Source organism: Hymenobacter rigui (assembly GCF_003944715.1).
Lineage (GTDB): Bacteria > Bacteroidota > Bacteroidia > Cytophagales > Hymenobacteraceae > Hymenobacter > Hymenobacter rigui.
In genome coordinates this window covers 401,059-485,601 of record NZ_RWIT01000003.1, presented here as the reverse complement: position 1 = coordinate 485,601, position 84,543 = coordinate 401,059, and the positions used below count along the sequence as shown (strand labels likewise).

The window sequence follows — 84,543 nt, the reverse complement described above, 5'->3', positions numbered from 1 at the left end:
GCCTGCCGGGCTCCGGGCTCAGTCAGCGCCTGCGCCACGCGCTGGCGCAAATCCATCGAATACGCTTGCATATACCTGCTTACGTACGCTAGGCGACGGCAGCTACACCGTTCATGAATCCGCTATATTGCCTGACTGCTCAAGTTTACTAGACGAACCATTGTCTTCTACTATTCTTCCGAATCCATCTTTAAAGGGAAATCCTTTCGGTATAGTGGTTAGCAGAGTATCTAATATTCCGTCGTAGTTTGTGGTGAAAAATGCTACTCGCTTGAGGTTATTATTTTCGGCAGTTTCTACAATGCTTTTTGAGAAACCTGGAAAATATTTTCTAATCAGTTTATATGATTTTCTCTCTTGATGAATTCTAAATTCCTCAGCAATTTCAGATATTTTGTTTAATAAAAATTTGTCAAATACAGATCTTAGTTTTTTAATATCATCTGGTGTTAATATTTTTTCAAAACCTTCTAAGTTAGAGAAAAAATTTATAACAGAATTTATAAGTTTTATTAAATATTCATCAGATATATTATTGCCTTTTTGAATAAAATGAGCTCTCAGTTCGTCGAATACAAGTTGAAATTTTTTCCATAATAAGGTGATGCTTCTTATGTTATCAGCAACATTTCTTCTGGTTAAAACTTGTGTCGCTTCTAATTCTTTGATAGGTATATTATCAATAATATTTTGAATCATGAAATTAAAGCCATTGCCTATTATAAAAACGACGTTGGACATTGTGGTATATAATTAAAAAAGCCGGAAATACAGAATAGTACTCCCGGCTTTTATTAAAAAATAAGATACCCTACGAACCGCAGGCCTCGCAGGCGTCTGGGTTGTCCAGGGAGCAGGCCATGTCGGCGGCGTTCTGGGCCGATACGTTCAGCGGCTCCAGGGTCTCGGCGGCTTGCTTCTGCACCGTGAACTTGATGGCGTCGGCGGCGGCTTTGGTGCGCAGGTAATACATGCCGGTTTTCAGGCCCTTCTTCCACGAGTGGAAGTGCATGCTGGTGAGCTTGCCGAAGTTCACGTTCAGCACGTGCAGGTTCAGGCTCTGGCTCTGGCAGATGTACGCGCCCCGGTCGGCCGACATGTCAATGATGCGGCGCTGCGAAATCTCCCACACCGTTTTGTACAGATCCTTGATGTGCTGCGGGATGCTGGGGATGTCCTGCACCGAGCCGTTGGCGGCAATGATGGCGTTCTTCATCTGCTCGTTCCACAGGCCCAGCTTCACCAGGTCCTTCAGCAGGTGCTTGTTCACCACCATGAACTCACCGCTCAGCACGCGGCGCACGTAGATGTTGGAGGTGTAAGGCTCAAACGACTCATTATTACCCAGAATCTGGGCCGTGGAGGCCGTCGGCATGGGGGCTACCAGCAGCGAGTTGCGTACGCCGTGCTCCATCACCTGGGCGCGCAGCGTTTCCCAATCCCACCGGCCCGACTCGGGCTTCACGCCCCACATATCGAACTGGAACTGGCCCTGGCTCAGCGGCGAGCCGGGGAAGGTTTCGTAGTGGCCGTCGCGCATGGCCAAATCCTTGGAGGCCGTCATGGCCGCGAAGTAGATGGTCTCGAAGATGTCCTTGTTCAGGCCGCTGGCTTCGTCGCTCTCGAACGGCATGCGCAGGGCAATGAACGTATCGGCCAGGCCCTGCACGCCCAGCCCGATGGGGCGGTGGCGGCGGTTGCTGCGCTCAGCCTCAATTACGGGGTAGTAGTTGATGTCGATGACCTTGTTGAGGTTCATCGTGGCGTGGTAGGTAACCTCGTACAGCTTCTTATGGTCGAAGATGAGGTTGCCAGCTTCGTCGGGACGCACGTAGCGGGGCAGGGCCAGCGAGGCGAGGTTGCACACGGCAATTTCGTTCTCGTCGGTGTACTCCATAATCTCGGTGCAGAGGTTGGAGCTCTTGATGGTCCCGAGGTTTTTCTGGTTGCTCTTGCTGTTGGCGGCGTCCTTGAACAGCATGTAAGGCGTGCCGGTCTCGGTCTGGCTTTCCAGAATGGCAAACCACAGCTCCTGGGCCTTAATGGTTTTGCGGCCGCGGCCTTCGCGCTCATACTTCTGGTACAGGCGCTCAAATTCCTCGCCGTAGGTGGTATCCAGGCCGGGGCACTCGTGGGGGCACATCAGCGTCCAGTCGCCGTTGGCTTCCACGCGCTTCATGAACAGGTCAGGCGTCCAGAGGGCGTAAAACAGGTCGCGGGCGCGCATCTCCTCCTTGCCATGGTTCTTTTTCAGGTCCAGGAAGTCGAGGATGTCGGCGTGCCAGGGCTCCAGGTAGATGGCGAAAGCGCCCTTGCGCTTGCCGCCGCCCTGGTCCACGTAGCGGGCCGTGTCGTTGAACACCTTCAGCATGGGCGTGAGGCCGTTGCTGGTGCCGTTGGTGCCTTTGATGTAGGAGCCGGTGGCGCGTACGTTGTGCACGGCCAGGCCAATGCCGCCGGCGCTCTGCGAAATCAGGGCGCAGTTCTTCAGCGTGTCATAAATGCCCTCGATGGAGTCGTCCTTCATCGTGAGCAGGAAGCAGGAGCTAAGCTGGGGCTTGGGCGTGCCGGCGTTGAACAGCGTAGGCGTGGCGTGCGTGAACCACCGCTCACTCATCAGGTTGTAGGTCTCGATGGCGGCGGCAATGTCTTCTTTGTGAATGCCCACGGCCACGCGCATAAGCATGTGCTGGGGCCGCTCCACCACCTTGCCGTCGAGGCGGAGCAGGTAGCTGCGCTCCAGCGTCTTGAAGCCGAAGTAGTCGTAGTTGTAGTCCCGGTCGTAGATGATGGCCGAATCGAGGGTGGCAGCGTGCCGGTGCACGATTTCCCATACGTCCTGGGCAATGAGGGAAGCGTTTTCGCCGGTTTTGGGGTCCTCGTAGGTGTGCAGCCGCTTCATGGTGCTGCTGAACGACTTGCTGGTGACCTTGTGCAGGTTGCTCACGGCAATGCGCGCAGCCAGGATGGCGTAGTCGGGGTGCTTGGTGGTGAGCGAGGCGGCGGTTTCGGCGGCCAGGTTGTCCAGCTCCACGGTGGTCACGCCGTCGTAAATCCCGTCGATAACCTTTTTGGCTACCTCAATCGGGGAAATGAAATTCTGGTTGAGTCCGTAGCAAAGCTTCTCGATGCGGGCCGTTACCTTATCGAATTTGACGGATTCGCGGCGGCCGTCGCGTTTGAGTACCAACATAGGCGTAGCAGTTGATGTGGGGAGTGGAAGTATGGGAATAGCCGGGGAAAACCGGCCAAAGAATCAAAGCAGAAACAGGGGGCAACCGGGCCCTTAAGGCAGGTCAACGGTTCCGAATATATCCGCTCCGGGAACTCAGGACAAACCTATTTCCTGGAAGTTTTCCACATAAGCCTAAAAGGGTGCTAATCAGGCGGTTTTTTGTAATTTCGACCCCACTATATAGTCCGCTAAAACGGTTAGAAATTAGGTTGCTGATTTCCGATAGAAGTGGTATTGTCGGTTATCAACTACCAAGCGTCAGCCTTGATGAAAACAAAACGGCCCACTGCTATAGCGGGCCGTTGGGGTACGAATGGATCTGTTCAGAAAATCACTGGAAACAAAAAGAACGTCGTGCTGAGCGGAGCCGAAGCATCTCTACCTCTTCGTGGCAATACTATTGATTAGCCAAGGATAGAGATGCTTCGACAAGCGGACGCCAGATCAAGCATGACAGCCTAAACAGATAGGGTAGCTGACGGTCCACCGCCGCTAGTTCACCACCAGCTTTTTGGTGGCTACCGTGGTGCTGGTTTTTACAGTTACCACGTACACCCCTTTCGCCAGCGGCCGTACATCTACCTGGTTCCGGGCGCTTTTCAGCGGGGTTTCCAGTACCGTGCGGCCGTTCAGGTCGCGCACCAGCAGCTCCGCCGGCCCGGTAGTGGTTTCCACCGTCAGGAAGTCGGTGGTAGGGTTGGGGTAGAGCGTCAGCTCGGTGTTGCGGGCGGTGGTGGTAGCCGTTACCGGGGCGCAGGTCTGACCGAAGGTGGTATCCAGGAAACGCAGGCGGTTTTGCAGCCAGGCCGTGAGGTAGGGCAGCTGGGTGGCATCATATTTAAAATCTACCCAGGCCAGATGCTCCCGGGCGTACACGTTGTTAGCCTGCAACACGTCGCTGTTCGCCTGAAACTTGGCCAGAATGTGGGCATCCGTAATGACCGACGTGCGCAGCTCGGTCCACCGCGTCCGGAGCCGGTCCCGGAAGCCACCCGCAGAGCAGTCCTGCAGCAGCCGGTCGTACAGGCCGTTGCTGAGCACGTCGGAGCTAAACCCGATGTGGTTACCGTTGAAGTCGTTGCCGAACACGCCATCCAGGTCCCAGGGCACAAAGTAGTACGGCTCGCCTTGCTTGTATTTGGCGATGTACACATTCTTGCCCGTGTTGTCGCCGGCCCGCAGCAGGTTGAGGAAAATGAAGTAGTCCACGGCGTTGCCGAGGTGCAGCTTCTGCTGATAGGTGCTGTAGAAAGTCTGGTCGGGGTTGTGCTCCACGAAATCCACGAAGCCGTACAGGCGGCTCCAGTCAACCATCTCCTCAGGGTGCTTGTACTCAAAACCGCCCCAGGTTTCGCTGGCATTGTCGTAAGGCGGGAGCGAGTCGAAGGTGGTGGCACCATCCCAGCCGGCCCCCTTGTACAGCTCCCCGGTGATGCCGTTGTTGTACTTCTTAAGCTTGAGCTGCTTCCGGTCGATGCGCTCCGTGAGGGTGTAAATACCCCGGTAGCTGCCGTTTACAAACACCTCCACGTACTCGGCGCTGATGCCGTTTTTGGCTTCCGGCTCCTGCGCTTTGTAGTAGATCTGATGGATTTCCTGCCACAGCTCGTTGGATACCTTGCTCTGCATGCGCAGCGGCTCGTTGTAGAGGGCCTGCAGGTTGTATTTGTTATCGGTGCGCATACCCAGCAGCGTCACGTCGCGGGAGGCAGTGCCCACGGTATCATTCCAGAAACTCAGCTCGTACGACTTTTTGGGGTACGACTGCGAAAAGCCGCCCCGGTACTCAATGCCCAGGTTCGACTGCACCGTCCGGCCGTTCGGTTCCACCAGCTTAAGCTGCGCATACACGCTCGGCGTGTCCACAATCGAGTCGCGGGCCGCAATGGTTACTACGGGTAGCTGACTGAAAAATAGCGTGTAGCCGGTGCCCGCTGCCTGCGCCTGGTACGAAGCGGCAGGCTGAATATCCGTAATCGGCGCGGCGAGGGTATATACCTGGTCGAGGGCCAAGTGCGTGGCCGGATGCTGCGCGTCAACGGCCAGGTCACGCGTCTGCTGATGCACCAGGATCAGGTGCTTTTCCCGGTCGATGTGATAAAAGGTGGGCGCAACACGCAGCGTATCGCCGGCTTTGGCCAGATGAACAACTCCTGGCAGCAATAATAGACTCAGGAGCAGGGGACGGGTAGTGTTTTGGAACATAGGAAAGGAAGTAAGATATGCGTAGCGCAAACCGGATGACAGGATGAAATAATCACGCTGCAGAAGGCCTGTATCCGAAATCGGACGAAGGCAGGCAGGCATAGATGAGAAAGGAGGGGGAGGCTACCGTTGGGTAGTCGCAGGACTAATGCGCGGCGTAGGCAAATAGACTAAGTGCCGTGTCAGTGAGGCTATTCAGCCAGCAGATAGATACATAGGACGAGAAAACACGAATAGATAAAGACGGCGTATACAGATTTACCGGAACAACGCCGGTAGTCGGAATATAGTATTTATCTGATGGGTAAATAGAATTCGTAACCAGCCGCTCCTTGAACAGGATAGCTCGGTGACGATCCGCGAAATAAAAACAAAAACCTCAGTTGCGTGTGTTTCTGATCCATTTTCTTGGGTCATTGCTGCGTGATGTAAGCTAAGTACTATGTCGACTGCTTTTTACTCCCGCTTGTGCGGCCTGATGCTGGTAGCTTGGCTGGGATTATTGCCATCGGGGTACGCCCAGCGTTTCGCAGCCATCGGCGACTATGGATTTGCCGGTACTGCCGAACGGGACGTGGCCAATCTGGTGAAAAGCTGGAACCCGGAGTTCATCATCACGCTTGGAGATAATAATTACGACAAGGGCGACTCCACAACCATTGACCAGAATATCGGGCAGTATTACCACGAGTACATCGGCAACTACAAAGGGCGGTATGGCCCCAGCGCCTCCACCAATCGTTTTTTTCCCTCTCTCGGCAACCACGACTATTACACCCGCAACGGCGAGGCCTACCGTTACTACTTCACGCTGCCCGGCAACGGCCGCTACTATGATTTTGTGCGCGGCGACGTGCACTTCTTCGCCCTCGACAGCGACCCGGCCGAGCCCGATGGCGTGACGGTCACCTCCGTTCAGGCCCAGTGGCTACGCGCGAAGCTGGCGGCCTCCACGGCCCGCTGGAAAGTGGTGTATCTGCATCACGCACCGTACTCGTCGGGAGCCCACGGCAACACGCCGGCCCTGCAGTGGCCGTTCAAAGAGTGGGGAGCCTCAGTCGTGCTGGCCGGCCACGACCACCACTACGAGCGGCTGATGCAGGATGGACTGCCCTATTTCGTGAATGGCCTGGGTGGGCGCAGCTACTACCGCGTAAACGCTCAGCCCGTACCGCAAAGCCAGTTCACCTTCACCGGCGACTACGGAGCCATGCTGCTTAATGCTTCTCCGGACAGCCTTACGCTGCAGTTTTTCACTCGCAGCCGCCGCCTTGTTGATACCTACACGCTGCACCGGTCTGTAAGCGCATCACCAGTGCTGTACCCGCTTAGCCCCAACCCCTTCCAGACGGCTACGCTGGTGGAGTATTTTCTGCCCAGCGCTGCCCGCGTGCAGGTGCGGGTGCTGAACATACTGGGCCAGGAGGTGGCTATTCTGCAGCCGCCAACGGCAGCTGCTGCTGGCTGGCACCGCCTGAACTGGGAGCGGGGTGCGCTGCCGGCAGGGCTGTATTTCGTGCAGCTGCTCGGCGACAACCTCTCCCAGATAACCCGTGCCGAGTTATTGTAACAGCCGCTTATTCGGCTCTAAGTCAGTGGCCCCCTTGTCAGAAAATTTCTTCTGGTAAGGGGGCCACTGGCTTTGTGTGCACGTAGTGCGCCGCGCTTATTTCGTGGGTACGGTGTAGGTGAGCCCGAAGCGCTTGGCATAGCTAGCCAAAGGCTCCATACCAATGGCGGCCCGGCGCTCATCTACGTGGGCTTCGTCGGCAATGGGGTGGAACACCATCTTGCCGGTTTTCTGATCGGTAGTGAGCTGGCTGCCATATATCTGTGGCTTGCCCTGCCACATCAGCAGCCGGTCCTGCATCAGCGCGTAGGCCGATTGGGCCAGGTCGCCCCGGCCAGTGGCCTGTTTGGCCATGGGCAGGTACTTTTCCAGCGTCGCCGGGTCGGAGTGCTGAATCACCAGGAATACCGTTTGGGTACCCATGCTGCCCACTTCGGCTGTGGTAGGCCAGCCGTGGGTATCCAGCAGCCGCTTAATGGTTTTCAGGTTGCGCTGGTCATTGGCTTCAATATCCTTCCACAGCGCCGTCATCTCCGCTGATTTCTCACCGTACTGCTTGGCCACGGCCTCGTACTTCATGCGGCCACCCTGATCCAGGGCATAGATGGAATCCAGCTGCTGCTTCAGGGGCTTGTTGTAGCTGGCCTCCCGCTTTGCCACGGCGGCTTGCAGCCGGGTGAGCATCGGCTGCCAGCGCTTGTCGGCGTGTAGGGTTGTCAGGTCGGTATCCTGCTTCACGTGGGCCACGTTTTCCCAACCCGCGGCGGTGGCTTTGTCCAGGTATAGAAAAGCTTTGGTGGCGTCGCCGGCCAGGGCCCAGGTGCAGGCGGCATTGTAGAAGTCAGTACTGGTGGGCTGCGCCTTTGCCTGTTTAAAGGCCTGATCGTACAGTGTGCCGGAACTCTGGTAGTTTTTGGCCGCGTAAGCGTCGGCAGCCTGCTGGTTGAGCTTGCAGAAGTCGCTTTGGGCAAATGCCATGCTGCCGCTCAGCAGAAATCCGGCGAACAAAAGGGAGACTTTTTTCATAGAACGAAAGGGATATACAGGGTAAAAATGAAGGCTCCGCCGCCGGCCGAATGGTCACAGCAGAGGCCCGGCGTAAGTAGGCAGTTCCTGCCGAAGCAAGTAGCACCAACCATACGATTAGCACCCCCGGTCAGGAGTTGCATCCGACATGTACTCAATTGGCCCCCGTCTGAGCCTTAAGAACTTACTTCCGACACAGCAGCCACACGGTCCCCGTCACGACCAGCATGGCTCCCGCTACAAGCGCCCCCACCGTTACCGGCGGCCCGAATGCTTTGCAGGAACAGGAAGCGAAAACCGGCTTTCCATTGAAACGAATCCGCCGGCGGCAGAAGGCGCAGGGCATAAGGTCAGGGTCGGTCTGGCCCGGCAGGGGCCACTGGTTGGCAGAAAGGTGCATAGGAAAATAGGGAATAGTACGCCACTGAATACCATGCCTCCGTCGGAGGTAACCCAGCAAAAAGCCCCAGCTCCGGGGAGGAGCTGGGGCTGGTAACCTGCTGACGGCGGCTTGATTAAAAGTCTTCGTCCAGCGAGAAGGCATTGGCCGTGCGGTCGGAGAGTACCCCGGCTTTCTGGTATTCGCCCACCCGCTTCTCAAAGAAGTTGGTTTTGCCCTGCAGCGAAATCATTTCCATGAAATCGAAGGGGTTGGAGGTGTGGTAGATTTTGCTGTAGCCCAGCTCGGCCAGCAGGCGGTCGGCCACAAACTCAATGTACTGGTTCATGCTCTGGGCGTTCATACCGATGAGGTTCACCGGCAGCGCATCCGTCACAAACTCCTGCTCAATCTGCACCGCGTCGCGGATGATTTCATGCACGCGGCTTTCGGGCAGCTTGTTCTGGAGATGGTCGCGGTAGAGCAGGCAGGCGAAGTCGCAGTGCAGCCCTTCGTCGCGGGAAATCAGCTCGTTGGAGAACGTCAGGCCAGGCATCAGGCCACGCTTCTTCAGCCAGAAAATGGAGCAGAACGACCCGGAAAAGAAGATGCCTTCCACGGCGGCAAAGGCAATTAGACGCTCGGTGAAGTTTTCGGAGTTAATCCACTTCAGGGCCCACTCGCCCTTTTTCTTCACGCAGGGCACCGTTTCCAGGGCGTTGAACAGGCGGTCCTTCTCCTTGGGGTCTTTGATGTAGGTGTCAATCAGCAGGGAGTAGGTTTCCGAGTGAATGTTCTCCATCATCACCTGAAAGCCATAAAAGCAACGGGCCTCGGCCATCTGCACTTCCTGCATGAAATTCACGGCCAAGTTTTCATTCACGATGCCATCGGAAGCGGCAAAAAAGGCCAGCACGTGGCTGATGAAGTGCCGCTCCCCGTCGTTGAGCGATTCCCAGTCCTTCTGATCCTGGCTCAGGTCAATTTCTTCGGCTGTCCAGAACGAGGCTTCGGCTTTCTTGTACATCTGCCATACATCGTTGTGCTGAATCGGAAAAAGAACAAAGCGGTTGGGGTTCTCAGTGAGCAGAGGTTCCATGACGGCAGGGCTAATAGAAGTAAAATGGGTGGGGCCCGAAGGGTAAGAAGGCTGGGTTCAACCCCAAGGCAAACCAGATTGTTCAGCGGCCTTCCAGAAAGGTCCGGAAGCCAAAGATAAACCGCCCGGCCGGGAACAAGCCCCGGGTACACGCATTTTTTGTGCAGTATTTTTTGTGCATGCCGCTAAGCAACTGCAAGTTGTCCGTTAAGTCGAAAATAGATAAAAAGCAACCCTGAAAATGTTAACAACTTTAGTTATCCACATTTTTTCTGTGGACAATTGGGGTTATCCACAGAAATTGTTATTCGCCTGCCCGGTGGCGCGTTCCGCTGAATGTGGTTTTGGAAGGTGGAATTGACAGGAGCAATGAGGTTTAGTGAGTTAGGGTTTGGATTTGTAAAATCATCCTTCTACTTTTGCCTTCCATTTTTCAGAAACCGCGAAGACGCCGATGTACGCAATTGTCAACATAGCCGGGAAGCAGACTAAGGTCGAAGCCAATAAATTTGTATACGCCCACCGTTTGGCTGGCAACGTCGGCGACACTGTGGAGCTGGGCAAAGCCCTGCTGACCGATGATAACGGAACCCTCACCATTGGCTCGCCCGAGCTGGACGTTACCGTAAGCGGTACCATCCTCGCTCACGTAAAAGGCGACAAGGTATTGGTGTTCAAGAAGAAGCGCCGGAAGGGCTACAAGAAGCTGAACGGCCACCGTCAGCAGTTCACCAAAGTACTAATCAACAGCATCGGCTAGTTTAGTGTATCGTTGTTGGTGCCTGGTGCTTAGTTGATGTAACTGAGCGTTTTCGGCCCAACAATAGCTAAGCACTAACAACCAAGCACTAAGCACTCCAATACCATGGCACACAAGAAAGGCGTAGGTAGCTCCAACAACGGCCGCGAATCAGAAGCTAAGCGTCTGGGCGTGAAAATCTTCGGCGGGCAGTCCATCATTGCCGGCAACATCATCGTGCGTCAGCGCGGTACCAAGCACCACCCCGGTCAGAACGTGGGTATCGGCAAGGACCACACGCTGTTCGCTATGATCGACGGCACCGTGCAGTTCCGCAAGGGTCGCAAAGACCGTTCGTTCGTATCGGTAGTACCGGCTGCTGCCGAGACTGCTGAGTAGTAGCGCCGCATAACTTCCGGTGATTAACCGGAATTTTGAGCAGAAGGGACCGTCCGCAAGGGCTGTCCCTTTTTGCGTTGCAGAAACCCGCTTAGGGCCGCCGGTACACGAAAACGGTGTCTTCGCCCAATGGAAACTGCTCGTGCAGGCCTGCCAGCCCTAGGTGCGGGGCCGGTACGCCCCCCCCGAGCCGGTGCGGAGCCCGAATCACGCGGGCCTCATCCCAGAGCCCATCCTTCAGCAGCGAGGTGAGCACCGTGGGCCCGCCTTCCACCAGCACCGATTGTACGTTGCGCTGGGCCAAGTGGCGCAGAATCTGCGGAAACAGGTCCTCAGCCTCCGAGAGCATCACGTACTCAACGCCAGGACGTGCCGCCCTTTCGCGGTAGGTGTACACCACCGTGGGCTGGGAGCCATCGAAGAGGTGGTGCGTGGGCGGCAGGCTCAGGTTTTTATCGATAACCAGCCGGAGCGGATCGGGGCCGGACCACTCGCGCACGTTCAGCCGGGGGTTGTCGTGCAGCGCAGTACGGGTACCCACCAGAATGGCCTGCTCCTCGCTGCGCCACTGGTGCACGGCCACGCGGGCCAGCTCGCCGCTGATGGGTACGGGCTGAAAATACGGCCCGGCCAGATAGCCGTCGGCCGTTTCGGCCCACTTCAGCACCACGTAGGGCCGCTGCTGCTCCTGCAGGGTGAAAAACCGGCGGTTCAGCCAGCGCCCTTCGGCTTCCAGCACGCCGGTTTCTACTTGAATGCCGACGTCGCGCAGTTTCTGGATACCCCGGCCGGCCACCAGCGGGTTGGGGTCGAGGTTGCAGATGACCACTTCGGCTACTTGTTTTTCGATGAGCAGATCCGCGCAGGGCGGGGTTTTGCCGAAGTGGGAGCAGGGCTCCAGCGTTACGTACACCCGGCTGCGGAGCAGCAGGTGGGGTTCCGTTACGGCCGCCACGGCGTTTACTTCGGCATGGGGGCCGCCGTACTGCCGGTGCCAGCCTTCCCCAATGATGCGGCCTTCGTGGGTAATAACGCAGCCCACCAGAGGGTTAGGCCGAGTGAAACCGGTGCCCAGCCGGGCTAGGTCGAGGGCGCGGCGCATCATCAGTTGATCGAAATCGGAAGCAGGCATATGGGGGTGGGGCTGGTTTGGGTGGGGGTGAAGATACGCGCCGGCTGCCAACCCCGGAAGGCCCGGCCGCCGGCATGTACCTTTGCGGCATGCTCACGATTCGCCACCTCACCGCCGACCTTGCCGCCGCCCTCCAGCCCCTCTACGACCCGCGCGAAGCCGAGGCCATAGCCGGGCAGGTGCTGGAGCATCTGCTCGGCCTCACTCCGCTGCAGCGGCGCATGCAGGCCCAGGACCCGGTAGACGAATCCCGCCTGCCGGAGCTGCCCGCCATCCGGGCGCGGCTGCTGTGCCAGGAGCCGCTGCAGTACGTGCTGGGCGTGGCGCACTTTGCCGGGCTGGAGCTGGAAGTAACCCCCGCCACACTCATTCCGCGCCCCGAAACCGAGGAGCTGGTGGAGCTGATTGCGCGGGAGCAGGAAGGCCGGATGGGGCTTCAGGTGCTGGACGTAGGCACAGGCACGGGCTGCATTCCGCTGGCGCTGGCCGGCCGCCTGCCCGGGGCCCGGCTGACGGCGGTGGATGTATCGGGGGAGGCCCTAGCCGTGGCCCGGCGTAACGCGGGGCGGTACCAGGTGGCCGTTGATTTTCAGCAGGTGGACATTCTGACCCAGATGCCACAGCTGTCAACCCCGCTGGATGTGTTGGTGAGCAACCCGCCCTACGTGCTGGAAAGCGAGCAGCCCTTCATGCGCTCCAACGTGCTGGACTACGAGCCCGCCACGGCCCTGTTCGTGCCCGACCACGACCCGCTGCGGTTTTACCGCCGCATTGCCACGCTGGGCGGTCAGCTGCTGGCCGCGGGCGGGGCGCTGTATTTCGAAATCAACGAGCAGTTTGCGCCCGAAACCGTGGCGCTGCTGCAGGGGCTGGGCTACCGGGATACGGCCATCCATGCCGATATTTTCGGGAAGAACCGGATGGTGCGGGCCTCTTGGGTGGGGCCGCAGCCGGCCGCGTAACGGAAAGATAATGCTGGACCGTAGCCCAGCATGGTGCGCCGCCGGGCAAGGATTTCTTAACAGACTACCAAAACCCTTACCTTTGCGGGCTGAAAACCTGTCCATCAACTTCTCCGGCATGTCCGACGCCCCCGGCTATTATGCGCACCCCACCGCCGTCCTCGACGCGGGCTGCCGCATTGGGGCCGGGTGCCGCATTTGGCACTTCTGCCACGTGAGCGGCGGCGCGGTACTGGGCGAGGGGTGCAGTCTGGGCCAGAACGTGTTTGTGGCCGACGGCGTCACGCTGGGCCGCAACGTGAAGGTGCAGAACAACGTGAGCCTATACAGCGGTGTACAGTGCGCCGACGACGTGTTCCTGGGTCCTTCGGTGGTGTTTACCAACGTACTGAACCCGCGGGCGGCCGTGCCCCGGCGCGGCGACGGGCACTACCTGCCCACCCGGCTGGCACAGGGCGTCAGCATCGGGGCCAACAGTACCATTGTGTGCGGTACCACACTGGGTGAATACGCCTTTGTGGGGGCCGGCTCGGTCGTCACGCGCGACGTACCGGCCTACGCCTTGGTATACGGTAACCCGGCCCGACCCCGCGGCTGGATGAGCGCTCACGGCCACCGGCTGGCCTTTGATGCGGCCGGCCGGGCCACCTGCCCGGAAAGCAATACAGTCTATCAGTTAACCGACGGCCGGGTTTCCCGTATGAGCCCCGGCTAATGCCGGGCCGCCTGGGCCATCCGCTACCCGTTTTTCACTCAGTCACTCCATCACTCAGTCACCTTTATCGTGTACGAGCAACTTCTCCAGAAACAGGCCAAGCTGGCCGTTATCGGCCTCGGTTACGTGGGCCTGCCCATTGCCCTCGAATTCGCCCGGAAAATCAAGGTTATCGGGTTCGACATCAACGCCAAGCGGGTGGAGATGATGCGCAACCACGTAGACCCCAGCGGCGAGCTGGAAGCGAAAGACTTTGAGGGCTGCGACATTGAGTTCACGGATTCGCTGGAGGTGCTGCGCGAGGCCACCTTTTACATTGTGGCCGTACCCACGCCCATCGACGAGCACGCCCAGCCCGACTTGAAGCCGCTCATCGGAGCATCTTCGTCGGTAGGCAAGGTGCTCAAGAAGGGCGACTACGTGGTGTTTGAGAGCACCGTGTACCCCGGCTGCACCGAGGAAGACTGCATTCCGGTGATGGAAAAGCACTCGGGCCTGAGCTTCGCCAACGGCGACTTCAAAGTGGGCTACTCGCCCGAGCGCATCAACCCTGGCGACAAAGAGCACACGCTCAGCAGCATTGTGAAGGTAGTAGCCGGCTGCGACGCCGAGTCGCTGGAAGAAATTGCCAAGACGTACGAACTGGTGGTGAAGGCCGGTGTGCACCGCGCCAGCAGCATTAAGGTGGCCGAAGCCGCCAAGATCATCGAAAACACCCAGCGCGACGTGAACATTGCGCTGATGAACGAGCTGTCGATGATCTTCGACCGCATGAACATCAACACCTACGAGGTACTGGAAGCGGCCGGCACTAAGTGGAACTTCCTGAAGTTTTCGCCCGGCCTGGTGGGTGGCCACTGCATCGGCGTTGACCCCTACTACCTCACCTACAAGGCTAAGGAGCTGGGCTACGACGCCAAGGTGATTTTGAGCGGCCGGACCACCAACGACAACATGGGAGCTTACATCGCCCGCAAAACCGTGCAGACGATGATCAAGCAGGGCAAGGATGTGGCCAAAAGCCGCGTGCTGGTGATGGGTGCCACCTTCAAGGAGAACGTGGAAGACATCCGCAACTCTAAAGTGGCCGATGTGATCCAGGAGCTGAAAAACTTCTCGGTGAACGTGGACATTGTGGATCCCCACGCCGACAGTGACGAGCTGCACCACGAGTACGGCTTCCGCCTGACGCCGGAGACGGAAATGCGCCAGGATTACGACGCCGTGATTGTGGCCGTGAGCCACAAGCCGTACACCGAGCTGACGGAAGACTACTTCAAGTCCATCACCAACCAGCCGGCTGTGGTAGTGGATATCAAAGGCCTGTTCCGCGGCCAGATCAACGACCTCACTTACTGGAGCCTGTAATAGTAGTTGTCCGTTGCTGGTTGTTCGTTATTAGTTTGATTCAGAATCTGATAACGAATAACCAGCAACGGACAACTCGCACCTGACAACTGTATGTCTAGAACGAAAATACTGGTTACGGGCGGGGCCGGCTATATTGGCTCGCACGCGGTAGTAGAGCTGTACGAGGCCGGTTTCCAGCCGATCATTGTGGACAACTTCAGCAACTCCCAGGAGTCGGCGTTGCGCGGGGTAGAAGAAATCCTGGGCGTGCGGGTGCCCTTGCACCGCATCGACTGCAACGACGCCGAGGCCCTGCGCGCCGTTTTTGCCGAAGAGGGCAGCTTGCGCGGCGTGATTCACTTTGCCGCCTCCAAGGCGGTAGGTGAATCATTGCAGAAGCCGCTGGAATACTACCAGAATAACGTAGGCTCGCTGCTGACGCTACTGCAGGTAATGCGCGAGTTTGGCGTGGAGGCCCTGGTGTTCTCGTCGTCGTGCACGGTGTATGGTATTCCGGATGCGCTGCCCGTAACTGAGCAGACGCCCACCAAGAAGGCCAACTCGCCCTACGGTGCTACCAAGCAGATGTGCGAAGATATTCTGCGCGACGTGGCGGCGGCCCCCGGCAACACGCTCCGGACCATTCTGCTGCGCTATTTCAACCCGATTGGGGCCCACGCTTCGGCCAAAATCGGGGAGTTACCCCTAGGTGTCCCCCAGAACCTGATTCCGTACGTAACCCAGACGGCCGCCGGCATCCGTGAGCAGCTCACCGTTTACGGCGACACCTACGATACCCCCGACGGTACCAACATCCGTGACTATGTGCACGTGGTGGACCTGGCTAAGGCCCACGTAGTAGCCGTGCAGCGCCTGCTGGACAAGCAAGGCGAAACGGTGGAGACGTTCAACGTGGGTACCGGCCGCGGCAACTCGGTGCTGGAAGTGGTGCACGCCTTTGAGCGTGCCACTGGCCAGAAGCTCAACTACAAAATCGGTCCGGCCCGGGCAGGCGACGTGCCGGCTATCTATGCCGACGTTACCAAATCGGTGGAGGTACTGGGTTTCCAGACTACGACCACGCTGGAAGAGTCGCTGGCCAGTGCCTGGAAGTGGCAGCAGACTTTGGGTAAGTAAACGTGAAAAAAAGAACGTCATGCTGAGCGGAGCGAAGCATCTCGCGTGCTGACTCAGGATTAGTAACTCAACATCAGCACGCGAGATGCTTCGGCTCCGCCTCTGCATGACGTTCCAAATACAAACGAAATCAATATGAAAATCATCATCACCGGCGGGGCCGGCTTCATTGGGTCGCACGTGGTGCGCCTGTTCGTGACCAAGTATCCGGAGTATCAGATTCTGAACCTGGATGCGCTGACCTACGCCGGCAACCTCGAAAACCTGCGCGACATTGAAAACGCGCCCAACTATCGTCTGGTGAAAGGTGACATCACCGATCAGGCCTTCGTGGACAACCTGTTTGCCACGGAGGAGCCCGACGCGGTGATTCACCTGGCCGCCGAAAGTCACGTGGACCGCAGTATCACCGATCCGCTGGCCTTCGTGAAGACCAACGTCCTGGGCACGGTGCACCTGCTGAACGCCGCCAAAAACCTGTGGAAGCCGCTCAACTACGAGGGCAAGGTGTTCTACCACGTAAGCACCGACGAGGTGTACGGCTCTCTGGACTTCGGCCCCGAGATGTTCACCGAGGAAACCAGCTACGACCCCCGCTCGCCGTATTCGGCCTCCAAGGCGTCGTCGGACCACTTTGTGCGGGCCTGGCACCACACCTACCACATGCCGGTGAAGCTGAGCAACTGCTCCAACAACTACGGCCCCAACCACTTTCCCGAGAAGCTGATTCCGCTGGCTATTCACCGCATTCAGCATGGCGAGGCTATTCCGGTGTACGGCAAGGGCGAAAACGTGCGCGACTGGCTGTTCGTGAAAGACCACGCCACCGCCATCGACGCCGTGTTCCACAAGGGTAAAGTGGGTGAAACCTACAACATCGGCGGCGTGAATGAGTGGGCCAACCTGGAGCTGATTCACCTACTCTGCGACACGCTGGACGAGAAAACCGGCAAAGAGAAAGGCACCTCCCGCAAGCTCATCAAGTTCGTGACGGACCGTGCCGGCCACGACCTGCGCTACGCCATCGACTCGAGCAAAATCATGAACGAGCTGGGCTGGAAACCGTCCGTGACCTTCGAGCAGGGCCTGAGCCAGACGGTGGACTGGTACCTGGAAAACCAGGAGTGGCTGAACAACGTCACCAGCGGCCAGTACCAGGACTACTACCAGAAGCAGTACAACCGCTAGGTCAATTAAAAATTAAAAATTGAGAATTAAAAATTGCGCTGTCAGCTCTAATGGGATGATTTAGTGTGGTTTGAACAACCAATTTTTAATTTTTAATTCTCAATTTTTAATTGACAAAATGTACAACACTCCTTTTCACGACCAGCCGCTCGATAACCTGAGCTTCCTCGTTACCGGCGGGGCCGGCTTCATTGGCTCGAACCTGGTGGAATACCTGCTCAAGTACGGCGCCAAAGAGGTGCGCGTGCTGGATAACTTCTCCAACGGCTTCCGCAAGAACCTGCGGCTATTTGAAGGTAACCCGGCTTTGCGCGTCATCGAAGGTGACATCCGGGACCGGCAGACGTGCATTGATGCCTGCAAGGGCATTGACGTGGTGCTGCACCAGGCGGCTCTGGGCTCCGTACCTCGCTCCATCAACGACCCCATCACGAGCAACGATGTGAACGTGGGCGGCTTCGTGAACATGCTGGTAGGAGCCAAGGAAGCAGGCGTGAAGCGCTTCGTGTACGCGGCTTCCAGCTCCACCTACGGCGACCATAAGGCCCTGCCCAAAGTGGAGGACCGCATCGGCAAGCCCCTCTCGCCCTACGCCGTCACCAAGTATGCCAACGAGCTGTACGCTGATGTGTTTGGCAAGACCTACGGCATGGAAATCATTGGGCTGCGCTACTTCAACATCTTCGGCCCGCGCCAAGACCCCAACGGGGCCTACGCCGCCGTGATTCCGCTGTTCATTGATGCCGTGCTGGAAGGTCGTCCGCCTCGAATGAATGGCGACGGAGGCCAGACCCGCGACTTCACCTTCGTGGAAAACTGTGTACAGGCCAACATTAAGGCAGCGCTAGTGCAGAACCCCGAGGCCGTGAATCAGGTGTACAACGTGGCCGTGGCCGACCGCACCTCGCTCAACGACCTGTTCAATATCCTCAAGGAAGAAGCCGGCTCCGACATCACCCCCGAGTACGGCCCCGACCGTGCCGGCGACATCCGCGACTCCCTGGCCGACATCAGCAAGGCTAACAATCTGCTCGGCTACCAGCCCCAGATCCGCATTCAGGAAGGTTTGCAGAAGACGTTGGACTGGTTCAAGGCCAACCAGGCGTTTATTGCCGAGCGGAATTAGTCCGTATGTCATGCTGAGCTTGCCGAAGCATCTCTACCGCTTCGTTGAGTTACTACCGCAACGAAGCGGTAGAGATGCTTCGGCAAGCTCAGCATGACGTTCTTTTATCCAAGTCTCCAAGCCCTCAAGACCCCACTATGAAAGGTATTATCCTCGCCGGCGGCTCCGGCACCCGGTTGCATCCTCTCACACTGGCCGTATCCAAGCAGATGATGCCGGTGTACGATAAGCCGATGGTGTACTACCCGCTGTCCATCCTGATGATGGCCGGCATCCGGGAAATCCTCATCATCACTACGCCCCACGATCAGGCGCAGTTCAAGAAGCTGCTCGGCAACGGTGCCAATCTGGGTTGCCGCTTCGAGTACGTGGTGCAGGAGGTGCCCAACGGCCTGGCCCAGGCCTTCGTGCTGGGCGCTGACTTCATCGGCACCGATAAAGTGGCTTTGGTGCTCGGCGACAACATCTTCCACGGCGAAGGCATGGAGGAACTGCTCAAGAGCAACAACGACCCCGACGGCGGCGTGGTGTACGCCTACCATGTGCACGACCCCGAACGCTACGGCGTGGTGGAGTTCGATGCCAACAACAAGGCCCTCAGCATTGAGGAGAAGCCTGCCAAGCCCAAAAGCAACTACGCCGTACCCGGCCTGTACTTCTACGACAACGACGTAGTGCAGATTGCCCGCGACCTGAAGCCCAGCCCCCGCGGCGAGTATGAAATCACCGACGTGAACCAGGAGTACCTGCGCCGCGGCAAGCTGAAAGTAGGTATCCTGGGCCGCGGCACTGCCTGGCTCGACACGGGTACCTTCGAAAGCCTGATGCAGGCCGGCGAGTTTGTGCGGGTGCTGGAACAGCGCCAGGGCCTGAAGGTGGGCTCAATTGAGGAAGTGGCCTACCGCCAGGGCTTCATCGACGCCGACCAGCTGCGCAAAATTGCCGAGCCCTTGCGCAAAAGCGGCTACGGCGACTACCTGCTACGCCTGCCCGAGCAGCTGCTGATGTAAGCAGTCAGCCGTCATTGCGAGCGAAGCGAAGCAATCCTTCCTTCACTAAGCTCCAACCCATGACCTAACCAAAGCCCCTGACGCCAACACGGATGTCAGGGGCTTTGTGCTTATCCAAGGTGTTGAGCTGCGTAAAGGAAGGATTGCTTCGCTTCGCTCGCAATGACATTAAAACACCAGCCCTGCCACCAGCGCTGCGCCCACGATGAGATAGGAAGGTACCTTTTCCCAGAGCAGCAGTAGGAACGTAGCGGCAATGAGGGCAAGGTTAATGGGGTTGTCGGGCAGAGGGTGGTAGAGCAGGAAGGTGGCGGCGCACACCAGTCCGGCCGATACGGCGTTGATGCCCTCCAATGAGGCTTTCACCACGCGGTACCGCTTAAGCTGGTCCCAGAACCGGATCAGAAAGAAGATAAGCAAGGTGCCTGGCATGAAGATGCCCACCGCGCCCACCAGCGCCCCCAGCAACTGCCCATCCAGCCCGCTGCCGTCGCGGCGCATGGCCAGGGCCCCTATGTAGGAGGCAAAGGAAAAGTTGGGACCCGGTAGGGCCTGCACCATGCCCAACCCTGACAAGAACTCCTCGGGTGAGAGGTAGTGCTTGAACTCCACAAACTCAGTGTAGAACAGCGGCGCGAGTACCTGCCCGCCCCCGAAAACGAGGCTGCCGTTGCGGTAGAAGTTCTCGAAAAGGCGTACCGGCAGCCAGTGCGTATACTGCCCCAGCACCGCCGCCCCAATAAAGATGCCCAGCCACAGCAGAAAATTGGGCCACTCAATGCGCAGCGGTAGCTTGGTTTCCTGAGGTATTTTACGGTAGCGGAACGTGGTAATCAGCCCACCGGCCAGCAACAGAAGGGGCATCAGCCAGGGTACCTGAAACCGGTATACCAGCATGGCCGCTACCACCATCAGCGCCACGGAGGTTTTAGTATGGATGACTTTCTCGGCAATCTTATAGGCCGAGTACGCCACGAAGCCCACCGCCACCGGCTGCACATACTGCACCAGCCGGGCCACCTGCTCCTTATCGAGGTAGCTGATGGTGAGGCCCGCGCACGTCATGATGCACACGGCCGGCAGCATCCAGACCAGCAGGGTGAGGTAAGCCAGGTTGGGCCCGCCCAGCCGGAAGCCGATGGCCGTAATGGTTTGGGTGGAGGTGGGGCCCGGCAGAATCTGGCACAGGGCCGTCAGCTCCAGCAGCTCGGCCGCCGTAAGGTAGCGGCGCTTGTCCACCAGCAGCCGCAGCATCATGGCCAGGTGGGCCTGCGGGCCCCCGAAGGCACTCAATCCCAGCGCCGCCACATCTTTCAGAAAGATGATATTGCGCACTCGTTTAACCCGCTTAGCGCGGCGGGGCGGTGGGGCCAGCTGAATATCGTCGGGCGGCGAAACCACAAGGCAGAGGGGGAAAAGCGGACGAGAGTACCGGACAAGATAACGAGTTGCCCGCTTATCAACCTGAGGGGAAGCGAGGGGCACGGTTTTTTTGCACCCACAGATACATAAAAAAGCGCCCGTCTTCCTCAGAAGACGGGCGCTTTCGGGCATTGCTCAGGGCCGCTTATTTCTTTTTCAGGCCCAGCTCAATCAAACGCTCGTTCAGGAATTCCCCGGCCGTAATGTCGGCTTCCTTCTTCGGGTTTTCGGGCGTTACGCAGCTCTCCAGGGCGGCCAGGCTCATTTCGGAGCGCGGGTGCATGAAGAACGGAATGCTGTAGCGCGAAGAGTTCATCTTCTCGCGGGGCGGGTTCACCACGCGGTGAATGGTGCTTTTCAGCACCCCGTTGGTGAGGCGCTGCAGCATGTCTCCTACGTTTACCACAATCTGGTCGGGCAGGGCCGTAATTGGAATCCACTTGTCGTCGCGGCGCTTCACCTGCAGGCCATCGGCCGAGGCACCCATGAGCAGGGTAATCAGGTTGATGTCGCCGTGCTCGGCTGCGCGTACCGCGTCGGAGGGTACCGCGTCGGGATTTTCGATGGGGTAGTAGTGGATGGGGCGCAGAATGCTATTGCCGTTGCGCACCTTGTCGTCGAAGTAATTCTCGGGCAGTTTCAGGTACAGGGCAATGGCGCGCAGAATGTCCTTACCGGCAGCCTCCAGCGTTTTGTAAGTGGTGAGGGCCGTGTTCTGGAAGCTGTCGAGCTCAGCGGGCCAGATGTTGTCCGGATACTCCGCCCCGATGGGGTCGTTGGCGTCGTCTACCTCTTGGCCTACATGGTAGAACTCCTTCAGGTCGCCGGTATTGCGGCCTTTGGCGTGCTCCTTGCCTTTGCTCACGTAGCCGCGCTGGCCAGCCAGCTCCGGCTTTTCGTACTGCTGCTTCACGTCATCGGGCAGCGAGAAGAAGGCTTTCACGTCAGCGTACAGCTTCTGCGTCTGATCGTCGGTGAGGCCATGATTTTTGAGGGCAATGAAGCCGATATTCTGGTACGCTTCGCCAAGTTGTTGCACGAAACGGGCTTTGCGCTCGGGGTCACCGGAGCGGAAATCAGCCAAATCAAGCGACGGAATTTCGTCTAGCAGCTTTTCTTCCATGGTGTGAAGAGAAATTATGGGTACTTGTGAGGGAGGGACGGTACGTACCCCGCAAGGTACGACAAATGCCGGTATTGCGGGCGGGCCATGCGGGTGCGGAAAGTCGCCGGAAGGTGCTTATCACTAGACGGAATGCAACTTTCATCGGCTATACCCCGTCTGTGGTAACCGGCCGATAAATGAGACTGTTTCACGTCGGTTGGATTTTATCGTTGACCGAGTAAAACGGCGTGTTGGACGGGGCGCAGTGTAATCTATGTTGCAACTTGGTTCATTTACCTTTGCCAGACTCCGGTCAACAGTTGAAAGCGGCTGTTATAGGCGGGCTTTTGATAAATAGCGAAACTTCCGACCGTGTTAGGACGTCTTCAGAGTTCTGACCCTCTCAGCTACGCGGTGCTGCATTACTTGTTGCGCCGCGGGCGTCCGATTTGACCTTGACTGTATGAACATTACAAAATTACTGTTGTCGTTGGGGGTAGTAATAGCGGGGAGCAGAGTGGCGCAGGCGCAACACGCCGTGTGGGCCGCCAAAGTAGTGGCTGTATCCTCGCAGAAAGCGGAAGGGAAAGAGGCATTTTCACCGGAAAAAGTGTTGGGGGAACCCAACGCCACCCCATTGGGTCAGGTAAATAACGAAGCCTGGATTCCGAAAAAGGAAGGCAGTAACGAGTTCATTGAAGTGCGGTTCGGCAAATCGGTAGTTGCCAAGCAGGTAACCGTAGTGGAAAACTTCAATCCCGGCTCCGTAACCAAAATCGAGCTGGTAGATACGCGCGGGCAGAAGCACCAGGTGTACACCAACGACAGCCCGGGACCTGTGCCGGAGCAGTTTCGGTCGTTGCAGGTCACGTTTTCACCGGCCACCTACCGCACCATCGGGGTGGTGGTGACGTTGAACACCAAAGCTGTAAACGGAGTAAATCAGATTGACGCCATTGGCGTAGCCGACGTGGCTGAGTCGATGGTGAAAAAGGAATTCAAGAACGAGCAGAGTGGCGTCAGCTTCGACTCCTCGATGGTGAACCTGGGGCCCACCGTCAACTCTAAGTTTGTGGATACGCACCCGGTTATTTCGCCGGATGGCCGCACGCTGTTTTTCGCCCGGCAGGAGCATCCGCAGAACGTAGGCGGGGCCAAAGACGTGCAGGACGTGTGGTACAGCAACCTGCTCAACGCCGAGAAAAAGCAATGGGGCCCGGCCAAGAATATTGGCAGCCCCATCAACACGCCCCGTGACCCCAACGGTGTAGCCTCGGTATCGGCCAATGGCCAGCAGATGCTGTTGATTGGCGTGTACCTGCCTGATGGATCCATGGAACCGAAAGGCCCCAGCATCAGCCGCCGCACGGCCACGGGCTGGACCAAGCCAGAGAAGGTAGAAATTGAAGATTACTACAACGACGACCCCGAAAACGTCGATTTCACCCTGTCTACTTCGGGTAAGGTGATGATGATGGCCGTGGACCGTAAGGACGGCAAGGGCCAGCAGGATTTGTATGTGAGCTTTCTGAAGCCCGACGGCAAAACCTGGACGAAGCCTCGCAACCTGGGCGGCACCATTAATACCAGCAAACCAGAGTTTTCGCCGTTTCTGGCATCCGATGGCAAGACGCTGTATTTCGCATCGGAGGGCCACGGTGGCTACGGCAAGAGTGACCTGTTTTACAGCAAGCGGCTGGATGATACCTGGACCAACTGGAGCGCCCCCCGCAACCTGGGCCCCAGCGTAAATTCCCCGGATTTCGATGCCTATTACACCGTATCGGCGGCTGGCGAGGATGCTTACCTGGTATCTGCCCGCAAGGGTATCGATAACTCCAAGGACATCTTCCGCATTAGCCTGAAGCCCACATTCCGGCCGGAGGTGGTAACGCTGGTGCGTGGTAAAGTGCTGGATGCTTCCTCTAAAAAACCAGTTGCCGCTACTATCCGGTACGAGAACCTACTGACCGGGGAGGAAATCGGGGTAGCGGAAACCAGCCCCATTGATGGCTCTTATACCATTGTGCTGCCATCGGGCGCGCACTACGGCTACCGCGCCGAAGCTAAGGATTACCTGGCCGAATCGGACAACCTGGACGTAACGGACCGGCAGAAGTACTCGGAAATCAACCAAGACTTGTACCTGGTGCCGTTTGCGGTGGGCCAGAGCATCAAGCTGAACAACATCTTCTTCGCCCAGAGCAAATACTACCTGCGCGAAAACTCCTACCCCGAGCTGCTGCGCCTGGTGCGCATTCTGAAGGATTACCCACAGGTGGAAATCAAGCTGGAAGGGCACACCGATAACCAGGGCGACCCTGCTCTGAACGTGAAGCTGAGCCTGGACCGCGTGAATGAGGTGAAAAAGTACCTCGTGCAGAAAGGCATTGCCAGCAGCCGCATCACCACTGAAGGCTACGGCGGCAGCAAGCCCGTTGCCAGCAACGACCAGGAAGAAACCCGCAAGCTCAACCGCCGTGTAGAGTTCCGGATTACGAAAAAATAGAACGGACTGGTTGCAAATCAACCCGTCATCCTGAGCAACGCGAAGGACCTTACCACGTCAGAACAATCCGTTCCAGCGTGCTAAGGTCCTTCGCGTTGCTCAGGATGACGGGTTTTAGACTACTTAGCTCATCCGGCCTTCGTCGCGGCCGGGTTTTACGCTGCTGCTTTGGCCGCCGGGGTTGGCAATGGAGTCGCGCATATCGGTGTCGGCCTGCACGTTGCGCATTTTGTAGTAGTCCATTACGCCGAGGTTACCGGAGCGGAACGCTTCAGCAATGGCTTTCGGAATTTCGGCTTCGGCCTCCACCACGCGGGCTTTGGCTTCCTGGGTTTTGGCGCGGTTTTCCTGCTCCATAGCCACGGCCATGGCCCGGCGCTCCTCGGCACGGGCTTCGGCCACGCGCAGGTCGGCGGAAGCCTGGTCGGTCTGGAGCTTGGCCCCGATGTTCTCCCCGATGTCCACGTCGGCAATATCGATGGACAGGATTTCGAAGGCAGTACCGGCGTCGAGGCCCTTGCTGAGTACCAGCTTGGAAATCTTGTCGGGGTTTTCTAGCACCTCCTTGTGGGAGCGGGACGAGCCGATGCTGGTTACAATGCCTTCACCCACGCGGGCCAGAATGGTTTCCTCACCGGCCCCACCCACCAGCTGCGTGATGTTGGCACGCACCGTAATTCGGGCCTTGGCAATCAGCTGAATGCCATCTTGGGCCACGGCCGCCACGTTGGGCGTGTTGATTACTTTGGGGTTTACGCTGGTGGTCACGGCCTCAAACACGTCGCGCCCGGCCAAGTCAATGGCGGTAGCCTGCTTGAAGCTGAGCGGAATGTTTGCTTTATCAGCCGAAATCAGGGCTTTGATAACGCTGGGAATGTTGCCGCCGGCCAGGTAGTGCGTTTCCAGGTCGTTGGCCGTCAGCTCCAGTCCGGCTTTGGTAGAGGTGATGAGGGAGTTGACAATGAGAGCCGGCGGCACCTTGCGTACCCGCATAAACGCCAATTGAAACAGGCTCACCCGGACTCCCGAGAAAATGGCCGTTATCCAGAGGCTGATGGGGAAGAAATACAGCAGTACCAGTAAGGCAATGCCACCCACAATGAGCGGGAAAAGAGGAAAGTTCATAGGAGAGGGAATAGTTGCCAGTGACAAGGTGGTGATTCTCAGCTAAGAAACAGGAAGGTTGAGCTAAGCCAGCTGCTCGACCACAATTCGATTTTGCTCGATTCCTAACACCCGTACTTCCGAACCCGCCGGTACAAACTCGCCCCGCGTGGTTACCTCGCGCCGGTCATCCTGAAACAGGGCGGTACCGGCCGGGCGCAACGCCGACAGCGTACGACCCACGGTGCCGGGCTGCACATCGGGGTGGCGGACATCGTGCACGCGGCCGTGGTTAACCTGGGTCAGGGCCATGCGGTTCAGGTTTTTAGGCCGCAAGCCCCAGTATACCAACGCCCCGGCCCCAACCAGGGAACCAGCTAGTACGAAGTGGCCGGCCGGCGTGCCCAGGTCGCGGTATCCCAGCCAGATACCGGCTGCCAGCAGCCCAAAGCCCACCAGCCCGACCACCGTGGTGCCGGGAATAAAGATGACTTCGGCTGCCAGAAAAACCAGCCCGAAAAACAACAGCAGCGCAATAGTCAGCCAGTCCATAGCAAAAGGGGTTTGGTGGGGGAAAAGATACACAGAAGCCAATGAGATTACGCCGAATGATTGTACTGCTGGATATAGATTCCCAAATAGTCAGAAACCGTAACCGGTTAGCGGTAGCAAAACAGACAATACAGCAGACGGTACCTTCTGGGTAATCCGGCATGCACCAAACCGGAATATCTGCGTAAAAAGGTATAGGTCAACGATTTTGGTTAATTTCTCTGACTATGCACTCACCTGTTTACTCCCGGTCACTACTCGTGCTGGGGCTATTTGCCGCTACTGCCTGCAACTACGATTTAAATGAACGGCCAGCGGCCAGTTCAACGCCGGGCACGGTCGGGCGTTTAGCTTCCGTGGCCTCGCTGCGCAATGTGCGGTGGGAATTACGACAGCTGGCCGGCCAGCCCGCACCCGCCACTGAGCAGACGCCCTTTCTGATTCTGCACGATAACCGGGCCCGGGTAGAAGGACGGGCGGGCTGCAATAAATTTTCGGGGCCCTATACCATGGCTGGCCCGGGGCAGTTGCGCCTGGGGCCGTTGGTTACTACCCGTAGCGCCTGCGCCAGCCTAACAGCCGAAGGCGCCTTCCTGAAGGCACTCAATCAAGCCCAGAGCTACCAAGTGCGGGGCTCTATGCTCAGCCTGTACGGTATTGATACACTTGGTACCCCGTTGGCCCAGCTGGAAGCGGTACCTGATGAGTAATCCGGAAAAGGTGGATTTACCGTCTGCTGCTATAAACACGAAGTGCCCCACTATACTTGGTAGTGGGGCACTTCGTATTGAATTAAAAAGGGTGAATTAGTACGCCCGGGCAAAGTGGGCGCGGCGCTTGGAAGGGCGGCCGGTTACAATGCACACGCCTTCTTCCTCCGGCTCAGCCAGGGCCAGGCAGCGGATGGTAGCTTTGGTTTCCTCCTTGATGCGCTCCTCCGTTTCGGAAGTGCCGTCGTAGTGGGCCACCACAAAGCCGCCTTTGCCTTCCAGCACCTCCTTAAACTCCTCGTAGCTCTCCACGCGGGTAGTGTGGGTTTCGCGGTAGTTGAGGGCGCGCTGGTAAATGTTCTTCTGGATATCCTGCAGCAGCTGGTCTACGCTGTTCACGATGTCGGCCAGGGGCAGGGTCATCTTCTCCTTCGTGTCGCGGCGGGCTACTTCCAGAGTGCCGGCTTCCAGGTCGCGCATGCCCACGGCAATGCGTACGGGCACGCCTTTCAGCTCCCACTCGGCAAACTTGAAGCCAGGGCGCTCAGTGTCCCGGTCATCAATCTTCACCGAAATGCCCCGCTCAATCAGGCCCATCTGCATGGGGCGGATGCGCTCCAGCAACTCATCGAGCTGGCCGGTTTTGTAGATAGGCACAATCACCACCTGAATGGGTGCCAGCTTGGGCGGCAGCACCAGGCCTTCGTCGTCGGAGTGGGCCATGACGAGGGCGCCCATCAGGCGGGTGCTTACGCCCCAGCTGGTGCCCCACACGTACTCCAGGCCACCGGCTTTGTTGGCAAACTGCACATCAAACGCCTTGGCGAAGTTCTGGCCCAGAAAGTGGGAAGTACCGGCCTGCAGGGCTTTGCCATCCTGCATCAGGCCTTCAATGCAGTAAGTTTCCACGGCTCCGGCAAACCGCTCATTCTCGGTTTTTACGCCTTTCACCACGGGCAGGGCCAGCCATTCCTCGGCAAACTGGGCGTACACCTCCAGCATCTGGCGGGTTTCGGCTACAGCTTCCTCGGCGGTGGCGTGGGCGGTGTGGCCTTCCTGCCACAGGAACTCAGCAGTACGCAGAAACAGTCGGGTGCGCATTTCCCAGCGCACTACGTTGGCCCACTGGTTAATGAGCAGCGGCAGGTCGCGGTAACTCTGAATCCAGTTTTTATAGGTACTCCAGATGATGGCCTCCGAGGTGGGGCGCACAATCAGCTCCTCTTCCAGCTTGGCATTGGGGTCTACGCGCAGCTTGCCGGGCTTGTCGGGGTCATTCTGCAGGCGGTAATGCGTCACCACGGCGCATTCCTTGGCAAATCCTTCGGCATTTTTTTCCTCCGCCTCAAACAGGCTTTTGGGCACAAACAGCGGGAAGTAAGCATTCTGGTGGCCCGTGCGCTTGAACATGTCGTCGAGGGTGCGCTGCATCTTCTCCCAGATGGCGTAGCCATAGGGCTTAATGACCATGCAGCCTCGCACCGACGAGTTTTCGGCCAGGCCGGCCCGCTTTACCAACTCATTGTACCACAAAGAGTAATCTTCGGTGCGCTTGGGCAAACTTTTGCTCATATTGTGAGGTATCTAATGGAGTAGTGAAAAAGTTCCTGTTTCTGGTACAAGATTTGACGTAGAAAAAGGGCACCGTTTCGGGCCCAAATTACGTTATTAAATCCGGAGGAATTGGCCCTGACGGACTGTGCGTTGCCGGCCTTCACTCTTACTCCATCTTTCTGATCCAACTTTACGCGTAAGCAGCCATGAAAAAGATCCTACCTCCGCTATTGCCCGCCCTGGCCCTGCTTACGCTGGGAGGCTGTGCAAGCTCATCTTACCTGACTACCACCGAGGACGACGGGATGTATTACTCGTCGGCGCGGGACCATGTGACGGCACCGGTCCAGCCGGCCGCCGCTACCTCTAGCAGTGCTACGGAGGAAACTCAGGCTACTGCTCCCGGTGACGTAGCCAACCCCGACTACGCGGGTGCCAATGGTACTACCGGCAGCAACTCGGAGTACTATGACGATGACTATTATTATGCTTCCCGATTGCGGCGCTTTCACAGCCCATACCGGGGAATCGGCATGGGATACTATGATTTTGCCTACACCGACCCGTTCTGGTACGGTGGCCCGGCCATTGGGTACTCGCCCTGGAGCTACGGCAGCTTCTACGACCCCTTCTATAGCCCCTGGGGCTACGGTGGGGTAAACATTAGCATCGGCTTTGGCCGGCCCTGGTACCGTCCGTACGGCTATGGCTACGGATATGGTTATGGCTACAGCCCCTTTGACTATTACGGTGGTGGCCCTTGGGGCGGTTATAACTATGGCTACTATAACGGCTATTACTCAGGCCTGTACAGCGGATACTACGGTGGTGGCTACAACAATGGCTGGGGCGGTTATTACGACCGGCCGGGCCGGCGCGCTACCAGTGGCCGCCGCGACCGGGCCGGTGATACCTCCGGCTTTGCCGCGCCCAATGGTACGGCGGGTGGCAGCACCGGTGGCCGGGGCCGGGTACAGGAAGGCGGATTTGCCGGCCCGGGCTCTACGGGAGGCACAGCCAGCGGCGTAGTAGGCCAGCCGAATACCGGTGGGGGCCGCCGACGCGTACAGGAATTCGATGGTTCCGGCACACCCACCACTGCTCCTACGCCGCAGGTTTCCACCGGTCGTACCCGGATTGGCGAAGATCAGGCGCCGCAGGTAGGCCAGATGCCCGCCTCTTCCGGTGCAGATCAGGTGGGTGGCGGCCGCCGCTGGCGGGTGCTGGAAAACACCACCAATACGAGTAACGTGGATGTTGCCAGTCCGAATACTGCCGGCCAGCCGGCTACCGCGGAGCCTACCCGGCGTCGGCGGGCCGAGTACTGGAACAATAACGGCGGTAGTGCTGCCAGTCCCGACCAGCAGGCGTCGCAGCCCCGTACTGCCGACCAGCCCCGGCGTCAGCGGCTGTTCGATTCATCCTCGCAGCCTTCCCAGCCTTCGCAACCTACGCGTACTTACTCGGAACCGGTCCGCGTGCCTCAGCCCACGCGCTCCTACGAGCCTTCCCGCTCGTACTCGGAGCCTTCCCGCAGCAGCTCCAACTGGGGAGGCGGCGGTAATAGTGGTGGGGGTAACTCCGGTGGCGGCGGTGGCGGCCGGCGGGGCCGGGTGCAGTAAGCCCCGGATAGCATAATCTGAAATCAGTTATCTGTACTAGGCCCGGCTCCGGTACGGGAGCCGGGTTCCCTTCTCTTCCTTTCCCATGAAAACGCTGAAATATGGCCTTGCCGTTGCCCTGTTGGGCTCGGCCAGCCACGCCTTTGCCCAATATAACGTCGATGCGCTGCGCTTCTCCCAATCGCAGCCGGCCGGTACTGCCCGTACGCTGGGGCTGGGCGGAGCCTCCGCTGCCCTAGGCGGCGACTACGGCTCGGTAGCTGTGAACCCGGCCGGGCTGGGCATGTTCCAACGCTCGGAATTTACCTTTTCGCCGGGATTTAGCTCCATCAACACCGATGGCCGCGCCTTCGGAACCACCACGGCAGACTCGCGCAGCAACCTGAACGTGGCCAGTCTGGGGCTAGTATTCACCAACCGCCGGACCGACGATGATACGAACCCGTGGCGAGCCGGTTCCTTCGCCATTGGGCTTACGCGGGTAGCCGATTACAACCAAAGCCTGCGTTATAAAGGTCGCCCGGAACTAAGCCAGGATATTTTTCAGCGCCTGAGCGAGGATCAGGGAGCTGAGCTGGATGAACTGGCCTACAACACGTACCTGACCGATGATACGGGACCCGGTACCCGCCGCTTCATCTCCGACCCCTTCAACGACACGGGTAACCTGGACCAGGCGGAAACCGTGCGCACCACCGGAGCCCAGACGCAGTTTGACCTGGCGTATGGCTCCAGCTATATGGATAAGCTGTATATCGGGGGCGGTATCGGTATTGTCAGCTCCCGCTATACGTCCGAAAGCATCCTGACGGCCTCCGACTCTCAGCCCGTCAACAATAACCCCGGCACCTCGTTTGGCTCCCTCACGCTCCGTAACACGCTGGATACGAAGGGCACCGGCATCAATGCCCGGGTAGGCGTCATCTATAAGCCCATAGAAGCCGTGCGCATCGGGGCATCGGTGCAGACGCCTACGTACTATCAGTTTAACGAGTCGTACACCACGGCGCTTAATGCCACATTCGATAAGCCCATCAAGGTGGATGGGCAAACGTACACTTCCGCCAGCTCTTCCATGGACGTGCCCTTCAGCTATTCTTTGGCAACGCCGTTCCGGGCTACGGGCGGCGTGGCCGTAGTAGTGGGCAAATACGGCTTCGTAAGCGGCGACGTGGAATTTGTGGACTATTCCAACGCCCGCCTCAGCAACTACAACGACCAGCGAAACTTCGGGCCCGATAACGACGCCATCAAGGATCTGTACGGCAGCGCCGTGAACCTGCGGGCCGGGGCTGAGCTGCGGCTGGATGCATTTCGGGTGCGGGCCGGCTATGCGCATTACGGCAGCCCTTACCAGAGCAGCGCCACCGACCAGAGCCGTACCTACTACACGGGAGGAGTAGGCATGCGGCAAAAGAACTTTTTTCTGGATCTGGCCGGTGCCTACACCACCGGCACCCGCCTCTACAGCCCTTACTTCCTGAACAGTGCCGCCAATACCCCCGTGGTGACGGCGGACAGCAAGCGCTTCACCACCACGATTACCACCGGGTTCATGTTCTAAACCCATCTGGCAAAAGCACAACGGCCGGCCCTACGCGCGTGGGGCCGGCCGTTGTGCTTGGTGGCGAAGGTGAACCTACTTGGTGATACGCACCTGCAGCACCAGGGTCCGGATGCCGGTGGTGATAATGTCCTGCACCAGTAGCAGGCCGTACTTGTTGTCGGGGGTTTTAAAGGCAATAACCTGCCCTTTGGTAAGCGGCCCGGTGCGCGTGGCCGGCGTGAACTTCTGGCTCTGGTACTGATTGACGATGTTGGTCAGATCCTCGGTAGTGGCGTAGTTGCCAAACGCCGAAGCCGTGAGGGGCGTCGGATGGATTTCGGTGGCGCGGCCGGTCCAGGGCAGCTTCAGGCCGGTATCGGTGGTAGTGGCCAGGCCGGGGTTGATGGTGGTATTGCCCGGCACATACACTAGGTCCGCCAGCTTCTGGTTGTCGGGAATGTTGCGTAGGGAGAAGCTGGGCAGCGTGAAGCCTTCGCGCAGGGCCAGAAAGCTGCGCCGCCCGAATGCGCCCGGGGCCTGCAGCGGCACCGTGTAGCTATGATAAGCCACTGCCGAATCGGTGCGGCCCAGGCGCAGGTACAGGCTGCGGACACCGGTTTTTCCTTCGGAATCGGTGAACGTGTACGTCCAGACCTCTTTGCCGGCGGTGGTACGCGCCGGCTGCACGCTCTGAAACGCAAACTCCCCGGTGCGTTGGAAGGTAGTATCCAGGTAAATCAGGCTGGAGCGGGGTGCGTCGCTTTCCTTGTAGGTAGAAGGATATAAAATAGGGTAAGCGGCCGGCTGGTATTCGGCTTTGATGAGCAGGTGCGTCAGCGGCGCATCGTCTTTGCCGGCTTCCGCAAACACCTTCACGGCAATCGTGTCGCCGATGGTGGTAATGCGGCGGGAAGCGGGGTTGAAGCGGGAACTGCCCACGAAGTTGACGCGGGGCCCCGACTCCAGCGCGGGCTCACAGGCCGTCAGGCAAATCGGGAAAAGCAGCAGGGAGGCAGGACGAAAACGCATAGCAGGGTAAAGATACTCATGGATTGAGACGGGCCACGGCTTCGCGCCCGGATTGCTGAGCTGGCCGGGCGTGGCACCGGCTTACGTGCAACCTTGCGGGCCGCATTGACTACCTTAACGCCGGATTCCCGCCGACATTTCATTTCCCCTTACATGACGTTACGCTCTTTGGGCCTGGCCCTGTTCCTGACTACCGCCAGCCCCGCTTTGGTACCCGGTTTCGCGCCGGTAGCTGTTGCCCAGCAAAAGCAGAATATCACCCTCGAAGACATCTGGCAGAAAGGCACGTTCTCGGCCCGCTCGGTGCCCGGCTTCAACTGGATGAAGGACGGCCGCTTCTACTCCTCCCTGAGCAAGGGTGATTTGGTGCAGAACGACGTGACCACCGGCCAGCCCGTGCAAACCCTGGTAGCGGCTCAGGACCTGAAGCTAGCCGGCCAGACGCAGCCGCTGCAGGTGGACGGCTACAGCTTCAACGCCGACGAAACCAAGATTCTGTTCAGCACTGATACCGAGCCGATTTACCGCCGCAGCAGTAAGTCGTTCTTCTTCGTGTACGACCGGGCCAGCAAGAAGCTCACACCCCTGAGCGCCGGCGGCAAGCAGCTCTACGCCACCTTCTCGCCCGATGGCAAGCGCGTGGCCTTCGTGCGCGACAACAATCTGTACGTAACCGACCTGGCTACCATGCAGGAAACCGCCGTGACGACGGATGGTGCCCTGAACAAGATTATCAACGGCGGCACCGACTGGGTGTACGAGGAGGAATTTTCCTTCGCCCAGGGCTTTCAATGGTCTCCCGACTCGCGCTACGTGGCCTACTACACCTTCGATGAAAGCCAGGTGCCCGAGTACAACATGCAGGAGTGGGGCCCGCTCTACCCCAAAGACTACCGCTACAAGTACCCCAAGGCCGGCGAGAAAAACTCCATCGTCAGCATCTCGGCTTATGATGTAGCCGCCGGCAAATCGGCCAAAATGGACGTGGGCACCGAAACCGACCAGTACATCCCGCGCATCCTCTGGACGCAGACGGCCGATTTGCTCAGCATCCAGCGCCTGAACCGCCTGCAGAATAAGCTGGAAATCCTGCACGCCAACGCCAAAACCGGCCAGAGCAGCGTAGTTCTTACGGATACCGATAAGGCCTACGTGGACATCACCGACGATGTGCGCTACCTGGCCGGCGGCAAGGAATTCCTGTTCACCAGTGAGAAGGACGGCTACCGCCACCTCTACCTCTATGACATGAAGGGCAAGCCGGTGCGCCAGATTACCAAAGGCAACTGGGAAATCACCGAAATCAACGGCTTCGACGAAAAGAAGGGTCTGGTGTACTTCACCAGCACCGAAGGCTCCCCGTTGCAGCGCCACCTCTACCGCATCGACCTGAAGGGCAAGGGCAAAACCCGTCTCAGCGAAGCCGGTCGCGGCACCGACGCCGTAAACCTCAGCCCCGATACCCGCTACTTCCTCAACTACCACTCCGAGGCCGCGGTACCGGCCGTGGTAAGCCTGCGTAGCGGGCAGGATGGCAAGCTGGTGAAAGTGCTGGAAGACAACGCCAAGCTGCGCGAGAAGCTAAGCCAGTACAACCTGGCCACGCCCGAGTTCTTCACCTTCAAAACCAGTGAAGGCGTGGAGCTGAACGGCCAGATGCTGAAGCCCACCAATTTCGACGCCACCAAAAAGTACCCCGTGCTCATGCATGTGTACGGCGGCCCCGGCTCCCAGACTAACGCCGACTCCTGGGGAGGCACCAACTACCTCTGGCACCAGATGCTGGCCGAAAACGGCTACATCGTGGTGATTGTGGATGGGCGTGGCACCGGGGCCCGGGGCGCGGCCTTCAAGAAGGTCACCTACGCCAACCTGGGCAAGCTCGAAACCATCGACCAGGGCGAGGGAGCCAAGTACCTGGCCACGCTGCCCTACGTGGATAAAAGCCGCATCGGCATCTGGGGCTGGAGCTTCGGCGGCTACATGACCACCCTGGCTCTCACCAAAAATGCCGACCTGTTCAAGATGGGCATTGCCGTGGCCCCCGTTACCAACTGGCGCTACTACGACACCGTGTACACCGAGCGGTTCCTGAAAACGCCCCAGGAAAACCCGCAGGGCTACGACGACAACTCCCCCGTGCAGCACGCCGACAAGCTCAAAGGCAAGCTCCTGCTCGTCCACGGTACCGGCGACGACAACGTGCACTTCCAGAACTCCATTGCCTTTGTGGATGCCATGGTGAAGAACAACAAGGACTTCCAGACGCTCTATTACCCCAACCGCAACCACGGCATCTACGGCGGCAATACCCGCCTGCACCTCTACCGCCAGATGACGGATTTCGTACTGAAAAACCTGTAGGATACTGCCCGGAGTGGCAGCTGACCATTCACAGCGCACAAAAAAGCCCCTCACGTGAGGGGCTTTTTTATTTCCCCAATGAGCTATTGCAGTAGCTCCGGGTAATCGGCCAGTTCCGGCACCGGCTGGGAACTGATGGAGGTGATTTGCAGGCCGAGCAGCTGCGGGCTGCGGAATTGCTCGTAGAGGTCGGCAAACACTTCACTCAGCTCCGTGGTGGTAGTCCGGACCTGCTGTCTGCGCTGCAAGGTGCCTACCACCTGTCCACATTCCAGCTGCGCCAGGGTCAGGCGGCAGCAAACAGTGTACTCCAGCGTGTTTTTCATAGCTCAGATGCAAGGAAAGGAGGGAGCGGGAACAGGATGTAAAGCTAAATATTTTAGTTTAAATATCTAATATTTTTGGTGTTAATTTTAGTGCAGCAAAAAGTCGGTGGAGCTACTAGGACAACGCCTGCGGAGGCGGGGAACCGGTACCGGCAGGGCGGGTTTTGTCCTGGGGCAGGGGCACGAACTCGTGGTTATCGTTGGGTGGTAGCTGGATGCGGCCGGCCTGCCAGTCGGCTTTGGCCTGCTCGATGCGCTCCTTCCTCGACGACACGAAGTTCCACCAGATAAACCGCTCGCCCAGCGGCTCGCCGCCCAGCAGCATCAGGGTGGTGGCTTCGTGGGCCACCAGCACCGGGTCGAGGCCGGGCGTAAACACCAGCAGCTGGCCGGGGCCATAGGTGCGGCCGTTCACTTCCAGCAGCCCTTTGGCCACGTAGGCACCCCGCTCGGGGTAGCCGCGGGGCAGCCCGAACCGTGCGCCGGGCTGCAGCACCACGTGCAGGTAGAACAGCGGCGAGTGAGTTTTGACGTTGTTTTTCAGCCCGAAGGCGTCGCCGGCAATCAGGCGCATCCACACACCGGCATCGGTGAAGATGGGCAGCTCGTGGGGGGCGTAGTTAGTGAAGGAGGGCGCCGTTTCCTCGTCGGCCTCGGGCAGGGCCACCCAGGTTTGCAGCATTTCCAGCTGCCCACCGGCCAGGGTGGCGGGGTCCTCAAACCGCTCGGAATGGGCAATGCCGCTGCCGGCCGTCATCCAGTTCACCTCGCCCGGCCGAATCACCTGCTCCACGCCCAGACTGTCCCGGTGCATAACCTGCCCGCCAAACAGGTAGCTCACGGTGCTCAGGCCGATGTGGGGGTGCGGCAGCACGTCCAGCGTGGGCAGCAGCTCCGGGGCCAGATGCACCGGCCCGGCGTGGTCCATGAAGATGAACGGGCCCAGCATGCGGCGCAGGCGGTAGGGCAGGATGCGCTTCACCTCAAAACCGGGGCTCAGGGCCGCGGGCCGGGCGTCAATTATCTGGTCGAGCATACAAACAGGGTAGTTGTGGCAGGGGGGATAATAAAAAGTAAACCGGTTTTCAATCAGGTATTTACCAGAAAAGTCCGACTTTCAGCCAATAAATCCGGGGATTCCCGCGTAAAGTCCTGTTATGCCGAAATCTACCTCCGTCCGTTTGCTGTATCTGGGGCTGGCGGGCAGCCTGTTGGCCTGCCAACCGGAGCGGCCAGCCCAGCGGCCCCAACCCGCCTCCGCTGCCCCCGCCCTAGCCGATTCCGTGGCCTACGACTCCCTCGCTCAGCCCGTAGGTGCAGTACAGCGCGACTGGCACCGGCTGCAGCGGCCCACCAGCCGACGGGCTCCCCTGATTGTGTACCGCAGCAGCAGCCGGCCTGGTTTGCCCGGAGCCGTGCCACCGGCCGAAGCGCGCCTGCAGGACCTGACCCTCAAAGCCAGCGAGTATTTCCAGATTGACCCCACCAAAGCCGCCGAAGTGCGTGGCCGGGAGGGTACCATCGTACGGATTCCGGCCAGTGCACTGGTAGATAACCGGCAGCGCCCGGCCACCGGCCCGGTGTGGGTGGAACTGAAGGAGTGCTACGCCGCGTCCGATCTGCTGCTGTCGAATTTGCTGACCGAAACCCTGGCAGGCGCGCCGCTGGAGCTAAGCGGGGCCGTGCTGGTCCGGGCTACGGCCGGGGGGCAACAGCTGGCGTTGGCGGCCGGCCGCGCGTTGCAGTTGGAGCTGGCGGGTCGGCAGGCTAATCTACCGCTGTGGTACGGGCAGCCCGCGGGTGGGCCCGTACGCTGGCAGGAAGGCGAGGCGCAGCTACCGGCCTCGGAGCAGGTGCTGACCACAGCCCAGCAGATGCCCCGCTACGGCCAAGGTCCGGCCGATATCAATAGCCTGATTCGTTACCCCCGGCAGGCCCAGGAAGCCCAAACGGAAGGCTTGGTTTTCGCCTCCTTTATAATAGATGAAGCCGGCCGCGTGATGCAGCCGCGCATTGTGCGGGGTTTGGGTAATGGCTGCGACGAGGAAGTGTTACGGGTGCTGCGCCAGACCTCGGGCCGCTGGACGCCCGGCCAGCAGAACGGCCAGTTTGTGAAGGTGAAGCTGGTACTGCCCATTCGGTTTCACTTTGAGCCCGGCATGGCCACTGCCCCGGAGTCGGCGGCGGTGGCAGCGGTGCCAGCGGCTTCCGATGCTGTTGCTGATACCGAGGAATTGGCGGCCGCACCCGGAGCTTTGCAGGTTACTCGCCTGGGGTGGCTGGCCGCCGGCCGGCCCTGGACGGGAGCCACAGCCGCGCTGTTTGTGCCGTCCGAAACGACTAACGACCAAACGACAGTGCGGCTGCTGGTACCCGGCCACCGCGTGGTGCTGGCTGCCACGGCCCAGGCCGGGGGGTACCAGTTTGCGGCGGCTCCGGCCGGGGCCACTATCATCGGGCTGCGCTACGAAAACGGAACCCCCTTCCTGGCCCGCCCCGGCCGGGAGGCGGCCCCCGATACCCTGCGTTTTCAGGAAACCACCCTCGCCGACCTCGAAACCACGCTGGAGCGGTTCAATTAGCGGGGATATCTGGCGTTCAGCTAGCTCACGTTAGCGCCGGGCCCCGAGGCGGAGCGTACGGCAGGAATCAGATTGCACCAGGATTTCCGTTTGAAAAGCCGCTTGCCAGGCGCGGGTAGCTTTCTGGCCGCACACCGCTACTACATCGCCGGGGCGGGACTCGGCAGCCTGCCAGGCCGCCAGGCGCGTTACCGTGTGGCCCTGTTGATAGTGAGCGGCCAGCTGATAATACAGCGGGGCGTCGTTGAAGGAGCCATCCGTACCCAGAGTATATGTCCATAGCTCGGGGTGCTGCTGCCACTGCTGCCGCAGATGGTGGCCATACACCAGCTGGTGATTATCAAAACGATACTTGGAGAGCTGCCGCAAATACTGAACCTGATTCAGGTACGGAAACGCCGCCAGCATCAGCACGCCGGCCACCTGCGTGCCATACGTCAGCGGTTTGTTGGTCGCCTGCCGCAGCAGGCGTAAGGCCGCAACAATGCCCGACGTCGCCAACAGTGCCAGCAGCGGAAAAACGGGAGCATCGTACCACACCAGCTTGGTTTGCGCCAACGAAATAACCAGCAAAAAGCTGCCACTGACGACGCCCAGCGTCCGGCCCAGCCACCAGCCCGCCGAGCCTCGCGGCTGCCACCAGCCCAGAGCAACCCCTAGCAGCGCGGACAACAGCCACAGGGCAAACTGCCAGTTGGCCAGCAGGCTCAGGTAGAACTCGAACGGACCATCGTTGCCTTCCAGCTCGTGCGCGGCGGGGCCGCCCACCTCGTACTGCCACACGGCTTCCAGGTAGCCGGGAGCAGCGGCTTCGCGCACCAGGTACCAGCAGCCCGCCAGTGCCAGCGCCAGCCCGGCCGCCAGCCACGGGGCCGGCCGCCGCAACCGGTGCAGGCTGCCCGTGCTCCAGGCTGCCAGCAGCAGGCCCGGCCCGAACATGGCTCCGGCAATGCCCTTGGTCAGGATGGCCAGCCCGAAAGCCCCGCCTGTGAGCCAGGCCCAGCGCGCCCGGCCGCTTCGCAGAAAAGCCACCCAGCTGAACGCGCCCAGTGTGGTCCAGAGCGTCAGGAATGCGTCAAAATCGGCGGTGCGGGCCACGTGGAAGCTGACGTAGCCCGGCGCGGTGAGCAATACCAGCCCGGCCAGCAGCCCTGCCAGGCGGCTCCGCAGCCAGCGGGCAGCGGCCAGATACACCAGCCCTACAGTGGCCAGGGCACTTAGGGCCGCGGGCAGGCGCAGGCCGACTTCCGAAGGACCCAGCCCCCGGATGCTGCCGGCCAGCGTCCAGAGCCAGAGCGGGGGCTTGCAGTTCCAGAGGTCGGGCTGGCCATCGTAGCGCGCTACTATCCAGTCGTGGTGCACCAGCATGCCCAGCGCATCCAGGGCCGTGCGCGACTCATCCCACTGCTGCACCGGAAACGAGCCTAACTGCCAGAACAGCGGAAAATAGGCCAGAGCCAGTAACAGAGTCAGCGGTAGCACCCGTTGCCAGACGGGAGGAACGGCGGAGAGGGGAGAGGTAGCGTGCACGCCCTAAACTACTGCTGCCGCGGAGGCTGCACAAGTAACCGCCCCCGCGCCACCTACAACTTCACGCACACGTTCTGAGCTTCGGTGAAAAACCGCAGGGCCTCCAGGCCGCCTTCCCGGCCCACGCCGGAGTTTTTCATGCCGCCGAAGGGAGTACGCAGGTCCCGGTGCAGCCAGGTATTCACCCACACCACCCCGGCGTGCAGCTGCTGAGCCACGCGGTGCGCCCGGGTTACGTTACGCGTCCAGATGGTGGCCGACAGGCCGTATTCGGTGCTGTTGGCCCAGCGCAGTGCTTCTTCCTCCGTATCAAATGGTGTAAGCGTCACCACCGGCCCGAATATTTCCTCCTGGTTTACCCGGCAGTCGGGGGCTAGGCCTTCAAACACAGTGGGCTGCAGAAAATACCCTTCGGCGCACCGGCCCGGCAGCTGCACTCTTTGCCCGCCGGCCAGCAGCCGACCGCCGTCCTGCCGGGCCAGCTCGATGTACGACAGCACTTTCAGGAGGTGGGCTTCGCTCACCAGTGCGCCCTGTCGGGTGGCCTCGTCCAGTGGGTCACCGATGGTCAGCGTCTGGACCTGAGCCAGAAACTCGGTTTTGAATTGCTCATAGATGCTGCGCTCCACGAAAATGCGGGAGCCACAGAGGCAAATCTGGCCCTGGTTGGCGAAGGAGCTGCGCAGACTGGTCCGCACGGCTTCGGCCAGGTCGCAGTCGGCAAAAATGAGGTTGGGGTTTTTTCCGCCCAGCTCCAACGATAGTTTTTTAAAGCGCGGCGCGGCCGAACGAGCAATCAACTCGCCGGTTTTGGTGCCGCCCGTAAAGCTGATGGCCCGAATGCCGGGGTGCTCCACCAGCGCCTGCCCGACGCCCGGCCCGGTGCCGTGCACAATGTTGAGCACGCCCGCCGGAAAGCCTGCTTCCTGCACCAGCTCACTCAGTAGAAAGGCCGTGTATGGGGTGATTTCGGAAGGCTTGGCCACCACGCAGCAGCCCACGGCCAGGGCCGGCGCAATCTTCCAGGTAAACAGGTACAGCGGCAGGTTCCAGGGCGAGATGCAGGCCACCACGCCTAACGGGTGCCTTACCGTGTAGTTGATGGCCACGCCTTCCTGCACGTGCGCTTCCGTGGAGAAGTGCTGCGCGGCCGTCCCGAAAAACGCGAAGTTGCTGGCCGCCCGCGGAATATCGAGGGTGCGGGCCAGACTCAGGGGCTTACCGTTATCCTGACTTTCGGCGCGGGCCAGGCGGTCCAGGTTCAGCTCAATCAGCTCCGCCAGGCGCACTAGGCGGCGGCCCCGCTCTTCGGCGGGCAGGGCACGCCAGGCCGGCAGGGCTGCTTCGGCGGCCTGTACGGCCGCATTTACATCGGCCGCATCGGAATCCGGAACCTGCCCGAACGGGTGGCCCGTGGCGGGCTCAATCAAAGGCAGATACCGGCCGGCAGCCGGGGGTACCAGCCGGCCATTAATGAAGTTCTGAAGCTGAATCATACGGGGCGGAAAGTAAACGAAACTACCTTTGAGCTGCTAAATCTGGCTAATAATTACGAGGTAGGCGTGCGGGTAGGGTATGTAATGGACGTGAACTGATGATGCGCAATCTGCTTGTGTGGCTTGGCTATGTAGCTGTTTTTGTACTGTTTACCTGGCCGCTTAGTCAGCACCCGGCTACCGGGTTTCCGGTTGTGCCGGGCCACGACTCGTACCAGTTTTACTGGAATGTCTGGCACTTCCGGCACGCGCTGGAAGCCGGCACCAGCCCTTGGTACACCACCTGGTTATTCTACCCCGAGGGTTCCTGGCTGATTATGCACGCCTACATTCCTATTGTGGGGATGCTGGCCGTAGTAGTCCGCAACGAGATGCTGGCCATCAACCTGGCGCTGCTGCTGAGCTATAGCCTGTCGGGGTTGGGCGCGTACCTGCTGGCCCGGCGCTGGGTGAGGCTCCCGCTGCTGTGCGTACTGGCCGGGTTCATCTTCGCCTTTTCGCCGTACAAAATGCAGCGGCTGCCGGAGCACTACAACCTGGTGCTTACGGCCACGGTGCCCTTTTACGTGCTGTATTTTCTGCGGGCGTTTCGGTTTCGGGTGGGGAGCTTTCTACCCGAAGTGGTCAGCTGGAAAGCGGTGGCCACCTGCGTAGGCCTGGGGTTGATTACGTTGCTGAGCGACTATTACGTGCTGTTCGGCCTGCTGTACTTCTCTGCGTTTTACGCTGCCTGGTTCGGGCTGCGCATCGGGCAGATCAACTGGCGCAGCAGGCGGGTATGGCTGGGGCTCGTGGTGCTGTTCACGGTTAGCCACATCAGCATCCGGCTGCTGCGGCTGGCAGGCGTACCCGAAAACGGTCTGTGGTGGGCCGGTGACCTGGTGGCTTACCTGCTGCCGCCGCCCACCAGCCGCTGGCTGGATTTTGACTGGAGCCACCGGCTGTATAACTCCAGCCTCTTCAATGCGCCGGGTTCCCTGGAAATCACGCTGTTCGTGGGCTACCTGCTGCCGCTGCTGGTGCTGTTGAGCTGGCGGTACCGCATTGCCTCGGCGCTCCGGCAGGATGCTGCCGGCCGGCCGCTGATGTGGGTACTACTGCTGTTCAGCATGCTGACGGTGCCCACGCTGCGTTTGTATGGGCATGAGCGGCTGAACCTGCCCACGGCTTTCATTCACTTCGTGCCGTTCATCAATAACATCCGCTGTCCTACCCGGTGGGTGCTGTACATCAGCCTGTTGCTGCCGCTGGTGTGCTTCAGCAGTCTGGAAGCTGGCTGGTTTGGCCGGTGGCCGCGCGGACTGCAGTACGCGGCCGGCCTGGTGCTGGCCGTGGGGCTGGGAGTGGAGTTCTGGCCGAAGCCGTACGTGCGTGCCACGGCCGCCGATGTACCCGCCGTGTACCGCTACGTAGCCAACCTGCCCGGTGAAAGCCTGATTTCCGTGCCGTTTGGGGTGCAGGATGGCAACCGGCAGATTGGTTTGGCTGATCCGGAACAGTTCCTGTATCAGCGGTGGCACCAGAAGAAGCTACTGGGCGGCTACCTCTCAAGGGTGAAGCCGGAGCGGTTTGCGGCCGTAGAAGATACGCCGTTTCTGCGGGCACTTACGCACTATCAGGCGCATTCCGGCTCAGAACCCAATCCGCCACTTTCCCAGGCGCAGGTGACGGCGTTTTTGCAGCGGTACCGGCCCGCGGCATTCGTGCTACCGCCTGCTTTCCGGCAGCAGGCGGTACACCGGTTTTTACGCCAGGCTCTGCAGCCGCATGGCTACCAGGAAAAGAGCATTGAGGGCTATGTGCTGTTGATTCCGAACCTGGTGCGGCCCGCAGGGCCTAGCGCTGCGGCGGCAGTGGCAGCTCCGGCAAATTCGACTCGGATACGATATACAGAGGGCGCTGCCGCACGTTGGCGCTAAGGCGGGCCATATATTCGCCAATAATGCCCACAGCAATCAGCTGCACGCCCCCCAGAAACAGGATACTCACCATCAGCGAGGCCCAGCCCGGCTGGTAGTCGTGGCTGACAAAGCGGGCGTACAGTGTGTACAGCATCACCAGAAACGCCACGCCCGATACCAGAAAGCCCCCGATGGTGGCCGCTTTCAGCGGCACATCGGAAAAGGCCGTAATGCCATCCAGCGCCAGCTTAATCATTTTGCGGTAGGTGTAGCCGGTGGCCCCGCCGGCCCGCTCGGCCCGGTCGTATTCTAGGTACGTCTGGCGGTAGCCAATCCAGGAAATCTGGCCCCGGATAAACTTGTTCTGCTCCGGCATGCGGCGCAGGGCATCCACCACCTTCCGCGAAATCACCCGGAAGTCGCCGGTATCCACGGGAATGGAAATGTGCGTAATGCTGGCCAGAATGCGGTAAAACAGCTTGGCAGTGAGTTTTTTGGCGGCACTTTCACCCTGGCGGGAACGGCGCTTGGCGTACACCACCTCGTAGCCTTCCCGCAGTTTCTGGTACAGCTGCGGAATCAGCTCGGGCGGGTCCTGCAGGTCGGCGTCAATAATCACCACCGCTTCTCCCTCGGCCCGGTCGAGGCCGGCCGTCACGGCAATCTGGTGCCCGAAGTTGCGGCTGAAGTTGATGAACCGCACCCGGGAGTCGCGGGCGGCCAGCGTCTGAATCAGGGCCAGCGACTGGTCCCGGGACCCATCATTGATAAAGATAAACTCGTAGCCGTTGGGCAGCGGCATGGGGTCCAGCACCCCTCGCAGCCGCTCGTACAGGGCCGGAATATTCTCTTCTTCGTTGTAAATGGGAATGATGACGGATAAATCCACGGGCGGGCAGGGTAGGCGGAAGATGGTTACGAGGTAGGCTTGCGGGCTAAGGCAAACACGCTCACGCCCACCGGTAGGTTGAGGTGGCGCAGCAACCGGTTTTCGGTCCGGAGCAGCCAGGTGAGCGAGTGGTTAAGCGGCGCGGGTAGGGCCAGCAGGTCGCCGGTGCCGGTATCAGCCGAGGCCGGGCGGCTCAGCCGTTGCGCCTGCCGCACCAGAAATGTGGGGAAGAAGAGGGCAAAATTCCAGTACGACTGCCGCACTACCTGCATAGAGGCCTGCGTGAGGGCCTGGCGAAGGGAGGCGTTGGTGTAGCGGCGGAAGTGGCGGTTCACCACATCGTGCTGGCTCCAGAGCTGGGGCCAGGCGGGCACGTACACCAGCAGCTGGCCACCCGGTTTCAGCACCCGGCGCCACTCGCGCAGGGCCAGCTGCTCATCCTCAATGTGCTCCAGCACATCGGAGGCCACCACCACGTCGAACGATTCATCCGGAAAATCCAGCCGGGCCCCGTCCATGACGGATACATTCGGAATCTGGCGCTGGTGGGCCAGGGCAATGGCCGTTTCGCTGATGTCAATGCCGGTGAGGTTATGAAAGCCGGCGGCGCGCAGCTGCTGCTGCAACGGCCCACCCGAGCAGCCAATTTCCAGAATGGCGGCCGTCTTGGGCAGGTTCAGGTGCTGCAGCTGGTCAAATACCCCGTCGCGCCGGCCCCGAAACCACCAATGATTTTCCTCCAGCTGATGATACAGCGCCTCGTACTGAACTTGCATAACAACGAAATTACGGAATTGCCGGGGCTACTGCAGGCGGTAGCCGTTTTTTATCAGCTGCCGCTTTTTATCAGGGGTAGTGATGTAATAGTACGCGTCGGTGTCCAGCGGGCGGATCAGCAGGTCGTCGGCCACCAGCTCCTGGCTTTCATAGAGCACCTCCATACGGGTGGCTCCGGCCTTGATGCGGAATGGTACAGCCACCCGGGCCCAGTCGCCATCCAGCTCCGTGCTCTGCGAAGCACCCTGTACTTTATGCTCAATCAGCTCGTCGCCACGATACACCTTAATCTGCATGTTGCCCACGCCATGCCACATTTTGGCATTTACCCACACGGAGGCTTCGTACTGACCGGTATCGGCAGCAGCCGGAATAGGACCGTTGTAGAGCTGTGAGAATTTGTTTTCCGGCTCATAGAAAGCCCCCGGCTGCAGGCGGGAGTGCGGGGCCGTGCGCCCATTGAACTGCTCCAGCAGCACGCTGCGTCCGGTGCTGGAATACACCCCGTTCACCGCGCGCAGGGTTGGCAGCAGTGAATCGGCACGAGCCTGTTCCCGGGCAATGGACGTAGCCTCCAGTGCCTCCAGCGGCAGCTCGTAGAGGGTAATATTGCCGTTGGTGGTAATTTTGTGGCTCATGTCGATAATGCGCTGCTCGGCGGCCGAAATGGGGCCCGGCGCTACCAGCAGCAGCAGCGGCTTGCGCGACGGAAACTTGGGAATGATGGCCTTGGGCAGCAGCGGACTACTCAGCAGCTGAATCAGATCCATCGTCTGCCCCACCGAAGCCCGGGCCAGAAATACGGTAAGCAACGGCAGGCCCGTATTAAGCGAGGCCCGGTACGACTGGCTGACCGCGTCGCCGGAGCCATCCAGTTGAAACACGTCGGTGCCGAGCGTGTAATAGGGCAGCGGCAGCAGGGCCTGAAAGTCGCTGGGCTTGCGGTTGCCCCAGGTCAGCAGCTCGGTGTAGTTGCCGGCATCGGCCGTAAACAGCCGGCCGGTGGCGCGTTGCTCCACCTCATCGGCCTTGAAGTGCATGTGCCAGTTGGCCTCCACAGCCCACAGGGCCAGCACCGGGGCCAGCAGCGCGTAGGCCAGGGCCGGGCGGTGAGTGCGGCGGCGCACGGCCCGGAACACCAGATACAGCGTGTAGGCCGCGTAGGAAGTGAAAACGTAATAGAACGGCCACGCAAAGCGCCCCAATGAACGGAACTGCCGCAGGGGCGGAAACACATCGGCCAGGGCGCGCAGACCGGGCAGCTTGAACGGGTAGCACATGGCCAGCAGCAGTAGCAGAGCTGCCGCCCACAAACTCACGCGCAGCGGCTGAGGCAGCGCCGGCCGGAAAATCAGTCGGCCCCGCCGGCGCAGGGCGTAGCGTACGGCCCGCACCAGCGTAATGATCAGGACCAGCGTGGAAGCCAGACCCACGTAGGCCCAGCCTTCCCATACCGGTTCCTCAATGCCCAGCAGCTGCTTGAAGGGCTCGTGCAGGGGCGGCTCAACGGGAATGAATACGCTGGTGAAGCTGGCAATGTACTCGAAGAAGCCGTAGGGATTAATGGGGCGGTCCAGGGTGGGGTCGGTGGCCCACAGCCAGATGCGGAATACCACCAGCGGGGCCAGCGCCGTGAAAACCAGGCGACCCAGCAACCCCCAATACGCCCGCCGCTCAGCCGGGGTACGGCGGGGCTGCTGCCAGGCCAGCACCACCACGTGGGCCAGCAGGAAGAAGGAGCCCACGGCCGTGTAGTACGGCGTTACCATGCCCATCATCACGCAGGCGGCCCCGAACAGCACGTGCCACAGCACCCGCCGGGGCGTGGTCAGCATCCGGATGATGCAGTACCATAACAGCGGCACAAACGGCGTGAAGCTCAGCGTCATGTGCCCATCAATGCGACCGTGCTGAGGCGCCAGAAAGCCAATCAGCAGCGCCGTGAGCACCGCATACGCCACCGGCAGCCGCAGCCGCCGCAGAATGGCGTACATAATTACCGGCGTCAGCATCATGGACAGCAGCAGCAGCACGTTCATGATGCCGATGGTATGGTCGCTGATGGGGTATACGTGCTGATTGATCAGGCCCAGCACCCCGGTAATGATGGGCTGCATATCCGGGTAGTTCACATGCTCGCCCACCGGGTAGTTCATGCCCGTGAAATGGTGGCCGGAGTCGTACTTCACGTAGTACGCCGATACGAAGTACGTTTTCAGCCCGTCGCCGGCATCATTGTATAAGTAGTTGTCCGGGTCGCTGAGCACATGGGGGAAGAGGGAAGCGACGTACAGCACGGCGGCCAGGGCCGTAGCTGCCAACCCAACCCAATGGTTCCGGCGTGAGGTCATATTGCGCACTAGTGTAGCGAAGGATAAAAGGACCCTGCAACCAGCTGCCTACGCGGGGCTACGTAAGCGGCAAACAGGTAAGGTCTTCCAAAACTACGGCATCCGTTTTGAACCCGCCCAGCCCTTCATGCGTAAGAGGCAAGTTTTTATTGCAGGCAGGAATAGCGTTTAGCCTGTTGCCAGGGTGCGGGGCGGTTCTATCTTTGTGGGCATTTTTGCCACTCTTGCCTCATTCTTATGACCTTGTCTGTTACCCGCTTTGCCTGGTTGGCAGTTGCGGCGCTGCCCCTGGTGGCTGGCTGCTCGAAAACTGAAGAGAAAGTTGCTCCGGCTAACCTCATCACCCAGAACGACTTCGAGAACCTCTACGGCTGGGTGTCGGCCACTCCGTCGCTGACTACTGAAAAAGCGCACTCGGGCCGCTACTCCGTGAAGGTGAGCAAAGACGTGGAATACGGCATTTCCTACATCAGCCTGCTGGGCAAAGCCAGCGCCTCGCGCGTGCAGAAGCTGAACGTAAGCGGCTGGGTAATGACGGCTGACCCCAAATCCACGGCCTCCATTGTGGTGCAGGTGATGAACCCGGCTCAGGGCAATCAGCAGGTTTTCTGGGACAACATTGACCTGAAGAAGGAAGTAACCAAGGCCAACGAGTGGACGGAGGTGAAGAAGGAATTCACCCTGCCCGCCAACGTAGAGGCCGGCCACGAGCTGCGCGTGTACATGTGGCGCAGCGGCTCCGACCAGCCTACGTACCTCGACGACCTGACCATCACCAAAGGTGAATAAGCTCGCACTGAGCCTGTTGCTGCTCCCGGGGCTGGCCGCCTGCTCGGCCGGCCCCGGTGAGGGCCAATGGGTGGGCGACTACGTGACGCGCTCCGACTTCGAGTCGGTGGTGGGCTGGGGCGGCGACGCGGCCAGCCTGACCAAAGAGCGGGCTCACTCCGGCATGTACGCCGTGAAGGTGGATGCCGGCCGCGAATACGGCCAGACCTATGACGTGGCCGTGGGCCAGGCCGCCGTGCACCCGCTGAAAGGGTTGGAGCTGAATGCCTGGGCCCTGCTGATGGGCCCTCAGTCCACGGGCTCAGTGGTGCTGCAGATTGTGGATACTTCCAACAGCGGCTTCCGGGTGGTGCATACCGAACAGCTTAACCTGGCCGACCAGATCAAAGACTATAAGGAGTGGAAGCCGGTGAGCCAGCGGTTCACGCTGCCCCCCGACCTCAAGCCTGAGTACCGGCTGCGCATCTACCTCTGGCGCAACACCGCCTCCGAGCCGGTGTACCTGGACGACCTGAGCGTGAAGGCGCTGGAGTAGAACAGGTATAGCCGTGAATGGAATATTCTGCTAGCCTGCCATTCCGGGCATGTGACGCATCAAGCCAAGGGCCGAGGAGACTTGCGGGCTGATGTTAGGTGATTAACCAATAGCTCGTTATGCCTCGGGCAATTCGGAATGACGGACTACCGCGTCAACTAGAAACCAGCAACTAGCAACCAGAAACCCTCCCCGTGGCCGAATTTCTATCTTCTTTCTGGCCGCGTGAGCGGCGCATCTGGTGGCAGCTGGGCGCGGTACTGGCTTTCTGGCTGCAGGTGCGGCTGTTCACCGATCTGCGCGGACACTACGGCCCGTTCTGGAGCCCATTGTGGTTTTACCTGGCCTCGGTGCTGCTATGTGCCTGTGCCGTAATGGCCCAGCTGAACCGGCCGCTGCAACCCGCTGCTCCGCTGGAAGGCCGGCGGCTGCTGGGTTCCTGGGCGGCGGCCATTTTGGGCGGCGTGGCCGTGCTGTACGCTCAGGCCCCGGTTATTCAGGGAAACCCCATTGATGTACGCGCCTCCGACATTATTCCGATTCTGCAGAACTACGTGGAGCGGTTCCGGAGCGGCGAGGTGGTATACCGCTACCTCACCAACCTGCCGTACCCGCTGTTCCCGAACCACCTGCCCCTGCAGTGGCTGCCCTACGTGGTGGCCGATAAATTGGGCCTGGACTACCGCTGGTGGGCGCTGGGCATCCTGCTGCTGATTGGCTTTGGGGCCTATCTGGCTTTTCTGAACACCCAGCGGCTGCGGCTGGTGGCATTTGCTGTGGCCGCTATTTTACCCTGGCTGGTGCTGCGCCGCATGATTACGGCCGACTACTGGCTGTTCGCGCATACCGTGGAGCCGACCATTATTGCATACTACTGCCTGCTGGCGGCCTCCATCTTCTCCCGCTCAGCGCTGGTGCAGGCGGCCGCGCTGGTGCTATGCCTGTTGTCGCGTTATTCGGTGGTGTTCTGGGTGCCGCTGTTTTTGTGGCTGCTGTGGCGGGAGCGGGGGCGCTGGCACGCCGTGGCGGTGGCCGGGCTAACCGTGCTGGGCGTTGTGCTGCTGTACGTGGTGCCGTTTCTGTCGAAGGACTGGACCATTTTTACCCACGCCCTGAGCGAGTATAAAATTGCTACCCTGGGCGAGTGGAGCCGCGCCGACAGCCCCGAGGGCCGGCCGCCGCACCTGTTCAGCGGGCTGGGATTTGCCTCCTACTTCTATACCTACCTGGGCGGCGACCTGCCGAACCGCATCGGGTGGCTGCAGAAGGCCCACGTGGTGGCCTCGGTGGGGGCCGTGGCCCTGAGCGCCGGGGCCTATTGGCTGCTGCGCCGTCGCCTCGATTACCGGGTGCTGGCGCTGGCCTCGCTGGGGTTCTACCTGAGCACGTTCTACGCCTTCATCCAGATTCCTTACGCCTATCTGACTTCGCTCACGCTCTTCATCTCGGTGTTTGTGCTGGCGGTGGCCTGGCGCTCTGGGGCTGACTCAGCGGAGCGTACTGCGGTGCGGGCGCAGGTGGAGTAGCGGCGTATTTTTCTGGTATCCTACGTTTTACACGAGTTATGCATCTGAATAAATTGACTGGCCTGTGGGCTGCCCTGGGCCTGCTGGCCCTGAGTGCCTGTACCTCCGCGCCCGAAAACGCCGCCCCCGATGCCCGGTACTTCACTACCAACGATTTTGAATCGGTGGTGGGCTGGGAAACCGAAGGGCTGAGCATTACGGATGAGCATGCCCACTCCGGCCGCCTGGCCGTGCGCGTGAACAAGGACCGGGAATACGGCCATACCTACGACCGGGCTCTGAGCCAGCTCAGCCCGCGGGCCATTCCGGCCATTGAGGCTGAAGGGTGGGTGTATCTGGCCGGGCCGGGCTCCACGGGGGCATTGGTGGTGCAGGTGGTGCAGGGCAGCGGGGCCGATTTCAAGGTGCTCTACTCGCAGCAGCTCAACCTCACCGACCGGGTAAAAGACTACGGCTCCTGGCAGCAGGTGCAGTGGAAGGCCCCGCTCACGGCCAATCTGCCGGCCGATGCGCACCTGCGCTTCTTCCTGTGGCGCAACAACGCCACCGAGCCGCTCTACCTCGACGACATCCGGCTGCGCATTGCCGAATAGGCTCCGGTCAAGGTTACTTCTGATATCCTACTATCTGACTACATGCAGCAGGTCGATTCCCTTCCGCTTTCCGAGCCGACGCCCCGCCGCTGGTACTCCCTCGTAACACTGCTGATTCTGGCAGTGCTGATGGTGCAGGCCCGACTGCTGGCACCGTACTGGGACACGCGCAACGTGCAGGCCATCCTGACCTGGGATGCCATGGGCTACTACCTGTACCTGCCCGCCAAGTTCATCTACCATGATTTGCGCTACCTGCGCTTCGTGCCGGATATCATGCGTGAGTATGGCCCGTCGAGCAGCTTTTACCAGGCGTTTGCGGCCCCCGGCCTCACGGATGGCACCCTGGTGATGAAATATCCCATAGGGGTAGCCGTGCTGGAATTTCCGTTTTTCTGGCTGGGCCACTGGGCAGCCGGGCTGCTGGGCTACCCGCAGGATGGCTTTTCGGCGCCGTATCAGGTGGCTATTGCCTTTGGGGGTATTGCGTATGGCGTGCTGGGTCTGGTAGTACTGCGGAAGGTGCTCCGAAGCTTTTTTTCGGATGCGGTAACGGCCGTTACGCTGGTGCTGGTAGTGCTGGGTACCAACTACTTCCAGTACGCGGTGTTCGATGCGGCCATGTCGCACACCTACGGGTTCACGCTGTATGCCCTGCTGCTGTGGTGCACGGTGCGCTGGCACCAGCGGCCGGCCCTGGGCTGGGCAGCGGGTATCGGGCTGGCGCTGGGGCTGCTGGTGTTGTCCCGGCCGTCGGAGGCGGTGGCGGTACTGCTGCCGCTGCTGTGGGGCATCGATTCGGGCGCGGCTCTGCGGGCAAAAGGGCAGCTGCTGCTGCGCCGCTGGCCCGATGTGCTGCTGCTGGCCGCCTGTGGAGCCGTGGCGGTGCTGCCGCAGCTGCTGTACTGGCACGCCATGACGGGCTCCTTTATTGTGTACAGCTACCAGGAACAGGGTTTTTCCTTCCTGCATCCGCACCTGCGCGAAGTACTCATCAGCTTCAAGAAGGGCTGGCTGGTGTACACGCCGCTTATGCTGCTTCTGCCACTGGGGCTGGCAGTCCTGCTCTGGCAAAACCGCAAGGTGAGCCTGGCCGTGCTGGTGTACGGAATAGCCACGCTGTGGGTGGTTTCGGCCTGGGACATTTGGTGGTACGGCGGCAGCTTCGGGCAGCGGGCCATGGTGTCGTCGTACGCGGCCCTGAGCCTGCCGCTGGCGGCCTTGGTGGCTTGGTTCTGGGCACCCGGCTGGCGGCGCGTGGCGGGCCTGTGGGTGCTGCTGCCGCTGCTGGTGGGCTTCATCGACCTGAATCTGTTTCAGCACTGGCAGTACATGTACGGCATCATTCACCCCGAGGAAATGACCCGGCCCTACTACGAAGCCGTGTTCAGCAAAGCCCGCCTCACCCAGGACGACTACGCGCTGCTCGATGTGCCCACCCGCATCCGGCAGGTAACCACGCACTTCAGCCGCCGCACGCTGGGCGTCCTCGATTTTGAGGGGCAGCCCGTAACCACCGAAACCGGCATCAGCAACGAGCGGGGCAGTAGCAGCGGGCAGTCGGCGCGCATTGGGGGCGGCAAGCAGTTCAGTCCGCCGCTGGTGCTGGGCGTGGGCGCGGCTGGCCTGGAGCCCGGCAGCTGGGTCCGCGCCTCCGGCCAGGTGTATTCCGATTGGGGAGCCTGGAACGACCAGCTGGTGCTGGCAGTGGAGCGGCAGGGCAAATCGGTGCAGTACCACGCCGTGCGCCTGCAAAACAACGGCTGCGTCAACAAGGCCTGGAACGACATCTGGTTCGACGTGCCCCTGGCTGCCGATGTGCAGCCCACCGACGAGCTGCGGGTGTATGGCCTCAGCAACAACGGTTCCGTGGCCTTCATCGACAACCTGCGCCTGGAGCTGCTCACCCCCCAGACTACCGCTGCCGTCGGACATTAGGTGTCAGCTGCCGGTTGCCAGTTGCTGGTAAAGAGCTTCTGATAACCGGCAGCTGACAACGTGCAGCCAGCACCAAACGCCTACAGATTTCCCGTCCGGCCGCCGTCTACGGGAATGTTGATGCCGGTGATGTAGGCGGCGGCCTCAGAGGCCAGAAATGCCACGGCCGCCGCTACTTCCGAGGCCTGCCCGAAACGGTGAGCCGGAATGAGCTTGAGCATAGCGGCTTCCACCTGCTCGGTAGTCTGGCCGGTCTGCTCGGTTTTCTTTTCAATCAGCGACGTGTGCCGCTGCGTGATGGTGGCACCGGGTAGCACGTTATTCACGGTAATGCCGTCGGCGGCCAGCTCATTGGCCAGGGTTTTGGCCCAGTTGGCCACTGCCGCCCGAATGGTGTTGCTGACGCCCAGCCCCGGCAGCGGCTGCTTCACCGAGGTGCTGATGATATTGATGATGCGGCCCCGCCCCCGGCTACGCATACCCGGTGTCACGGCCTGCGCCAGCAGGTGGTTGCACACCAGATGCTGCTCAAACGCCGCCCGGAACGCCTCCACCGGCGCATCCAGAATAGGCCCGCCGGCCGGGCCGCCGGTATTGTTCACCAGCACATCGAAACCCGCGGGGTGCGCGCTTAAGTAGTTGTGTACCGCCTGCCGCAATATCTCAGGCTGGCTGAAGTCGGCCACAATAAAGTCGTGGTGCTGGCCGGCGGGCGTGGGGAGGGCAGCAGCGGCTTCGCGCAGGGATGCTTCGTTGCGGGCCAGTAGGGTAACGGTAGCACCTCGCCGGGCCAGCTCCTCGGCTACGGCCCGGCCAATGCCCTGCGTACTGCCGCCCACCAGGGCGCGTTGGGAAAGAAAATCCATTTGCAGAAATGGTTGGATGGGTGAATAGGTATGCAGTAACCGCAAAGTACGCGGGAACCGGTAAGGCCGCTGCCTGTCTGCGCCAGGAAATCAGGCAAACGCCTACATTCGCATCCTGCACCGCGTCACTCATCCCGCAATTCAACCATTCACGCTATGTCCGTCGCCCGTCCGTTCAATTTTCAGCAGTGGATTGATGAACACCGCCATCTGCTTAAGCCGCCCGTCGGCAATCAGCAGGTATTTAAGGATAACAAGGACTTCATTGTGATGGTGGTGGGCGGCCCTAACACCCGCAAAGACTACCACGTGGACGAAGGGGAGGAGCTGTTCCTGCAGATTGAGGGCGACATTGTGGTTAAGATTATTGAAGACGGCAAGCCCGTAGATATCGAAATCAAGCAGGGGAGCATGTTTCTGCTACCGGGTGGGGTGCCCCACTCGCCGCGCCGGCCGGCCGGTACCATTGGGCTGGTGCTGGAGCGGTACCGCACGCCGGGTGAGCTGGATGGCTTTCAGTGGTACTGCGAAAACTGCGGCAACAAGCTGCACGAGGAGTTTACCGAAATTACCGACATCGTGGCGCAGCTGCCACCTATTATGAACCGCTTCTGGGCTTCCGACGACCTGCGCACCTGCAAGGTCTGCGGCACCTACATGGAGGCCCCGGCGCCGGTTACGCCGACTTCCTGAACAATGCTAGTACTGACTGCGTGAAATCCATTATTGTTTTCTTCTTTACTGCATTACTGCTCATTCTGGCCACTTTCAACGATAAACGCTGGAAGCCGCTGGAAGTATTTGACAGTGACGCGGGCGGCTACTACGTGTACCTGCCCTCCGTGCTGCTCTACCAGGATGCCGGTCGGGCCGATTCATTGCTGCGCATTGAGCAGGTGTACCGGCCCGGTCCTCAGCCGTATATGGGCCTGCTGAAGCTGCCCAACGGTAACACGATTTCCAAGTACCCGCTGGGCGTGGCCCTGGCCGAGCTGCCCTGGTTTGCGGGTGCCCATACCTGGGCCCGCCTGCGCGGCCTGCCCGCCGATGGATTTTCCAGGCCCTACCAGCAGGCCATTATGCTGGCCGGCCTCTTTCATGGATTGCTGGGGCTGTGGCTGTTACGCCGGCTGTTGCAGCGGTATTTCCCGCAGAATGATGCCGTAGTAGCGTGGGCGCTGGCCTGTATCGGGCTGGGCACCAACTGGTTTATGTACGCCAGTTACGAAAGCCCCATGGCCCATAGTCTGCTGTTTTTGTGGCACGTGGGGCTGGTGTGGGCCACGGGGGCTTGGTACGAAACCCGCAATATCCGGTGGGCGGCCGTGCTGGGGCTGCTGCTGGGGCTGGCCATGCTAGCCCGGCCCACGGAGGCACTGTATGCGCTGGTGCCGGTCGGGTGGGGTATAGCTACCAAGGGCGGACTACTGGGCTGGCTGAAATGGCTGCTGGCCCGGCCCCGGCAGGTGCTGCTGGCCGGTGCCTTGGTGCTGGCCGTGGTAGTGTGGCAGCCAGTGTTCTGGCACGCGGTAAGCGGGCACTGGTGGCTGGATACCTACCAGGGCGAAGGATTCGACTTTCTGCACCCGCACCTGCTGGACGGGCTGTTCAGCTTTAAGAAGGGCTGGCTGCTGTACACGCCCCTGGCTGGTGTAGCGCTGCTGGGCCTGCTGGTGCTGCCGCCGCGGCTGCGGGGCGTGGGCGGCGCGGTGCTGCTGACGCTGCCCGTGGTACTGTACGTTACGTTCAGCTGGCGGGAGTGGTGGTACGGGGGCAGCTTTGGCTGCCGGCCGCTTATTAGCCTGTATCCGCTGCTGGCCTTGTGTGTGGCCGCGCTGGCGGCCGCCGCGGCGAGCTGGCAGCAGCCGGCCCGCGTGGCAGTGCGCACAGTATTGGTGCTGGGCATTGTCCTGAATCTGTGGCAGACCTACCAGTATGCGGCCGGCGTTATTCACTGGGATAGTATGACGGCCGACCGGTACCGCCGGGGCTTCTTTATCGGCTCCATGAAAAAGCTTCCGGCCGACCTGCGCATGCCCTAAAACTGACAGGCCTTCGGGGCTGGGAGAGGCCGGCCATACCGCCCGACTTGGAGAGGTGCGCCGGGCTGCCGTTATTGCAGTCCTTATGATTCGTATGCAACAAGTGCGTCAGTGGCTGGCTCAGGGTTCTCATACCAGCTACGTGTGGCTTTGTGTGAGCATTATTACGCTGGCTTTTCTGCTCAAAGATGAGAAGTGGAACAGCAACCGGGTATTTACCAGCGACCCGGCCGGCTATTATATGTATCTGCCTTCCGGGCTGTTGCTGGATGACCTGGGCGACGGCAGCTGGACTAGCGCCGCCCGCCGCGAGTATCGGCCCAACGTAGACCCCCAGTGGGAGTTTGTACCGCTGCCCAACGGCCGCAAGGTGTTCAAGTTTCCGATGGGTATGGCCGTGGCCTACTCGCCGTTCTTCTTCACGGCTAACGTGGCGTACAAGCTGGAGGGCCGCCCGGTTACCAACGGCTACGAGCGGGCCTACCAGTACCTGATATCGGTAGGCTGCATGCTGTACGTGCTGCTGGGGCTATGGCTGCTGGGCAAGGAGCTGCGCCGCTATTTCGATGACCACGTGGCCGCGTTTACGCTGCTCATCATCGGGCTGGGAACCAACCTGCTCACGTATGCCACCTCTGAAGGGCTGATGGCGCACGGCACCCTGTTTATGCTGAACGTGCTGCTGCTGCGCGCCACCCGGCGGTGGTATGAGCGGCCCTCAGCGGCAGTGGCGGCGGGCCTGGGCCTGCTGGGCGGGCTGATGCTGCTGATCCGCCCCTCCGAGCTGATGCTGCTGGCGGGGGTACCGGTGCTGTGGGGACTGACTAGCTGGGCAGCCCTGCAGGAGCGGCTGCGCTTCTGGCAGCAGCACTGGCTGCAGTGCCTGCTCATTGCCGGGCTGGCGCTGCTGGTGGGCGGCATGCAGTTTGTGTTCTGGCGCGTGGTGGGTCTGCAGTGGCTGGTTCCCTTCTATCCCGGCGAAACCTTCCATTTCGACGACCCCCATATTCTGCTGGGCTTTTTCAGTTTCCGCAAAGGCTGGCTGATTTACTCGCCGCTGTTTGTGCTCAGCTTCGTGGGTATTCTGTGGGTGCGGCGCTGGGCCCCCAAAGCCCTGCCGCTGCTGCTGGTGCTGGTGCCCGTGTACACCTACGTGACGTTCTGCTGGCACCAGTGGGAGTACGGCGGCAGCTACGGGGGCCGCCCCATGATTAGCCTATACCCCATTCTGGCCTTTGGTATGGCCGCCTTCTGGCAACGGTGGCTGGGCCGCGAGGCGCGGCTGGGCTGGCGGCCGGCTCCGCTGGTGCTGCTGGCCGGCTGCCTCGTGGTGGTGGGCCTGATTCAGAATTACCAGTACACCATCGGCCTCATCAACTGCTGCGAAATGGACTGGGAAACTTACCGCAAATACTTCCTGCTGCTGCAGTGGCCCTCCTGAGCCGCTGACCGCTCTGTTGCCCTGGTTTCTACCTCTGCCCACCCATGCTCACCCTCGATATTCACACGCACATCCTGCCCGAGCGGTGGCCCGATTTGCGGGAGCGGTACGGCTACGGCGGTTTCATTCGGCTGGACCACCACAAGCCCTGCTGCGCCCGCATGATGCAGGACGACCGGTTTTTCCGGGAGGTGCAGGATAACTGCTGGGACCCGGAGGTGCGCATGCGCGAGTACGACCAGTTTGGAGCGCAGGTGCAGGTGCTGAGCACCGTGCCCGTCATGTTCAGCTACTGGGCCAAACCCCTGGATACGCTGGATCTGAGCAAGTTGCTCAACGACCACATTGCCAGTGTGGTGCACCGCTACCCCACGCGCTTCGTGGGCCTGGGTACGCTGCCCATGCAGGCGCCGGATCTGGCCGTGCAGGAGCTGGAGCGCTGCCGCCGCATCGGGCTGGCGGGCATTCAGATTGGCTCCCACATCAACGACTGGAACCTGAGTGAGCCGGCCCTGTTTCCGGTGTTTCAGGCCGCCGAGGAGCTGGGCATGTGCGTGTTTGTGCACCCCTGGGATATGATGGGCCAGCAGCAGATGCCCCAATACTGGCTGCCCTGGCTGGTAGGCATGCCCGCCGAAAGCAGCCGGGCGTTGTGCAGCCTCATTTTTGGGGGCGTGCTGGAGCGGCTGCCGCGCCTGCGGGTGGCCGTGGCCCACGGCGGCGGCTCCTTCGCCAGTACCATTGGCCGCATCGAGCACGGCTGGCAGGTGCGCCCCGACCTGTGCGCCGTGGATAACCCCCATAACCCCCGCGAGTACCTGGGCCGCTTCTGGGTAGATTCGCTGGTGCACGACCCGCTGATGCTGGAGTACCTGCTTAAAACCCTGGGTCCCGATAAAATTACGCTGGGTACCGATTACCCGTTTCCGCTGGGGGAACTGGAACCCGGCCAGCTGATCCGGTCCATGCCCTGGGCCGAGGAGGTAAAAGCCCGCATGCTGGGCCAGAATGCGCTGGACTGGCTGGGCTTGTCGGCGGAGTTGTTTACGTAAGTGGTATGGTGTCACGTTTTTGGCTATAGTTTTGGTGTTTCTATTTCGTCGTCGTTGTTCGGCGCTGCTGATGCGGAGCGTGAGCCTGCTGACCGGGTTGCTGCTGCTGGCTGGCTGCACTTCCTATCCCGATAACAGCTGCGTGCTGCTGCAGTCTGACTTCGAGCAGTTTGAAGGCTGGATGCACCCGTTGCCGCCGTTTTTGAGCACTGAGCAGGCGCACTCCGGACACTACTCATACCGGGTAGTGGAAGGCACCGATTTCGGGAGCAAGTTTCAGCAGCCCTTGGGTGTCAGCTGTGCTTTTGTGCCGCGCAAGCTGCTCCTGAGCGGGTGGGTGTACCTGCCCAGCGGCCGGATCGGGTCCACCAAGCTGGTAGTGGAAATCAACTGCCAGGGCCGCCGCAAAAACGTGTGGGAGTGCCTGGAAGTGCAGGAGGTAGTGAAGCGCTACGGCAAGTGGGAGTACGTGCAGAAAATCATCCGCCTGCCCGCCGACCTGGAGTCCACCGACATTCTGCAGCTGTACGTGTGGCACGTGGAAGCCGGCGACCCTACCTGGTTCGATGACCTTCGGCTGGAAGGCTGGCGCTAACGCCGGCTGTGTTTTTCTGTTTTCCTACTTCCGCCTCATGCCCGCTTCTCCGGCCTTGTTACCTTCTTCTTCCCGACCCTGGTACCAGAACGCCGCTGGTGTAGTGCTGCTGCATCTGCTGTTGCTGGCCGCCCTCACGTCGGCCCTGTATGCTTTCGGCATTATCCGCTATCTGCCCGCTGAGGATACACTCATGCGCTGGGACGTGCTTTGGTACGACCAGATTCGGCAGGGCGGGTATCAGTATTCGGCTGATAACCTGAGCAATTCTGCCTTCTTTCCGCTGTTTCCGTATTTCTGGCGCGTAACGGGGCTGGGGCTGCTGGGCATGGGGCTGCTGAACGCAAGTATTTTTCTGGTGGCGGCGGCCTGGCTGGCGCACCGGCTGCAGGTACCCTTCCGGCTGCAGCTGCTGTGGCTGTCCACCCCCTCGTTTTTATTTATGATAGTGCCGTACACCGAGGCGCTGTTTTTCGCCTTTGCGGCGCTGGTAGTGGTGGGCGTGCAGCGGCGGCAGCTCCTCTGGTGGATTCTGGGGTTGCTGGGCTGCGGCCTTAGCCGCTCGGCCAGTACCATGTTTACGCCGGCGCTGCTGTTTATGGTGCTGCTATGGGCCACCCAGCCCGGCCAGTTGCGTCGGGCGTTGGTCTGGGGTGCTACGGGGCTGCTTACGCTGGCGCTTACGGTGGGCGTGGTGGCCTTTATCCAGTGGAAGCAGGTGGGTGAGCCCTTCGCCTTTGCACTGGCCCAAAAGCACTGGGGGCACTTTCTGCAGTGGCCCCGTTTGTACTTCAACGACCCCTCCGGCACCAACGTGCTGTGGCTGGATGCCACGGCCCTGTGGTGGGGAGTGGCCGCCATTGGCACCTGCTGCTGGCTGGCGTGGCGGTGGCTGCAGCATGTGCGCAGGCGGCAGCTGTTTCCGGCCATTCCCCCCGAGGTGGTGTTTTCTTTGGGCTACTGCGTGTGCGTGTGCCTGTTTATGCTGTCGCACCAGGGCGGCAGCATGTGGAACTTCGGCCGCTACGTGCTGGCTACGCCCTTCTTTCTGGTGGTGCTGAACTACGTTGCCGCGCAACCGGCCTGGCCCCGGCGCTACTACGCGCTGCTGCTGGCCGGTACCCTGCTGCTGTGGCAGGTGTTTGGCATCTACACGCAGGGCTTCGATAGTTTTACTACCCCGCAGGCCGTCTGGTATTTCGGGCTGGTGACGGCCTACCTGGCGGTGTACGTGGCGTGGCGGCAGCTCCGCTGGCAGCGCGAGGCCACCATGCTGCTGTACGTATTCAACCTGGTAGTGATGCTGCACCTGCTGGATGGCTGGCTGCAGTTTTACGTGGTTCAGTAGAGCGGTGAGATGGTGGAATGGTGAGTCTGAGTTGCACTTGCGCTAATCCGCTCCGACAGAACATGGAACTCACCATTTCACTATTCCCACTTCCCCGCTGGTATCTTTGTCCCGATGACCTTCGAACCCACCCTCGATTTTGCCCGCCGCCTTGATGCTCAGGACCCCCTGCGCGAGTTTCGCCAGCATTTCCTGATTCCGCCCGCTCCCAACGGTAGCCGTGACAGCCTGTATTTCTGCGGCAACTCTTTGGGCCTGCAGCCCCGCACCGCCCGCGCCGCTGTGGAGCGGCAGATGCAGAACTGGCAGGAGCTGGCCGTGGAAGGGCATTTCAAGGGCGAAACGCCCTGGATGCACTTTCATCAGCGGCTGCAGGATGCTTCTGCCCAGGTAGTAGGAGCAAAGCCTGTGGAAGTGGTGGTGATGAACAACCTCACCACCAACCTGCACCTGCTGCTGGTATCATTCTATCAGCCCACTGCTACCCGCTACAAAGTGCTGATGGAGGGCGGTGCTTTCCCCTCTGACCAGTACGCCCTGGAAACCCAGGTGCGCATGCGCGGTCTGGAGCCCGACGACGCCATTGTGGAGCTCACGCCCCGCCCCGGCGAGCACACGCTGCGCACCGAGGACATTCTGGCCAAGATTGCCGAACTGGGTGATTCGCTCTGCACCATCATTATGGGCGGTATCAACTATTACACCGGGCAGGTGTATGATATGGCCGCTATTACTAAGGCGGGCCACGCCGTGGGGGCCATGGTGGGGTTTGATCTGGCGCACGCCGCCGGTAACATTCCGCTGCAGTTGCACGACTGGGACGTGGATTTTGCCTGCTGGTGCTCCTACAAATACCTGAACTCGGGCCCCGGCGGCGTATCGGGGGTGTTCGTGCACGAGCGGTTTGCCGACCAACCCGACCTGCTGCGCCTAGCCGGCTGGTGGGGCTACGATGAGCAGGAACGCTTTAAGATGCGCAAAGGCTTCCGGCCCATGCGCGGGGCCGCCGGCTGGCAGCTCTCCAATTCTGCTATTCTGACGATGGCCGTGCACGAAGCTGCCCTAGCCGAGCATATGGCCGCCGGTGGCATGCCGGCCCTGCGCCGCAAGAGTGAGCAGCTCACGGGGTATCTGGAGTTCCTCATCAACCGGCTGGAGTTGCCCAAATCGCGCCTCGAAATCATCACGCCGGCTGACCCGGCCCAGCGAGGCTGCCAACTGTCGCTGCTGGTTCACCAGAACGGCCGCGACCTGTTCGACCACCTGATGGAAGCCGGGGTAATTGGCGACTGGCGGGAGCCGAATGTGATTCGGCTGGCCCCGGTGCCGCTCTACAACACCTTCGAGGATGTGTTCCACGTGGGGGAGGTGCTGGCCGAATGGGCCGCCCGGCAGTAGGCAGTATAAAATCCGGGCTTAGGAAGTTTTTCGCCGGTATTGATTGTTTCTTCGTACACCTTCCGGCCCCGGCCGCTTTCCTTTCTGATCCTTCTTTTTTTGTACGATAATGGCTGAAGACTACGCGGCTAAAATGGGCCGTAAAACCGAAGCCGAGCTGCGCGACTATGTCCACAACCGGTACCAATACCGGGAAGAGGCCGTACTGGCTGCCCTCGATGAGCTGGCCTTACGGGGAATTCCCGAGCCGGCTGCGGCTGCCCTGGTAGCGGAGCTGCAGGTAAGCAAGCAGGAAACGGACCGCCGGGAGCTGGCAGAGCGGGAGCTGGAAGCTGAGAAGGAGCAGGCCCGCCGCGTAGCCCGGGGCGAGGCCAGCCCTGAAACGCAGGAAAAAACGGGTCCGGCGCTGTATTCACCGGGTACTATTACCATTTTTTCGGTGCTGTTCAGCATGGTGGCCGGGGGAATTCTGCTGGCTCTCAACCTGCGGGCTCTGCGCCGCACGGGGGCGGCCCTGCTGGTAGTGGCCTTCATGATTGGCTATCTGGTGGCTACCCATTTCGCGCTGAACTGGCTGCAGCAGACCTATGGTAATCAGTACGTGTGGCTGGGTTCCGTATTCAACATTGTGGCTATTGTAGTCTACAACCTGGTATTCTGGCCGCGCTTCATTGGTCAGCGGGCGTACCAGAGCCGGTCGTGGGGCGGGGCTTTGCTGATATGCGGGCTCATCACAATGGTGTATTTGATTCTGGCCATGCGCTTTGGGGTGCCCTCCATGTAGTTCTGCCGCTGCTCCACGATGCCTCTGTCATTACTCCCGCTACCGGCCGCCGAGTTGCGTTTTGATGCGCATTTCCTGTCTCCGGCCGAAGCGGACAAGTTGCTGGTAACACTTACAGCCGAGGTTCCGTGGCGGCAGGACCCCATCCGGCTGTTCGGGAAGCAAGTGCCGCAGCCCCGGCTCACGGCCTGGTACGGCGACGCCGGAGCGGCTTATTCTTACTCCGGGCTGCAGCTGGAGCCACTGCCGTGGCTGCCCGAGCTGCAGCAGTTGCGGCGGCAGGTGGAGCAGACCACCGGTACCCGGTTCAATAGCGTGCTGCTCAATCTGTACCGCTCCGGGCAGGACAGCATGGGCTACCACGCCGACGATGAGCCGGAGCTGGGCCCGGAGCCGATTATTGCGTCCGTCACGCTGGGTGCTACCCGTAGTTTCCGCCTCAAGCCCCGACCGGCAGCTTTTCCCGCTTCGGCTCCACTGCCCGAGGCCGTCAGTCTGCCGCTTACATCCGGCAGCTTGCTGGTAATGAGCGGTTCCACCCAACGCAACTGGCTGCACGCGCTGCCCAAAACGGCCCGCCCCGTAGGTCCCCGTCTTAACCTCACCTTTCGGCTGGTTTCGCCCAAATACTAAACGGCAACTACGCCAACAAAAAGCCCCCGCTACTCAACCGTAGCGGGGGCTTTTCATACAATCTAAGCACTAAGCACTAAGCACTAAGCACTAAGCACTAAGCACTACAGGTCAAACCGCAGACCCAGGTAGCCCAGGCGGCCAATCTGGGGTCCGCCGAATACCTGCACGTTGTTGGTGTTGAAGGCATTGGTGACTCCGGCCTGAAACGTCGACTTCAGCTTCGGCACGTTGTAGCCCACGTAGGCGTCAGCGGTGCTGTAGTCTTGAATGGTACCGGTGGCGAAGGGCATTTCCTGCAAATGGCCCTGTACCCAGCGGTAGTTTACCGTGTAGCTGAAGTTGCCGGCCTGGCCGTTGGCGCCTACGTTGTACTTGTGTTTGGGCGTGTTGAAGAACGTTTGGAAGCCGGCCGGCAGATTGCTGCGGTCCAGCACGTTCAGCGAGTAGTTGCCCGTGAGGTTCAGAGCGCGGCGGAAGTAATAGGTCAGGCCGGCTGTTACGCCTTGAGTCCGTACTTCCTGGTTGTTGTTGTAGTAGGCGTACAGTACGCGGGTGGGCTTGCTTTGGTCCGAGTAAGCGGTAGAGTAGCCGGCGGCAAGTTGCTGGGGCGTCGGGCGGCTGCCATCAGTGTTGCCCACAAACGTCTGGGCCCCAATGAAGTCCTGGTACTGGCTGCGGTAGTAGCTCACATCGGCGTACACGTTGGGCAGTACAGCGCCTTTATAGCCAATTTCAGCCGTGTTTACCCGTTCCAGTTTTAGCGGCGCAATGGTGTACTCGTAGGGTTGCAGCACCGCTGGGTTGGTCTGAGCCGCGGCCAGCAGCTGCGGCGAGTTGAACAGACTCAGATTGTAGCCCTGGAAGCCGTTGCTTATGTTGCCAATGAGCACGCCCGTCCGGATATCATTGTAGAAGTACTGCTCCGTCTGGGATGGGGAGCGGAACGCCCGGCCGTAGCTTGCCCGGAAGTTGTGCTGCTTGTTCTCACCCACCGAGTATACTGCCGAAGCCCGGGGTGAAAACGCGGCTTTGAAGTTCTTGAACTCATCTACCCGGCCGGCAAAGGCCAGCTTCAGCCGTTCGTCCAGCAGCGTTTGGGTGAGCTGCCCGTAGGCTCCGTATTCGTGGTTTTTGATGCGCTGACCCTCTCGGTCGGAAAACAGCAGGCCGTTCGAGCCCAGCCGGTACTGCCGGTAAGCCGCGCCCACTGTCAGGTTGGTGCCGTGGTCCGTCAGCTGGAAGCTACGCTGCCCGCTGATGTCGTGCAGAAACGAGTTGAAGTACTGCTGTGCTCCCCGGCCCGGCTGTTGGTCGCCGATAATGGCGGTCCGCAGGGTGGCAAAGCGCGGGGCGCTGGTGGACAGCTGCACTTGGTTAGCGGCTGTTTGGGCGGCGGCCAGCGCGGCATCCATCGGCAGGCCGCTGCGGCGTGCCTGGCTGTATGCGGCGTTGTAGGTGCCGTAAAACTGCTGGGCATAGCTCACTGAACCTCCTTCGGTGAGGGGCGAATTCTGAATAAGGGTGCCCAGCTGGTTTAGCTCGTAGGAGTTACCCGTAAAGTCCTCGGTGGTGTAGAGGCGCAGGAAACCTTTGCTGCTTTTCAGCTCAGCGCGGTATTGGTTGGTACCCAGGCCCTTCACCCGGAAACGGCTGATGTTCTGGTAGGTAGCGGTGCCTTCGGCATGCTTGGCTTCTACGGTCAGCTTCAGGTCGTCGCGTAGCAGATACGATACCGCCCCCTGGAGTCGGTACGATGTGGTACGGTTGTCGTCCGCCACCAGCTCAGCCTCCGAAAAGCCGGGCAGATAGGCCGTTTTACCGTACAGTTCCGGGTTGGTGCCGCCCGGCAGCTGCTGCAGCTGGTTGAACGTGTAGCCATTGTCGCCGTAGCGGTTGACGGCGTTGTAGCCCAGCGCAGAGCCTTGTGGGTTGGCCGAGCTTTGGGTAGCGGCCATATCGTTGGCAATCCAGTCGTTGGCCCGGAAGGCACTGGCGTTGATTTTGATGGCCAGTTTCTCCGTCAGCTTTTTGGCGTAGCGCAACTGCCCGTCCAGCAGGTCGCGCTGGCCCCCACGCAGCCGCACGCTCAGTCCTTCATACACAAACGGATCCTTGGAGTTGAACAGGATAACCCCGCTCAGGGCATTGGAGCCATACAGGGCCGAGGCCGGACCGTGGATAATCTCAATGCTTTCCATATCCAGCTCCGGAATGCCTACCAGGTTGCCGGGGCTCAGGTTCAGGGAAGGCAGGGCCGTATCCATGTAGTCCACCAACTGAATTACCCGCTCCGATTTGGCCGTGTTGAAGCCTCGCGTGCTCACGCTGGTAAACAGCATGGAGGCCGAGCTGACATCCAGACCCTTGAGCTGGCCCAGGCCACTGAGAATTTCCGGGTTCGGGATTTTCTCAATCTGCTGCGCCGATACTTTCTCGATGGTTACTGGAGCCCGCAGAATGTTCTCCTCCACCCGCGACGCCGATACTACGGTTTCATTCAGCAGGGTGGCGCTGGGGCTGAGGCCTATGTTGATAGCCAGTTCCGGGGCCTCCAGCTTGATTTCGCGGGTATCGTAGCCTACGTAAGAAAAAACCAGCGTCACCGGGCCATTTTCAAAGCTGGCATCCAGCCGGAAGTTGCCTTGCTGGTCGGTGCTGGTACCCACAAAGGTTCCTTTGATGAATACGGTGGCACCCGGCAACGGCTTGCCTTCATCATTTAGAACGGTACCTGCCAGGGAGCGTTCAGCTTCGTTGGGTGCCGAGGGGGCCAAAAGGACGGCCATAGGGCCCGACAGTAGGGGAGCGGCTGTTGCTGGCTGAGGGTGTAGAGCGGTGGCAATAAGAGCAGCCGAGTAAATAGGGTTCATGCAGTTGTGAAAACAGATCGGGTATAAAGGGGTGGCAAAACTATCCTGCCTTCTGCTCCTGAACGGTTGCTTTTCGCTGAACCTGGAATAAATGTGGGTGAGTGCTGTCTATAATTGGGTCAAAATAATATCTAGTATTCTCAATATTGGATAATTTTCTCTTTATGGGACAGGCAAGTGGAAAATAATAGTGCCTTCCTCCATTGCGGAGGAAGGCACCATATGGGGTCGGTAACGTGCTGGAAATCCTACTTCACATCCAATTGCAAACCCACGTATACGAGGCGACCAATCTGCGGACCGCCGTATACCTGAATGTTGTTGGCATCGAACAGGTTCGAGGCACCGGCCTGCAGCGTAGCTCCCAGCTTCGCGAAGTTATAGCCCAGGTAAGCATCCGTGGAGCTATAGTCTGAAAGCTGACCTACGGCGAAGGGCAGGCCGTACTCGTGGCCCTGCGCCCAACGGTAGTTAATGGCGTAGCCCAGGTGGTTGATGACCGTGCCGTTGGCGCCTACGTTGTATTTGTGTTTCGGCGTGTTGAAGTACGTCTGAAACTCGGCATTCTGCACGTCGCTGCGGTCCTGAATGTTCAGGGAGTAGTTGGCCGCAATGTTCAGGAACGGGGCAAATGCGTACGTCAGGCCCACGGCAGCACCCTGGGTGCGTACTTCCTGGTTAGCATTGGTCCACACCTGCACTACCCGGCCGTTGGCTGGAGTGGCTGGGCGGCTACCATCGGCATTACCGATAAAGCGCTGCGCCCCGATGAAGTCGTTGTAGTAGTTGCGGTAGTAGTTTACATCCACAGCCACTTTCTCACTCAGCGCGCCCTTGTAGCCGATTTCGTAGCTGCTCAGGCGTTCCAGTTTCAGAGCAGCAATATCAATGGCCTGGCCGGTGATGAGGCTGTAGCCCTGGTAGCCGTTATCTACGTTGCCCAGCAATAGTACCTGGCCCAGATCCAGCTTGATGTACTGGTCCAGTTGCGTGGGGGAACGGAAGGCGCGGCCGTAGCTGGCGCGGAAGTTATGCTGCCGTTTGTCGCCGGCCGAGTACACCACCGAGGCACGGGGCGAGAAGGCGGCCTTGAAGTTCTTGAAGGCATCCAGGCGGCCGGCCAGGGCCAGCTTCAGACGCTCATCCAGGAATTTTGTGGTCAGCTGGGCGTAGCCACCCATTTCGTGGTTCTGAATCCGGCCGTTTTCGTCGGAGAACAGGTTCCCATTGGAGCCCAGACGGAACTTCCGGTAGGCGGCACCCACAATCAGGTCGGCCGATTCAGCCAGCTTGAAGTTGTACTGGGCATTGCCTTCGTTCAGCAGGGAGCTGGGGTTCAGGCGGGCACCACGGCCCGGCGTAGCATCGTTGATGATGGAGCTGCGCAGGTTGCGGAACGTGGCGCTGTTGGGGTCCAGCTGGATTTTCGTGGCGGCATTCTGGGCCGCAATCTGGGCCTGCGCATCTGTCTGGCCAGCCTGGCGGGCGCCGCCGTACGTGGTCAAGTAGGTATTGAAATACTGCTGGGCATACGTGGTGCCACTACCGGTGCTGATGGGCGAGTTCTGCAGGAAGAGGCCCAGGAAGTTCAGGTCATAGGAGTTCTGGCCGTAGTCCTGGATGGACTGACCGCGCAGAAACCACCGCGCCCCTTTGATTTCGCCGTGGTACTGGTTGGTGCCGAAATCCTTGAAACGGTAGCGGCTGGAGCTCTGGTAGCTGGCCGTGCCCCGGTTGTAGTTGGCACCCACCGTCAGCTTAATGGAGTTGGTGAGCAGGTAAGAAACCGAAGGGTGAATTTTCAGCGACTTGGCTTTGTCGTCGTCGGCCACCAGGGTTTTCTCATCAAAACCGGGCATGAACAGGGTTTTGCCCCGCAGGTCGGCAAACGGGTAGGTGGCAGGCACCGTGTAGGGTACCTCACCGTAGCGGTTCACGGCATCGTAACCCAGCGTTGAGCCCTGGGCATTGTTGCGGCGCTCCACCTGCGTGCTGGTAGCCGAGTAGTTCTGGCCCAGCCAGTCGTTGGCCGTCAGGTAAGCTCCCGTAATCTTGAAGGCGAACTTTTCACCGATTTTCTGGGCGTAGCGCAATTGGCCGTCGAAGAAGTTCCGCTCCCCGCCGCGCACGCGCAGCGTTACACCCTCACTCACGAAGGCATCTTTGGAGTTCTGCAGCAGCACACCGTTGAAGGCGTTGGCACCGTACAGAGCCGAGGCCGGACCATGGATAATTTCAATGCTCTCAATGTCCAGCTCGGGCAGACCCGTCAGGTTGCCGGTGTTCACGTTCAAGCTCGGCGACTGGGTATCGAAATAGTCCGTCAGCTGAATCAGGCGCTCCGATTTGGCCGAGTTGAAGCCGCGCGTGCTCAGCGAGTTCATGATCATGCTGGAGCTGTTCACGTCGATGCCCTTGAACTGGTTCAGGCCCACCTGCACATCGGGCGGGGGCAGGCGCAGCACCTGCTGCGAGGTAATCTTCTCTACCGTTACCGGTGCCTGCAGAATGCCTTCCTCCACGCGCGAAGCCGAGGCAATTACCTCGTTGGTCTGCGTCGGGTTGATTTTCAACTGCACCTTCACCGTGTTGTCGGGCTGGCTGAGCGTCACGTCGCGGCTCTCATAGCCCACAAACGATACCGACAGAGTAACCGGACCTTCGCTAAAGTCGGCCCGCAGGCTGAATTTGCCGTCCCGGTCGGTGCTGGTCCCAATGAATGTGCCCCGGATAAAAATGGTGGCACCCGGCATCGGCTCACCGGTATCCGTCTGGACCTGGCCGGCAATTGCCCCTAATTCCTGCGCCATACTCACGGCCGTCTGGCAGATGAGCAGCAGGAAGAGGAATAGAAAACGGTAGTGTTTTCTCATACTGTGAAAATTCTAAAAAATGGGTAAAGCCCGTTGCTTTCAGGAAACGGGATGCAAATATATCGTATGTATGCCGAATAAACTACTTTTAAGCAGTTGACAGTCATGAATTTGAATGGTGTTGTCAGTTGTATTTATTCGGGACAACAGGTATACGCGCGGCTTCAGGAGCCGGGGCCCGACGCCACGTGTTTAGTAGCGGATATCCTCTGGGCCATACAACAGAGGGCAGCTTTCATCCCCTAACACATAGTGTCCGATCTGTAAAACAGTTTTTGGATCTGCTGCTGCATCAGCAGCCCGGCCCGCGCCGGTAAAGCGAGGGAAGTGCCGCAGATTGGACGAAGCCGGGAAGCTGGTCAGGCGGACGCGGCGGACGGCCCGGCGCTGATGGCGGTTGCAGCGGCGCGTAAAAGCAATAACTGGATAAGCAGAAACAAGGGACATGGGGGTAGAGTATTAGATCAACAGAATCATTTAATAGTTCAAAGCTATGGACTTGCGAATTGAGTGAAAATGAGTTCCGGCTAATAGCGCCTGCCAGCCTGTTCAACAGGCTGTTTTACTCGATCAAAAGATGCCGGCAGAATCATTTACATTCGCCGTTCTGGCTTTCCTTCCTCCGTACCTGATCCTGTGCCCCTATGGCCAACGTTCGTTCCTCTACCTCTGCTCTTAATGCTCCGGAAATGCTGACCATACTGGGTGGCGGGCTGGTTGGCTCCCTATTAGGGTTGTATCTGGCCCGGCACGGGCACATAGTGGAGCTGTTTGAGCGCCGCCCCGATATCCGGAAGGCTGGCCCCGTTGAAGGGCGTTCTATTAACTTGGCCCTCTCCGACAGGGGGTGGCGGGCCCTGGAAGGGGTAGGCATTGCGGAGGCGGTGCGCGAAGTGGCCATTCCGATGCATGGCCGCATGATGCACGATACCCACGGCGGACTCACGTTTCAGCCATACGGACAGGCCGGCCAGTCCATCTACTCCGTGTCGCGGGCCGGCCTCAACCGCCGGATGCTGGATCTGGTGGAGCAGGAGCCGGGCATTCGGCTGTATTTCAACCAGCAATGCCGCCGGGTAGATTTGAAGCGCCAGGAGCTGGAGCTGTTGGATACTGCTACCCAGCAAAGCCGGGTGGTGCCGTATCAGCGTCTGTTTGGCGTAGATGGGGCGTTTTCGGCAGTGCGCAGCGCCCTGCAGCGCACCGACCGGTTTAACTACTCGCAGGAGTTTCTGGATTACGGTTATAAGGAGCTTACCATTGAGGCGGCGCCGGACGGACAGTGGCCCATTGAGAAAAATGCGCTGCACATCTGGCCGCGCGGGCAGTACATGATGATTGCCCTGCCCAACCTCGATGGCTCTTTCAACTGCACCTTGTTTTTCCCCTACGAAGGCCCCGATTCCTTTGCTACGCTCCAGACACCGGAGCAAGTTCAGGCGTTTTTTGAGCGGGTATTTCCGGATGCCGTACCGCTGATGCCCAACCTGCAAACTGAGTTTTTTGAGAATCCGACCAGCTCCCTGGTTACTATCCGCTGCTTTCCGTGGGCGGTGCAGGACCAAGTGCTGCTGCTGGGCGATGCCGCGCACGCCATTGTGCCGTTTTATGGGCAGGGCATGAATGCCGGCTTCGAGGACTGCACCATCCTGAATGAGCTGCTGCACCGCCACGGCCACAACTGGGAGAAGGTGTTTCAGGAGTTTGAGGATTCGCGCAAGCCCAACACCGATGCCATGGCCAGTCTGGCGGTGTACAACTTCCAGGAAATGCGCGACCGGGTAGCCGACCCCCGGTTTCTGCTCCAGAAAAAAATTGAGAGCAAGCTCTCGGCCCAATACCCCGATAAGTGGCTGCCCTTGTACTCGCAGGTTACTTTCTCGAGCCTGCCTTACGCCGAAGCCCTGGCCAACGGACAGGCCCAGGAGCGCATCATGCAGCGCCTGATGCCGCACATTCAGACGGAGGATGACTTTCAGCGGCCTGAGGTGCAGCAGCTGGTAGCGGCTGAAATGGCCCAGCGGCCCTGAGCGTCAGCTATTTTTAGGTAATTCAAATCAGGAAAAGCGGCCTCCGCTGTGCTGCCCGAAACCTGACGGGGAGGATACTGGAACGTTTCCTAGTGTGCCGGATTATTCTCAAAAAGAGAAAAGAAGGGCAGGACTTGCCGAACGGCTTGATTGGCAACCCGCCGCCAACTAGCTTAGCTACCCGATAAACAGCTGATTTCCTGCCTCAGACACCATTTCTGGGCCGATGAAGATGGATTTGCCTTAGAAAATCAGTAGGTTACGACCTATACTCCTTTCCCGCGTCACTATGTCCGCTCCCGTTCTAACCTGTGCCATCATCGACGATGAAGAAATAAACCGGCTGACGCTGGAACACTATATCTCTCTCACCGACTCGCTGCAGCTGGTTGCCTCCATGGATGACGCGCTGCAGGGCCTGAACTACTTCCGGGCCGGCAATAAAGTGGACGTACTATTTCTGGACGTGCAGATGCCACAGCTCAACGGCTTGGACCTGCTGCGCGTGCTGTCTGACCCACCCATCGTTATTCTGACTACCGCCCACGAGGATTTTGCCGTGGATGCGTTTGATCTGCGGGTGACGGATTACCTGGTAAAGCCGTTTGACTACGCCCGCTTCAGCCGCGCAGTGCAGCGGGCCCTGCAGCAGCACGCCACGCCGGTAGCTGCCGCGGCTCCGGCCGCTCCGGCAGCCCCCCCCGACCACGACCTGTTTGTGAAGGTGAACAACAAGATGGTACGCATCAACTTTGATGATGTACTCTACATTGAAGCCCTTTCGGACTACGTTATCATTGTGACGGACAAGCAGAAATACATTGTATACACCACCATGAAAGCCCTGGATGCGCGCCTGCCGTTCGACCATTTTGTGCGGGTACACCGGTCGTATATTCTGAACATGCGCCGCATTGAGGCCATTGAAGATGGGGCCGCCGTAGTGCCCGGAGGTCAGCACGTGCCCATCGGCAAGTCTTACCAGGAGGCCTTCTTTCGTAAGCTGAACCGGATTTGATAACCGGCCGGCCGGACCATTTTCAAAAGCACAGCAACGCCCCGCAACTCATCTTGCGGGGCGTTGCTGTGCTTGTATGCTGGCTACTCCGTTAGGGCATGGGCCAGCTGCTCCACTACCGCCGTCAATACGGCTATCAGCTGTTGAGCGGCGGCGGTTAGCTCCGCCTCGGATGGGTGCGGCAGCGGCGACTCAGAGCGGGAGAAGGGCTCCAATACAGCAACGGGACCGTAGGCTGCCTCAATGCCTAATAGCTGCAACGACGGCCGAAGCTTGTGCGCCAGACTGCCGACCACCGCCCAGTTGCCGGCCGTAGTGGCCTCCAATAGTTGAACTATGGCTGCCGGGGTATGCGTCCGGAACGAGCCAATTACCTTCTGCATAAAAATGGTACTGCCATGCGCGGTATCCCGTAGGCGGCTCAGGTTATACAGCAGTGCTTCCGGGCCAGGCACGGCCTCCATGACGGCCGCTGACAGAAATCCGGCACTTGCTTCGGAAGCATCCTGCGGGAGGGCACTGGTTTCCAGCGTTGCCACCGGCACCGGCCGCAGGTTGGCTTCCAGCTTCCGGAACAGGTCATTCTCCTCGAAGGGCTTCGATAAATAATCCAACCCGGCCGCGCGGTACATTTCATTGTCGGAGCGCATGACGTTGGCAGTGAGGGCAATAACCGGTGTGCCGGCCCGGAGCGGATCGGGGTGCTGGCGCAGGCGGTGGGCCACATCAAGGCCGCTCATGCCGGGCATCTGAATATCCATCAGCACCACATCATAGAGGCGGGCCTCCAGCTGGGTCAGGGCTTCGTTGCCGTTGGAGGCGACGTGGGTTTCCACCTGCCAACCTTCCAGAATCAGCAGCGCCAGCTGCTGATTTACCGGGTGGTCTTCAACCAGCAGCACGCGTTTGCCCCGCAGGGCGGTGGGGTCCAGCGGGGGGAGCGGAGCCGGTTCCGGCAGCGTACGTGCGCCTTTGGCAAAAGTGAGTGAGAAACAGAACGTACTGCCTTTGCCTTCTTCGCTTTCCACCCACATGTGACCCCCCAGCTGCTGCACTAAGCTACGGCTGATGGTGAGGCCCAGGCCGGTGCCCCCAAACCGGCGTGAAATATCGGCGTAGGCCTGCGAAAAGCTCTCGAAAATGGTGTCCTGCTTGTCGGCGGAAATACCAATGCCGGAGTCGCGCACATAAAACTCCAGGTCCAGCGTAGCAGCAGTTTCCTGCCGCAGCTTGCAGCCTAGCTCCACGAAGCCCTGGTGGGTGAATTTGATGGCATTGCTGATCAGGTTCAGCAGAATCTGGTTGAGCCGGCCCGGGTCGCCGATAACGACGGGGTGGCGGAGCTGCAGCGGGACCCACCGAAACTCAATTCCCTTTTCCTCGGCCCGGTATACCTGGCTCTGCACGCCCTCTTTAACTGACTGGCAGATATCGAAAGCTATCTGCTCCATTTCAAGCTTGCCAGCTTCAATCTTGGCTACATCCAGCACGTCGTTGATGACGGTGAGCAAATGGCGGCCGGAGTTGCGCAACACCTGTAAATGGTCCTGTTGGGCCGCATCGAGTGGGGTTTTGGCCAGCAGCCCGGCCATGCCCAGAATCCCGTTAATGGGGGTCCGGATTTCGTGACTCATGTTGGCCAGGAAATTTTCCTTGGCTCGGGCCGTATTTTCAGCTTCTTCCTTGGCCCGTACCAGCTCCTGCTCTGCCAGAATCCGCTCGGTTATTTCCTGGCCGTAGGCAATTACGTACGGCAGCTCGCCGGGCTCCTCTACGCGGTAGTTGTTGTAAATCAGGTGGTGAGGCCGGCCGTCAGGGTCACGCAGGGTCATCAGGCCGGTTAGTTCCTGCTGCTCGTGGGCCTGCTGCAGGTACTGCTCCAGCTGCGGATGCAGGTCGGGGGTGAGTACCTCCGCGAGGGTGCGGCCAATCAGCAGCTCGGGTACCATGCCCACCAACTGGGCCGCGGCCGGGTTGACGGACAGCAGGACGCCCTGTAAATCGTGGGTGCAGATGAGAGCCTGCGAGTAGTGCATCAGGTCGCGGTACTGCTTGGCGCTGCGCTCCAGCGTCTGGCGGGTCCGCTTCATTTCGGTGATGTCGGTGCTCACCCCCAGCACGTTTACGGAGCCATCCACGCGGTATAAAGGCCGCTTTACTGTCTGCAGCCACATGGTAGTACCGTCGCGCAGGGTGTAGGTGGTTTCCTGCACCAGCTCCTGGCCGGTACTCAGCACCTGCTCATCAGTGGTTACAAAGGCGCGGGCTTCAGCGGCAACCGGATTGGCGAAGTCATCCGGATCCACTTCCCGGTGGGAGCTGTTCTCTACCAGCTCATCAAACGCACGGTTACTGAATAACACATTGCCACGTCCATCCGTCACCCAGATAAAGCTGGGCGTGGTATCCACCACCAGCCGGACAAAGTGCTGGTTTTCCTGCAGAATTGCCTCGCTACGGCGCAGGCGCTCCTCGGCGGTGTGGCGTTCCGTAATATCTACGCCGTACCCGATTACCATACGCACTTCATCCTGGGGGCCATACACGGCCTGCAGGTGGCGCAACGCCAGGCGAGGCCCGTCCGGGGTAGGAATTTGCTCTTCCCAGGCCAACACATTGCGTTGCCGCACCGCCTGCTCAAACAGCGCCCGGCGGGCCCGGGCCTGCTCGTCGGTGCGGCCCCGGTGGGTGGCATACTCAAAGTCATCGTGGCCGATAATCCATTGCCGCATTTCCTCGTTGCGAATGGCGGCCGGGTTCACAAAACGGTAGCGGTGCTCTGCATCAAACACCACCACATCGGCGGGTAAATGGTTAAGCACAGTTTCATAGAACTCCTGCTGCTCCACCAGCCGGCTTTCGGCGTCCTTGAGCAGGGTAATATCGGTGAAATACAGGTTGACGTACTGGTCATCCACGAATGGGGCAATGGCCACCTGGTAGCACCGCTGCCAGAACCACATTTCCCGCCGGAGCAGCTGCTGACCACCCGCTAGGGCATCCAGGGCCGCCTGATACACCTGCCGGGGCAAATTGGGCTCCTGATGCGGGTGCAGATATTCCTGTCGGAGCTGGTCGGCGGCGGGGTTGCTGTAGAGCAGGCGGCCATCGGCGTGCAGGCGCAGCACGGGGTTGGGGTTCTGGCCCGGTATGCGCGATAAGGAGTGGGTATATTGCTCGGCCCGGCGCGACTGAGTAACATCCCGGAACGACAACATGTACCCGGCCGCCACCAGCTCATCGGGGCCGCTGAGCGGAATAAAATCCACCTCCAGCACGGTGCTGTCGGCCAGCTCCAGGTCTTCACCCAGCACCCGCTGATCTACCTGCCGCATCATGGCCAAGCGTTGGCGGGTAACCTCCGGCCGGGCCGACTGGGCAATGAGCGCCTCCAGAATCGGCTGTACGGGCTGTTCCTTATTACCCAGCGGCGGAATTTCCTCAATGCCCAGCAAGTCGCAGAACTCCTGGTTGAGCAGGGCCACCATGCCGTTCTGATGCACGACCAGCACACCCACCCGCAGGTTCTGGGTGAGGCGGGTAATGCTGTCGGTGAGGCGCACGACAGTGCGCTGCGTGGATGTAAGGTGACGGCGGATGGTCTGGATCTGCTGTTCGGCAGCCATACGCCCCTGGCGCTCCTGCTCCAACTGGGCCGTCAGAGATTCGAGAGTAGGGGCAGAATCGGGGGAAGCAAGCATACGGAAGCGGCAGGGGGCAACGGAAGCGGTAAACCGGCCAACACGGCATCCCGGCCGGTCAGCCAACCGACTCGGCGCAGGTTAGCCCAAGAAAGATACGCAACGAATTGGGCTACCCCAATGCCAGCACCATGCTGCAGCCCAGGGCCACGCTCACGCCTAGGGCCAGGCCCGCCCACACCTGCGCCGACGTGTGGGCCCGCAGCGCCAGCCGGGCCCAGCCCACGGCCGCCGCCAGCCCTGCTGCTACCAGCACCCATGCCGGGCCAATACGGTGTTGTAAGTAGAGGGCCAGCAGCAGCCCGGCCGCCCCACCCATGCCCACGCCGTGCGCCGATATTTTCCAGCGCAACGTAATCAGGAAGGTGAGCAGTACGGCCACGGCCATGCCCGCCAGCCCCACCACCAACGCCGGCGCGGCATGCTGCCAGTGCAGCCATCCGGCCCCAGCCCCGAAACTGAGGGCTGCCAGCCCCAACGGCCAGGCCCGCTGCTGCCGCCGGGGCATCTCCAGCGAGTCAATCCGGCCCAGCCGCAGCAGCAGCATTGCCGCGCCCGTGGGTAGCAGAAACGTAAACACCACCACCGTCCAGAGCCGGCTGCCACCCGTAGCTTGCTGCAATTCCACCAGCCCGGCCAGGTACGATGGCACCAGAAGCGGATGAAACACGGCGGAAAGCAGGGTGGCGAGGTGCTTTTTCAAACAGTTGGGTACGGAGTAAGAGAGACGACTGAAAAAGCAAAGAACGTCATGCCGCGCATATCGCAACATGACGTTCTGGTTATATCTGAGCCGGAAACGAAGTTTTACAGCTCCTTGCGCAGACGGGCCACCGGAATATTGAGCTGCTCCCGGTACTTGGCCACCGTGCGGCGGGCAATGTTATAGCCCCGGGCATTGAGCATCTTTTCCAGCTTATCGTCGCTGAGGGGTCGGTTTTTCTGCTCGCCCTCAATGATTTCCTTTAGAATGTGCTTCACCTCCCGGCTCGACGCATCCTCTCCCGAGTCAGTGGCAATGCCTTCGGAGAAGAAGTATTTAAGCGGGTAGATGCCGAACTCCGTCTGCACGGCCTTGGAGTTGGCCACCCGGCTCACGGTGCTGATGTCCATGCCGATTTCTTGGGCAATGTCTTTCAGAATCATGGGCCGTAGCTTGCTCTCGTCGCCCTCAGCAAAGAACTCGCTCTGGTAGCGCACAATGGCATCCATGGTGCGCAGCAGCGTGTTCTGGCGCTGCCGGATGGCATCAATAAACCACTTGGCCGAGTCCAGCTTCTGCTTCACGAAGGTCACGGCCTCCTTCATCTTCTTGTCCTTTTTCGACGCCTTATCGTAGGCCCGGAACATATCCGTATAGGCCGGCGATACGCGCAGATCGGGGGCGTTGCGGGAGTTCAGCGTGAGGTTGAACTGGCCGTTGTCGTGGGTCAGAATAAAGTCGGGAATGATGTACTGCACCTTGCCCATGCCCACCGGGCCCGTACCGCCGGGCTTGGGGTTGAGCTTGAGAATGAGGGCAATGGCGTCCTTCAGCTCATCGTCTTCCAGGTCCAGCTTCTGCTGAATGCGCTGATAGTGCTTTTTGGTAAACTCGTCGAACGTGTCGTTCAGGATCTGTTCGGCGTGCTCGGTGTCCTCATCCTGAGGGCGGCGCTCCAACTGCAGCAGCAGGCACTCCTGCAGGTCGCGGGCCCCGATGCCGGCCGGGTCAAACGTCTGGATGACGTGCAACACGCTCTCGATTTCGGGCACGGTGGCCTCGATGTTCTGCGAAAATGCCAAGTCGTTGGCAATGGCCGACAGGTCGCGGCGGATGTACCCGTCGCCGTCGATGGAGCCGATGAGCTGGCGGCCAATGGCTTCCTGCTTCTCATCGAGGCTGGCAAAGCCCAGCTGGTCGAGCAGGTTGTCGATAAGTGAGCCGCTGGTATCGGCCAGGGGCATTTCCCGGTCGTCCTCGTCCTCGCCGGGGCCGTCGCCCTGCATTTTGTAGCCGGCTATTTCGTCGTCGTGAAGGTAGTCGCTCAGGTCCAGGTCATCGGCTGATTCCGACTCCTTGATTTCTGTAGGCTCATCCTTGGCGCTGAGGTCAATTTCGGGCTGCTCCTCGGCTTGGTCGCCGTCGAAATCCTCGTCCAGCGTGTTGTCGGGGTTGTCAAACTCGGAGTCCGGGTCGTCGAAATCGTCTTCCGCGTCGTCGGAGTCGTCGCGCTCCTGTTCGTCAAACTCGTCCTCCTGGTCGTCGCCTTCCTCCAGGGCCGGGTTGGCCTCCAGCTCTTCCTTGATGCGCGCCTCTAGCTCCACCGTCGGGATTTGCAGGAGCTTAATGAATTGAATCTGTTGGGGTGACAGCTTCTGCGAGAGAAGCTGCTTCATGTCCAGTCGTTGCATACTCTAAAAACGCGTACGCCCCGCCGGTTACAAAACGGGGTGGTTAGGCCAAATATAGCCCTTTCTGTACTTGGGTTTGGGGGAAAAAGTTGGCGTAACTACCGCCCTGGTTATCTTGCCCGACTGGTTAAAGCGTTAGCCTGAAGCTTGCCTAAGCTAACTAATTCCGGAAAATCATCTGCTTATCTTATCACCGACCCATGTTCAGCGAGCTAGCGTCCTTGCGCATCTGGTGCTTATTACCTACTGTTTTATCGCCAGCCGATCTTGTGCAGGAGCCAGAAGTGCAGGATTTTATGGATTGGACCAGCGAGTTATCTGCCGAGGATGCACCCGAAGTTTTATTGGCTTTGGCCCGGATGCTCCCGGAGGCGGAGGTTGCGCCGGCATCGGTGCTGGCCCTGTGCTGCGGGGCGCTGGTTGAGCAAAGCGGGCAGGCTACACTAGCGTTTCCGGCGTTGCTCACGCACTTTCAGCGCCTGCAGGAACTCCTGAATACTGGCGTAACCCCGCCTGCTGGCGCTTTTCGTTTTACCATCATGGCCCTGATGGCCATGTTGTGCCGCTCGGCGGCTAACAGGCGTGAGCTGCAGCAGCTGACCGACCTGGTGGAGTGGCTAAACGTACACGAAGACGTTTCCGACCACTTCTATTACCTCGCTGGCATGTTGCAGGTAAGCGACGAGGAGAGCCTGTACGTTCTTTTTCCGGAACAGGGCACCGGGCTGGAGGTGAAGGTAAGCCAGGTAAATAATGTGTTTCACCTATTCACTCTGCTACAGCCCTTGGTAGTACAGCACCAAGCCGAATTAGGGCTGCGCCGGATGTACTCGGCCCTGGACCCGCACTTGCTGCGCTACGCCCAAGGGCTTACTGCCGAGCCCCCGGAAAAAGATGTAGATGCCGCCCTGTTCAACTGGTTGAATGCAGCGGCTTACCAAGGCGGCCCATTGGACAAATTGCAAATGGCCTGGGGAGACTTGCCCGTACGCGACCTGCCCCGCCTACAAGGCCGCGTTGTGCTGTTGGGCACCGAACTGCCCGGAGGGCCACGTCGCAGCTGGGAGGTTGGCTTCTGCGCGGTGCTCCACGGGGCGCACTTACCGCAAGTACAGCTACGGCAAGTATTGCCACCTGAAACCGTGAGGCAAGCACTACAGGCTTTGCATCCGGGTAGTGTGAATCTAGGAACGCCGGAGGACGAGGCGATTTTACCGTCAACTACACCATCAACGGCATCCAGGCGCAGCTGGTGGCAGCGCTTGATAGGAGGATGACGGGTTGCGTAAAGGGTCGTTTTACGCCCTTGGCAAAAGCCCTACCTTTGCGGCTCTTACATTCTTTAGTAGAACCGATTTCCCCATGTCCGACCTCCGTAGAACCAGCGTGCAGGACCTGCTCCGCAGCACTGATCTGGACCGTGAAGTGCTGGTAAAAGGCTGGGTACGTACCCGCCGCGGCAACAAATACGTGCAGTTTATTGCCGTGAACGACGGCTCCGGCTTTAATTCCATTCAGGTAGTAGCCAATGCCGAGCAGTTCCCGGAGGAGAAGCTCAAAGCCGACGGCGTGGACAACGGCGCCGCTGTAGCCGTGCGCGGCAAGCTGGTAGCGAGCCAGGGTAAGGGCCAGTCGGTGGAAATTCAGGCCGAGGAAATCACCGTGTATGGCACCGCCGACCAGGATGCGTATCCGCTCCAGAAGAAGGGCCACACGCTGGAATTCCTGCGCGGTATTGCCCATCTGCGCCCCCGCACCAACACGTTTGGCGCGGTGCTGCGCATTCGGCACGCCATGTCGTTTGCGGTGCATAAGTACTTCAACGACCACGGCTACTTCTACATCCATACGCCCATCATCACCGGCTCCGATGCCGAGGGTGCCGGCCAGATGTTCCGCGTTACCACGCTGTCGGACACCAAGCCGCCCCTGGACGAGGCCGGCGCGGTAGATTACAGCCAGGATTTCTTCGGCAAAGCCACCAACCTCACCGTGTCGGGTCAGCTCGAAGGCGAGGTGGCGGCTATGGCGCTGGGCAAGGTGTACACCTTTGGGCCCACGTTCCGGGCCGAGAACAGCAACACTGCCCGCCATTTGGCTGAGTTCTGGATGATTGAGCCGGAAGTGGCCTTCTTCGACCTGCAGGACAACATGGACTTGGCTGAGGACTTCCTCAAGAGCCTGGTACGCTACGCCCTGGAGCACTGCCCGGACGACCTGCAATTCCTCAACGACCACTACGACAAGGAGCTGCTGAACCGCCTGCAGTTTGTGGTGGAAAACGACTTCAAGCGCCTCACCTACACCGAGGCCGTGGAAATCCTGAAAGGGGCCAAGCAGAAGTTCGAATTCCCCGTGGACTGGGGCACCGACCTGCAGTCGGAGCACGAGCGGTATTTGGTGGAGAAGCACTTCAAGAAGCCGGTTATCCTCACCAACTACCCCAAGGACATCAAGGCCTTCTACATGAAGCTGGACGAGGATGGCCGCACCGTGCGCGCCATGGACGTGCTGTTCCCCGGTATCGGCGAAATCATCGGCGGCTCCCAGCGCGAGGATGATTTGCAGAAGCTGCAGCAGCGCATGCAGGAAATGCACGTACCCGAGGAAGACCTGTGGTGGTACCTCGACACCCGCCGCTTCGGCTCGGCTCCGCATGCCGGCTTCGGCCTGGGCTTCGAGCGCCTCATCCTGTTCATCACCGGCATGGCCAACATCCGCGACGTAATTCCCTTCCCCCGCTTCCCCAAGTCGGCGGAGTTTTAAATCACGGATTTCCGCGGATTTTGTAGATGTTTTAACGGCCGCCCCACGTAAGTGAGGCGGCCGTTATTATAAGTGACTGGCAGGAGTCATCAGGTGTTAGGGTGAAATATCCAAGTTGTATGGATGTAATACATTTTAAAATTATTGCCTTCGTTGCTATTTGGCTACCAATTATCGGCGCATTTCAGATAATAACAGCCTACAAACGTAATAGATACAGGAGCCATTCAAGGCGGAAAGAATACAGGTGGGGAATTGTCATTTGTGCTGGCTCATTACTCTTGTACAGTTACTTAATCGTTAAAATGAGTTGGGTGGCGGCTTATTTATTAATTATTTCATCAGTGCTTTTTGCTCTTATGCTGGCCTTCGGATAGGTAATAGCGGAAGTTGAATACAAATAACACCTAGCAGTAATTCCGCAGCTCCTTATCATCCAAAGCCAGCAGGTTATCCAGGCGCAACTCAAAGCCGTCCTGCAGGCGCAGGTATTCTACTTTGTCGCGGATATAGAGGTCCTGGATGATGCCGTGGTAGGTGCTGGGCGGGGTGTCGGGCTCGGTGCGGTAAGTGAGGGTGCAGGGCTGGCCGGTGGTAGCGTGGGCCTCCAGCTCGTCGTAGAACGAGCAGCTGATGGGTTTGTAGGGTGCGGTTGCCATGAGTGGGGAAGGAAAACGTACCCTCCGGCATACGGCAAACGGCCAGCCTGGGATTACGCCGCCAGCCGGTGCCCGTTCACAGACACGAGCCAATCGAGGCGCAGCTCACAGCCACTGGCCAGCAGGAGGTAATCTACCTGCCCGCGCCGCAGCACATTTAGCAGAATGCCGTGCACGCAAAACTCCGCCGAGGTACCCGGGGTACGGTATACCAGCAGGCAGCGGTGCCCGCCGCGCAGCAGCACTTGCAGCTCCAGAGGCAAACTATGCGGTAACGGAAAGGCAGAAGGCATAGCGGGCTGAACGAATTGACTGCTAAAAGGATACGTGCAGATACTCGTAATTACGAAAAGACAATACAACCCGGTTTTCCTTCTGTGCGTTGGCAAGGCTGCCTTACCACCTCAACCACACGCCCGCCATGCCGTCCGAATTTGACTTAGCACCTGCCAATGCCCTTCAGGAAGGCGAAATGCGCACTTTCACTACAACCGCCGGCGCGGAAGTGCTGTTGGTGCTGCGGCAGGGGCAGTACGTGGCCCTGGCCCCAAAGTGCCCGCATTACGGGGCTCCTTTGGAAAAAGGCCGGATTGTGGGCGACCAGCTGGTGTGTCCCTGGCACCACGCCTGCTTCCGCGTGACGGATGGACACCTGTGCCAACCCCCGGCCCTCGATAACCTGCCCAGCTACCCCGTGCGTGTAGCCGAGGGTCGCGTGTGGGTGCAGCTGCCCGCTCACCCAGCCGCTGCCGCCGAAACGCCCGACGCCACGCCCACGGCGCTGGTAGGCGGCGAGGTGCCCGCGCCCAACGCCGCGGCCCCCGATGCCCGCACCTTTGTGGTGGTAGGAGGCGGGGCCGCCGGGCAATTCGCGGCCCAAACGCTGCGCACCGAAGGCTTCGGCGGCCGCATTGTGCTGGTTACGGCTGAGCCCACCGCCCCCACCGACCGTACCAAGCTCAGCAAAGCCTACCTGGCCGGCAAAGCCACCGATAAAAACCTGCCGTTGCGTAAACCGAGTTTCTATGACGAGCACCGGATTGAGCTGCTCACCGATACCCGCGCCACCGGCCTCAACCTGCACACCCGGCAGCTACGCCTGAGCAGCCGCGGCCCGTTACACTACGATGTCCTGCTGCTGGCTCCCGGCGGCACGCCCAATACGTTGCCCAAGCTGCCGGGCCATGAGCTGGATGGCGTATTGGTGCTCCGCTCGGCGCAGGATGCGGCGGCCCTGAAACAGGCCACCACGAAGGCCCAGCGCATCGTGGTCATCGGGAGCAGCTTTATTGGGATGGAAGCGGCGGCGAGCCTGGCGGGTGAGGGGCGGCACATTACGGTAGTGGCGCAGGAAGCCGAGCCGCTGGAGAAAGTGCTGGGCCCGAAAATTGGCCGCATGTTTCGCAACCTGCATCGGCGGCACGGCGTGCGGTTCAAAACAGAAGCTGAGGTGGCTGCCCTGGAAGGCGAAAACGGCCGCGTAACGGCCGTGCGCCTGGCCTCGGGCCAACGCCTGCCGGCCGAAGTAGTGGTGCTGGGCGTGGGTGTGCGCCCCGCCACGGAGTTCCTGGCTGAAACGCTCACCCTGGAAAAGGACGGAGGCGTGCGGGTTGATGCCCATTTGTGCGCGGCCAAGCACGTGTACGCCGCCGGCGATGTGGCCCTGTATCCGCTGCCGGCCGGGCTGGGGCAGCACCGCATTGAGCACTGGCGCATGGCCCAGCAGCAAGGAGCCTGCGCCGCCCGCAACATGCTGGGGCAACACGTGGCGTTTGAGGAAATTCCGTTTTTCTGGACCCAGCAGTTTGGGAAAAGCCTGCGCTACGTGGGCCACGCTACCGTGTGGGACGAAATCATCTTCCACGGCGACGTGCGCCGCCACAAGTTCCTGGCCCTGTATGCCCACCAGAACAAGCTGGTAGCCGCCGCCGCCATACAGCACGACGACGAGATGGTGTGCATTGCGGAGCTGATGCGCCTCGGGCAGATGCCCACGCCCACCGCCGCCCGCCGTAAGCTCAATTGGAGCAAGCTGCTGGAAAAAGCCGGGAAATAAAACGGGAACGGTGGCCTGGCTGGATTGAAGTCGTTCAGTAAGACCGAAAAATCAAAAAGGAACGTCATGCTAGATCAAGCCTGACGTTCTAAACAGTCTCATTAAACACCAACCGCCCATCATGCAGGTGCTAGCCCGGCCCGAAGCGGATGCGGAAGGTGGCTCCTTCGCCGGGGCGGCTGTCCACTTCAATAATGCCGCCGCTGGCTTCCACAATGCGGTTGACCAGGTACAGGCCCACGCCGGTACCGGCCGTGTGCGTGTGCAGGCGACGGAACAGGTGAAATAACTCCGTCCCGTAGCGGACGGCATCAAACCCCAGGCCGTTATCTTCCACCAGCAGCACCGGCTGGCCCCGCTCCACCCACGTGGAAATATGAATGCGGGCTGGCCGGGCAGGATCGGCGTATTTGAGGGAGTTGCCTACCAGATTCAACAGGATGGTGCGCAGGTTAACGCGGGCAAACGATAGGGCGGGCCATGCGGCAAAATCGGTAGTGATGCGGGCGTGGGCAACCCGTACCTGGGGCTCCAGCGTGGTGAGTACCTCATCCATCAGCTCGGTCAGCACTACCTGCTCGGGAGCGGCGTGGCGCAACTGCTGGGCCTGGCCCAGGGCCGCCAGATCGTCGATGGTTACGCGCAGCTGCTGAAGGGCTTCCTGCACCATAGGTACCAGCACTTCCTGTTCTTCCGGATTGGTGAACGTGCTGCTGATCATGATTTCCTCAAACAGGCCTGCCAGGTTATTCACCGGCTGCTTCAGGTCGTGGGAGGCGGCGTACACGAAGTTGTCCAGGTCCTGGTTGGTGCGCGTGAGCTGCTCGTTGGCCTGTTTCAGCTCGGTAATATCAATGGCGGAGCCCACATAGCCGTACAGCTCGCCATCGGCCAGGAAGCTGGGAGCCCCCTGGGCCAGAAGCCAGCGGTATTGCCCGTCGTGGCGACGCATACGGTGTTCCAGCACGTAAGGTGCCCGCTCGGTAATGGCACGCAGCAGGGTTTGCTGCGTCAGGTCAATTTCGTCGGGGTGGAGGTAAGGCAGCCAGCCGGTAGCCATGTATTCGGCTTCCGACTGCAGCCCCACAAAATCCAGAAACGCCCGATTGATGTAGCGGATGGCGCCATTGGGGTGCACGGCCCACACCTGGTTGGGGGCCACGTCGGCCATAATCCGGAAGCGGGCCTCACTCTCGCGCAGCTCGGTGGCGTATGCCTCCAGGCGCTGCTGGGCCAGAATCAGGTCAGTTACATCGGTGGCCGTGTTGAGCACGCCGTACACGCTGCCCGCAGAGTCCAGCAGGGGAGTGAAAGTATAGTTGAAGTAGAAAGGCTGCAGAACCTCATCTATCACAACCTCCACGCGCTGGTTGCGCCGGTGAATTACTTCCCCCGTCCGGAGCACGTGGTGCAGCTCCTCAAAAATCGACTGGTTCGCTAGCTCGGGCATCAACTCCGTGAACCGCCGGCCTAGTACGTCCGGGCCTTTACCCCAGGCCGCCAGAATAGCTTCATTGGCCAGGTGAATACGCAATTCATCCCCAACGTATACGCTCATCGGAAACGGGGCATCTTTCACAATGTCGCGCACCCGCTGCTCGCTCTCCTGCAGCCGCCGTTGGGCCTTCTCCTGCTCCGCCTCCCGCAGCTCCCGTTCCAGTACCTGCTCCGTTACATCGTAGGCAAATACCGATACGCCCACAATTCGGCCTTCTTCCCGGTACGCCTGGTACGTGAAATTGAAGTAAAACAGCTGTCGGCTACCATCAGGCTGGGTAAGCTCGAGCGGCAACTCCCGGCCGGTAAATGTTCCGCCGGTTTGGAATACCTGGTCCAGCAAAGAAACAAAGCCTTGTTCCACCGCGTCAGGCTGCACTTCGGCAATGGTACGGCCGAGCATATTGTGCTCCGGGAAAAAGCGCTGATACGCCTCATTATAGTATTCGATGCGGTGCTCAGACCCGCGTAGCAGCACAATGCAGGCGGGCGTCT

66 protein-coding genes (1 of these 66 only partly in view) are annotated in these 84,543 nt (G+C 60.0%); 36 read left to right on the top strand and 30 right to left on the bottom strand.

Annotation, left to right across the window (positions count from 1 at the left end):
* Nucleotides 1-111: 111 nt before the first annotated feature.
* The 3 genes from EI291_RS09070 to EI291_RS09060 form a co-directional block, all read right to left on the bottom strand.
* The gene (locus EI291_RS09070) at nucleotides 112-741 is read right to left on the bottom strand and encodes a hypothetical protein (RefSeq protein WP_125419484.1); all 630 of its coding nucleotides are present in this window, start codon (nucleotides 739-741) and stop codon (nucleotides 112-114) included.
* Between the two features lie 70 nt (nucleotides 742-811).
* Nucleotides 812-3,193, bottom strand: a complete 2,382-nt coding sequence (locus EI291_RS09065) for a ribonucleoside-diphosphate reductase subunit alpha (RefSeq protein ID WP_125419483.1) — start codon at nucleotides 3,191-3,193, stop codon at nucleotides 812-814.
* A 534-nt stretch (nucleotides 3,194-3,727) separates the two neighbouring features.
* Nucleotides 3,728-5,440 (bottom strand): CotH kinase family protein, encoded by a 1,713-nt coding sequence (locus EI291_RS09060; protein WP_170172574.1) that lies wholly within the window; start codon nucleotides 5,438-5,440, stop codon nucleotides 3,728-3,730.
* A gap of 442 nt (nucleotides 5,441-5,882) precedes the next feature.
* Between EI291_RS09060 and EI291_RS09055 the strand changes: the two genes are divergently transcribed.
* A complete protein-coding gene (locus EI291_RS09055; RefSeq protein ID WP_125419481.1) occupies nucleotides 5,883-7,010 on the top strand; it encodes a metallophosphoesterase in 1,128 nt (375 codons plus the stop codon).
* Between the two features lie 96 nt (nucleotides 7,011-7,106).
* Here the strand turns inward: EI291_RS09055 and EI291_RS09050 are convergent, their stop codons facing one another.
* The 3 genes from EI291_RS09050 to EI291_RS09040 form a co-directional block, all read right to left on the bottom strand.
* Complete coding sequence (locus tag EI291_RS09050; protein WP_125419480.1) at nucleotides 7,107-8,036, bottom strand: DUF6624 domain-containing protein; 930 nt, start codon at nucleotides 8,034-8,036, stop codon at nucleotides 7,107-7,109.
* 184 nt (nucleotides 8,037-8,220) lie between these two features.
* Entirely contained in the window at nucleotides 8,221-8,436 is a 216-nt protein-coding gene (locus EI291_RS09045; protein WP_125419479.1) for a hypothetical protein, read from the bottom strand.
* A 115-nt stretch (nucleotides 8,437-8,551) separates the two neighbouring features.
* Nucleotides 8,552-9,514: a ribonucleoside-diphosphate reductase small subunit gene (locus EI291_RS09040; RefSeq protein WP_125419478.1), complete on the bottom strand. Its 963-nt coding sequence runs from the start codon at nucleotides 9,512-9,514 to the stop codon at nucleotides 8,552-8,554.
* Nucleotides 9,515-9,968: 454 nt separating this feature from the next.
* On the opposite strand from EI291_RS09040, the gene rplU reads away from it, so the two are divergent.
* Complete coding sequence (gene rplU / locus EI291_RS09035; RefSeq protein ID WP_044000590.1) at nucleotides 9,969-10,274, top strand: 50S ribosomal protein L21; 306 nt, start codon at nucleotides 9,969-9,971, stop codon at nucleotides 10,272-10,274.
* A gap of 105 nt (nucleotides 10,275-10,379) precedes the next feature.
* Nucleotides 10,380-10,652: a 50S ribosomal protein L27 gene (gene rpmA, locus EI291_RS09030; protein ID WP_125419477.1), complete on the top strand. Its 273-nt coding sequence runs from the start codon at nucleotides 10,380-10,382 to the stop codon at nucleotides 10,650-10,652.
* A gap of 91 nt (nucleotides 10,653-10,743) precedes the next feature.
* Here rpmA and ribD read toward each other — a convergent pair whose 3' ends face one another.
* Nucleotides 10,744-11,784 carry a bifunctional diaminohydroxyphosphoribosylaminopyrimidine deaminase/5-amino-6-(5-phosphoribosylamino)uracil reductase RibD gene (ribD, locus tag EI291_RS09025; protein ID WP_125419476.1) on the bottom strand — a complete coding sequence of 347 codons (1,041 nt, stop codon included), beginning with the start codon at nucleotides 11,782-11,784 and terminating at the stop codon, nucleotides 10,744-10,746.
* 89 nt (nucleotides 11,785-11,873) lie between these two features.
* Between ribD and prmC the strand changes: the two genes are divergently transcribed.
* The 7 genes from prmC (at nucleotide 11,874) to rfbA (ending at nucleotide 19,272) form a co-directional block, all read left to right on the top strand.
* Entirely contained in the window at nucleotides 11,874-12,746 is an 873-nt protein-coding gene (prmC, locus tag EI291_RS09020; RefSeq protein ID WP_170172573.1) for a peptide chain release factor N(5)-glutamine methyltransferase, read from the top strand.
* A 118-nt stretch (nucleotides 12,747-12,864) separates the two neighbouring features.
* Nucleotides 12,865-13,461 carry an acyltransferase gene (locus EI291_RS09015; RefSeq protein WP_125419474.1) on the top strand — a complete coding sequence of 199 codons (597 nt, stop codon included), beginning with the start codon at nucleotides 12,865-12,867 and terminating at the stop codon, nucleotides 13,459-13,461.
* Between the two features lie 69 nt (nucleotides 13,462-13,530).
* A complete protein-coding gene (locus tag EI291_RS09010; protein ID WP_125419473.1) occupies nucleotides 13,531-14,829 on the top strand; it encodes a nucleotide sugar dehydrogenase in 1,299 nt (432 codons plus the stop codon).
* A 93-nt stretch (nucleotides 14,830-14,922) separates the two neighbouring features.
* Complete coding sequence (gene galE, locus EI291_RS09005; protein ID WP_125419472.1) at nucleotides 14,923-15,948, top strand: UDP-glucose 4-epimerase GalE; 1,026 nt, start codon at nucleotides 14,923-14,925, stop codon at nucleotides 15,946-15,948.
* Nucleotides 15,949-16,083: 135 nt separating this feature from the next.
* Nucleotides 16,084-17,136: a dTDP-glucose 4,6-dehydratase gene (gene rfbB / locus EI291_RS09000; protein WP_125419471.1), complete on the top strand. Its 1,053-nt coding sequence runs from the start codon at nucleotides 16,084-16,086 to the stop codon at nucleotides 17,134-17,136.
* 118 nt (nucleotides 17,137-17,254) lie between these two features.
* Complete coding sequence (locus EI291_RS08995) at nucleotides 17,255-18,262, top strand: SDR family oxidoreductase (RefSeq protein ID WP_125419470.1); 1,008 nt, start codon at nucleotides 17,255-17,257, stop codon at nucleotides 18,260-18,262.
* A gap of 137 nt (nucleotides 18,263-18,399) precedes the next feature.
* Nucleotides 18,400-19,272 (top strand): glucose-1-phosphate thymidylyltransferase RfbA, encoded by an 873-nt coding sequence (rfbA, locus tag EI291_RS08990; protein ID WP_125419469.1) that lies wholly within the window; start codon nucleotides 18,400-18,402, stop codon nucleotides 19,270-19,272.
* A gap of 168 nt (nucleotides 19,273-19,440) precedes the next feature.
* Here rfbA and chrA read toward each other — a convergent pair whose 3' ends face one another.
* Nucleotides 19,441-20,673 carry a chromate efflux transporter gene (gene chrA, locus EI291_RS08985; protein ID WP_125419468.1) on the bottom strand — a complete coding sequence of 411 codons (1,233 nt, stop codon included), beginning with the start codon at nucleotides 20,671-20,673 and terminating at the stop codon, nucleotides 19,441-19,443.
* A gap of 166 nt (nucleotides 20,674-20,839) precedes the next feature.
* The gene (locus EI291_RS08980) at nucleotides 20,840-21,817 is read right to left on the bottom strand and encodes an isopenicillin N synthase family dioxygenase (protein WP_125419467.1); all 978 of its coding nucleotides are present in this window, start codon (nucleotides 21,815-21,817) and stop codon (nucleotides 20,840-20,842) included.
* A 445-nt stretch (nucleotides 21,818-22,262) separates the two neighbouring features.
* Between EI291_RS08980 and EI291_RS08975 the strand changes: the two genes are divergently transcribed.
* Complete coding sequence (locus tag EI291_RS08975) at nucleotides 22,263-24,308, top strand: OmpA family protein (RefSeq protein WP_125419466.1); 2,046 nt, start codon at nucleotides 22,263-22,265, stop codon at nucleotides 24,306-24,308.
* Nucleotides 24,309-24,431: 123 nt separating this feature from the next.
* Here EI291_RS08975 and floA read toward each other — a convergent pair whose 3' ends face one another.
* On the bottom strand, nucleotides 24,432-25,433 hold the full coding sequence (floA, locus tag EI291_RS08970) for a flotillin-like protein FloA (protein ID WP_125419465.1): 1,002 nt from the start codon (nucleotides 25,431-25,433) through the stop codon (nucleotides 24,432-24,434).
* A gap of 63 nt (nucleotides 25,434-25,496) precedes the next feature.
* Nucleotides 25,497-25,964 (bottom strand): NfeD family protein, encoded by a 468-nt coding sequence (locus tag EI291_RS08965; RefSeq protein ID WP_125419464.1) that lies wholly within the window; start codon nucleotides 25,962-25,964, stop codon nucleotides 25,497-25,499.
* A 227-nt stretch (nucleotides 25,965-26,191) separates the two neighbouring features.
* On the opposite strand from EI291_RS08965, the gene EI291_RS08960 reads away from it, so the two are divergent.
* On the top strand, nucleotides 26,192-26,674 hold the full coding sequence (locus EI291_RS08960; protein ID WP_125419463.1) for an META domain-containing protein: 483 nt from the start codon (nucleotides 26,192-26,194) through the stop codon (nucleotides 26,672-26,674).
* Nucleotides 26,675-26,770: 96 nt separating this feature from the next.
* Here EI291_RS08960 and proS read toward each other — a convergent pair whose 3' ends face one another.
* Nucleotides 26,771-28,246 carry a proline--tRNA ligase gene (proS, locus tag EI291_RS08955; protein ID WP_125419462.1) on the bottom strand — a complete coding sequence of 492 codons (1,476 nt, stop codon included), beginning with the start codon at nucleotides 28,244-28,246 and terminating at the stop codon, nucleotides 26,771-26,773.
* 188 nt (nucleotides 28,247-28,434) lie between these two features.
* Between proS and EI291_RS08950 the strand changes: the two genes are divergently transcribed.
* Nucleotides 28,435-29,850: a hypothetical protein gene (locus EI291_RS08950; RefSeq protein WP_125419461.1), complete on the top strand. Its 1,416-nt coding sequence runs from the start codon at nucleotides 28,435-28,437 to the stop codon at nucleotides 29,848-29,850.
* 85 nt (nucleotides 29,851-29,935) lie between these two features.
* Complete coding sequence (locus EI291_RS08945) at nucleotides 29,936-31,414, top strand: OmpP1/FadL family transporter (RefSeq protein WP_125419460.1); 1,479 nt, start codon at nucleotides 29,936-29,938, stop codon at nucleotides 31,412-31,414.
* 75 nt (nucleotides 31,415-31,489) lie between these two features.
* On the opposite strand, the gene EI291_RS08940 is transcribed toward EI291_RS08945, so the two are convergent.
* Nucleotides 31,490-32,425 (bottom strand): hypothetical protein, encoded by a 936-nt coding sequence (locus EI291_RS08940; protein WP_125419459.1) that lies wholly within the window; start codon nucleotides 32,423-32,425, stop codon nucleotides 31,490-31,492.
* Between the two features lie 153 nt (nucleotides 32,426-32,578).
* Between EI291_RS08940 and EI291_RS08935 the strand changes: the two genes are divergently transcribed.
* On the top strand, nucleotides 32,579-34,789 hold the full coding sequence (locus tag EI291_RS08935; RefSeq protein WP_125419458.1) for a S9 family peptidase: 2,211 nt from the start codon (nucleotides 32,579-32,581) through the stop codon (nucleotides 34,787-34,789).
* Between the two features lie 83 nt (nucleotides 34,790-34,872).
* On the opposite strand, the gene EI291_RS08930 is transcribed toward EI291_RS08935, so the two are convergent.
* The gene (locus EI291_RS08930) at nucleotides 34,873-35,115 is read right to left on the bottom strand and encodes a hypothetical protein (RefSeq protein WP_125419457.1); all 243 of its coding nucleotides are present in this window, start codon (nucleotides 35,113-35,115) and stop codon (nucleotides 34,873-34,875) included.
* Between the two features lie 115 nt (nucleotides 35,116-35,230).
* Nucleotides 35,231-36,151: a pirin family protein gene (locus tag EI291_RS08925; RefSeq protein WP_125419456.1), complete on the bottom strand. Its 921-nt coding sequence runs from the start codon at nucleotides 36,149-36,151 to the stop codon at nucleotides 35,231-35,233.
* Nucleotides 36,152-36,272: 121 nt separating this feature from the next.
* On the opposite strand from EI291_RS08925, the gene EI291_RS08920 reads away from it, so the two are divergent.
* Entirely contained in the window at nucleotides 36,273-37,697 is a 1,425-nt protein-coding gene (locus EI291_RS08920) for an energy transducer TonB (protein ID WP_125419455.1), read from the top strand.
* Nucleotides 37,698-37,727: 30 nt separating this feature from the next.
* Here the strand turns inward: EI291_RS08920 and EI291_RS08915 are convergent, their stop codons facing one another.
* On the bottom strand, nucleotides 37,728-39,227 hold the full coding sequence (locus tag EI291_RS08915) for an ArnT family glycosyltransferase (protein WP_125419454.1): 1,500 nt from the start codon (nucleotides 39,225-39,227) through the stop codon (nucleotides 37,728-37,730).
* Nucleotides 39,228-39,280: 53 nt separating this feature from the next.
* The gene (locus EI291_RS08910; protein ID WP_125419453.1) at nucleotides 39,281-40,723 is read right to left on the bottom strand and encodes an aldehyde dehydrogenase; all 1,443 of its coding nucleotides are present in this window, start codon (nucleotides 40,721-40,723) and stop codon (nucleotides 39,281-39,283) included.
* A gap of 101 nt (nucleotides 40,724-40,824) precedes the next feature.
* On the opposite strand from EI291_RS08910, the gene EI291_RS08905 reads away from it, so the two are divergent.
* Nucleotides 40,825-42,642 (top strand): hypothetical protein, encoded by a 1,818-nt coding sequence (locus EI291_RS08905; RefSeq protein ID WP_125419452.1) that lies wholly within the window; start codon nucleotides 40,825-40,827, stop codon nucleotides 42,640-42,642.
* Here EI291_RS08905 and EI291_RS08900 read toward each other — a convergent pair.
* From EI291_RS08900 to EI291_RS08890, 3 genes are read right to left on the bottom strand one after another with little or no spacing between them, the layout of a single operon-like run.
* Entirely contained in the window at nucleotides 42,560-43,513 is a 954-nt protein-coding gene (locus EI291_RS08900) for a glycosyltransferase family 2 protein (protein WP_125419451.1), read from the bottom strand. The two genes, EI291_RS08905 and EI291_RS08900, sit on opposite strands and share 83 nt — an antisense overlap.
* Before the next feature lie 26 nt (nucleotides 43,514-43,539).
* Entirely contained in the window at nucleotides 43,540-44,289 is a 750-nt protein-coding gene (locus EI291_RS08895; RefSeq protein ID WP_125419450.1) for a class I SAM-dependent methyltransferase, read from the bottom strand.
* Between the two features lie 27 nt (nucleotides 44,290-44,316).
* Entirely contained in the window at nucleotides 44,317-46,641 is a 2,325-nt protein-coding gene (locus tag EI291_RS08890; protein WP_125419449.1) for a hypothetical protein, read from the bottom strand.
* Between the two features lie 237 nt (nucleotides 46,642-46,878).
* Between EI291_RS08890 and EI291_RS08885 the strand changes: the two genes are divergently transcribed.
* The 5 genes from EI291_RS08885 to EI291_RS08865 all read left to right on the top strand — a co-directional run bounded on the left by EI291_RS08885 (nucleotide 46,879) and on the right by EI291_RS08865 (nucleotide 52,022).
* Entirely contained in the window at nucleotides 46,879-47,430 is a 552-nt protein-coding gene (locus EI291_RS08885; protein ID WP_125419448.1) for a carbohydrate binding domain-containing protein, read from the top strand.
* Nucleotides 47,423-47,965, top strand: a complete 543-nt coding sequence (locus EI291_RS08880) for a carbohydrate binding domain-containing protein (RefSeq protein WP_125419447.1) — start codon at nucleotides 47,423-47,425, stop codon at nucleotides 47,963-47,965. The genes EI291_RS08885 and EI291_RS08880 overlap by 8 nt, the downstream gene beginning before the upstream one ends.
* Before the next feature lie 194 nt (nucleotides 47,966-48,159).
* A complete protein-coding gene (locus EI291_RS08875) occupies nucleotides 48,160-49,491 on the top strand; it encodes a hypothetical protein (protein WP_125419446.1) in 1,332 nt (443 codons plus the stop codon).
* Nucleotides 49,492-49,529: 38 nt separating this feature from the next.
* Nucleotides 49,530-50,084 carry a hypothetical protein gene (locus EI291_RS08870; protein ID WP_125419445.1) on the top strand — a complete coding sequence of 185 codons (555 nt, stop codon included), beginning with the start codon at nucleotides 49,530-49,532 and terminating at the stop codon, nucleotides 50,082-50,084.
* A 42-nt stretch (nucleotides 50,085-50,126) separates the two neighbouring features.
* On the top strand, nucleotides 50,127-52,022 hold the full coding sequence (locus tag EI291_RS08865) for a glycosyltransferase family protein (protein ID WP_125419444.1): 1,896 nt from the start codon (nucleotides 50,127-50,129) through the stop codon (nucleotides 52,020-52,022).
* An 80-nt stretch (nucleotides 52,023-52,102) separates the two neighbouring features.
* Here the strand turns inward: EI291_RS08865 and EI291_RS08860 are convergent, their stop codons facing one another.
* Entirely contained in the window at nucleotides 52,103-52,894 is a 792-nt protein-coding gene (locus tag EI291_RS08860) for an SDR family oxidoreductase (RefSeq protein ID WP_125419505.1), read from the bottom strand.
* 150 nt (nucleotides 52,895-53,044) lie between these two features.
* Between EI291_RS08860 and EI291_RS08855 the strand changes: the two genes are divergently transcribed.
* The 9 genes from EI291_RS08855 to EI291_RS08815 all read left to right on the top strand — a co-directional run bounded on the left by EI291_RS08855 (nucleotide 53,045) and on the right by EI291_RS08815 (nucleotide 62,181).
* Nucleotides 53,045-53,581 carry a 3-hydroxyanthranilate 3,4-dioxygenase gene (locus EI291_RS08855; RefSeq protein ID WP_125419443.1) on the top strand — a complete coding sequence of 179 codons (537 nt, stop codon included), beginning with the start codon at nucleotides 53,045-53,047 and terminating at the stop codon, nucleotides 53,579-53,581.
* A 20-nt stretch (nucleotides 53,582-53,601) separates the two neighbouring features.
* Nucleotides 53,602-54,930, top strand: coding sequence for a hypothetical protein (locus EI291_RS08850; RefSeq protein WP_125419442.1), 1,329 nt, complete (start codon nucleotides 53,602-53,604; stop codon nucleotides 54,928-54,930).
* An 85-nt stretch (nucleotides 54,931-55,015) separates the two neighbouring features.
* Nucleotides 55,016-56,371, top strand: a complete 1,356-nt coding sequence (locus tag EI291_RS08845) for a hypothetical protein (RefSeq protein WP_125419441.1) — start codon at nucleotides 55,016-55,018, stop codon at nucleotides 56,369-56,371.
* Nucleotides 56,372-56,415: 44 nt separating this feature from the next.
* Complete coding sequence (locus tag EI291_RS08840) at nucleotides 56,416-57,423, top strand: amidohydrolase family protein (protein WP_125419440.1); 1,008 nt, start codon at nucleotides 56,416-56,418, stop codon at nucleotides 57,421-57,423.
* A gap of 31 nt (nucleotides 57,424-57,454) precedes the next feature.
* A complete protein-coding gene (locus EI291_RS08835) occupies nucleotides 57,455-58,018 on the top strand; it encodes a hypothetical protein (protein ID WP_125419439.1) in 564 nt (187 codons plus the stop codon).
* A gap of 37 nt (nucleotides 58,019-58,055) precedes the next feature.
* Nucleotides 58,056-59,366, top strand: coding sequence for a hypothetical protein (locus EI291_RS08830; RefSeq protein WP_125419438.1), 1,311 nt, complete (start codon nucleotides 58,056-58,058; stop codon nucleotides 59,364-59,366).
* A gap of 114 nt (nucleotides 59,367-59,480) precedes the next feature.
* Nucleotides 59,481-60,764, top strand: coding sequence for a kynureninase (gene kynU, locus EI291_RS08825; RefSeq protein WP_125419437.1), 1,284 nt, complete (start codon nucleotides 59,481-59,483; stop codon nucleotides 60,762-60,764).
* A gap of 109 nt (nucleotides 60,765-60,873) precedes the next feature.
* Entirely contained in the window at nucleotides 60,874-61,548 is a 675-nt protein-coding gene (locus EI291_RS08820; RefSeq protein WP_125419436.1) for a hypothetical protein, read from the top strand.
* An 18-nt stretch (nucleotides 61,549-61,566) separates the two neighbouring features.
* Complete coding sequence (locus EI291_RS08815) at nucleotides 61,567-62,181, top strand: alpha-ketoglutarate-dependent dioxygenase AlkB family protein (RefSeq protein WP_125419435.1); 615 nt, start codon at nucleotides 61,567-61,569, stop codon at nucleotides 62,179-62,181.
* 104 nt (nucleotides 62,182-62,285) lie between these two features.
* Here EI291_RS08815 and EI291_RS08810 read toward each other — a convergent pair whose 3' ends face one another.
* The 3 genes from EI291_RS08810 to EI291_RS08800 all read right to left on the bottom strand — a co-directional run bounded on the left by EI291_RS08810 (nucleotide 62,286) and on the right by EI291_RS08800 (nucleotide 68,374).
* On the bottom strand, nucleotides 62,286-64,970 hold the full coding sequence (locus tag EI291_RS08810; RefSeq protein WP_170172572.1) for a TonB-dependent receptor: 2,685 nt from the start codon (nucleotides 64,968-64,970) through the stop codon (nucleotides 62,286-62,288).
* A 332-nt stretch (nucleotides 64,971-65,302) separates the two neighbouring features.
* Nucleotides 65,303-67,927 carry a TonB-dependent receptor gene (locus EI291_RS08805; RefSeq protein WP_125419433.1) on the bottom strand — a complete coding sequence of 875 codons (2,625 nt, stop codon included), beginning with the start codon at nucleotides 67,925-67,927 and terminating at the stop codon, nucleotides 65,303-65,305.
* Between the two features lie 192 nt (nucleotides 67,928-68,119).
* Nucleotides 68,120-68,374 carry a hypothetical protein gene (locus EI291_RS08800; protein ID WP_125419432.1) on the bottom strand — a complete coding sequence of 85 codons (255 nt, stop codon included), beginning with the start codon at nucleotides 68,372-68,374 and terminating at the stop codon, nucleotides 68,120-68,122.
* 197 nt (nucleotides 68,375-68,571) lie between these two features.
* On the opposite strand from EI291_RS08800, the gene EI291_RS08795 reads away from it, so the two are divergent.
* Nucleotides 68,572-69,957, top strand: a complete 1,386-nt coding sequence (locus tag EI291_RS08795) for an FAD-dependent oxidoreductase (protein WP_125419431.1) — start codon at nucleotides 68,572-68,574, stop codon at nucleotides 69,955-69,957.
* Nucleotides 69,958-70,246: 289 nt separating this feature from the next.
* The gene (locus EI291_RS08790; RefSeq protein ID WP_125419430.1) at nucleotides 70,247-70,975 is read left to right on the top strand and encodes a LytR/AlgR family response regulator transcription factor; all 729 of its coding nucleotides are present in this window, start codon (nucleotides 70,247-70,249) and stop codon (nucleotides 70,973-70,975) included.
* 83 nt (nucleotides 70,976-71,058) lie between these two features.
* Here EI291_RS08790 and EI291_RS08785 read toward each other — a convergent pair whose 3' ends face one another.
* From EI291_RS08785 to rpoN, 3 genes are all read right to left on the bottom strand, one after another.
* Nucleotides 71,059-74,676 carry a PAS domain S-box protein gene (locus EI291_RS08785; protein WP_125419429.1) on the bottom strand — a complete coding sequence of 1,206 codons (3,618 nt, stop codon included), beginning with the start codon at nucleotides 74,674-74,676 and terminating at the stop codon, nucleotides 71,059-71,061.
* A gap of 112 nt (nucleotides 74,677-74,788) precedes the next feature.
* The gene (locus tag EI291_RS08780; protein ID WP_125419428.1) at nucleotides 74,789-75,379 is read right to left on the bottom strand and encodes a hypothetical protein; all 591 of its coding nucleotides are present in this window, start codon (nucleotides 75,377-75,379) and stop codon (nucleotides 74,789-74,791) included.
* A 104-nt stretch (nucleotides 75,380-75,483) separates the two neighbouring features.
* Nucleotides 75,484-77,070: an RNA polymerase factor sigma-54 gene (gene rpoN, locus EI291_RS08775; protein ID WP_125419427.1), complete on the bottom strand. Its 1,587-nt coding sequence runs from the start codon at nucleotides 77,068-77,070 to the stop codon at nucleotides 75,484-75,486.
* A 200-nt stretch (nucleotides 77,071-77,270) separates the two neighbouring features.
* Here rpoN and EI291_RS08770 point away from each other — a divergent pair, with 200 nt between their 5' ends.
* Together EI291_RS08770 and asnS are read left to right on the top strand one after the other, a co-directional pair.
* Nucleotides 77,271-78,347 carry a hypothetical protein gene (locus EI291_RS08770; protein WP_125419426.1) on the top strand — a complete coding sequence of 359 codons (1,077 nt, stop codon included), beginning with the start codon at nucleotides 77,271-77,273 and terminating at the stop codon, nucleotides 78,345-78,347.
* Nucleotides 78,348-78,432: 85 nt separating this feature from the next.
* Nucleotides 78,433-79,836 (top strand): asparagine--tRNA ligase, encoded by a 1,404-nt coding sequence (gene asnS, locus EI291_RS08765; RefSeq protein ID WP_125419425.1) that lies wholly within the window; start codon nucleotides 78,433-78,435, stop codon nucleotides 79,834-79,836.
* Between the two features lie 407 nt (nucleotides 79,837-80,243).
* Here the strand turns inward: asnS and EI291_RS08760 are convergent, their stop codons facing one another.
* Nucleotides 80,244-80,495 (bottom strand): hypothetical protein, encoded by a 252-nt coding sequence (locus tag EI291_RS08760; protein WP_044000633.1) that lies wholly within the window; start codon nucleotides 80,493-80,495, stop codon nucleotides 80,244-80,246.
* A 53-nt stretch (nucleotides 80,496-80,548) separates the two neighbouring features.
* Complete coding sequence (locus EI291_RS08755; RefSeq protein ID WP_125419424.1) at nucleotides 80,549-80,788, bottom strand: hypothetical protein; 240 nt, start codon at nucleotides 80,786-80,788, stop codon at nucleotides 80,549-80,551.
* 128 nt (nucleotides 80,789-80,916) lie between these two features.
* On the opposite strand from EI291_RS08755, the gene EI291_RS08750 reads away from it, so the two are divergent.
* Entirely contained in the window at nucleotides 80,917-82,551 is a 1,635-nt protein-coding gene (locus EI291_RS08750) for an FAD-dependent oxidoreductase (protein ID WP_125419423.1), read from the top strand.
* A 130-nt stretch (nucleotides 82,552-82,681) separates the two neighbouring features.
* Here the strand turns inward: EI291_RS08750 and EI291_RS08745 are convergent, their stop codons facing one another.
* Nucleotides 82,682-84,543 carry the 3' portion of a PAS domain-containing protein gene (locus EI291_RS08745; RefSeq protein ID WP_125419422.1) on the bottom strand. 511 nt of this gene lie beyond the right edge of the window, so only the last 1,862 of its 2,373 coding nucleotides appear in the window; its start codon lies beyond the right edge, outside the window — the gene reads right to left on this strand; its stop codon occupies nucleotides 82,682-82,684.

What these genes read in the sequence shown, in the direction of transcription:
- EI291_RS09070 (WP_125419484.1), bottom strand. Translation starts at nt 741, where the DNA reads ATGTCCAACGTCGTTTTTATAATAGGCAATGGCTTTAATTTCATGATT.
- EI291_RS09065 (WP_125419483.1), bottom strand. Translation starts at nt 3,193, where the DNA reads ATGTTGGTACTCAAACGCGACGGCCGCCGCGAATCCGTCAAATTCGAT.
- EI291_RS09060 (WP_170172574.1), bottom strand. Translation starts at nt 5,440, where the DNA reads ATGTTCCAAAACACTACCCGTCCCCTGCTCCTGAGTCTATTATTGCTG.
- EI291_RS09055 (WP_125419481.1), top strand. Translation starts at nt 5,883, where the DNA reads ATGTCGACTGCTTTTTACTCCCGCTTGTGCGGCCTGATGCTGGTAGCT.
- EI291_RS09050 (WP_125419480.1), bottom strand. Translation starts at nt 8,036, where the DNA reads ATGAAAAAAGTCTCCCTTTTGTTCGCCGGATTTCTGCTGAGCGGCAGC.
- EI291_RS09045 (WP_125419479.1), bottom strand. Translation starts at nt 8,436, where the DNA reads ATGCACCTTTCTGCCAACCAGTGGCCCCTGCCGGGCCAGACCGACCCT.
- EI291_RS09040 (WP_125419478.1), bottom strand. Translation starts at nt 9,514, where the DNA reads ATGGAACCTCTGCTCACTGAGAACCCCAACCGCTTTGTTCTTTTTCCG.
- rplU (WP_044000590.1), top strand. Translation starts at nt 9,969, where the DNA reads ATGTACGCAATTGTCAACATAGCCGGGAAGCAGACTAAGGTCGAAGCC.
- rpmA (WP_125419477.1), top strand. Translation starts at nt 10,380, where the DNA reads ATGGCACACAAGAAAGGCGTAGGTAGCTCCAACAACGGCCGCGAATCA.
- ribD (WP_125419476.1), bottom strand. Translation starts at nt 11,784, where the DNA reads ATGCCTGCTTCCGATTTCGATCAACTGATGATGCGCCGCGCCCTCGAC.
- prmC (WP_170172573.1), top strand. Translation starts at nt 11,874, where the DNA reads ATGCTCACGATTCGCCACCTCACCGCCGACCTTGCCGCCGCCCTCCAG.
- EI291_RS09015 (WP_125419474.1), top strand. Translation starts at nt 12,865, where the DNA reads ATGTCCGACGCCCCCGGCTATTATGCGCACCCCACCGCCGTCCTCGAC.
- galE (WP_125419472.1), top strand. Translation starts at nt 14,923, where the DNA reads ATGTCTAGAACGAAAATACTGGTTACGGGCGGGGCCGGCTATATTGGC.
- rfbB (WP_125419471.1), top strand. Translation starts at nt 16,084, where the DNA reads ATGAAAATCATCATCACCGGCGGGGCCGGCTTCATTGGGTCGCACGTG.
- EI291_RS08995 (WP_125419470.1), top strand. Translation starts at nt 17,255, where the DNA reads ATGTACAACACTCCTTTTCACGACCAGCCGCTCGATAACCTGAGCTTC.
- rfbA (WP_125419469.1), top strand. Translation starts at nt 18,400, where the DNA reads ATGAAAGGTATTATCCTCGCCGGCGGCTCCGGCACCCGGTTGCATCCT.
- EI291_RS08980 (WP_125419467.1), bottom strand. Translation starts at nt 21,817, where the DNA reads ATGGAAGAAAAGCTGCTAGACGAAATTCCGTCGCTTGATTTGGCTGAT.
- EI291_RS08975 (WP_125419466.1), top strand. Translation starts at nt 22,263, where the DNA reads ATGAACATTACAAAATTACTGTTGTCGTTGGGGGTAGTAATAGCGGGG.
- floA (WP_125419465.1), bottom strand. Translation starts at nt 25,433, where the DNA reads ATGAACTTTCCTCTTTTCCCGCTCATTGTGGGTGGCATTGCCTTACTG.
- EI291_RS08965 (WP_125419464.1), bottom strand. Translation starts at nt 25,964, where the DNA reads ATGGACTGGCTGACTATTGCGCTGCTGTTGTTTTTCGGGCTGGTTTTT.
- EI291_RS08960 (WP_125419463.1), top strand. Translation starts at nt 26,192, where the DNA reads ATGCACTCACCTGTTTACTCCCGGTCACTACTCGTGCTGGGGCTATTT.
- proS (WP_125419462.1), bottom strand. Translation starts at nt 28,246, where the DNA reads ATGAGCAAAAGTTTGCCCAAGCGCACCGAAGATTACTCTTTGTGGTAC.
- EI291_RS08950 (WP_125419461.1), top strand. Translation starts at nt 28,435, where the DNA reads ATGAAAAAGATCCTACCTCCGCTATTGCCCGCCCTGGCCCTGCTTACG.
- EI291_RS08945 (WP_125419460.1), top strand. Translation starts at nt 29,936, where the DNA reads ATGAAAACGCTGAAATATGGCCTTGCCGTTGCCCTGTTGGGCTCGGCC.
- EI291_RS08940 (WP_125419459.1), bottom strand. Translation starts at nt 32,425, where the DNA reads ATGCGTTTTCGTCCTGCCTCCCTGCTGCTTTTCCCGATTTGCCTGACG.
- EI291_RS08935 (WP_125419458.1), top strand. Translation starts at nt 32,579, where the DNA reads ATGACGTTACGCTCTTTGGGCCTGGCCCTGTTCCTGACTACCGCCAGC.
- EI291_RS08930 (WP_125419457.1), bottom strand. Translation starts at nt 35,115, where the DNA reads ATGAAAAACACGCTGGAGTACACTGTTTGCTGCCGCCTGACCCTGGCG.
- EI291_RS08925 (WP_125419456.1), bottom strand. Translation starts at nt 36,151, where the DNA reads ATGCTCGACCAGATAATTGACGCCCGGCCCGCGGCCCTGAGCCCCGGT.
- EI291_RS08920 (WP_125419455.1), top strand. Translation starts at nt 36,273, where the DNA reads ATGCCGAAATCTACCTCCGTCCGTTTGCTGTATCTGGGGCTGGCGGGC.
- EI291_RS08910 (WP_125419453.1), bottom strand. Translation starts at nt 40,723, where the DNA reads ATGATTCAGCTTCAGAACTTCATTAATGGCCGGCTGGTACCCCCGGCT.
- EI291_RS08905 (WP_125419452.1), top strand. Translation starts at nt 40,825, where the DNA reads ATGCGCAATCTGCTTGTGTGGCTTGGCTATGTAGCTGTTTTTGTACTG.
- EI291_RS08895 (WP_125419450.1), bottom strand. Translation starts at nt 44,289, where the DNA reads ATGCAAGTTCAGTACGAGGCGCTGTATCATCAGCTGGAGGAAAATCAT.
- EI291_RS08890 (WP_125419449.1), bottom strand. Translation starts at nt 46,641, where the DNA reads ATGACCTCACGCCGGAACCATTGGGTTGGGTTGGCAGCTACGGCCCTG.
- EI291_RS08885 (WP_125419448.1), top strand. Translation starts at nt 46,879, where the DNA reads ATGACCTTGTCTGTTACCCGCTTTGCCTGGTTGGCAGTTGCGGCGCTG.
- EI291_RS08870 (WP_125419445.1), top strand. Translation starts at nt 49,530, where the DNA reads ATGCATCTGAATAAATTGACTGGCCTGTGGGCTGCCCTGGGCCTGCTG.
- EI291_RS08865 (WP_125419444.1), top strand. Translation starts at nt 50,127, where the DNA reads ATGCAGCAGGTCGATTCCCTTCCGCTTTCCGAGCCGACGCCCCGCCGC.
- EI291_RS08855 (WP_125419443.1), top strand. Translation starts at nt 53,045, where the DNA reads ATGTCCGTCGCCCGTCCGTTCAATTTTCAGCAGTGGATTGATGAACAC.
- EI291_RS08845 (WP_125419441.1), top strand. Translation starts at nt 55,016, where the DNA reads ATGATTCGTATGCAACAAGTGCGTCAGTGGCTGGCTCAGGGTTCTCAT.
- EI291_RS08840 (WP_125419440.1), top strand. Translation starts at nt 56,416, where the DNA reads ATGCTCACCCTCGATATTCACACGCACATCCTGCCCGAGCGGTGGCCC.
- EI291_RS08830 (WP_125419438.1), top strand. Translation starts at nt 58,056, where the DNA reads ATGCCCGCTTCTCCGGCCTTGTTACCTTCTTCTTCCCGACCCTGGTAC.
- kynU (WP_125419437.1), top strand. Translation starts at nt 59,481, where the DNA reads ATGACCTTCGAACCCACCCTCGATTTTGCCCGCCGCCTTGATGCTCAG.
- EI291_RS08820 (WP_125419436.1), top strand. Translation starts at nt 60,874, where the DNA reads ATGGCTGAAGACTACGCGGCTAAAATGGGCCGTAAAACCGAAGCCGAG.
- EI291_RS08815 (WP_125419435.1), top strand. Translation starts at nt 61,567, where the DNA reads ATGCCTCTGTCATTACTCCCGCTACCGGCCGCCGAGTTGCGTTTTGAT.
- EI291_RS08810 (WP_170172572.1), bottom strand. Translation starts at nt 64,970, where the DNA reads ATGGCCGTCCTTTTGGCCCCCTCGGCACCCAACGAAGCTGAACGCTCC.
- EI291_RS08805 (WP_125419433.1), bottom strand. Translation starts at nt 67,927, where the DNA reads ATGAGAAAACACTACCGTTTTCTATTCCTCTTCCTGCTGCTCATCTGC.
- EI291_RS08800 (WP_125419432.1), bottom strand. Translation starts at nt 68,374, where the DNA reads ATGTCCCTTGTTTCTGCTTATCCAGTTATTGCTTTTACGCGCCGCTGC.
- EI291_RS08795 (WP_125419431.1), top strand. Translation starts at nt 68,572, where the DNA reads ATGGCCAACGTTCGTTCCTCTACCTCTGCTCTTAATGCTCCGGAAATG.
- EI291_RS08790 (WP_125419430.1), top strand. Translation starts at nt 70,247, where the DNA reads ATGTCCGCTCCCGTTCTAACCTGTGCCATCATCGACGATGAAGAAATA.
- EI291_RS08785 (WP_125419429.1), bottom strand. Translation starts at nt 74,676, where the DNA reads ATGCTTGCTTCCCCCGATTCTGCCCCTACTCTCGAATCTCTGACGGCC.
- rpoN (WP_125419427.1), bottom strand. Translation starts at nt 77,070, where the DNA reads ATGCAACGACTGGACATGAAGCAGCTTCTCTCGCAGAAGCTGTCACCC.
- EI291_RS08770 (WP_125419426.1), top strand. Translation starts at nt 77,271, where the DNA reads ATGTTCAGCGAGCTAGCGTCCTTGCGCATCTGGTGCTTATTACCTACT.
- asnS (WP_125419425.1), top strand. Translation starts at nt 78,433, where the DNA reads ATGTCCGACCTCCGTAGAACCAGCGTGCAGGACCTGCTCCGCAGCACT.
- EI291_RS08760 (WP_044000633.1), bottom strand. Translation starts at nt 80,495, where the DNA reads ATGGCAACCGCACCCTACAAACCCATCAGCTGCTCGTTCTACGACGAG.
- EI291_RS08755 (WP_125419424.1), bottom strand. Translation starts at nt 80,788, where the DNA reads ATGCCTTCTGCCTTTCCGTTACCGCATAGTTTGCCTCTGGAGCTGCAA.
- EI291_RS08750 (WP_125419423.1), top strand. Translation starts at nt 80,917, where the DNA reads ATGCCGTCCGAATTTGACTTAGCACCTGCCAATGCCCTTCAGGAAGGC.